The sequence below is a fragment of the Kocuria sediminis genome (assembly GCF_009735315.1).
GTDB lineage: Bacteria > Actinomycetota > Actinomycetes > Actinomycetales > Micrococcaceae > Kocuria > Kocuria turfanensis.
In genome coordinates this window covers 202,765-305,508 of the sequence record NZ_WOGU01000003.1, presented here as the reverse complement: position 1 = coordinate 305,508, position 102,744 = coordinate 202,765, and the positions used below count along the sequence as shown (strand labels likewise).

General features: G+C 73.6%; 84 protein-coding genes, 2 tRNA genes, 2 pseudogenes and 1 riboswitch (1 of these 89 only partly in view). Of the genes and pseudogenes, 47 read left to right on the top strand and 41 right to left on the bottom strand.

The annotated features are described in order from the left end of the window. Positions 1–79 precede the first annotated feature (79 nt). From GMA12_RS05680 to GMA12_RS05665, 4 genes are all read right to left on the bottom strand, one after another. Positions 80–520: a DUF1232 domain-containing protein gene (locus tag GMA12_RS05680; protein WP_370830373.1), complete on the bottom strand. Its 441-nt coding sequence runs from the start codon at positions 518–520 to the stop codon at positions 80–82. A 241-nt stretch (positions 521–761) separates the two neighbouring features. Further along, positions 762–2,435 (bottom strand): FAD-binding oxidoreductase, encoded by a 1,674-nt coding sequence (locus tag GMA12_RS05675; RefSeq protein WP_156267973.1) that lies wholly within the window; start codon positions 2,433–2,435, stop codon positions 762–764. A gap of 42 nt (positions 2,436–2,477) precedes the next feature. Beyond that, on the bottom strand, positions 2,478–3,266 hold the full coding sequence (locus GMA12_RS05670; RefSeq protein ID WP_162459516.1) for a lysophospholipid acyltransferase family protein: 789 nt from the start codon (positions 3,264–3,266) through the stop codon (positions 2,478–2,480). Further along, positions 3,263–4,051, bottom strand: coding sequence for an SDR family NAD(P)-dependent oxidoreductase (locus GMA12_RS05665; protein ID WP_156267971.1), 789 nt, complete (start codon positions 4,049–4,051; stop codon positions 3,263–3,265). The genes GMA12_RS05670 and GMA12_RS05665 overlap by 4 nt, the downstream gene beginning before the upstream one ends. A 147-nt stretch (positions 4,052–4,198) precedes the next feature. Here GMA12_RS05665 and GMA12_RS05660 point away from each other — a divergent pair, with 147 nt between their 5' ends. Together GMA12_RS05660 and GMA12_RS05655 are read left to right on the top strand one after the other, a co-directional pair. Further along, entirely contained in the window at positions 4,199–6,454 is a 2,256-nt protein-coding gene (locus GMA12_RS05660; protein WP_156267969.1) for an HAD-IB family hydrolase, read from the top strand. A 37-nt stretch (positions 6,455–6,491) separates the two neighbouring features. Beyond that, positions 6,492–7,067: a TetR/AcrR family transcriptional regulator gene (locus GMA12_RS05655; RefSeq protein WP_156267967.1), complete on the top strand. Its 576-nt coding sequence runs from the start codon at positions 6,492–6,494 to the stop codon at positions 7,065–7,067. 19 nt (positions 7,068–7,086) lie between these two features. On the opposite strand, the gene GMA12_RS05650 is transcribed toward GMA12_RS05655, so the two are convergent. Then, positions 7,087–8,364 (bottom strand): DUF4032 domain-containing protein, encoded by a 1,278-nt coding sequence (locus tag GMA12_RS05650; protein ID WP_156267965.1) that lies wholly within the window; start codon positions 8,362–8,364, stop codon positions 7,087–7,089. An 89-nt stretch (positions 8,365–8,453) separates the two neighbouring features. On the opposite strand from GMA12_RS05650, the gene GMA12_RS05645 reads away from it, so the two are divergent. Continuing rightward, positions 8,454–9,275, top strand: coding sequence for a MurR/RpiR family transcriptional regulator (locus GMA12_RS05645; RefSeq protein WP_162459515.1), 822 nt, complete (start codon positions 8,454–8,456; stop codon positions 9,273–9,275). A gap of 82 nt (positions 9,276–9,357) precedes the next feature. On the opposite strand, the gene GMA12_RS05640 is transcribed toward GMA12_RS05645, so the two are convergent. Genes GMA12_RS05640 through GMA12_RS05625 form a run of 4 tightly spaced genes read right to left on the bottom strand, consistent with a single transcriptional unit; the run spans position 9,358 to position 12,970 of the window. After that, positions 9,358–10,164: an ABC transporter permease gene (locus tag GMA12_RS05640; RefSeq protein ID WP_156267961.1), complete on the bottom strand. Its 807-nt coding sequence runs from the start codon at positions 10,162–10,164 to the stop codon at positions 9,358–9,360. A gap of 1 nt (position 10,165) precedes the next feature. Continuing rightward, positions 10,166–11,080 carry an ABC transporter permease gene (locus GMA12_RS05635; protein WP_156267959.1) on the bottom strand — a complete coding sequence of 305 codons (915 nt, stop codon included), beginning with the start codon at positions 11,078–11,080 and terminating at the stop codon, positions 10,166–10,168. 1 nt (position 11,081) lies between these two features. Further along, positions 11,082–11,900: an ABC transporter ATP-binding protein gene (locus GMA12_RS05630; RefSeq protein WP_156267957.1), complete on the bottom strand. Its 819-nt coding sequence runs from the start codon at positions 11,898–11,900 to the stop codon at positions 11,082–11,084. Further along, entirely contained in the window at positions 11,897–12,970 is a 1,074-nt protein-coding gene (locus tag GMA12_RS05625) for an ABC transporter substrate-binding protein (protein ID WP_162459514.1), read from the bottom strand. The genes GMA12_RS05630 and GMA12_RS05625 overlap by 4 nt, the downstream gene beginning before the upstream one ends. A 336-nt stretch (positions 12,971–13,306) precedes the next feature. Between GMA12_RS05625 and GMA12_RS05620 the strand changes: the two genes are divergently transcribed. Further along, positions 13,307–13,507: a hypothetical protein gene (locus tag GMA12_RS05620; RefSeq protein WP_156267955.1), complete on the top strand. Its 201-nt coding sequence runs from the start codon at positions 13,307–13,309 to the stop codon at positions 13,505–13,507. A gap of 71 nt (positions 13,508–13,578) precedes the next feature. On the opposite strand, the gene GMA12_RS05615 is transcribed toward GMA12_RS05620, so the two are convergent. The 3 genes from GMA12_RS05615 to GMA12_RS05605 all read right to left on the bottom strand — a co-directional run bounded on the left by GMA12_RS05615 (position 13,579) and on the right by GMA12_RS05605 (position 17,234). Then, entirely contained in the window at positions 13,579–14,718 is a 1,140-nt protein-coding gene (locus tag GMA12_RS05615) for an ABC transporter ATP-binding protein (RefSeq protein ID WP_156267953.1), read from the bottom strand. A 159-nt stretch (positions 14,719–14,877) separates the two neighbouring features. Further along, the gene (otsB, locus tag GMA12_RS05610; protein WP_162459513.1) at positions 14,878–15,687 is read right to left on the bottom strand and encodes a trehalose-phosphatase; all 810 of its coding nucleotides are present in this window, start codon (positions 15,685–15,687) and stop codon (positions 14,878–14,880) included. Further along, positions 15,684–17,234, bottom strand: coding sequence for an alpha,alpha-trehalose-phosphate synthase (UDP-forming) (locus tag GMA12_RS05605; protein WP_370830364.1), 1,551 nt, complete (start codon positions 17,232–17,234; stop codon positions 15,684–15,686). The genes otsB and GMA12_RS05605 overlap by 4 nt, the downstream gene beginning before the upstream one ends. Positions 17,235–17,400: 166 nt before the next feature. Between GMA12_RS05605 and GMA12_RS05600 the strand changes: the two genes are divergently transcribed. From GMA12_RS05600 to opgC, 4 genes are all read left to right on the top strand, one after another. After that, positions 17,401–18,261, top strand: a complete 861-nt coding sequence (locus GMA12_RS05600) for a DsbA family protein (protein ID WP_156267951.1) — start codon at positions 17,401–17,403, stop codon at positions 18,259–18,261. 156 nt (positions 18,262–18,417) lie between these two features. Then, a tRNA-Thr gene (locus GMA12_RS05595) sits at positions 18,418–18,494 on the top strand. 123 nt (positions 18,495–18,617) lie between these two features. Further along, complete coding sequence (locus tag GMA12_RS05590) at positions 18,618–19,319, top strand: M15 family metallopeptidase (RefSeq protein WP_156267949.1); 702 nt, start codon at positions 18,618–18,620, stop codon at positions 19,317–19,319. 107 nt (positions 19,320–19,426) lie between these two features. Further along, positions 19,427–21,874, top strand: coding sequence for an OpgC domain-containing protein (opgC, locus tag GMA12_RS05585; RefSeq protein ID WP_370830357.1), 2,448 nt, complete (start codon positions 19,427–19,429; stop codon positions 21,872–21,874). Positions 21,875–22,015: 141 nt separating this feature from the next. On the opposite strand, the gene GMA12_RS05580 is transcribed toward opgC, so the two are convergent. Continuing rightward, positions 22,016–23,230 (bottom strand): PP2C family protein-serine/threonine phosphatase, encoded by a 1,215-nt coding sequence (locus GMA12_RS05580; RefSeq protein WP_156267947.1) that lies wholly within the window; start codon positions 23,228–23,230, stop codon positions 22,016–22,018. 169 nt (positions 23,231–23,399) lie between these two features. Here GMA12_RS05580 and GMA12_RS05575 point away from each other — a divergent pair, with 169 nt between their 5' ends. After that, on the top strand, positions 23,400–24,095 hold the full coding sequence (locus GMA12_RS05575) for a hypothetical protein (protein ID WP_156267945.1): 696 nt from the start codon (positions 23,400–23,402) through the stop codon (positions 24,093–24,095). 19 nt (positions 24,096–24,114) lie between these two features. Then, positions 24,115–26,298 (top strand): L,D-transpeptidase family protein, encoded by a 2,184-nt coding sequence (locus tag GMA12_RS05570; RefSeq protein WP_156267943.1) that lies wholly within the window; start codon positions 24,115–24,117, stop codon positions 26,296–26,298. Between the two features lie 91 nt (positions 26,299–26,389). On the opposite strand, the gene GMA12_RS05565 is transcribed toward GMA12_RS05570, so the two are convergent. Both GMA12_RS05565 and GMA12_RS05560 read right to left on the bottom strand, forming a co-directional pair. Then, on the bottom strand, positions 26,390–26,992 hold the full coding sequence (locus tag GMA12_RS05565) for a TIGR03085 family metal-binding protein (RefSeq protein WP_162459512.1): 603 nt from the start codon (positions 26,990–26,992) through the stop codon (positions 26,390–26,392). A gap of 96 nt (positions 26,993–27,088) precedes the next feature. Beyond that, positions 27,089–27,544 carry a DUF3817 domain-containing protein gene (locus GMA12_RS05560; RefSeq protein ID WP_156267941.1) on the bottom strand — a complete coding sequence of 152 codons (456 nt, stop codon included), beginning with the start codon at positions 27,542–27,544 and terminating at the stop codon, positions 27,089–27,091. A 381-nt stretch (positions 27,545–27,925) separates the two neighbouring features. On the opposite strand from GMA12_RS05560, the gene GMA12_RS05555 reads away from it, so the two are divergent. From GMA12_RS05555 to GMA12_RS05525, 7 genes are all read left to right on the top strand, one after another. Next, a complete protein-coding gene (locus GMA12_RS05555) occupies positions 27,926–28,717 on the top strand; it encodes a DeoR/GlpR family DNA-binding transcription regulator (protein ID WP_047802077.1) in 792 nt (263 codons plus the stop codon). After that, positions 28,714–29,688 carry a 1-phosphofructokinase family hexose kinase gene (locus tag GMA12_RS05550; RefSeq protein WP_162459511.1) on the top strand — a complete coding sequence of 325 codons (975 nt, stop codon included), beginning with the start codon at positions 28,714–28,716 and terminating at the stop codon, positions 29,686–29,688. Before GMA12_RS05555 ends, GMA12_RS05550 begins: the two co-directional genes overlap by 4 nt. Positions 29,689–29,760: 72 nt before the next feature. After that, positions 29,761–31,884, top strand: a complete 2,124-nt coding sequence (locus tag GMA12_RS05545) for a PTS fructose transporter subunit IIABC (protein ID WP_162459510.1) — start codon at positions 29,761–29,763, stop codon at positions 31,882–31,884. 73 nt (positions 31,885–31,957) lie between these two features. Continuing rightward, a complete protein-coding gene (ptsP, locus tag GMA12_RS05540) occupies positions 31,958–33,658 on the top strand; it encodes a phosphoenolpyruvate--protein phosphotransferase (RefSeq protein WP_156267939.1) in 1,701 nt (566 codons plus the stop codon). A 79-nt stretch (positions 33,659–33,737) separates the two neighbouring features. After that, positions 33,738–34,016, top strand: coding sequence for an HPr family phosphocarrier protein (locus GMA12_RS05535; protein WP_062736419.1), 279 nt, complete (start codon positions 33,738–33,740; stop codon positions 34,014–34,016). Between the two features lie 238 nt (positions 34,017–34,254). Then, a complete protein-coding gene (locus tag GMA12_RS05530; protein WP_156267937.1) occupies positions 34,255–35,337 on the top strand; it encodes a lipid II:glycine glycyltransferase FemX in 1,083 nt (360 codons plus the stop codon). A gap of 56 nt (positions 35,338–35,393) precedes the next feature. Beyond that, entirely contained in the window at positions 35,394–37,343 is a 1,950-nt protein-coding gene (locus GMA12_RS05525) for a threonine/serine exporter family protein (protein ID WP_370830348.1), read from the top strand. A gap of 29 nt (positions 37,344–37,372) precedes the next feature. On the opposite strand, the gene GMA12_RS05520 is transcribed toward GMA12_RS05525, so the two are convergent. The 3 genes from GMA12_RS05520 to GMA12_RS05510 all read right to left on the bottom strand — a co-directional run bounded on the left by GMA12_RS05520 (position 37,373) and on the right by GMA12_RS05510 (position 40,206). Next, positions 37,373–38,269, bottom strand: a complete 897-nt coding sequence (locus GMA12_RS05520; protein ID WP_156267933.1) for a siderophore-interacting protein — start codon at positions 38,267–38,269, stop codon at positions 37,373–37,375. A 27-nt stretch (positions 38,270–38,296) separates the two neighbouring features. Next, the gene (locus tag GMA12_RS05515; protein ID WP_162459509.1) at positions 38,297–38,974 is read right to left on the bottom strand and encodes a uracil-DNA glycosylase; all 678 of its coding nucleotides are present in this window, start codon (positions 38,972–38,974) and stop codon (positions 38,297–38,299) included. A gap of 143 nt (positions 38,975–39,117) precedes the next feature. Further along, positions 39,118–40,206, bottom strand: coding sequence for a YihY/virulence factor BrkB family protein (locus GMA12_RS05510; protein WP_156267931.1), 1,089 nt, complete (start codon positions 40,204–40,206; stop codon positions 39,118–39,120). Positions 40,207–40,315: 109 nt separating this feature from the next. Here GMA12_RS05510 and GMA12_RS05505 point away from each other — a divergent pair, with 109 nt between their 5' ends. The 7 genes from GMA12_RS05505 (at position 40,316) to GMA12_RS05475 (ending at position 46,066) form a co-directional block, all read left to right on the top strand. Further along, positions 40,316–41,017, top strand: coding sequence for an SDR family oxidoreductase (locus tag GMA12_RS05505; RefSeq protein WP_156267929.1), 702 nt, complete (start codon positions 40,316–40,318; stop codon positions 41,015–41,017). Next, the gene (locus GMA12_RS05500; protein WP_156267927.1) at positions 41,014–41,355 is read left to right on the top strand and encodes a DUF3263 domain-containing protein; all 342 of its coding nucleotides are present in this window, start codon (positions 41,014–41,016) and stop codon (positions 41,353–41,355) included. The genes GMA12_RS05505 and GMA12_RS05500 overlap by 4 nt, the downstream gene beginning before the upstream one ends. After that, complete coding sequence (locus GMA12_RS05495; RefSeq protein WP_156267925.1) at positions 41,352–41,570, top strand: hypothetical protein; 219 nt, start codon at positions 41,352–41,354, stop codon at positions 41,568–41,570. The genes GMA12_RS05500 and GMA12_RS05495 overlap by 4 nt, the downstream gene beginning before the upstream one ends. 68 nt (positions 41,571–41,638) lie before the next feature. Continuing rightward, positions 41,639–42,238 (top strand): GNAT family N-acetyltransferase, encoded by a 600-nt coding sequence (locus GMA12_RS05490; RefSeq protein ID WP_162459508.1) that lies wholly within the window; start codon positions 41,639–41,641, stop codon positions 42,236–42,238. A 253-nt stretch (positions 42,239–42,491) separates the two neighbouring features. Beyond that, a complete protein-coding gene (groL, locus tag GMA12_RS05485) occupies positions 42,492–44,123 on the top strand; it encodes a chaperonin GroEL (RefSeq protein ID WP_156267921.1) in 1,632 nt (543 codons plus the stop codon). A gap of 163 nt (positions 44,124–44,286) precedes the next feature. Continuing rightward, the gene (locus GMA12_RS05480; protein ID WP_156267919.1) at positions 44,287–44,994 is read left to right on the top strand and encodes an MgtC/SapB family protein; all 708 of its coding nucleotides are present in this window, start codon (positions 44,287–44,289) and stop codon (positions 44,992–44,994) included. Positions 44,995–45,037: 43 nt separating this feature from the next. Beyond that, positions 45,038–46,066: an RNase H family protein gene (locus GMA12_RS05475; RefSeq protein WP_156267917.1), complete on the top strand. Its 1,029-nt coding sequence runs from the start codon at positions 45,038–45,040 to the stop codon at positions 46,064–46,066. Positions 46,067–46,075: 9 nt separating this feature from the next. Here GMA12_RS05475 and GMA12_RS05470 read toward each other — a convergent pair whose 3' ends face one another. From GMA12_RS05470 to GMA12_RS05450, 5 genes are read right to left on the bottom strand one after another with little or no spacing between them, the layout of a single operon-like run. Then, a complete protein-coding gene (locus GMA12_RS05470; RefSeq protein WP_156267915.1) occupies positions 46,076–47,542 on the bottom strand; it encodes a sensor histidine kinase in 1,467 nt (488 codons plus the stop codon). An 11-nt stretch (positions 47,543–47,553) separates the two neighbouring features. Beyond that, entirely contained in the window at positions 47,554–48,276 is a 723-nt protein-coding gene (locus GMA12_RS05465) for a response regulator transcription factor (RefSeq protein WP_156267913.1), read from the bottom strand. 42 nt (positions 48,277–48,318) lie between these two features. Next, positions 48,319–49,989, bottom strand: a complete 1,671-nt coding sequence (locus GMA12_RS05460) for a DNA repair helicase XPB (RefSeq protein WP_156267911.1) — start codon at positions 49,987–49,989, stop codon at positions 48,319–48,321. Further along, positions 49,989–52,085 carry a helicase-associated domain-containing protein gene (locus tag GMA12_RS19510; protein ID WP_156267909.1) on the bottom strand — a complete coding sequence of 699 codons (2,097 nt, stop codon included), beginning with the start codon at positions 52,083–52,085 and terminating at the stop codon, positions 49,989–49,991. The genes GMA12_RS05460 and GMA12_RS19510 overlap by 1 nt, the downstream gene beginning before the upstream one ends. A gap of 3 nt (positions 52,086–52,088) precedes the next feature. Beyond that, positions 52,089–52,346 carry a hypothetical protein gene (locus tag GMA12_RS05450; RefSeq protein WP_156267907.1) on the bottom strand — a complete coding sequence of 86 codons (258 nt, stop codon included), beginning with the start codon at positions 52,344–52,346 and terminating at the stop codon, positions 52,089–52,091. Positions 52,347–52,500: 154 nt separating this feature from the next. Between GMA12_RS05450 and GMA12_RS05445 the strand changes: the two genes are divergently transcribed. The 3 genes from GMA12_RS05445 to GMA12_RS05435 all read left to right on the top strand — a co-directional run bounded on the left by GMA12_RS05445 (position 52,501) and on the right by GMA12_RS05435 (position 54,792). Continuing rightward, positions 52,501–52,884, top strand: coding sequence for a cold-shock protein (locus GMA12_RS05445; protein ID WP_062736436.1), 384 nt, complete (start codon positions 52,501–52,503; stop codon positions 52,882–52,884). A gap of 64 nt (positions 52,885–52,948) precedes the next feature. Beyond that, the gene (locus tag GMA12_RS05440; protein ID WP_162459507.1) at positions 52,949–53,503 is read left to right on the top strand and encodes a DUF3027 domain-containing protein; all 555 of its coding nucleotides are present in this window, start codon (positions 52,949–52,951) and stop codon (positions 53,501–53,503) included. A gap of 53 nt (positions 53,504–53,556) precedes the next feature. Further along, positions 53,557–54,792 carry an MFS transporter gene (locus GMA12_RS05435; RefSeq protein WP_162459506.1) on the top strand — a complete coding sequence of 412 codons (1,236 nt, stop codon included), beginning with the start codon at positions 53,557–53,559 and terminating at the stop codon, positions 54,790–54,792. On the opposite strand, the gene serC is transcribed toward GMA12_RS05435, so the two are convergent. Further along, positions 54,789–55,931 (bottom strand): phosphoserine transaminase, encoded by a 1,143-nt coding sequence (gene serC, locus GMA12_RS05430; protein ID WP_370830333.1) that lies wholly within the window; start codon positions 55,929–55,931, stop codon positions 54,789–54,791. The genes GMA12_RS05435 and serC overlap by 4 nt on opposite strands. A gap of 222 nt (positions 55,932–56,153) precedes the next feature. Here serC and GMA12_RS05425 point away from each other — a divergent pair, with 222 nt between their 5' ends. From GMA12_RS05425 to GMA12_RS05410, 4 genes are all read left to right on the top strand, one after another. Beyond that, positions 56,154–56,843: a metal-dependent transcriptional regulator gene (locus GMA12_RS05425; RefSeq protein WP_156267902.1), complete on the top strand. Its 690-nt coding sequence runs from the start codon at positions 56,154–56,156 to the stop codon at positions 56,841–56,843. A 350-nt stretch (positions 56,844–57,193) separates the two neighbouring features. Next, positions 57,194–57,383: riboswitch (cyclic di-AMP (ydaO/yuaA leader) on the top strand. Between the two features lie 5 nt (positions 57,384–57,388). Then, positions 57,389–58,054 (top strand): C40 family peptidase, encoded by a 666-nt coding sequence (locus tag GMA12_RS05420; protein ID WP_156267900.1) that lies wholly within the window; start codon positions 57,389–57,391, stop codon positions 58,052–58,054. 299 nt (positions 58,055–58,353) lie between these two features. After that, positions 58,354–59,301 (top strand): C40 family peptidase, encoded by a 948-nt coding sequence (locus GMA12_RS05415; protein WP_156267898.1) that lies wholly within the window; start codon positions 58,354–58,356, stop codon positions 59,299–59,301. A 212-nt stretch (positions 59,302–59,513) separates the two neighbouring features. Next, positions 59,514–59,780 (top strand): hypothetical protein, encoded by a 267-nt coding sequence (locus GMA12_RS05410; protein ID WP_156267896.1) that lies wholly within the window; start codon positions 59,514–59,516, stop codon positions 59,778–59,780. Here the strand turns inward: GMA12_RS05410 and GMA12_RS18430 are convergent. Together GMA12_RS18430 and GMA12_RS18425 are read right to left on the bottom strand one after the other, a co-directional pair. Further along, a pseudogene (locus tag GMA12_RS18430) lies at positions 59,698–60,129 on the bottom strand (NUDIX hydrolase); the annotation flags it as partial. The gene GMA12_RS05410 and the pseudogene GMA12_RS18430 sit on opposite strands and share 83 nt — an antisense overlap. Positions 60,130–60,204: 75 nt before the next feature. Then, positions 60,205–61,080 (bottom strand): annotated as a pseudogene (locus GMA12_RS18425) (DUF4031 domain-containing protein); the annotation flags it as partial. Between the two features lie 64 nt (positions 61,081–61,144). Between GMA12_RS18425 and GMA12_RS05400 the strand changes: the two are divergent. After that, positions 61,145–61,220 (top strand) — tRNA-Arg (locus GMA12_RS05400). Positions 61,221–61,275: 55 nt separating this feature from the next. On the opposite strand, the gene GMA12_RS05395 is transcribed toward GMA12_RS05400, so the two are convergent. Further along, entirely contained in the window at positions 61,276–61,947 is a 672-nt protein-coding gene (locus tag GMA12_RS05395; RefSeq protein ID WP_240898612.1) for a hypothetical protein, read from the bottom strand. Positions 61,948–62,119: 172 nt separating this feature from the next. On the opposite strand from GMA12_RS05395, the gene GMA12_RS05390 reads away from it, so the two are divergent. Then, positions 62,120–62,848, top strand: a complete 729-nt coding sequence (locus tag GMA12_RS05390; RefSeq protein WP_156267894.1) for an NHL repeat-containing protein — start codon at positions 62,120–62,122, stop codon at positions 62,846–62,848. A gap of 55 nt (positions 62,849–62,903) precedes the next feature. Continuing rightward, positions 62,904–65,375 (top strand): DNA helicase PcrA, encoded by a 2,472-nt coding sequence (gene pcrA / locus GMA12_RS05385; protein ID WP_156267892.1) that lies wholly within the window; start codon positions 62,904–62,906, stop codon positions 65,373–65,375. A 186-nt stretch (positions 65,376–65,561) separates the two neighbouring features. Here the strand turns inward: pcrA and GMA12_RS05380 are convergent, their stop codons facing one another. Together GMA12_RS05380 and GMA12_RS05375 are read right to left on the bottom strand one after the other, a co-directional pair. Then, positions 65,562–67,010: a sugar porter family MFS transporter gene (locus GMA12_RS05380; protein ID WP_156267890.1), complete on the bottom strand. Its 1,449-nt coding sequence runs from the start codon at positions 67,008–67,010 to the stop codon at positions 65,562–65,564. A 315-nt stretch (positions 67,011–67,325) separates the two neighbouring features. Further along, entirely contained in the window at positions 67,326–68,072 is a 747-nt protein-coding gene (locus tag GMA12_RS05375) for a hypothetical protein (protein WP_156267888.1), read from the bottom strand. Between the two features lie 263 nt (positions 68,073–68,335). Here GMA12_RS05375 and sucC point away from each other — a divergent pair, with 263 nt between their 5' ends. Continuing rightward, positions 68,336–69,505: an ADP-forming succinate--CoA ligase subunit beta gene (gene sucC / locus GMA12_RS05370; RefSeq protein ID WP_162459503.1), complete on the top strand. Its 1,170-nt coding sequence runs from the start codon at positions 68,336–68,338 to the stop codon at positions 69,503–69,505. A gap of 39 nt (positions 69,506–69,544) precedes the next feature. Further along, positions 69,545–70,462 (top strand): succinate--CoA ligase subunit alpha, encoded by a 918-nt coding sequence (sucD, locus tag GMA12_RS05365; protein ID WP_156267886.1) that lies wholly within the window; start codon positions 69,545–69,547, stop codon positions 70,460–70,462. Between the two features lie 94 nt (positions 70,463–70,556). Here sucD and GMA12_RS19235 read toward each other — a convergent pair whose 3' ends face one another. Then, the gene (locus GMA12_RS19235) at positions 70,557–70,949 is read right to left on the bottom strand and encodes a tautomerase family protein (protein ID WP_162459502.1); all 393 of its coding nucleotides are present in this window, start codon (positions 70,947–70,949) and stop codon (positions 70,557–70,559) included. Between the two features lie 417 nt (positions 70,950–71,366). On the opposite strand from GMA12_RS19235, the gene GMA12_RS05355 reads away from it, so the two are divergent. The 7 genes from GMA12_RS05355 to GMA12_RS05325 all read left to right on the top strand — a co-directional run bounded on the left by GMA12_RS05355 (position 71,367) and on the right by GMA12_RS05325 (position 79,797). Further along, entirely contained in the window at positions 71,367–72,326 is a 960-nt protein-coding gene (locus GMA12_RS05355) for a sugar phosphate isomerase/epimerase family protein (RefSeq protein WP_156267884.1), read from the top strand. A gap of 34 nt (positions 72,327–72,360) precedes the next feature. Next, positions 72,361–73,251 carry a sugar phosphate isomerase/epimerase family protein gene (locus tag GMA12_RS05350; protein WP_156267882.1) on the top strand — a complete coding sequence of 297 codons (891 nt, stop codon included), beginning with the start codon at positions 72,361–72,363 and terminating at the stop codon, positions 73,249–73,251. After that, positions 73,248–74,234, top strand: coding sequence for a 5-dehydro-2-deoxygluconokinase (gene iolC, locus GMA12_RS05345; RefSeq protein ID WP_162459501.1), 987 nt, complete (start codon positions 73,248–73,250; stop codon positions 74,232–74,234). The genes GMA12_RS05350 and iolC overlap by 4 nt, the downstream gene beginning before the upstream one ends. Beyond that, a complete protein-coding gene (locus tag GMA12_RS05340; protein ID WP_156267880.1) occupies positions 74,231–75,169 on the top strand; it encodes a Cgl0159 family (beta/alpha)8-fold protein in 939 nt (312 codons plus the stop codon). Before iolC ends, GMA12_RS05340 begins: the two co-directional genes overlap by 4 nt. After that, a complete protein-coding gene (gene iolD / locus GMA12_RS05335) occupies positions 75,166–77,121 on the top strand; it encodes a 3D-(3,5/4)-trihydroxycyclohexane-1,2-dione acylhydrolase (decyclizing) (RefSeq protein ID WP_156267878.1) in 1,956 nt (651 codons plus the stop codon). Before GMA12_RS05340 ends, iolD begins: the two co-directional genes overlap by 4 nt. An 11-nt stretch (positions 77,122–77,132) precedes the next feature. Further along, entirely contained in the window at positions 77,133–78,659 is a 1,527-nt protein-coding gene (locus GMA12_RS05330) for a CoA-acylating methylmalonate-semialdehyde dehydrogenase (protein WP_156267876.1), read from the top strand. A 97-nt stretch (positions 78,660–78,756) separates the two neighbouring features. Next, positions 78,757–79,797, top strand: a complete 1,041-nt coding sequence (locus GMA12_RS05325; protein WP_156267874.1) for a Gfo/Idh/MocA family protein — start codon at positions 78,757–78,759, stop codon at positions 79,795–79,797. A 105-nt stretch (positions 79,798–79,902) separates the two neighbouring features. Here the strand turns inward: GMA12_RS05325 and GMA12_RS05320 are convergent, their stop codons facing one another. Then, entirely contained in the window at positions 79,903–80,916 is a 1,014-nt protein-coding gene (locus GMA12_RS05320) for a LacI family DNA-binding transcriptional regulator (protein WP_156267872.1), read from the bottom strand. A gap of 157 nt (positions 80,917–81,073) precedes the next feature. On the opposite strand from GMA12_RS05320, the gene GMA12_RS05315 reads away from it, so the two are divergent. Further along, positions 81,074–82,252 carry a Gfo/Idh/MocA family protein gene (locus GMA12_RS05315; RefSeq protein ID WP_370830316.1) on the top strand — a complete coding sequence of 393 codons (1,179 nt, stop codon included), beginning with the start codon at positions 81,074–81,076 and terminating at the stop codon, positions 82,250–82,252. Continuing rightward, complete coding sequence (locus GMA12_RS05310; protein ID WP_162459500.1) at positions 82,249–83,256, top strand: sugar phosphate isomerase/epimerase family protein; 1,008 nt, start codon at positions 82,249–82,251, stop codon at positions 83,254–83,256. Before GMA12_RS05315 ends, GMA12_RS05310 begins: the two co-directional genes overlap by 4 nt. Before the next feature lie 173 nt (positions 83,257–83,429). Here the strand turns inward: GMA12_RS05310 and GMA12_RS05305 are convergent, their stop codons facing one another. The 3 genes from GMA12_RS05305 to GMA12_RS05295 all read right to left on the bottom strand — a co-directional run bounded on the left by GMA12_RS05305 (position 83,430) and on the right by GMA12_RS05295 (position 86,792). After that, on the bottom strand, positions 83,430–84,860 hold the full coding sequence (locus tag GMA12_RS05305) for an MFS transporter (RefSeq protein WP_370830312.1): 1,431 nt from the start codon (positions 84,858–84,860) through the stop codon (positions 83,430–83,432). 47 nt (positions 84,861–84,907) lie between these two features. Continuing rightward, positions 84,908–85,825: a 5-deoxy-glucuronate isomerase gene (gene iolB, locus GMA12_RS05300; RefSeq protein ID WP_156267868.1), complete on the bottom strand. Its 918-nt coding sequence runs from the start codon at positions 85,823–85,825 to the stop codon at positions 84,908–84,910. A gap of 226 nt (positions 85,826–86,051) precedes the next feature. Further along, complete coding sequence (locus GMA12_RS05295; RefSeq protein ID WP_156267866.1) at positions 86,052–86,792, bottom strand: GntR family transcriptional regulator; 741 nt, start codon at positions 86,790–86,792, stop codon at positions 86,052–86,054. 224 nt (positions 86,793–87,016) lie between these two features. On the opposite strand from GMA12_RS05295, the gene GMA12_RS05290 reads away from it, so the two are divergent. After that, positions 87,017–88,060, top strand: a complete 1,044-nt coding sequence (locus tag GMA12_RS05290; RefSeq protein WP_156267864.1) for a Gfo/Idh/MocA family oxidoreductase — start codon at positions 87,017–87,019, stop codon at positions 88,058–88,060. Between the two features lie 70 nt (positions 88,061–88,130). Here GMA12_RS05290 and purU read toward each other — a convergent pair whose 3' ends face one another. From purU to GMA12_RS05270, 4 genes are all read right to left on the bottom strand, one after another. Further along, on the bottom strand, positions 88,131–89,003 hold the full coding sequence (purU, locus tag GMA12_RS05285) for a formyltetrahydrofolate deformylase (RefSeq protein WP_156267862.1): 873 nt from the start codon (positions 89,001–89,003) through the stop codon (positions 88,131–88,133). 626 nt (positions 89,004–89,629) lie between these two features. Continuing rightward, positions 89,630–90,775, bottom strand: coding sequence for a VIT1/CCC1 transporter family protein (locus tag GMA12_RS05280; RefSeq protein ID WP_156267860.1), 1,146 nt, complete (start codon positions 90,773–90,775; stop codon positions 89,630–89,632). Between the two features lie 242 nt (positions 90,776–91,017). Then, the gene (locus GMA12_RS05275; protein ID WP_156267858.1) at positions 91,018–92,430 is read right to left on the bottom strand and encodes a TY-Chap domain-containing protein; all 1,413 of its coding nucleotides are present in this window, start codon (positions 92,428–92,430) and stop codon (positions 91,018–91,020) included. Positions 92,431–92,606: 176 nt separating this feature from the next. Then, positions 92,607–95,963 (bottom strand): DEAD/DEAH box helicase, encoded by a 3,357-nt coding sequence (locus GMA12_RS05270; protein WP_156267856.1) that lies wholly within the window; start codon positions 95,961–95,963, stop codon positions 92,607–92,609. Positions 95,964–96,090: 127 nt separating this feature from the next. Here GMA12_RS05270 and GMA12_RS05265 point away from each other — a divergent pair, with 127 nt between their 5' ends. After that, positions 96,091–99,216, top strand: coding sequence for a hypothetical protein (locus GMA12_RS05265; protein ID WP_162459499.1), 3,126 nt, complete (start codon positions 96,091–96,093; stop codon positions 99,214–99,216). A 92-nt stretch (positions 99,217–99,308) separates the two neighbouring features. On the opposite strand, the gene GMA12_RS05260 is transcribed toward GMA12_RS05265, so the two are convergent. From GMA12_RS05260 to betT, 3 genes are all read right to left on the bottom strand, one after another. Next, the gene (locus tag GMA12_RS05260) at positions 99,309–100,922 is read right to left on the bottom strand and encodes a GMC family oxidoreductase (RefSeq protein ID WP_156267854.1); all 1,614 of its coding nucleotides are present in this window, start codon (positions 100,920–100,922) and stop codon (positions 99,309–99,311) included. Positions 100,923–101,033: 111 nt separating this feature from the next. Beyond that, complete coding sequence (locus tag GMA12_RS05255) at positions 101,034–102,527, bottom strand: aldehyde dehydrogenase family protein (protein ID WP_162459498.1); 1,494 nt, start codon at positions 102,525–102,527, stop codon at positions 101,034–101,036. After that, on the bottom strand, positions 102,524–102,744 hold the 3' end of the coding sequence (gene betT / locus GMA12_RS05250) for a choline BCCT transporter BetT (RefSeq protein ID WP_156267852.1). It continues 1,924 nt past the right edge of the window; only the last 221 of its 2,145 coding nucleotides appear in the window; its start codon lies off the right edge, out of view; it ends in the stop codon at positions 102,524–102,526. Before betT ends, GMA12_RS05255 begins: the two co-directional genes overlap by 4 nt.

The window sequence follows — 102,744 nt, the reverse complement described above, 5'->3', positions numbered from 1 at the left end:
AGGGTCGAGCCCCCGCACCACCAGGTGCGGGGGCTCCCCACACCCCCAGGCCCCCACCCACCCGGTGCGGGGCCTTTCCTCATCCCGGATCCTTATCCGGATCCCGGTGGGCCCCCACGAGACGGCACACCACGGCCAGACCGTCCGGGGTGCCCGGCCAGTGTCGCTCCAGGGCCTGTGGGCCGGCGGAGCGCGCCACCGCACGCAGCACGAGGAGGACGACCACGGCGTCGTCGGCGTAGCCCAGCACCGGGACGAAGTCCGGGACCAGATCGACGGGCAGCGCCAGGTAGGCCAGCAGGAGCAGCAGCCGCACACGCACACCGCGGGGGAGCGAGCGGTCACCGGCCAGGCGCTTGACGAGCCGGAGCACATCCGGCAGCAGCCGCAGCGCGTCGCGCAGCACCGTCCGGTCCGGTGCGGCCCGCCACAGCACGACGAGCAGCACCAGCCACGCCAGCAGCAGCGCCCCCAGGGCGCTCACCAGCACGGGCCAGGCCGAGCTCCACCACGACGGCACGACACATCCTCCCATCCCACCGCTCCGGGCAGCCTGGACGCGGGAGCTCTCCTGCTCCCCGTCGCCCGAAGGCCTCGACGCGCCCGACACTACCCGCACGCGCCGACGGCGCGGCCTGTGGCAGAGCGTCTCCAGCAGAGCGTCTCCGGCCGGGCACCGTGGACGGTGCCACGCCTCCCGGTCGTGCAGCAGGCCCCCACCCGCACGGGTGGGGGCCTGCTGCACGACCGGGGCCGGGAGATCAGCTGACGATCTTGCCCGGGTTCAGGTTGCCGCCCGGGTCGGTGGCGCTGAAGAGGCGGCGCATGAGGTCCACTCCCTCGGGGGAGACGTCCTGCTCCATCCAGGGGCTGTGCTCCAGGCCCACGCCGTGATGATGGGACAGGGTTCCGCCGGCGTCGATGAAGGCCTGCTGGACGGCGCTCTTGATCGCGGCGTACTCGCCGTGCGGGTCCTCGCCGATCTCGTACCCGAAGGTGAAGTAGAGGCAGGCCCCGGCGTGGTAGGAGTGCGACATGTGGGACATGATCCACCCGGTCTTGCCCTGTGCGGCGAAGGCCCGGTGCGCGGCGTCGTAGGCGGCCTGGTGCACGGTGGTCAGCTTGGACCACGGAGCGGCCGTCTCCGAGACGTCGCCGATGGTGTTCTGCTCGAGCAGGAAGTCCCTCAGGTACGGGGTGTCGAACTTCTTCTGGTCGTAGAGGGCGCCGGGGCCCGAGCCCAGGACCAGTGCGCCCTGCTTCTTCACGATCCCGGCCACGGCCTTCTTCCGGCGCTCGACCTCGGCCTTCTCCCCCTCGAAGCACACGTAGGCGATGCACATGGCGTCGGTGTCCCAGCCGCGGCGGCGCATGACCTCCCACAGCAGGTCCTGGCCCTTGGCCGTGACCTTCTTCTTGAGCGTGGTCGGGGCCTTCTGCGTGGAGAGGGAGAACGCGGTCTCGTGCGCGTCGGAGACGCGGGCGAAAGTGGTCCGGATGTCCGACCGGGCGATGTCGTGCATCGCGGTGAGCGCCTGCTGCCAGGTGGGGAACATGTAGGCGATGACCTCGCGGTGCTCCGCGATGCGGTGGACGTGCACGTCCAGCCGGGTGATCACGCCGAGGCGGCCCTCGGAGCCGATGATCATCTCCCGCAGGCTCGGCCCCGTGGAGGTGGACGGCAGGGGGCGCAGCACCACGGTGCCGCCGGGCCGGACCACGCGCAGCCCCCGCACGATGTCGGCGATGTCCCCGTACTTGTCCGACTGCATCCCGGAGGACCGGGTGGCGGCCCAGCCGCCGAGGGTGGAGTGCGTGAAGGAGTCGGGGAAGTGGCCCAGGGTCCAGCCGCGGGCGTTGAGCTGCTCCTCCATGTCCGGGCCCAGGACGCCGGCCTCGATGGTGGCCAGGCCCGAGGTCTCGTCGATGGAGAGCACCTGGTTCATCCGCCCGAGATCCAGCGAAACGATCGTTCGTTCTTCGGCGGGGTCCGGCTGGAGGCTGCGTGAGATGCTCGTGCCGCCGCCGAAGGGGATGACCACCAGGTCCTGCTCGACGGCCAGCCGCAGCACCGCGGCGACCTCCTCCTCGGTGGCGGGGTAGACGACGGCGTCGGGCACGCGGGCGAAGTCGCCGGCCCGGGTGAGCAGGAGCTCGGTCACCGACTTGCCGGCCCAGTGCACGATCCGCAGCTCGTCGTCGAGGCTCACGTGCTCGGCGCCGGTGATCGAGCGCAGGGCGGTCAGCACGTCGTCGTCCGCGCGGGAGGCCGGGACGCTCACCGTCGCGAAGTCGATGGTGTCCCGCTGCCGCGGGCGCAGGTCGACGTCCAGGGCCTTCTTCACGAAGGGGGCGAAGGCCGGCTTGTTCGCGTACTCGAAGTGCACGCCCTCCTCGCCCCAGCCCCACCACTTCATGTGCTTCACGTGTGCCATCTGCGCAGTACTCTCCTGGTTCTTCGGGGTGGGGGGTGGTGCTCAGGCGTCGATGCGCGGACGGTGCTCGGCGTAGAGCGCGCGCACCGACGACTCGATGCGCTCGTTGAAGGCGGCGGTGGGCTCCTTGTCCCGGGCGACGAGGGGTTCGCCGACGGCCACCACGACGCGGGGCCGGCCGGGGCGCGGCCACTTGCTGCCGTGCGGCATGGCCTCGTGCGCGCCGATCAGGGCGACCGGGAGCACCGGCACGCCCACGGCCTTGGCCAGTCCCGCGGCGCCGATCTTGAAGGGCGCCATCCGGCCGGTGCGGGAGCGGGTCCCCTCGGGGAAGACGAGCAGCGGGACGCCGGCCTTCAGCAGCTGCTTCGACAGCCCGCGGTTGGCCCCCGTGCCGGTGCGGTCCACCGGGAACGCGTTGAAGATCAGCTCGGTGAACAGCCGCTTGTGCGGGGCGGTGAAGAAGTAGTCCGCGGCCACCCCGGTCGCCAGGTTCCGGCGGACGCGCCGGGGCACGGAGCCGAGCACCAGGGGGGCGTCGAGGTGGCTGGAGTGGTTGGCCACCACGATGCAGGGGCCGTCGAGGGCCTCGGCCGCCGGGTGGGTCACCACGGTGCGGCGCACCGTGCGGTAGGCCAGTCCGTGCAGGAACACCCGCTGGGCGATCCGGCGGGCCAGCCGGCGCCGGGGGTCGCGGAAGCGCGCGGGGTCCAGCTGCGCGGAGGAGGCGGGCGGGGCGGACGGTGCCGGCTCGGAGGAGGCGGAGGTCTCGCCCCCGCCGTCGATGGAGCGCCGGACCGGGACCTGGTCGTGGTGCTTGCGGCGGTTCACGACCCGGCCGCCCGTTCCTTCTGGCGGGCGGAAGCGACCATCCCGGAGATCCGGCGGACCGCGGACCGCGGCAGGTGCCGCAGGACGAACCCGAGGGCCCGGTAGCGCTTGGTCGGCATCGAGATCACCTTGCCGCGGGCGACGTCGTCGAGGGCCTCCTCGACCACGCGCTCGGGGGTGAGCCACATGAAGGAGGGGATCGAGGAGCCGGTGATGCCGGCGCGCTCGTGGAACTCCGTGCGCACCCAGCCGGGCAGCAGGGCGGTGACGTGCACGCCCGTGCCGTGCAGCTCCACGGCCAGCGCCTCGGTGAACGCGGTGGTGTAGGCCTTGATCGCCGAGTACGAGCCCATCGTGATCAGGCCCGCGGTGGAGGACACGTTGATGATCCAGCCGGACCCGCGCGCCGTCATGGCACGGGCCGCGGCGGAGGACAGCACCAGCACGGCCCGGCACATGACCTCGAACGCGCGGTCGTGGGCGCCGGTGTCCGGGGCGGTGAAGGGGGTCTTCACGGAGAAGCCGGCGTTGTTCACCAGCACGTCCACCGGGCGCAGCGGGTCCTCGACGCGGGCGGCCACCCGGTCGACGTCGGCGCGGTCCGCGAGGTCCGCCGGCAGCACCTCGACGGGCACACCGTGCTCCGCGCGCAGGCGGGCCGCCGTCTGCTCGAGGCGGTCCGCGTCGCGGGCGACCAGAACCAGGGCATTTCCACGGCGGGCCAGGGCATCGGCGAACGCGGCGCCGATGCCGGACGTCCCCCCCGTCACGAGAGCGGTAAGCATGAGATCTAGGCTACACTACGGTAGCCGTAGCGTAACCGGGAGCGGTCCGCGCGCGGGTCGCCGTCGTCGCCCGCCGCGCCGGTCCGCCCCAGCCCCCCGCCCGCACCGCACCGTCGGCGGACCAGCACACCATCCGGAGGAACCCCGTTGACCGAGACCCCCACCACGCGCGTTCTGCTGACGGGAGCCACCGGCTTCCTGGGGCAGGCCGTGCTCGAACGGCTGCTCTCCGCCCACGACGGCGTGCACGTCACCGCCGTCGTGCGGCCCAAGGGCAGCATCAGCGGTGCGCAGCGCCTGCGGCAGCTGCTGCGCAAGCCGGCCTTCCGCACGTGGCGGGAGACGATGGGGGAGCGGGCCGAGCAGGTCTTCGCGGAGCGCACCGCGGTGCTCGAGGGGGACCTGTCCGCGCTCGCGGAGATCACCGAGCCGTTCGACGTGGTGATCCACTCGGCCTCCACCGTGTCCTTCGACCCGCCGATCCACGAGGCGTTCAGCACGAACGTCGGCGGTGCCATCGGGCTCTACGACGCGCTGCTGAGCTCCGGGCAGGACCCGCACGTCATCCACGTCTCCACCTGCTACGTGGGCGGGATCGCGAAGGGTCTGCGCCCCGAGGCCCCCGTGGACCACGACGTGGACTGGGCGGCCGAGTTCGACGCCGCCCTGCGGGCCCGCGAGGAGGCCGACATGGCCTCGCGCACGCCCGAGCGGCTCCAGGCCCTCATCGACGACGCCACCGCCGGCCACGGCAAGGAGGGCCCCAAGTCCGTGGCCCGTGCCGCGGAGGCGGCCCGGGAGGAGTGGGTGCGCACCCGCCTCGTCGAGTACGGGCGCACCCGGGCCCAGTCGCTGGGATGGACCGACATCTACACCTTCACCAAGGCGCTGGGGGAGCGCGTCGCCGAGCAGAAGTGGGCCGGCGCCGGGCACCGGCTCTCCGTGGTGCGGCCCTCCATCATCGAGTCGGCCCTGCGCCACCCGTACCCGGGCTGGATCGACGGCTACAAGGTGGCCGACCCGCTGATCATGGCCTACGCCAAGGGCGCGCTGCCGGAGTTCCCCGGCCTGCCGGACTCGGTGCTGGACGTCATCCCCGTCGACTTCGTGGTCAACGCGATCGTGGCGCTGGCCGTGGGCGGGCACCGTGACGCGTCCGGGACGCCCACCCCGGCGGGGGCCGAGGCACCCGAACCCGGCTTCTACCAGGTGTGCTCGGGCGCCTCGAACCCGCTGCCGTTCCACCAGATGTACGAGAACGTGCTGGCGTTCTTCACCGCGCACCCGATCCAGGACGACGAGGGCAACCCGATCCGGGTGCCCGAGTGGAAGTTCCCCGCGAACAACGCCGTGGAGCGCTCCCTGGCGGTCAAGGAGAAGCTCTCCGCGGTGGGCGGGAAGCTGACCGCGGCACTGCCGGCGACCTCCCGCACCCGGGAGTGGGCGAACTCCATGCACAAGATGCAGTCCGGTCTCGGCTCCCTGCGCACCTACGTGGACCTCTACCAGTCCTACACGCGCACCGAGATGATCTTCGACGACGCCCGCACCCGTCAGCTCAACGACTCCCTGCCGGCCGGCACGCCGGAGGACCGCACCTTCGACGTCCGGTCCATCGACTGGACCGAGTACTGGCAGCACGTGCACCTGCCCGCGCTGACCGAGATGACCAAGGCCTACGGCCGGCTCCGGGCCGCGTCCCGGCGGCGCAACGCGCCCCGGCGGACGCTGAGCGAGGCCACCGACGTGCTCGCCGTCTTCGATCTCGAGGGCACCGTGCTCAACTCCACGGTCATCCACCAGTACCTGCAGCTGCGCCGCCGCACCCTGGGCCTCGCGAAGTGGCCCGCGGAGGCGGTCGACCTCGTCTCGAGCGCCCCCACCTACCTGAAGGCGGAGAAGCGGGACCGCGGCGAGTTCATCCGCGCCTTCATGCGCCGCTACGAGGGGGTCCCCGCCCGGACGGTGCGCGACCAGGTGGCCGGGCCGCTGGGCCGGGACATGCGGCGGCTGCTGCGCCCGGGGGCTCTGGCACGGATCGAGGAGCACCGCGCCGCAGGGCACCGCACGGTCCTGGTCACCGGCTCCATCGACCTGCTCGTGGAGCCCCTCGCCCACCTGTTCGACGAGGTCGTGGCCGGGCGGATGGACGAGCGCGACGGCGTGATGACCGGGTACCTGGCCACCCCGCCCCTGGTCGACGAGGCCAGGGCCCAGTGGCTGAAGAAGTACGCGGAGCAGGGCGGGTACGACCTCACCCGGTCCTACGGCTACGGGGACTCCCACGCGGACGCCAGCTGGCTGGTGCTGATGGGCCACCCCTACACCGTCAACCCCGACCTGCCCCTCTACCGGCTGGCGAAGAAGAACCACTGGCCCATCGAGGACTGGAAGACCGTCTGAGCGCTCCGGCGAGGGGCGGGGAGCAGGAGGGGCGACGATGGCCGACGACGACCGGGCCGATCCGCGCACCGTCAGCACGGACAAGAAGATCACCGCCGCGGCGCTCGCCCTCCTGCGGGAGGGCGGGCCGCAGCGGGTGAGCATCGAGGCGGTCTCGGCCGCCTCCGGCGTGGCCAAGACCTCGATCTACCGCCGCTACGCCAACAGCCTGGAGATGCTCGAGGGCGCCCTCGAGGTCGCCGTGTCCACGTACTCCCCGCAGCGGCCGAGCGCGCCCGCGAGCTGGGACGAGGGGCTCGCCGAGGCGCTGCACTTCCTGCTCCACGACATGGGCATCGGCGTGGCCGTGTCGCTCCTGAGCGAGCCGCACTCGGAGACCTCCCGGGTGCTGCGCACGCACCTGGTCCGCCCGCGCGTGGAGCGGCTCAAGGAGCTGTTCGCCGCCGAGACCGCGGCGGGACGGCTCAGCCCGGAGCTGGACGTCGACGTCGTCCTGGACTTCGTGCTCGGCTCCGCGTACGCCCACGTCGCCCGCTACGGCAACCTGGGAGAGGACTGGCCCCAGCGGGTGCACCGGACCCTGACGGGGGTCCTGGAGGCGCACCGTCCGTGACGCCCCCGGGCCGCCGGGCTCAGAAGATCTCGCGCTCGTCCGGTCGCTGGGCCAGCTGCGAGGCCACGTAGTCCTCGACGGCCGCGAGGGTCGGCACGTCCTTGCCGGCGCGCTCGGACATGAACCAGCGGTGCTCCAGGACCTCGTGCACGATCTCCGCGGGCTCGAGCTTGCGCCGCATCGGCGGGGTGACCGCCTCCATGATGGGGGAGAAGACCTCCCGCATCCACAGCTGCGCCACCAGGTCGTCGGGCAGGCCCGGGTAGAGGGCCTGGCCGAGCTGGTCGATGTCCGTCAGCAGCCGCCGCGCCTGGTTCTCGTGCGTCCGCAGCCCGGTGAGCCGCTGCAGCCGCCGGGTGTGGTGCCCGGGCTCCACGACCTGGGGGCGCAGCCGGATCCGCCCGTCGACGGTGTCCATGGAGGCCTCCTCCACGTCGAAGCCGAGCTCGTTGAGCCGGCGCACCCGCTCGACCACGCGCCAGCGCTCGTCCATGCTGAAGGACTCCTCGTCCATCAGCGCGCTCCACAGGGAGGTGTAGCTGGCCACGAGCCGGTCGGAGACCTCGAACGGGTCGACGGGGTCCTCGAGCTCGTGGCCCTCCTCGGCCGCCCCGGCGAGCAGGTCCATGATCTCCCCGGCCACGTTGGTGCGGGCCAGCTCGATGTCGTACTCGCGCTGCCCGCGGCTCAGCGCCGGGTGGATCTCGCCGGTCTCCGCGTCCACGAGATAGGCGGCGAAGGCTCCGGCGTCCCGGCGGAACAGGGTGTTCGACAGCGAGACGTCGCCCCAGTAGAACCCGGACAGGTGCATCTGCACGATCAACGAGGCGAGCGCGTCGACGAGCAGGATGACCGTCTGGGCGCTCGGCCCCGCCGAGAAAATCGCGCGGTAGGGCAGGGAGAAGCTCAGGTGGTCGGTGATGAGAGCGGCCGGCAGCGGTTCGCCCTCCGGGGTGTACCGGTCGGTGACCACGGAGTCGGGCACCACCGACGGGGCGCCCATGCGCTGGAGCCGGCGCAGCGTGGCGTACTCGTGCCGGGCGTAGTGCGGCACGGTCTCCTTGATCGCCACGACCTTCTCGCCGGCCCGGGCGAAGCGCACCACGTGCCGGGAGAGGCCGCGGGGGTAGGCCACCAGCACGTCGTCCGGCCACTGCTCCAGGGGCAGGTGCCAGGGCAGCTCGAGCAGCACGGGGTCGAGGAAGGCCGTCTGGATGGAGACCCGGCCGCTTCCCCCGCCGGGCCCGGGCCCGTCCTGCGGCGCCGGAGGGGCGGGTGTGCTGAGAGGACCCTTCATAAGGCGCAATGCTAGCAACCGGGTCCCGGCCGCCGATCGGACGGCCGGACACCTCCGGCCTCCCGCCCCGGGTCGCTAGGGTGGGAGGCGTGTCGATCGAACAGCGCATCCACGCGCACTACGCCGGGCTCTCGCCCCAGGAGCGGCGGGCCGCCGACCTGATCCTGGACCACCTCGACGACCTCGCGCTGTACAGCTCGGCGGAGCTGGCGCAGATGAGCGGGGTCTCCCGCGCCACCCTGTCCCGGCTGTACCGGCACCTCGGCTTCGAGTCCTTCACGGAGCTGCGCGAGACGGCCCGCACGCTGCGCCAGCAGGGCGTGCCCCTGGGCGCCGACGGCGACCCGGAGCTCGGCCAGCACCTCGACCAGGAGCTGCGCAACCTGCGCAAGGCGCTGGACCCGTCCGGGGAGGACCGCACCGCCCGGGCCGTGCAGGCGCTGGCCGGGGCGCGGCGGGTGCTGGTGATCGGCATGCGCAACAGCTATCCGGTCGCCCTGCACCTCAAGCAGCAGCTGCAGCAGGCGCGCGACGAGGTGCGGCTCGCACCGCTGCCCGGCCAGACGCTCGGCGAGGAGCTCGTGGGGCTCGGCCCGGAGGACGTGGTCGTGCTGCTGGGCTTCCGGCGCCGGCCCCGCGGCTTCGAGCGGCTCGTGGCGGTGTGCGCCGCGACCGGGGCGCGCACGGTCCTCGTCGCGGACGGCACGGCGCGGCGGCACGCCGCGGCGGTGGACCTGTGGATCGAGTGCCCCCTCGACGGCGTGGGCCCCTTCGACTCCTACGCGGCCGCCATGAGCCTGGTCGCCGTGCTGGCGGACGGGGTGCTGGCGGCCACCGGGGCGGAGGGCCGGCAGCGGGTCGGCCGCGCGGCCGAGCTCTACGCGGAGCTCGACGAGCTCGACCTGCGCTGACCCGCGGGCGGTGGCGCGGGGCGCCGCGGGCCCCGGGCCGGGCAGCGGAGGCTCCGGTGACGGCAGGGGGTCACCGTGCTCCTCACCGTGGTTCTCCCCACCGGGCGTTCACGGCACCCTCGAGCAGCGAGACGAGCCCGTAGAGCAGGATGGACGCCACGGTCACGACCACCACGGCGGCCCACACCTCGTCGTACTTCGCCCGGGCCACGTTCGACACGATGGCGTACCCGATCCCGTCGCCCGTGGCCAGCCACTCCGCCAGCAGGGCACCCGTCAGCGCCCCGGGCACGGAGACCCGCAGTGCGGTGAACAGGCTCGGCAGCGCCGAGGGGAGCGCCACGGTGCGGAACGCGTCGGACGACGAGCCGCCGTAGACCTTCACGACCTCGACGATCATCGGGTTCGCCGAGCGCAGGCCCTGGACGACGGTCACCAGCGCCGGGAACAGCACCACGACAGCCCCCATGGCGGCCACGGAGGCCTCCCCGCGGCCGAGGACCAGGATGATGATCGGGGCCATCGCCACCAGCGGGACCGAGCGCAGGAGCATGGCCATCGGCATCATGGCGTGCTCGACCCCGCGGAAGAGGGTGAAGACGGTCGCGACGACGAGCGCCGCCACGAGCCCGGTGACGAAGCCGACCGCGGCGTCCGCCAGGGTGGTCGCGAGCTGGCCCAGGACCAGCTCCCGGTGGGCCGCGGCCTCGGGCTCGGTCACGAGGAACGTCCACACGTCCAGCGGCGTCTTGCCGATGAAGGACGTCACGCCGAAGACCCGCAGGAGCAGGAGCCAGACGGCGGCGACGGCCAGCAGCGAGACGACGAGGTTCGCCAGCCCGCGGCCCAGGTCCTTGCCGGCGCGGGCGGCTGCGGTGGCCACGGTCATGTCAGTGCCCCACTTCCCGGCCCCCGGAGGACCACGGTGTCACGAAGCGCGCGACGGTGCCCACCACCGCGTACGCCAGGAAGGCCAGGCCGCCGGAGACGAGGGCCACGGCCCAGACCCGGGCGATCTCCAGGGACTGCTGGGCGTTGACCATGGCCGGTCCCATGCCCCGGTCCACGCCTCCGACGTACTCACCGAGGATCGCGCCGAGCAGCGCCGCGGGCGCGGCGATCCTCAGGGCGGAGAACACCCCGGGCAGGGCCGACACCAGCTGGACCCGGACCAGCTGGTCCCACCGGGAGCCCCCGGCCACGGTGACGACGTCCAGCGCGGAGCGCTCGGCGGTGCGGAAGCCGGCGAGCACGCTGACATAGGTGGTGAAGAACACGGAGATCGCCGCCAGGGCCACGGCGGTGCCCGAGGGCTCGCCCGAGCGCGGCGGGCCCACGACGATGAAGATGATCGGGCCGACCGCCACGATCGGCAGGCAGTAGCTGACCACGGCGATCTGCGTGGTCAGGCGTTCCGTGAACGGCAGCAGCAGCGCCGCCGCGGCCAGCAGCACCGCGAGGGCGTTGCCGCCCAGATATCCCTGGGCGGCCTCCACGACCGTCACCGAGGCGTTGGTCCAGTAGAAGCCGGCGCCGTCGGAGGCGATCTGCCGCACGATCGCCAGGGGCGTCGGGACGGCGCCGCTGCCGGCGCCGTCCCCCGCCCCCACGCCCCGCAGGACGGTGGCCGCGCCGAGCCACCACACCGCGACGGTCGAGACCACGCCGAGGGCGGCGACGGCCCACGGCGGGAGCGTCCGCCGCCCGGCGGCCGCAGCGACCCGGCGGCCGGCAGGGCGCGCGGCCGTGGCCCGGGGCGGTTCGGGGGCGCCCGGGGATGAGGGCGCCGGCAGGTGCGCGGTCATCTCACTCCTCGCCGCCGGGCGCGCCGAAGAGCAGCTCGGACGCGCGGTCGTGCAGGGCGTGGAACTCCGGGGTGCGCATCATGGCCGGGGTGCGCGGGCGGGGCAGGTCGACGTCGATGACCTGCTTGATCCGACCCGGCCGGGGGGACATGACGGCGACGACGTCCGAGAGGAAGATCGCCTCGGAGATTCCGTGCGTGACCATGAGCGTCGTGGCGGGCTTCTCCGTCCAGATCCGCAGCAGCTCGAGGTTGAGCCGCTGCCGGGTCATGTCGTCGAGAGCGCCGAACGGTTCGTCGAGCAGCAGCACGGAGGGCTGGACGACCAGGGCCCGGGCGATCGAGACGCGCTGCCGCATCCCGCCCGAGAGCTGGGCGGGCTTGGACCGCTCGAAGCCCTTCAGCCCGACCAGCTCGATGAGCTCCTGGATGTACTCCCGGCGCACCGGCTGGCCGGAGACCTCCAGGGGCAGGCGGATGTTGGCCTCGACCGACCGCCAGGGCAGCAGGGCGGCGTCCTGGAAGGCGATGCCCAGCTGGTGCGAGCGGCGCAGCTCGGCCGGGCTCTGCCCGTCGACGAGCACCTCTCCGGCGCTGGGCTCCTCGAGGCCGGCGAGGATGCGCAGGATCGTGGACTTCCCGCACCCCGAGGGGCCCAGCAGGGACAGGAACGAGCCCTGCTCGGTCCGCAGGTGGGTGTCGTCGAGCGCCGTGACGGTGCTCCGGCCCGACCGGAAGACCTTGGTGAGGCCGTTGAGGTCGATGCCGCCGGCCGCGGCGGCGAGGGGGCCGGAGCCGCGGACGGGCGCCGTGCTGCTCATTCGAGCAGCTCCGGGTTCTCCTCGTACACCTCGTCGAGCAGCGAGAGGTCGAAGACGTCCTCGGCCGTCAGGCCGGGGTAGCCGGCCACGCCGAGGACCTCGACGTTCTGGGCGACGAGCTCGTCGGAGATGGTGAACAGGCCGTTCGCCTCGGTGTCGCCGGAGACCACCAGCTCCTCGTTCTGGATCTGCGCCTGGCGCGTCTCCTTCGCCGTGTCCAGGCCCAGGTCCGCGCCGTACTCGTCCACGGCGAGGCGGGCCGACTCCTCCGGGTCGGCCACGGCGTCCTTCCAGCCGCGGATGGTGGCCTCCAGGAACGCCTTGAGCGCCTCGCGGTCGTTGTCGATGGCGTCCTGGGTGGTCACGAACGACTCCGCGACGAAGGGCAGCCCGTGGTCCGCGAAGGGCAGCCCGACGACGTCCTCGCCCGCGAGCTCCAGGGTGATCGCCTCGTTGGTCGAGTACCCGAAGAACCCGTCCACCTCGCCGTTGACGAGGGGCTGCGGGTCGTACTGTACGGGAACCTTCTCGACCTCCCCGGGGTCGATGCCGTTGACCTCCAGCAGCGCGTCGAAGAGGGTCTCGTTCACGCCGGACTGCACGCCGATGCTCCTGCCCACCAGGTCCTCGGGCGTCTCGATCGGGTCGTCGCCCAGGGAGATGATCGTGAACGGGTTCTTCTGGTACGTGGTGCCGATGATCTTGAGCGGGGCGCCCTCCTCCGCGATGGGCGGGGCCACCCCCAGCGGCGAGGACGTGCCCACGAGGGCGCTGCCGGCGAGCACCATGCTCTCGGTCGACGCTCCGGAGGGACCGCCGGAGATCAGGTTGACGGAGTCGAAGCCCGCCTCGGTGTAGTACCCCTGCGTGTCCGCGAAGTACTCACCGGCGAACTCGGCGTTCTTGATCCAGGACAGGTTCACGTCCAGGGTGCCGAACTCGCCCGCACCGGACTCGGCCGGGGGCTCTGCCGCGGCGCCGCACGCGGTGAGCGCGAGGGAGCTCGCGAGAGCCACGGCCGCGGCCGGCAGACGGCGGGAGCGAGGGGTGGTGACCGGATCAGGGTGCACGGCGGACCTTCTTCCTGGAGGACGCGCGAGCACGCGCGCGTCGCGGAACGGGCGGGAGCACGGTTCCACGGCGCGGCGGCGGAGAGCCGCCCCGTGTGGAATCCGGTGGTCGTGCGACCGAGGCTATGCAACGTGTGTTGCATCGAGGTGCGTCGGAGTTACGCATCTGTAAACCTTCGGTCGGCGCGTCCCGCGTCTCCGTGCCGCGTCGTGTTCCGCACGCGGAGGGGTCCGCCCGGTGCGCACGGGCGTCCGGTCGGATAGAATCCATCAGTCGGCTGTCAATTCTGGGCCGGGCACGCGCGGCGTCCCGGTCCGTACCGAAAGGAGCACGCCATGCACGACCCACAGGCTCTCGCCCAGGCGGAGACGCACCTCATCCACGTCCTCGAGCACTCGGACCCGCCCCGTGACGCCAGCCGGTTCAACGTCACGGCCGCGGCGCAGGAGTACCACGAGCGCACGGGCAGCTGGGACCTGCGCGACGCCGACCCCGGGGCCGTGGAGGAGATCCTCGCCCGGCACCCGGCCGGCTGACCCGCACGCGCCGCGGCGCCCTTCTCCGGTGGGGAAGGGCGCCGCGGCGTGTGGTGCGACCGGTGCGGTGGTCAGTCGGGCAGGCGGGTGCCGGTGGTGGTGTCGAAGAGGTGGACGTGGGCGAGGGTGGGGGTGACCCAGATGGTGTTCCCGGCCCGCGGCGGGGTGCGGCCCTCCACCCGCACGACGATCTCGTGGGCGCCGGGGGCGTCTTCGTCGACCTGGCCGGTGGGGTCGACCTGCACGATGGTGTTGGCGGCGGTGACCGGGGCGAGGTGGCCGTAGACGAAGGCGTCGGCGCCGAGCTCCTCGACCACGTCGGCCACGATCGGCAGCCCCTGTCCCTCACCGGCCGGGGTGAGGTCCTCGGGACGGATCCCCACGGTGACCTGGGACCCGGTGATCCCGGCCCGCTGGGCGGGCGTGAGCGGGATCCGCAGGGTGCCCAGCTCCACCCCGGCCTCGGTGACCGGGGAGCGGAAGAGGTTCATCGCCGGGGAGCCGATGAACCCGGCGACGAACTCGGTGGCGGGCTTGTCGTAGAGGGCGCGCGGGGTGTCGACCTGCATGAGCACCCCGTCCTTGAGCACCGCCACCCGGTCGCCCATGGTCATCGCCTCGACCTGGTCGTGGGTGACGTAGACGGTGGTGACGCCGAGGCGGCGGGTGAGGGAGGCGATCTGGGTGCGGGTCTGCACGCGCAGCTTCGCGTCGAGGTTCGACAGCGGCTCGTCCATCAGGAACACCTGCGGGGACCGCACGATCGCCCGGCCCATGGCCACCCGCTGGCGCTGCCCGCCGGACAGGGCCTTGGGCTTGCGGTCGAGGTAGTCGGTGAGGTCCAGGATCTTGGCGGCCTCGGCCACCCGGCGGGTGCGCTCGGCGGCGTCGACCTTGGCGATCTTCAGGGCGAAGCCCATGTTCTCGGCCACGGTCATGTGCGGGTAGAGGGCGTAGTTCTGGAAGACCATCGCGATGTCGCGGTCCCGCGAGGGCACGTCGGTGACGTCGCGGTCCCCGATGAAGATCTGCCCGGCGGTGACCTCCTCCAGCCCGGCCAGCATCCGCAGGGTGGTGGACTTCCCGCACCCGGAGGGCCCGACCAGCACGAGGAACTCCCCGTCGGCCACCTCCAGGTCCAGCTCGGTGACCGAGGGCCGCTCGGCCCCGGGGTACTGGCAGGTGACATTGGCGTAGCGCACAGCAGACATGGGTCAAGCCTCTTTCCCGGCAGGCACGTGCCGGACGATCCGAAGGAGAAGAGCAACCCCCACAGGTGACGGGGGCCACAGTGATCCTAATCACTGTGGCCCGTCCGGCGCCACCGGCGTCCCATCGGCGCGCCGCCGCTGCCCCGGCGGATCCCGCGCTCAGGACAGGGCGGTCCTCCGCAGCTCGACCAGCCGGGCGAGCACTCCGGCCAGCTCGGCCGGGGAGGCGACCCGGTGCGCCGCCGTGCTCTCCCCGCTGCCCACCTTGATGCCGAGATCGTCCGGACCGAGCTCCCGCATGGCGTTCTCGTCGGTGACGTCGTCGCCGGCGAAGAGGGTGACCTCGGCCCCGGTCGCCTGCATGAACGCCGTGATGCCCTCACCCTTCGTGGCCGAGTGCACCGAGGACTCGACCACGTGCTGGCCCGGGGTGATCTTCAGCCCGTCCAGCCGCTCGAAGGCCTCGATCATCTCCTGCTCGGCGCGGGCGCACGACGCCTGGTCCACCATCGTGCGGGTGTGGAACGCCGCCCCGGTGGGCTTGCGCTCGAGCCGGGACCCCGGGTACCGGGCCACCTGCGCCTCCACGAGTGCGGTCGCCCGGCCGAGCAGGTCCTGCTGGGCCGGGGAGAGCCGCAGCTCCGAGTCCGCCGCCGCGTCCCCGAGCGCGTCGAGGTGCAGCTCGGCCCCGTGCGAGCCGGAGAGCAGCATCCGGCCGTCCGGGTCCACGACGGCGCGCAGGAAGTGCATGGGCCGTCCCGAGATGACGGCCACGTAGGTCCGGTCCAGCGCCAGCAGCTGCTCGAGGGCGGTCTGCGCCTCCGGCAGCGCCCGGCTGTCGCCGGGGTCGTCCGTGAACGGGGCCAGGGTGCCGTCGAAGTCCAGGGCGACCAGCAGCGTCCCGGCCGCCGCCGCCCGGTCGAGAGCCTGCTCGAGCGCCGGCCGGGCGTCGTCGTGCGTGTCCGTCACAGCTCCTCCTCGGTGGTGTCGCGGGTGGTGTCGCGGGTGGTGTCGCGGGTGGTGTCGCCGGTGGTGCGGTCCGGACGGGTGCCGGCGAGGTCCCGCAGGAACGCCTCCGACCAGTCGTTGACGTCGTTGCCCAGCACCTGGCGCCGCATCGCGCGCATCCGCTTCTTCGCCTCGGCCGCCGGCATGTCCTTGGCCCGCAGCATCGCGTCCTTCAGCCCGTCGATGTCGTGCGGGTTCACCAGCAGCGCCTGCTTGAGCTGCTCGGCGGCGCCGGTGAACTCGGAGAGGACCAGGGTCCCGGACCCGTCCGTCTTCGCCGCGACGTACTCCTTGGCCACCAGGTTCATCCCGTCCCGGAGGGAGGTCACCAGCATCACGTCGGTCGCGAGGTAGAGCGCCACCATCTCCTCGAACGGATAGCCGTGGTGCAGGTACCGGATCGCGGTGTGCGAGATCGTGTCGTGCTGGCCGTTGAGATGACCCACCAGGCCCTCCACGTCCTCGCGCAGCTGCACGTAGGACTCCACGCGTTCCCGCGAGGGGTTGGCGACCTGCACCAGCACCGACGGGCCGACCGTCAGCTTCCCGTCCTGCAGCAGCTCCCCGTAGGCCTTGATGCGGTGCAGGATGCCCTTGGTGTAGTCCAGCCGGTCGACCCCGAGGAAGACGGTCTCCGGGTCGCCGAGCTCGTGCCGGATCTCCCGCGCGCGCTCCTTGACCTCCGGGCGCGAGGCCAGCTCCTGGATCGCCTCGGCGTCGATGGAGATCGGATAGGACTGGGCGCGCACCGTCCAGGCGGCGTCGTCGGCGCCGAACCGGGCGCGGCCCTGCCGGAACGGCACGTCCAGGAACCGGCGCACGCAGCGCTGGAAGTTCTGGGCGTCCCCGGGGCGCTGGAAGCCGATCAGATCGGCACCCGAGAGCCCTTCCAGGACCGCTCGCCGCCAGGGGAGCTGCGCGAAGATCTCGAGCGGGGGGAAGGGGATGTGGTTGAAGAACCCGATGGTCAGGTCCGGGCGGAGATCCCGCAGCAGCTTGGGCACCAGCTGCAGCTGATAGTCCTGCACCCACACGGTCGCGTTCTGCGCGGCGACCTCGGCGGTCCGCTCCGCGAAGCGGCGGTTGATCCGGCGATAGGTGTTCCACCAGGCGCGGTGGAACTCCGGGGGCGCGATGACGTCGTGGTACAGCGGCCACAGGGTCGCGTTCGAGAACCCCTCGTAGTAGGCCTCGACCTCCCCGCCGGAGAGCGGGACGGGCGCCAGGTGGAACACGTCGTGGTCGAAGCGCTCCAGCGTCTCGTCGGCCGCGCCGTGCCAGCCCACCCAGGCGCCGGTGTTGCGGGCCATCACCGGGGACAGCGCCGCCACGAGGCCGCCGGGGGAGCGGCGCCAGGAGGACTCGCCGTCCTCGACGACGCGCTCGACCGGCAGCCGGTTCGAGACCACGACGAAGTCGTAGCCCGTGTCCTGCGGCACGTCCGTCCGTGGCTCGGGCACCTCCTCCAGATCGGCCGAGGAGGCGGTGGGAGTCTGCTCTGCACTCACGAGGGGTCCTTCCGGTGGGGCGTCGTCGTCCTGGACCCCAGTCTATTCATCAGTGTGCTCACCTTTCCGTCCGGGGATCTCCTGAGTCGGCGGGCCGTGAGGGGGTCCGATAATCTGGGCGACGACACGTCCGCATCCGCCCCCGAGGATTCTTCGAAGAGGACCCATGGCATCCAGCAGCACGACCCCCGACCCCCGGAACCGCGACGCCGCCCGCGAGCGCGCCCGGCAGCTCGCCGACCAGCACGCCCGCCAGGACAAGCGGTCCCGCCGGCTGCTGCAGTTCGGCATCCTCGCCCTGGTCCTCGTGATCCTTGCGGTGATCGGGGTGGTCGTGGCGCAGAACCGGTCCGAGCAGATCCCCGAGGCCGGCCCGGTGCCCGCCTCCGCCAACCAGTGGGGCGGCACCGTCCTGACCGCGGACGGCATCCGCACCGGAGAGTCGGAGGTGGACCAGCGCGATCTGGGCGAGGTCCCCGAGGCGCCGGAGACCCCGGACGACTCCGCGGTGCCGCCGGGGGTCGAGCCCGCAGGCGAGGGCGAGCCCGTGCCGGTCGTGATCTTCCAGGACTTCGAGTGCGTGCACTGCGCCGACTTCGAGACCGAGAACGGCGAGGCCCTCGAGGAGGCCGTGACGTCCGGGGACATCACCCTGGAGTACCGCAACCTCAACTTCCTGGACCGCGCCACGCCCACGCAGTACTCCTCCCGCGCCGCGGCCGCCGCCTACGAGGTGGGCAACCAGGTCTCCACGGAGCAGTACCTCGCCTTCGTCAAGGAGGTGTTCTCGCACCAGGGCACCGGCGGCCTGGACGACGAGCAGCTCGTGGAGATCGCCTCCACGCACGGCGCGGACATCGCGACCGCGCTGGAGGAGAACACGTGGCGCCCCATGGTCAACGTGGTCTCGCAGGAGTCCCTGGCCAACGGCATCTCCGGCACCCCGACGGTCTTCATCGACGGTGAGCGGCTCGGCAACGAGGCCTTCCAGGACGCCCTCGACGAGGCCCTGGCGGACCAGAAGTAGGTCCTCCGCCCTCGGAGCGCACGGGCGGCGCCGTACCCCGCGGGGTGCGGCGCTGCCGATGCGCCCGGGGCCGCAGGGATTTCGGGGTCCTCGGACACGTCCGATATCCTGGGACCCCGGTCGCCGGGGCCGCTCGCGGCACCCCGGGGACAGCCCGCCTCCTTAGCTCAGCTGGCCAGAGCACCTGTCTTGTAAACAGGGGGTCACCGGTTCGAATCCGGTAGGGGGCTCCACAGCACACGGTCGTGGCGCGAGCGACCGCTCATGACGTGCCAGGACGCCGGGCGCGGCACGCCGAGCCCCGGGCTCGCTAGGCTCTGCCCCGGACGCAGCGGAAATTCCGGACACGTGGGGGCATGAGAGCGATGCGGGGACTGGGCAGGATCACGGGGGCGGCGGCGGCGATCGCCCTGACGGCCGGACTCGTCGCGCCGGCGGGCGCCGCGCCGGTGGACTACGACATCGACTCGGCGCACAGCCTGCAGGTCGTGGTGAACAAGCACCGGAAGCTGGCCCCGGAGACGTACGTGCCCGACCGGCTGACGCGCGTGCAGTCCGAGCGGCTCCAGGCGGCGGCGGCCGAGGCGTTCCAGGGGATGACGCGCGCCGCCAGGGCGGACGGTGTGCACATCGTGCCGGTGAGCGGATACCGGTCGTACGCCGAGCAGGCGAGCCTCTACGACAGCTACGTCCGGCAGTACGGCCAGGAGACGGCCGACACGATCGCCGCCCGCCCGGGCCACAGCGAGCACCAGACCGGTCTGGCGATGGACGTCGGCAACGCCGACGGCGCGTGCGCCCTGCAGGACTGCTTCGAGGGGACCCCGGTGGGGGACTGGGTGCGGAAGAACGCCCATCGCCACGGCTTCATCGTCCGGTACCCCGAGGACCGGCAGGAGTGGACCGGCTACGCCTACGAGCCCTGGCACCTGCGCTACGTCGGGCCGCAGCTCGTGGCCGAGCTGCGGGCGGACGCCGCGGCGGAGGGCTCCGCCGAGCTGGACACCCTCGAGGAGTACTTCGGACTGGGTCCTGCCCCGGACTACCCCGCCGGCTGAGGCCCTCCGACGCGCCCGGCGAGTCGCCGCCGGGTTCACCCTCCCGGGCGGCGGCCGCGGGGACAATGTGTGCGACCCCCCTCCGCACCCCCCACCGGAGCGCCCCAGTGATCTCCATCGGCCGCCGCCGCCTGCACCTGCCCGCCGTTGTCGCCGCGCTGCTGACGGTCCTCGCTCTCACCCTGCTGCCGGCGGGTCCGGCGCGCGCGGCGGAGGCGCCGCAGCCCGGCGCCCCGTACCTGGGCGCGATGCTGGACTGGGGCACCGACTCCGCCGCCGGGTACGCCGACCGGCTCGGTGAGCCGGCCGCGGTCTACGGGCGGCCGGTGCCGCTGCCGATGGACGACCGGGAGCAGGGCTACCTGCGGCACTTCCTGTCCCAGGTCGCCGAGCAGGGCGGGCACGCCCTGCTCACTGTCCGCCCCGACATCGCGCTGGACCGCGTGGACGAGGCGCGGGCCGCCGTTCTCGCCGGGCAGCTGGCCGATGTGGCGCAGGACTTCGACGGCACGGTGTTCGTCCGGTTCGCGCCGCAGATGAACGCGTCCTGGGTGCCGTGGGGCCAGCAGCCCCAGGCCTACACCCGGGCGTTCCGGGCCGTGGCCGCCGCGCTGGACGACCAGCTCGAGGACCCCGTGATGGTGTGGTCGCCCACGGTCGGGACCGACTACCCGTTCCGCGGCCCGACGTCCTCCGCCCCGGAGGGAGCGGACCTCGCGGCCCTGGACACCGACGGGAACGGGACCTGGGACCGGGGCGACGACGCCTACAGCCCCTACTACCCGGGCGACGACGTCGTGGACTGGGTGGGGCTGTCCACCTACCACGACGAGACCGGCAGCGGTGAGGCCCGCAACACCGTCCCGGAGCCGGACGAGTTCAGCACGCTGCTGGGCGGGGCCGGCGCCCCGGAGGGCTTCTACGCCGCCTACGCCGCCGCACGCGAGAAACCGCTCATGGTGGAGACGGGGTCCTTCTGGAGCCCGGAGGCGGGCGGCCCCTCCGCCCGCGAGGTCAAGGCCCCGTGGTGGGACCAGGTGCTCGCGGCGGCCTCCTCCGAGGCCTACGACCGGATCGGCGCGGTCGTGTGGAACGAGACCGTCGAGGAGCGGGCCGGCGGGGCGGTCGCGGTCGACTGGCGCTCCACCGCCGACCCCGACCTGACCGCCGCCTTCCGGGAGCGCGTCCAGGCCTCCTCCCTCGTGACGGGTCCGGTGACCGAGCAGGCGGCGCTGCCGGGCGCGGCGTCCTCCGCCCCGGGCATCGTCCTGCGGGGTCCCGTGGCATGGGGCGCGGCGGCCGCCGTGCTCGGCGTGGGACTGCTCCTGTGCCTGCTGCCGCGTGCGCGGTCGGCGCGGGCGTGGCGCTACGCGGAGCCCTCGCCGCGCGACAGCCGGATCGACATGCTGCGCGGAGTCGCGATCGTCTTCGTCGTCGTCAACCACGTGGGCCTCACCTCGCTGTTCCAGTCGCTCACGCAGGAGGCCGTGGGCGTCGTCTCGGGAGCGGAGCTGTTCGTGCTGCTCTCCGGGGCCGTGCTGGGCATGGTCTACGGGCCCCGGGTGCGGGGCGAGCTGGGCGAGGTCGTCGACCGCACCACCGCGCGGGCGTGGAAGCTCTACGTGACCGCGCTGGTCGTGGTGCTCCTCGTCTACGCGCTCAGCCGGATTCCCGTCCTGGAGGCGGGGTCCGTCACCACGTTCAGGGACCAGGGCACGGGGGCCGCCGGTGCGGGGGCCGCCGGCAGCACGTACGACCTCTACGCGGGCATGGACGGGCTCTTCGCCTTCCCGGTCCAGGCGCACCTGATCCCCGCCGTGCTCCTGCTGCAGGTGGGGCCGTGGCAGTTCAACATCATGGGGCTGTACGTGGTCCTGATCCTGGTGAGCCCGCTGGTGCTGGCCGCACTCGCCCGCGGCCGGGCCTGGCTGGTCCTGCTGATCAGCGCCGGGCTCTACACCGTGGGTACGGTCTTCCGGATCCGGCTGCTGCCCTCCCAGTTCGAGGACTCGTTCCCCCTGCTCGTGTGGCAGGTGCTGTTCGTGCTCGGCATGGTGGCCGGGTACTACCGGCGGCAGATCGTCACCTGGTTCGCCGACCGGCGCCGGCGTCCGCTGCTCGTCGCCTGCCTGCTGCTGGCCGTGGCCCTCGCGCTGTTCTCCTGGTCCGGTCCCTACGCCAGCAACGGCTACGACGTCCGGCTGGCCCTGCTGCCGGAGGCCGCCTTCCGCACCGTCTACGACGGCTACTTCGGCCGGACCTACCTGGGGATCGGCCGGCTGGTCAACGTGCTGCTGGTGGTCGTGGCGGGATACGCCCTGCTCAGCGCCTACTGGGCCGTGCTCCGGCGTGCGCTGGGCTGGTTCCTCATCCCGCTGGGCCGGGCCAGCCTCTACGTCTTCGTCATGCACGTGTTCCTGATCCTGGCCGTGGCCAACATCCCGGTGCTGCGGCAGGGCGACCTGTGGGTCAACACCCTGGCCTACGTCGCCGTCCTGGGCCTGCTGTGGGTCATGGTCCGGACCCGGTTCCTCTTCGGGATCGTCCCGCGCTGAGGACCGCCCGCGCCGAGTCCCGTCCGTGCGAGGCCGGCGGGCCGGCACGAGCGACGACGGCACGGGCGACGACGGCACGAGCGACGACGGCGCCGCGGGCGCCGGGGCTGCCGCCACCGGCCGGCCCGGGCGGAGGGCGGCTCAGGCGGTGGGGTCCGCCCGGCGCAGCCGCCGCAGCGCCACCGCCGTGACGTCGTCCGGGTGCCCGTGCCGGCGGGCGAAGCCGATGGCCCGGTCCACGAGCTCCTGGGCGGCCATCCCGGCGGGATCGGCCCGCAGGGCCCGTTCCAGCGTCTCCTCGAGGGAGGGGAAGAAGTCCAGGAACCCGTCGCTGACGACCACGAGCGTCTCGCCCGGCTGCAGCACGGTGCTGCGGGTGTCCCACGAGTCGTCCGGGAAGACGCCCAGCGGCGGGCCCGAACGCTCCAGCCGCCGGTGCCCGTCGGCGGTGAAGACGAACGCGAGCCCGTGCCCGGCGTCGACGTAGTCGAGCCGTCCCGTGGCCGGGTCGAGGCGGGCGGAGAACGCGGTGACGAACGCCCCGGTGTCGCTCAGCAGGTCCGCCGAGGCGGCCGCGACCCGCGCGAAGGCCGTCCCCTGGTCGTTGAACTGCGCGGCGCCCACGAGCATCGCCCGCACCGAGGCCGCGATCAGGGCCGCCGGGATCCCCTTGCCCATGACGTCGGCCACGTGCAGCTGCAGCCGGCCGCCGTCCACGGGGTGCCACGCGAAGAAGTCGCCGCCGATCTCCCGGGCGGGCACGCAGCGCCCGGCCAGCTCGTAGCCGGCCACGTGCGGGGCCGTCCGCGGCATGAGGATCTGCTGCACCTCGGCGGCGCGGTCCAGCTCGCGCTGCAGCTCCAGCTCCCGCTCGACCCAGCCGGCCATCTCCCGCAGCAGCGACTGCTGGTCGGCGCTCAGCCGGCGCGGCCGGGTGTCGAACAGGCACAGCGAGCCCACCTGCTCCCCGCCCGGGGCCCGGAGCGGCTGGCCGGCGTAGAAGCGCACGTGCGGGTCCCGGCGCACGAACACGTTCTCGCGGAAGCGGTCGTCGGCGGTCGCGTCGGGCACGATCAGGGTGTCCGGCTGCTGCACGGTGTGCCGGCACATCGAGTCCTCGGCGGGAGTGCTCCGCAGCCCGGCCAGGCCCGTCTCGGCCTTGGTCCACTGCCGGTCGGCGTCGACGAAGTTGACGGCGACCATGGGCACGTCGAAGACGCGCTGGGCCAGGCGCACGATCCGGTCGTAGCGCTCCTCGCGAGGGGTGTCCAGGATGTCGAGAGCGTGCAGGGCCTGCACACGGGCCGCCTCGGTCGCCTCGGCGGTCGCTGCGGTGTCAGGGACGTCGGAAGCCATGCCCTCCACCCTATGCAACGCCGGGCCCCGGCCGGACACGGCGGACTCCGGCGGCGTCCCGCGCCACACCGCGTCATGCTGATCACGATTGCAAATCGCCGTGTAGCGTGAGCTCCAACGACCGGCCCGGTCGGGTCCCTCCCCCCAGGACCGTGCAGAGGAGTCACCCATGACAGCCCTGTTCCCCCCGTCGCGCGGCCGGCGCGTCGGGACCGTCGGCGCGGCCCTGCTGGCGCTGGCCCTGACCGGGTGCTCGGCGGGCCCGGACGGCGGCGGCCCGGCCTCTTCCACGGCGTCCTCCTCCGCGGAGGCGTCCGCTGCGGCGGGAGCCGGGACGGCGGCGCCCGGGACGGCGGCGCCCGGGGCCGCGAGCGAGCCGTCGTCGTCGGGGACCCCGGAGCCCGGCACCGCCGGGACGGGGAGCCCCGCGCCCTCGGGCAACGACGTGGCCCCCTACGACGACACCGCCACCCGGGACGCCGCCGCCGCGTTCGGCTCCACCCGGCAGCTCACCGACTCCCTGGCGGGAACGGTCGAGGGGCCGCGACCGGCGACCACGGGGCAGCGCCCGGTCCGTGCCGCTCCCGGCGCCCCGGTGCAGGTGTTCACCGTGACCCTCACCAACACGGGCGCCGACCCGGTCGACGCGCTGCCCTGGTCCTTCCCGGTGGCCGTCGCCGGGGACGAGCCCGCGCCGCCCGCCTACGACGAGTCGCTCGGCGTGCGGATGGAGACCTTCCCGACCATCGCCCCCGGCGGGTCCGCCTCGCTGGACGTCGCCTTCAGCGCCGCGCACGACGCCGACCTCGCCGTGCGGGTCTTCGACAACACCACCCCCGACCACTACGTCGAGTTCACCGACTGACCCCCAGCGAGGGACCCCCATGAAGATCTCAGCTCTGCGCATCCCCGCCGCCCTCGCGGCCTGCTTCGCCGTCGTCCTCGCCGGCGCCCCGGGCGCGTCCGCGGCTCCGCCGTCCCCCGCGCCCGACGCGGCGACGGCTCCTGCGGCGGCGACGGCTCCCGCGGCGACGGACGGGACCGCGACGGCCGCCGCCACGGCGCCGCTCGAACCGGTCGACGACGCGGTGGCCACGGCCGGCCCCGGGCGCACGGTCGCCGTGGACGTCCTGGCCAACGACGGCCTCCTGGACCCGGCGCACGTGCGGCTGCTGCTGGTGGACCCCTCCGCCGCCCGGGGCGAGGACGCGCTCGCGGACGAGCTGCGCACGGACGCCGGGTCGCTGCGGGTCATCACCCCGGGCACGGCGCCCGCGGAGCTGCCCGAGGGCTGGCTGCCGCCCGAGCACCCCGTGCTCGCCCTGGCCCCGGCGGAGGACGCACCGGTCGGTGCCGTGGAGGTCGGCTACGCCGTGCGGGACGCCACGGGCGCCGAGGCGCGCGCGGTGCTCACCGTGACGCGGGAGGGCTCGGCAGAGCCCTCTGCAGAGCCCTCCGCAGCGGCGGAGCCCACCGGGGAGGCGGAGCCCACCGGCGAGTCGACCACCCAGCCGGCGATCGAACCCGCGGAGGACCCCTCGGCCGGGCCGACGGCCGAGCCGTCCGCGGGGAGCCGTGCGGCCGCCGCTGAGGCCGACGGAGCCACGGACGTCCCGGTCGAGGTCCGGCAGGCCCTGGAGGCCGCCGCCGCCCGGGTGGCGGCCCGTTCCGGGGCCCCGACCGCCGGCATGCGCCCGTGGAAGGGCGGCTGGGAGTGGCCGCACCAGAACGGCGTCGTCCTGTGGCACGAGGCGCACGGGGCGCACTACGTGCAGCTGCGGGGCGCCATCGGGCAGAAGTGGCTGCGCTCCGGGGACGCGGACGTGCTGGGCTGGCCGCTCGCGGACGAGGCCTGCACCCCGGCCGGGTGCCGGCAGTCGTTCTCGGGCCGCCGCACGATCTACTGGACGTCCTCCACCGGGGCGCACACGGTGAACACCCGGGGGGCGATCGGGGACAAGTGGGTCCGCGGCGGGCGCGAGAGCGGGCCCTACGGGTACCCGACGACCGACGAGGTGTGCGGCATGGCCGGGGGCGGGTGCCGGCAGTCGTTCACGGGCCACCGCACGATCTACTGGACGTCCTCCACCGGGGCGCACACGGTGAACACCCGGGGGGCGATCGGGGACAAGTGGGTCCGCGGCGGACGCACGACCGGGCTCTACGGGTACCCGACGACCGACGAGGTGTGCGGCATGGCCGGGGGCGGGTGCCGGCAGTCCTTCACCAGGGCCCACACGATCTACTGGAGCCCCGGGACGGGCGCACGGGCGGTCAAGACCGGCGGCGCCATCGGGCAGCGCTGGATCGCGACCGGACGGGAGCGGGGGAGCCTGGGCTACCCCGTGACGGACGAGGTCGGGACGGGGACCGTGCACCAGAAGTTCCAGCGCGGCCTCGTCACCTGGAGCCGCTCCGCGGGGACCCGGGTCCACCTCTTCCGCGGCGAGTGCCAGAGCCTCAACAACGGCCGCTCGGTGCAGCCGACCCGCAACGCGGGGCGGGTGTCCCTGACCATCGCCGAGGGCTACGGCCGGTCCGAGGCCACGTTCGTCAACTGCGTGCGGATCGGCGGCAGCTACGTCGAGGACTGGCGCACGTCCGCCTACGTGGGCGCCAGCGGCTTCAAGCGCCCGGGGGTCCCCTCCGGGCACACGCAGTACCTGTACTCGCCGCAGGGCTCGTACTCGGTCACGGAGTCCTTCGGCGTCTACAACCCCGGCACCGCGCTGCCCTACCGCCCGCTCAACCCGAACTCCCGGTGGGGCGGGCGCCTGGGCACCCTGTACAACAAGTACTTCGAGTCCACCGGCTACACCTGGCCGGACGAGAACATGTGGTACTTCGCGCAGTCCGGGGACTACCGGCTGGGCGTGGTCATCAACTACAACCGCCCGCCCGACTCGCCGATCGTCCAGGGCAACGGCTTCGCGATCTTCCTGCACGCCAACAAGAAGCCCACCGCCGGGTGCATCGCCCTGCACGAGCACGAGGTCGCCCGGTACATGCGCACCGCGCGGCCCGGTGACCGGATCATCATGGGCGTCCGGGCGGACCTGTTCCGCTGACCGGGTGACGCCGAGGGCCGGGCCACCGGCGGAGGAGGGGGGGACCGCGCACCGCGCGGTCCCCCCTCCGGCCGTCCGGGCGGGAGCCGGTCTACTCGACCGTCTCCTCCACGCGGGCCTGCCCGCGCCGGCCGAAGGCCCACAGCAGCAGCTCGCTGGGCACGGCGCGCAGCACCCGCACGGTGCCCGTCCGGCCCCGGCCCCCGCGCACGGCGCCGTAGGAGGGCGCGATGAGCACCACGGTGTCCTCCTCGTCCTTGAGCATGACCTTGGCCATGAGGCTCAGGCCCTGCCACAGCGCCTGCTCCTCGTCGTGCAGCAGCGGACGGTCGTGCCACTCGGGCTGGGCGCGGCGGGCGTCCTCGTGGTGGACGAAGAGCTCCACGGTGTTCATCCGCCGGTCCACCGGGCCCAGCCGCGCCGGCGAGTACAGCGGGGGGTGCTCGACCTTGCGCACGAGCTCTTCCCACGGCTGCCGGGCCACGGCCTCCTCGGCGCGCCGGGCGCGGTCGCGCAGCACCGGCACCCGGGACAGGGCCCGGCCGGCCAGGACGTCGGGCCGCCCGTCGCGCAGCACGAGGTGCACGGCGAGGTCACGGGTGGTCCAGCCCTCGCACAGGGTGGGGGCGTCGGGGCCCAGCCGGCGCAGGAGCGCGGCGAGGTGCCGGCGCTCGACATTGGCGAAATTGGTCACGTGGTTCCTCCTCGTGGCCCGCCGACGGTCGGCGGTGCCGTCCCGGGGACCACGCTATACCGGGGCCCGGGGACCCGGAACCGCCCGCGCCGCGACTCAGCCGCGGGGGACCGGCGGGCCCAGGTGGAGCAGCACCGAGGTCAGGGCCGCCACCGCGACCAGGCCCACCAGGGTGGCCAGCAGCGGGCTGCGCAGGGACCACGCCTGCACCCGCTCCGGCACGGTGGCGGGGCGCTCACCGCCCGGGGCCAGGCGCCAGCCGCCGGCGAGCCGCCCGGAGCGCTGCGCGCGGCGCTCGAAGGGGATCGTGGCCCAGGGGACGGCCGCACTGGCCAGGCCCAGCACCCCGAAGCCCACCGGCCACCGCTGGTCCACCCACACGAAGCACGTCACCACGCAGTAGCCGAGGAACACCACCCCGTGCAGCATCCCGAAGACCGGGACGAAGGCCTCGGAGACCCCCGTGTACTTCAGGACCATGCCGAGGATCAGCAGGGTCCAGGTCACCGCCTCCGCGAGGGCGAAGCGGCCGTAGAGCTCACGGGGCGTCATGGGGGTGCTCTCCTGCAGGTCGGGTGCGGCGGGGATCCCGTCGGGACCCCCGGGACGGAGCACGGGCCGGCGCGGGCGTCCCCGGGGCCTCCTCGTGGCTGCCCCGCTGGACCGGGCGCCCTGCTCGAGGGCCCGCCCGTCCTCCGTCCCCAGGATGATATCGGCGTCCTGCCGGCCCCGCCGCATCGGCGGTCCTTCTCCTGGCGAGGGGCCCGACTGCCCTCCCCGCCCCGGCCCCCAGGAGGCCCCGGCCGCACGCCGCACTCCAGTGTGGCGTTCCGTGAAGTGGATCACGACAACCCCTGGTAAAACCACACGAACTCACATAAACTCAAGGGAACACAGGGTCCCTACGTCGTCGCAGTTCGTGAGGTGGATGTCATGTTCGCAGAGGAACGCCAGGCGGAGATCGCCGCGCTGGTGGGCACCACCCGCCGGGTCAACGGCGCCGAGCTGGCGCGCCGTTTCGATGTCACCATGGAGACGGTCCGCCGCGACCTCGCCGCGCTGGAGGCCGCCGGCCGGCTCCGGCGGGTGCACGGGGGCGCGGTCTCCGTGGACCAGTCCACCTCCGACGAGAAGGCCATCCACTCGCGCCAGCACCTCAACACCCCCGAGAAGCGGCGCATCGCGGAGGCGGCGTTCACCCTGCTGCGCAACAGCGGGGCCGGCGCGGTCGTCCTCGACGCCGGCAGCACGGTCGAGGCGCTGGCTGACCTCATCGTCCGGACCGACTCCAGCCTGGCCGACGGGCAGGAGCAGCTGATCATCACCCACGCCCTGCACATCGCGGCCAAGCTGGCCGACGCCAACGGCATCGGCCTCGAGCTCGTGGGCGGGCGGGTCCGCAAGCTCACCTGGGCGGCCGCCGGTGGACGGGCGGCCGAGCACTACACCCGGCTGCGCCCCGACCTCGCGTTCGTGGGCTGCAACGGGATCCACGCCACGTTCGGGCTGAGCACTCCCGATCCCATCGAGGCGGTCGTCAAGACCGCGATCATCCAGACCTCCCGGCGGGTCGTGGTCCTCTGCGACTCCGCCAAGCACGATCAGGAGACCCTCATGCGCTTCGCGTCCCTCGAGGACATCGACACCCTCATCACCGACCGGGCCCCCGGCCCCGAGCTGGCCGCCGCCCTCGAGGAGGCCGACGTCGAGGTGATCGTCGCGTGATCCTCACCGTCACCCTCAACCCGTCCCTCGACCGCACCGTGGAGCTGCCCTCCCCGCTGCGCCGCGGCGCGGTCCAGCGCGCCGACGGCGCCCGGCAGGACGCCGGGGGCAAGGGCGTGAACATCTCCCGGGCCCTGCGCGTGAGCGGTGTCCCGACCCTGGCCGTCCTGCCCGGGGATCCCGGCGACCCGCTGCTGGCGGAGCTCGCCGCCGCGCAGGTCCCCTACGAGACCGTTCCCGCCGGCGCGCCGATCCGCTCCAACATCACGATCACCGAGCCCGACGGCACCACCACCAAGATCAACGCCCCCGGCACGCCGCTGCTCCCCGAGCACCTGGACGCCGTGGTGGAGCTGCTGGTGCAGCACGGGGCGGACGCCTCCTGGGTGGTCCTGGCCGGCTCGCTGCCGCCGGGCGCCCCCGAGGACGTCTACGCGCGCATCGTCCGCCGGGTCCGCTCGGCGCTGGGGGAGCGGGCGCCCCGGTTCGCCGTGGACACCTCCGGGGCCGCCCTCCGGGGCGCCACCGCCGCCGACGACGCCCTGCCCGACCTCATCAAGCCCAACGGCGAGGAGCTCGCCGAGCTGGTGGGGGCGCACGACGGCGAGGAGCTCGAGGCCGATCCCGAGCTCGCCGCCGCGACCGCCGCCGCCCTCGTGGCCCGCGGCCTGGGCGCGGTGCTGACCACCCTGGGCGCCGGAGGGGCGGTGCTCACCGCCGCGGAGGGCTCCTGGCACGCCGTGCACGAACCCGTGGCGGTGCGCTCCACCGTGGGCGCCGGCGACAGCTCGCTCTCGGGCTACCTCATCGCCCAGGAGCGCGGCGACGCGCCGCCGGAGTGCCTGCGGCAGGCCGTGGCCTCCGGCTCCGCGGCCGCCGCCCTGCCGGGGACCCGCGTCCCGTCCCTTCCCGAGACCACTCCCGAGGCGGTCACCGTGCGCGAGCTCTCCGTGCGCGCCGCCGCAGACTGACCCGCTCCACCTCATCCGCACCACCTCATCCGCACCACCCGGGCACCGACCCGGCCGCTCAAGGAGGACACAGTGTCCGAGCTCATCACCCCCGACCTGGTCTCGCTCGACCGCGACCTGGGCGGGGACAAGGAAACCGTCATCGGCCAGCTGGCCGCCCTGGTGCAGCGCACCGGGCGCGCCGAGCAGCTGGACGGGCTGCTGGCCGACGCCATCGCCCGGGAGAACAAGACCGCCACCGGCATCCCCGGCGGCATCGCCATCCCGCACTGCCGCTCCGCGGCCGTCACCGAGCCGACCCTGGTCATGGCCCGCCTGGCCGAGGGCGTCCCCTGGGGCGCCAAGGACGGCCCCGCCGACATCGTCTTCTTCATCGCGGCGCCCGAGGGCGCCGACCAGACCCACCTCAAGCTGCTCGCCAAGCTCGCCCGGTCGCTCATGAAGAAGGACTTCGTGGCCTCCCTGCGCTCGGCCCGCTCCGAGCAGGAGATCGTGCGGATCGTCGACGACGCGCTGGGCCTGAGCCCGGCCCCCGAGGCCGGCGCGGCCGCCGGCGCCACCGCCGGCTCCACGGCGGCCGCGGCGGTGCCGGCCTCCGTCGAGTCCCGGCCCGGCACGCAGGACGCGCAGCCGGCCACGGCGGAGCCCGCCGAGAGCGCTCCGGCCGCCGGAGGACCGGCGCGCCGGAGGATCGTGGCCGTCACGGCCTGCCCCACCGGCATCGCCCACACCTACATGGCCGCGGACGGGCTGACCTACGCGGCCGAGGAGATGGGGGTCGACCTGCAGGTCGAGACCCAGGGCTCCGCGGGCTTCACCAAGCTCGACCCGGCCACGATCGCCGCGGCCGACGCGGTGATCTTCGCCACCGACGTCGACGTCCGGGACCGCTCCCGCTTCGCCGGCAAGCCCTACGTCGCCTCCCCGGTCAAGCGGGGCATCGACGAGCCCAAGGTCATGATCGAGGAGGCGCTCGCCAACGCCGAGAACCCGAACGCCAAGCGCGTGCAGGGCGCCGCCGGCGGCGCCGACGAGGCCGAGGCCTCCGGCGGCCGCGAGGGCTGGGGGACCCGCATCCGCAAGGCCGTGATGACCGGCGTGAGCTACATGATCCCGTTCGTGGCCGCGGGCGGTCTGCTCATGGCCTTCGGCTTCATGGTCGCCGGCGCGGACATCGCCAACATCGCCGACGACGTCCTGACGGGCTCGACCATCTGGAACCTGGGCGAGTTCACCCTCGCCCAGTACATCGGGGCCGTGCTGTTCAAGATGGGCAACCTGGCGATGAGCCTGCTCGTGCCCGCCCTGGCCGGCTACATCGCCTACGGGCTCGCCGACCGGCCCGGCATCGCCCCCGGCTTCGCCGCGGGCCTGGTCGCCAACTTCATGGGCGCCGGCTTCCTCGGCGGCATCGTGGGCGGCCTCCTGGCCGGTCTCGCCGCCTACTGGCTGGCGCAGCCGCGGCTGCCGCGCTGGCTCGGCTCGCTGATGCCGGTGGTCATCATCCCGCTGCTGGCCACCATCTTCTCCGCCGGCCTGCTGCTGCTGGTCCTGGGCGGTCCGATCGCCACGTTCATGGCCTGGCTCACCGAGGTGCTCAACGGCATGACCGGCGCCAGCGCGCTGGCGCTCGGCGCGATCCTGGGCCTGATGATGGGCGCGGACCTGGGCGGTCCGATCAACAAGGTGGCCTACACCTTCGCCGCGGCCGGCCTGGGTGCCGCGACGGCCGTGAACACCGCTCCGCAGGAGATCATGGCCGCCGTCATCGCCGCCGGCATGGTGCCCCCGCTGGCCATGGCGCTGGCCTCCACGGTGGCCAAGCGCTACTTCACCGTGGCCGAGCAGGAGAACGGCAAGGCCGCCTGGCTGCTGGGAGCGTCCTTCATCTCCGAGGGCGCCATCCCCTTCGCCGCGGCCGACCCGCTGCGCGTGCTGCCGGCCTCCATGGTGGGCGGGGCCGTGGCCGGCGCGATCAGCATGGCCACCGGCGTGACCTCCGCCGCCCCGCACGGCGGCGTCTGGATCCTGCCCGTGATCGGCAACCCGCTGATGTTCCTGCTCTCGGTGGTTGTCGGTACGGTGGTCACAGCAGGCATCGTCGTCGCCCTCAAGCACGTGGGCGGTGCGCACGGGCGCGTGGCGGACGCCACCCGCTCGCGCGAGGACGCCGCCGCCGTGCCGACCACCGCCTGAGCGATGCGCACGGGGCCCCGGCCGGGGCCCCGTGCGCTGACCGACCAGCTTTTTCTCGAGGAAGAGGAACACCATGCAGACACTGACAGGCGTGGGAGTGTGCGCGGGCCGGGTCATCGGCGAGCTCGTGAGCATGCCGAAGCCCGTCGCGGAACCGGCCGCGGGCCTGAGCCTCCGGGACGAGGAGCCCGAGGCGGCGGTGGCGCGCCTGCAGGAGGCCGCGGCCGCGGTCAAGGCCGAGCTCAAGCGGCGGGCCGAGGCCGCCACCGAGAAGGACGCGGCGGACGTGCTGAAGTCCACCGCGCTCATGGCCGGGGACAAGGCGCTGCTGAAGAACGCGGCGAAGCTCATCACCGGACGCGGGCTCGCCCCCGAGCGGGCGCTGTGGGAGGCCGCGAGCGACTACGCCGACCAGATGCGCGCCCTCGGCGGGTACATGGCCGAGCGCGCCGCGGACATCGAGGACGTCCGGGCGCGGCTCGTGTGCCAGCTGCAGGGCCTGCCCATGCCGGGCATCCCGCAGCGGGAGGAGCCGTTCGTGCTCACCGCGGAGGACCTCGCCCCGGCGGACACCGCGACCCTGGACCCCTCCCAGGTGCTCGCCCTGGTCACCTCCGGCGGCGGCCCGCAGTCCCACACGGCCATCCTCGCCCGCAACCTCGGGCTGCCCGCGATCGTGGCCGCCCGGGACATCGAAGGCGTCCCGGACGGCACCGAGGTCTACGTGGACGGGGCCACCGGGGAGATCCGGACGGAGCCCGGCGCGGACGAGCTGGAGCTCGTCGAGGCCTGGGTGCGCAGCGCAGCCGCGCGCAGCGGCTTCGACGGCCGCGGCGTGCTCGCCGACGGCACCGAGATCCCGCTGCTGGCCAACGTGGGCACCCCCGAGGACGCCCGGGCGGCGGCCGCGGCCGGGGCCCAGGGCGTGGGGCTGCTGCGCACCGAGTTCTGCTTCCTGGGCCGCGACCAGGAGCCCTCGGTCGAGGAGCAGGTCGAGCAGTACACCGCGATCCTGGCGTCCTTCCCGGGCAAGAAGGTCGTCGTGCGCACCCTCGACGCCGGGGCGGACAAGCCGCTGCCGTTCCTCACCGACACCTCCGAGCCGAACCCGGCGCTGGGGGTGCGCGGCTACCGCACGGACCGTGCGGTGCCGGGCGTGCTCGCCCGGCAGCTCGAGGCGATCGCGCGGGCGGAGGAGGCCACGGACGCCGAGGTGTGGGTCATGGCCCCGATGATCGCCACGACCACCGAGGCCCAGGAGTTCGCCCGGATGGCGGCCGCCGCCGGTCTGCGGGTGCCCGGGGTCATGGTCGAGACGCCGTCCGCGGCGGTGACCGCCGACCAGATCCTGCGCCACGTGAAGTTCGTCTCCCTGGGCACCAACGACCTGACCCAGTACACGATGGCCGCCGACCGGATGATGGGCTCCCTCGCGGAGCTCAACAACCCCTGGCAGCCCGCGGTGCTGCGGATGGTCCGGAGCACCGTGGAGGGCGCCCGCGAGGCCGAGGCCGAGGGCGCCGGGCCGCGCAACGTGGGCGTGTGCGGGGAGGCCGCGGCCGACCCCGCGCTCGCCGTGGTGCTCGTGGGCCTCGGGGTGCACACCCTGTCCATGAGCGCCCGCGGGCTGGCCCCGGTCGCCGCCGTCCTGCGCAGCGTGGACATGGGCACCGCCCAGGCCCTCGCCGCGCTCGCCGTCCAGCAGCCCAGCGCCGAGGAGGCCGCCGCCGCCGTGCGCACGGAGCTCAGCGTGCTCGCCGAGCTGGGCCTCTGACCGGCGGCCGCACCGGCCGCCACCACACCACCCACCGGGGCCCCGAACCCAGGACCCCGCACACCGAAGGAGAACCACCATGGCAGAACGCACCGCAACCATCGCATCCTCCGTGGGCCTGCACGCCCGCCCCGCGGCGATCTTCGCCGAGGCGGCCGGTGAGTACGACCTCGAGATCACCATCGCCGCCGAGGGCGAGCCCGCGGACGAGGCCATGGACGCCTCCAGCGTGCTGTCGCTGATGTCCCTCGGCGCCGGCCAGGGGGACAAGGTGGTCCTCCGCGCCGAGGGAGAGGGCGCCGAGGACGCGCTCGAGAACCTCGTGCGCATCCTCGAGACGGACCACGACGCCGAGTAGCCGGCCTCGCCGCACCGACAGCCACGGCGCCCGCCCACCCTCCGGTGGGCGGGCGCCGTGCTGTCCGGGCGGCACCTGGCCCGTGCTGTCCGGGCGCGATCCGCGCCGTGCCCGGCGCGGGGAGCGCGGCTCAGAACCGGCTCAGGCCTGCGCGGTTAGACTGGCTCGGGCCGGTTCCCGCCGGCCCCGCGGCCGCTCCCGGCCCGGCCCCCCGACCCCTCCGACGATTGAGAGAGCCTTGCGAGAGTTCACCGCACGCTTCGCCACCGACCAGGAGATCGCCGACTGGGACGCCCACGTCACGGCGAACCCCCACGGCGGCAACCTCCTGCAGTCCGCGTCCTTCGCGGAGGTCAAGGCGGACCACGGCTGGCGCCCCCTGCACCTGGTGCACGAGCCCGTCGGCGGCGGAAAGGCCTCCTACAACCTGGTCCTCGAGAAGACGGTGCCGGCCCTGGGCCGCCTGTGGTACATGATCAAGGGCCCCGACGTCGCCTCCGTGGACGACATCCCCGGGATCGCCGCCGCCAACGCCCGGCTGGTGGCCGCGCAGCGGCTGAACGTCTTCGCGATCAAGATCGAGCCGGACGTGCTGGACTCCGACTACGCGAAGGGCGTGCTCGCCCGCGCGGGGCTGAAGAAGTCCTTCGACATCCAGCCCAACGACTCGACCGCGATCCTCGCCACCGACCGGGACGAGGAGGCCGTCCTGAAGTCCCTGCACTCGCGCGGACGCAACGCGGTCCGACGGGCGCTGCGCGAGGGCTGCACGGTCGAGCGCGTGGAGCTCACCGAGCAGAACATGCGGCGGATGTACGCGCTCATGGACACCGTGGGCCAGGGCGAGGCCAACGTGAACCTGCGCTCCTACGAGTACTACGCGAAGTTCTGGACCGCCTTCGAGCAGGCCGGCCAGGGCCGGCTCTACTTCACCTACGAGGACGGCGAGCCCTCCGTGGGCGCCTACGTGATCGCCTACGGGACGAAGGGCACGTACAAGGACGGCGGCTCCAAGCCCCGGCGGCGGCAGTACGGCGACTCCCACCTGCTGCAGTGGACGGCGATCACGGACCTGATGCGCGAGCACGGGATCGTCGAGTACGACTTCTGCGGCACCCCGCCCAGCGACCGGCTCAAGGACAAGGAGCACCCCTACTACGGGCTGGGGCTGTTCAAGACGAGCTTCACCAAGTCCGTGGTCGACTTCGTGGGCGTCCACGACCAGGTGCTGAGCCCGGCCAAGTACGCCGTGTGGACCAACGTGGCCGAGAAGGTCCAGCGCCAGCTGTGGGTCCGGCGCACGGGACAGCCCTTCTACTGACCCGTCCCCGCCCACCCGGCCCCGCCCCCCGCCCCAGGAAGGAGGAGCGCCGCTTGGTGACCGACCAGCGCACCCCTCTGCGTCCGTTCGCCGCCTACCCCTCCTCCGACGGCGGCGAGGAGCCCGACGCATACGTCGTCGAACCGTTCGGCCCCGGCGGGGACACGACCCTCACCGGGGCCGCGCGCCCGGTCGCCCTGCTCGGTGCCGGGGTCCCGCTCGTGCGGCCCACGGAGGCGCAGGCCCTGCTGGCCCGGCGCCGGGCAGGCCACGCCGCCGCCGACGTGGTGCCCGACGCCCCGCAGGCGCTGCCCGTGCTCAGCACCCGCCTGATCCGCCAGTACGGGGACACCCCCGAGCCGGAGAAGCGCCGGGAGTTGCTCTCCGCCGCGCAGACGGCGCCGCAGACCACGTCGGCCCGGCGCCGGCGGCGCACCGACACCGGCCCCGTCTCCCGCCCGGAGACCACGACGATCGGCCCCGTCCCGGCCCCGGGCAAGAGCGCCGACCGGATGCAGCGCGGCGCGTACCCCTCCACCCGCGCCCAGGGCACCCGGCCCGGCGGGCGCTCCCGGCTGCGCTCGATGCTGCAGGGGGAGGCGGCCCCGACCGCCCCCATGCGCGTGGTGGAACGGCTCAGCGCCTCACCGTTCGCCAACCTGCGCCGGTTCGGGGAGTCCACCAGCCGGGAGGCCCGGCGCACCCTGAACTTCGCGCTGCGGCTCGCGGAGACCATGTTCCACTACGGCGCCGACGCCCTCGACGTCGAGAACGCCATCATCGCGGTGTGCGCGACCTACGGGGTCGAGAACGTCGAGGTGGACATCACCAACCAGGCCGTGACCATCAACTACATCGCCGACGACAGCACCGGCGGCGACGACACCCGCACCCGCGAGGACGTCTTCAACGACCCCGACACCAACAGCCACACGGTGATGCGGGTCGTGCGGTCCTGGACCGACAACTACGCCGGGCTCGCCGAGACCCACCAGCTGGTCACCGACATCACGGGCGGGGAGATGCCCCGCGGGGAGGCGGAGCGGCGGCTCGAGGCGATCAACGTCAAGCCCAAGCCCTATCCCCGGTGGATGGTGCGCACGGCCACGGCGGCCGCGGCGATGGCCATCACCGTGGGCATCGGCGGCGGCGTCCTGGGCGCGCTCGTCGCCGGCCTGTCCTCGGTCCTCAACCAGTTCGTCGCCCACCGGCTGGGCGCCTGGCGGATCCCGGAGTTCTTCACGATGGCCGCCCAGTCCGGGATCCTCACCACCATGGCGCTGCTGCTGTCCTGGTCGGGCCTGGAGCTGTCCCCGGCGCGCGTCATCGCGGGCGGGATCATCCTGCTCCTGCCCACCACCCGGATGGTCTCCACCATGCAGGACGCGATCAACGGGTTCCCCGTCACGGCCGCCGGCCGCCTGCTGTCCACCTCCATGGCGTTCCTGGGACTCGTGGCCGGCATCGCGGGAGGCATCTCCGTCGCCGGCTACGCGGGGATGCCCCGGGTCGACGTCTCGCAGAGCGCCTTCGACCCCGTGGGGCCGCTGACCAACGCGGGGTTCATGCTGATCGGCACCGGCCTCATCGCGGTCACGATGCAGGCCAAGCCCCGGCACGTGCTGTCCACCACGGTGGCGGCCCTCGGCGGGCTCGCGGTCTACCACGCGGGCATGGCCGCCGACCTGGGCGCCCGCCTGGACACGGCGCTCGCGGCGGTCACCAGCGGGTGCGTGGCGACCGTCCTCGCGGCCCGGCACCGGATTCCCCAGCTCATCCTGGCGATCCCCGCGATGACCTTCCTGCTGCCCGGGCTGTCCATCTTCCGCGGGCTGTACACCCTCACCGTGGAGACGGACAGCTACGGGCCCGGGATCGTGGGGCTCGTCAACGCGATGGCCTCCATCGTGGCCCTGGCCTCGGGCGTGGTGCTCGGCAAGTACCTCATGCGGCCCTTCGTGGGCCACCTCAACGGCACGAGCACGCGCCGCAACCGGCGCCGCTGAGGCTCCGGGCGGCGGTGCCCGGGAGCGCGTCAGAGGATCTTGCCGACGGGCAGCTTCTTCTCCGCCTGGAACACGTCCTCGGTGCGGCCCCGCGCCCAGTAGCCGGACAGCGAGACCTGGTCGCGCTGCAGGCCCCGGCGCCCGAAGAGCTCGTCGCGCAGGGCCTTCATGGCCTCCCGCTCCCCGTGGGCGAAGACCTGCACGCCCTCCGGCGCCGCGGGCCAGCCGGCCTCCTGCACCGCCCGCACGAGCGCGGGGACGCCGCCGGCCGCGTCCTGACGGAACACCCAGCGCACCGCCATGCCGGCCGGCGCCGTGACGGGCAGCACCTCGCGGGGCGAGTCCACCTCCAGGACCACCTCGCCGCGCGCGGACGCCGGCAGGGCCTCCAGGACCGCGAGCGCGGCGGGGATCGCGGCGTCGTCGGCGGCGATCAGGGTCCACGCGGCCTCCGCCGACGGCGTCCACCGGCCGCCCGGGCCCAGGGCGATGATCCGGTCCCCGGGCTCGGCGCGGGCGGCCCACGGTCCCGCCCAGCCCTCGTCGCCGTGCAGCACGAAGTCCATCCACAGCTCGGCCCGCTCCGGGATCCACCGCCGGATCGTCAGGTGGCGGGTCACGGGCTGGTGCTCGGGCGGCAGGGACTCCTTGAGGGCCCAGTAGTCCGGGTTCCGCCCCGGGGTGGAAGCCCCGGCCACCGGGTGCCCCGCGACCGCGTGCTCGGTGATCGCGTGCTCGGCGGCCGGGCCGAGGAACACGAGCTTGACGTACTTCTCCGGCGGGGCGATGTCCTGGAATCGCTCCGGCTCGTCGACGCCCAGGACGACTCGGACCATCGACGGGGACAGCTGCTCGCGCCGGCGCACCGTGAGGTTCAGCTGGGGCTTGCGGGGGCGTGCGGGAGCGGCCCCGGGCGTCGTCGTCATGTGCTCCACCCTAAACGGGCCCGGGGCTCAGAGCCGCCAGTCGACGGGGTCCGTGCCCTGCTCCTCCAGGAGGTGGTTGGTGCGGGAGAACGGCCGGGAGCCGAAGAAGCCGCGGGAGGCGGACAGCGGGGAGGGGTGGGCGGACTCGACCGTGGGGTACCCGTCCAGCCACTTGGCGGTGCTGCGGGCGTCGTTGCCCCACAGGATCGCCACGAGCGGGTGCTCACGGGCGGCGAGGACCTGGATGGCCCGCTCCGTCACCGCTTCCCAGCCCCGGCCGCGGTGGGAGGCCGGGACGCCCTCGCGCACGGTGAGGACCCTGTTCAGGAGCATCACGCCCTGCCGGGACCACGCGGAGAGGTCCCCGTGCTCGGGCGGGTCGATGCCGAGGTCGTCCCGCAGCTCCTTGTAGATGTTCTGCAGGGAGCGGGGGACGGGGCGCACGTGCGGCTGCACCGAGAAGGACAGGCCCATGGCGTGGCCCGGGGTGGGATAGGGGTCCTGTCCGACGACCAGCACCCGCACCTGCTCCAGCGGGTCCTGGAAGGCCCGGAAGACCGCCGAGCCCTCCGGGAGGGTGCGGTGCCCGTCGGCGTGCTCCTCGCGCAGGAACCGGCCCATCTGCCGGATCTGCGGCTCCACCGGGGCCAGGGCCTCGGCCCAGTCGGGGGCCATGATGGTGTCCAGGGGCTGGGGCTCGCTCACGGTGCTCCTCGGTGTCGGCGTCGGTGTCGATGCGGGTGTGGGTGCCGGTGTGGGTGTGCGGGTCGTCGCGCGTCGGGGTGGTGGCCGGCGGAGTTGTGGCCGGCGGGGCCGGGAGGGGAGGCGTGTCCCCACCGGGCACCACTCTAGGCCGGACGTCCGGGGCCGCCGGCCCCGGGACGGCCCGGATCGGTGTGCCGGCGGCGGAGGTCGCGGCCCTCCTCCACCAGCGCCTGCTCCTTCTGCCGCAGCTTCCGTGCGGCCCGGACGTCACGCGGGGGCAGCAGCAGGTCCTCCTCCGCGGCGATCCCCGCCTGGAGCCGGCGGGCCCGTTCCGTCTCGGCGTTGAACTCCGCCCCGGCGAGCAGCACGGTGTTCATGATCCAGATCCACAGCAGGAGCACGATCACACCGCCGATGGCGCCGTAGGTCGTGTTGTAGTTGCCGAAGCGGGAGACGTAGGAGCTGAAGCCGGCCGTCGCGGCGGCCATCACCACGATCGCCGTCACCGAGCCGATGCCGAGCCACCGGAACCGGGGCTGCCGGACGTTCGGGGTGGTGGAGTAGAGCAGGGCCACGACGAAGGACAGCAGTGCCAGCACGACCGGCCCCCGCGCCGCCTGCCACAGCCGCAGGGTGCTCCCGGGCAGGTCCACCAGCTCGCCGAGCCGCTCGGCGACCGGCCCGGAGAGCAGCACGACCAGCATCATGCCCACCGCCAGGGCCACCAGGACCAGCGTGACCCCGACCATCAGGGGGTAGAGCTTCCAGAACGGCCGGCCCTCCTCGACCTCGTAGATCCGGTTCATCGACCGGCCGAAGGCCCGGACGTAGGCCGAGGCCGTCCACAGCGCCCCGACCAGTCCGGTGACGAGCGCCGGCCCCGCGGCGGAGGACTCGGCGAGTTCGCGGATCGGTCCCTCCAGCACGGCGACGGCCTCGGCCGGCACACCGGACTCGTGCAGCAGCCGGAGGATGGTCCCGACCGTCTCCTCGGCCTGGCCGACCACCCCCAGCAGGGAGACCACGGCGAGCAGCGCCGGGAAGACCGAGAGCACGGCGAAGAAGGTCAGCACCGCCGCCGAGTCCGTGCACTCGTCGCGGCGGAACTCGTGCACGGTCCGGCGCAGGACGTAGCTCCAGGAGAGCCCGGTGATCTGCGTGGGCGAGGACGGCTTCCCGGCGCCGTCCGGGTCCTCGCCGGGGCCCCCGGAGGTCTCGGGGTCGGCTGCCATGGGGTCCTCCGCGTGGTCGGCTGCGGGCCAGGATACCGGGGCCGCCGCCGTGCCGGTGGGTTCGGCCCGGGGCGGGCCGGACCGGCGGGGGACTGGTTAGAGTGGGCGCATGAGCGCAACCGATCCCCGACCCGTCGCCGTCGTCACCGGGGCCACCGGAGGCATCGGCCGCGCGTGCGTGGCGGACCTGGCCCGGGACCACGACGTCGTGGCCCTGGGCCGCGAGCCCGCCCGTCTCGCCGAGCTGGCGGAGCTGCCCCACGTCACCGTCCGCGCCGCGGACCTCACCGACTTCGCCCGGCTGCCGGATGCGCTGGAGGGCCTCGACCGGGTCGACGTCCTCGTGCACTCGGCGGCCCGCGCCGGTCGCACCACCGTGGCGGCGGCCTCGGTGGACGACTGGCGGGGTCAGCTCGAGCTCAACGTCGTGGCCCCCGCGGAGCTGACCCGGCTCCTGCTGCCCGCCCTGCGTGCGACCCGCGGCACGGTGGTGTTCCTCAACTCGGGCTCCGGGTTCACCGCACGCGCCGGGGACGCGGTCTACGCGGCGTCGAAGTTCGCCCTGCGCGCGCTCGCCGACTCCCTGCGCCAGGAGCTCGAGGCCGACGGCATCGTGGTCAGCTCGGTGCACCCCGGGCCCGTGGACACCCAGATGCAGCGGGACATCCAGGCCGGTCTGGGCAACGAGTACGTGCCCGAGCGCTACATCCGCCCCGAGTCCGTGGCCGCGGCGGTGCGCGCCGTCGTGGACGCCGGCGAGGACGCGCAGCTCACCACCGTCTCCCTGCGGCCGAGGGTCGAGTCCCGATGAGCGGGCAGGACGCCGCTCCCGGGGAGGACGCCGCGGCGGAGGAGCAGGCGGGGCCGGACACCGCGGCGGGGGAGCCGACCGGGGCGGACGCGACGCCCGCCGGGCCGCCGGCCGGGGCCGGCTCCGGGCTCGACGAGACCGACCGGGAGATCCTGGCGATCGAGAACCTGCAGTGGAAGTACCAGGGGGCCAAGGAGATGGAGATCCGGCGCCGCCTGGGTCTGTCCCCGACCCACTACTACCAGCGGCTCAACGTCCTGATCGACAGCCGCGCCGCCCTCGAGCACGACCCGATGCTCGTGGGCCGGCTGCGCCGGCAGCGCGGGGACCTCGGATGAGCCAGTACCCGCGCGACGAGTTCGACGACGTCCCCGAGGACGGCCCGCGCCAGGGCGCCCACCGCGGTCTGCGGCCGACCGCCCGGGTGGGCGCGGGGGAGCTGGCCGCCATCGTCGTGGCCGGTCTGCTCAGCCTCGGCGTGGGGGCGTACGCGTTCCTCGAGGGCGCCGGGGACACGGCACCCGCCCCGGCCGTCTCGTCCCCGCAGCCCTGACCGGCGCCGCCCTCGACCCGGGCACCCGGCCCCGCTCCCCGACTCCCCACGCCCCGGAAGGAAACACCGTGCAGATCGCAGGCAGCCGAGTCCACCTCCGTGACTGGACCGAGGAGGACCTCGCCGCGTACGAGCGGTGGATCATGCCGCCCGAGGGCGGCGGCGAGCACGAGTGGCAGCGCACGGACGGGCCGTTCTACCCGAACTTCACCGCCGAGGGCGCCCAGCGCTGGCTCTCCGTCCTGCGCGCGCACGTGGCCGCGCAGGACTGGCCGGACCCGCGGGAGACCATGGTCATCGCGGACGCCGCCACCGGCCGGTTCATCGGGCAGGTGTCCTGGTACTGGTCGGAGAAGCCCACCGAGGACCCCGGGACCGGCACGCACCTGCTGCCGCTGCGCTCGCTGGGCATCACCGTCTACTCCCCGGAGCACTGGAGCGGCGGCTACGGCACCGAGGCGATGCGGCTGTGGATCGACCACCTCTTCGCCCGCTCCGACTCCCACCGGCTGGATCTCGAGACCTGGAGCGGCAACGCGGGCATGTGCCGGGTGGCCGTGAAGCTCGGCTTCACCGAGGAGGCCCGGCTCCGCCGGGCCCGCAAGGTCGGCGGCGAGTACTACGACCGGCTGATCTACGGCCTGCTGCGCGAGGAGTGGCAGGGCTGAGCGACACCGGCTCAGGGGGGGTTTGCACTCTCCCCGGACGAGTGCCAAGATTGCGATTAGCACTCAGTCGTGCGGACTGCTAAGGGGTCGGTCCCCGGCCCGGCCCGGGCAGCCACCGGCACAGGAGTGACACCTCAACCACCACGGTGAGGTGCCGTGCGGCGTCGGGAAGAGCCCGCCGCCGTGCGCGCCGTCCGTCGCGGGCACCGTGGAGGTCGACCGTTTGTCTACCGTCCAGGAGGGACGAAGTCACATGGCAAAGATGATTGCTTTCGACGAAGAGGCACGCCGCGGTCTCGAGCGGGGTCTGAACACCCTGGCCGACGCCGTCAAGGTCACCCTCGGCCCGCGCGGGCGCAACGTGGTCCTCGAGAAGGCCTGGGGCGCCCCCACGATCACCAACGACGGCGTGTCCATCGCCAAGGAGATCGAGCTCGAGGAGCCCTACGAGAAGATCGGCGCCGAGCTCGTCAAGGAGGTCGCCAAGAAGACCGACGACATCGCCGGCGACGGCACCACCACCGCCACCGTGCTCGCCCAGGCGCTCGTCAAGGAGGGCCTGCGCAACGTGGCCGCCGGCGCGGACCCGCTGAGCCTCAAGCGCGGCATCGAGAAGGCCGTCGCCGCGGTGACCGAGGAGCTGCTGGCCTCCGCCAAGGAGGTCGAGACCGAGGAGCAGATCGCCGCCACCGCGTCCATCTCCGCCGGCGACCCCGAGATCGGCCGCCTCATCGCCCAGGCGATGGAGAAGGTCGGCAAGGAGGGCGTGATCACGGTCGAGGAGTCCAACACCTTCGGCCTGGACCTCGAGCTCACCGAGGGCATGCGCTTCGACAAGGGCTACCTCTCCGGCTACTTCGTCACCGACGCCGACCGCCAGGAGGCCGTCCTCGAGGATCCCTACATCCTCGTGGTCAACTCCAAGATCTCCGCGGTCAAGGACCTGGTCCCCGTGCTCGAGAAGGTCATGCAGGCCGGCAAGCCGCTGCTGATCATCGCCGAGGACGTCGAGGGCGAGGCCCTGGCGCTGCTGGTGCTCAACAAGATGCGCGGCTCCATCAAGTCCGTGGCCGTCAAGGCCCCCGGCTTCGGCGACCGCCGCAAGGCCCAGCTGGCCGACATCGCCATCCTCACCGGCGGCCAGGTCATCACCGAGGAGGTCGGGCTCTCCCTGGAGACCGCCACCGTGGACCTGCTGGGCCAGGCCCGCAAGGTCGTCGTGACCAAGGACGAGACCACCATCGTCGACGGCGCCGGCACCGCCGAGGAGATCGAGGGCCGCGTGGCCCAGATCCGCGCCGAGATCAACAACTCGGACTCGGACTACGACCGTGAGAAGCTGCAGGAGCGGCTGGCCAAGCTGGCCGGCGGCGTGGCCGTGCTCAAGGCCGGTGCCGCCACCGAGGTCGAGCTCAAGGAGCGCAAGCACCGCATCGAGGACGCCGTGCGCAACGCGAAGGCGGCCGTGGAGGAGGGCATCGTCGCCGGCGGCGGCGTGGCCCTGATCCAGGCCGGCCAGAAGGCGTTCGACAAGCTGCAGCTCACCGGCGACGAGGCCACCGGCGCGAACATCGTCAAGGTCGCCATCGACGCCCCGCTCAAGCAGATCGCCATCAACTCCGGTCTCGAGGCCGGCGTGGTCGTCGACAAGGTCCGCGGCCTGGACCTGGGCTACGGCCTCAACGCCGCCACCGGCGAGTACGAGGACCTGATGGCCGCGGGCATCAACGACCCGGTCAAGGTCACCCGCTCGGCGCTGCAGAACGCGGCGTCCATCGCCGGGCTGTTCCTCACCACCGAGGCCGTCGTGGCCGACAAGCCGGAGCCCGCGGGCGCCGGCGCCGGTGCCGACGACGGCATGGGCGGCATGGGCGGCATGATGTGATCGACGGCTGACCCGTCGAGCGTGCGACCCACGCATCCGGCACGGGCCGGGCACCCCTTCCGGGGCGCCCGGCCCGTCGCCGTTCCCCGGCCCGCCGCGGCCTCCCGTTCCACGGACCGCGGACTTGGTGTTCAATCGAGTCACCACGCGGGGAGGAGCGGCCATGGACTTCGTCGACTGGGACCAGGTCCCGGTCCAGCTGGCCCTGGTGGTGGCGGCGTTCGGGCTCACCGGCCTCGTGGGCCTGGAGCGGCGGCTGCGGCGCAAGAGCGCAGGGCTGCGCACGCACGCCCTCGTCGGCACGGGCTCGGCCGTGTTCACCCTGGTCTCCGCCTACGGCTTCGGGGCGCTGCCGGGCATCGACGCCGGCCCGGACCCCTCCCGCGTGGCGGCCCAGATCGTCACCGGCATCGGCTTCCTGGGGGCGGGGGTGATCTTCACCAACCGGGACGTGGTGCACGGGCTGACCACCGCCGCGAGCATCTGGCTCTCGGCGGCCATCGGCATGGCCTGCGGGGCCGGGCTGGTGCCTCTGGCGGTCGCCGCGACCGGGCTGCACCTGCTCTCCGCCGTGGCGCTGACGCCGCTGTCCCGCCGGCTGCCGCGCATGGTGGCGCCGCAGGGGCTGCGCCTGCGCTACGCGGACGGCCACGGGGTGCTGCGGGAGGTGCTGGCCGTGGTCGAGGAGCTCCAGCTCAGCGCCTCCGTGGTCTCCAGCCGCCGGATCGGCGGCCCGGGGCAGCCGGAGGTGGAGCTGCTGCTGCGCCTGGAGGGCAAGACCGACCTGCGCACGGCCGCGGTGCAGCTCTCCGGGGTCGACGGGGTGCGGGACGTCGCCCAGCAGCGTCTCGAGGACGACCCCACCGACTGAGCGCGGTCCGGGGCGCGGCCGGGGCCGTGAAAAGATGGACGCCATGACGATCACTGCTGCCGCCGACGGCTCCGCCCTGGGCAACCCCGGCCCCGCCGGGTGGGCCTGGTACATCGACGACGACACCTGGCGGGCCGGCGGCTGGCCGCACGGCACCAACAACATGGGAGAGCTCAAGGCCGTGCTCGACCTGCTCGAGTCCACGGCCCACCGCCCCGAGGAGCCCCTGCGGGTGCTGTGCGACAGCCAGTACGTCATCAACTCGATCACCAAGTGGATGCCGGGCTGGAAGAAGAAGGGCTGGAAGAAGAAGGACGGCAAGCCGGTGCTGAACGTGGAGCTCATGCGCTCCCTGGACGCCGCCATGGCCGGGCGCGACGTGCGCTTCGAGTGGGTCAAGGGCCACGCCGGCCACGAGCTCAACGAGGCCGCCGACGCCCGCGCCCGCGCGGTCGCCACCGCCTTCCAGACCGGCCGGCCGGCGCCGGAGGGGCCCGGCTTCCCGGGCGCCGGAAGCGCCCCGGCCCCAGCCGTCGGGAGCGTGCGGGACCGCGCCGCCTCCCCGGGCCGCACCGCCTCCCCGGACCGCACCGGGGCCCCGGACCGTGCGTCCGCGGCGGGCCGCGCCCCGGCACCCGAGGCGCTGGAGGACCGCCACGACCCCGACCTGCTGAGCGAGCTGCTCGCCCACGAGGAGGAGCTGGCCCGCGGCCGGTCGGCGGCGGAGACCGTCCAGGCCCTCGAGCGGGACCTGCTGCGCCCGGAGGTCCGCGCCGACGCCGGCCGGCTCGGCCAGCTGCTCCACGAGTCCTTCGCCGAGATCGGCGCCTCGGGGACGTGGTGCTCCCGGGCGGAGGTCCTCGACCGGCTCTCCCGCGAGCCGGGGCTCGGCCCGGCGGACGTGCACGTCCTGTCGGCCACGGAGCTCGGTCCCGCGGCCGTGCACCTGGTCTACCGCCTGGTCGCGGGGGACCGCGCGAGCCTGCGCAGCTCGCTGTGGGTGCGGGAGGACTCCCGCGCCGAGCTCGGGCCCTGGCAGCTGCGCTTCCACCAGGGCACCGAGGAGTCCTGAGCGGCCCGCTCAGACCTCCGGGGCGTCGTCGGCCCGCTCGATGCCCGGCACGCGCACGGTCATCGTGGCCCCGCCGCCGGGCGTCTCGGTCAGGCGGACCGTGCCGTCGTGCTGCTGGACGATCGCGGCCACGATGGACAGCCCCAGGCCCGTGCCGCCGGTCTCGCGGGTGCGGGAGGAGTCGGCCCGGTAGAAGCGCTCGAACACGCGCTCCGCGTCCGGTCCGTGGATGCCGGGGCCGTGGTCGCGCACCTGCAGGACGGCGTTGAAGGTCTCGTCCACCGAGCGCTCCACCCCCACCGCGATCTCGATCGGGCTGCCGTCGGGGGTGTAGCGCAGGGCGTTGGTCACCAGGTTGGCCACGACCTGGCGCAGCCGCGACTCGTCGCCGTGCACCCAGGCCGAGACGGGCGCCGCGCCCTGTAGGCCGACGACCTCGACCCGCCGGTCCGGGTCGGAGGCGTGGGCGTCGCCGGCGGCGTCGAAGGCGAGGTGGAGCAGGTCCACGTCGACGTTCTCGGCGGGGCGCCGCTCGTCCAGGCGGGCCAGCATCAGCAGGTCCTCCACGAGCTGCGTCATCCGCTTGGCCTCGGACTCGATCCGGGCCATCGCGCTGCCCACGTCCTCGGGCTTCTGCAGGGCGCCGTGCCGGTAGAGCTCCGAGTACCCCCGGATGGTGACCAGCGGGGTGCGCAGCTCGTGGGAGGCGTCGGCCACGAACCGGCGCAGCTTGCCCTCGGAGCGGGTGCGGGCCTCGAAGGCGTCCTCGATGTGGCCGAGCATCGTGTTCAGGGACGCGGAGAGCTGGCCGATCTCGGTCTGCCGGTTGTAGCCCTCCATGCGCTGGGAGAGATCGCCCTCGGCGATCCGGGCGGCCGTCTGCTCCACCTGGTGCAGCGGGGCGAAGGCGCGCGTGACCAGGACCCAGCCGACGGCCATCGCCGCGAAGAGGGTCGCCACCCCGAAGCTCAGCGTCAGCAGCGTCACCGCGCTGAGCATGGCGTTGGTGTCGTCGAGCGGCTCCGCGACGGCCACCACCAGGTCCAGCTGCTGCGGTTTGGCCGTGACCACCCGCCAGGTCCGGTCCGGGGCGCCCACGGAGCCCACGGTCGCCGCCTCGAGGTGGTGCTCCTGGACGTAGTCGAGGTCGATCCTCGACAGGTCCGGGCGCGACCCGTGCACGCCGTCCGGGGTGTTCACGGCCTCGGCCACCACGGTGCCGTCGGCGTCGAGCAGATAGCCCGCGTGCGGGACCTGCACGCCCTCCTCGCCCTGCAGGTCCGCGATCAGCACCGAGGAGACCGTCCGGACGGAGTCGCGCAGCTCGCCGTCGATGCCGTTGAGCATCGAGGTGCGCAGCACCGAGATCGCCACGAAGCTGGTCACCAGGATGGACAGCGCCAGCAGCACGCCCGTGAGGACCATCAGCTGCGAGCGCAGCGACGCCGAGCGCCACCGGGAGGACAGGGTCTGCATCCCGGGCCGGGTCAGTGGTGCTTGTGCGCGGACCGCAGCAGGTAGCCGACCCCGCGCTTGGTGTGGATCAGCGGCGGCAGCTCGGGGTCGTTGTCGATCTTGCGCCGCAGGTAGGAGATGTAGGACTCCACGATGGAGGCGTCCCCGTTGAAGTCGTACTCCCAGACGTGGTCGAGGATCTGCGCCTTGGACAGCACCCGGTTCGGGTTGAGCATGAGGTAGCGCAGCAGCTTGAACTCGGTGGGGGACAGGTCGATCTCCCGGTCGCCGCGGAAGACCTCGTGGGCGTCGTCGTCGAGGACGAGGTCGTCCACGCGCAGCCGCGAGTCGTCCTCCTCGGCGGGCTGGGTGCGGCGCAGGACGGCCCGGATGCGGGCGACCACCTCGTCGAGGCTGAAGGGCTTGGTCACGTAGTCGTCGCCGCCCACGGTCAGCCCGGTGACCTTGTCCTCCGTCTCGTCCTTGGCGGTGAGGAAGAGGATGGGGAAGTGCCGCCCGGCCGCACGCAGCTTGCGGGTCACGGAGAACCCGTCCATGTCCGGGAGCATGACGTCGAGCACCGCGAGGTCCGGGTCCTCGGACTCCGCCTTGGCGAGGGCGTCACGGCCGTTGGCGGCGGTGACGACCTCGAAGCCGGCGAAGCGCAGGGAGGTGGCCAGCAGCTCGAGGATGTTGGGCTCGTCGTCGACGACGAGCAGTTTCGCTTCGGGGTTCTCGTTCTTCACAGGTCCCATTTTCTCGGAACACCCTGAGAGCCGTCTGAACGCAGTTCGCTGTTACCCGGGGAGTTCGCCGGAGGCGGCGAGGTCGGCGGCGTCGAGGATCCGGTAGGCGTAGCCCTGCTCGGCGAGGAACCGGCGGCGCCGGGCGGCGTAGTCGGCGTCCACGGTGTCCCGGGCCACCACCGTGTAGAAGGTGGCTGGGCGGCCGTCCCGCTTGGGCCGCAGCAGCCGCCCCAGGCGCTGGGCCTCCTCCTGACGCGAGCCGAAGGCGCCCGAGACCTGCACCGCCACGGAGGCCTCCGGCAGGTCCACCGAGAAGTTCGCGACCTTGGACACCACCAGCACCGGCAGCTCCCCGGCCCGGAAGGCGGCGAAGAGCCGCTCCCGCCGGGCCGTGCTCGTGCTGCCCTTGAGCACCGGGGCGTCGAGCAGCGCGCCCAGCTCGTCGAGCTGGTCGAGGAACTGCCCGATCACCAGCACCGGCTCCCCGCGGTGGCGGGCCACCAGGCGGGCCGCGACGTCGAGCTTGTGCGGGGAGGAGGAGGCGAGGCGGTGCCGGTCGGCGTCCTCCGCGGAGGCGTAGGCCATCCGGTCCCCGACGGGCAGCTCCACCCGCACCTCCACGCAGTCCGCGGGGGCGATGTGCCCCTGGGCCTCGATCTCCCGCCACGGGGCGTCGTAGCGCTTCGGGCCGATCAGCGAGAACACCTCCCCCTCCCGGTGATCCTCGCGCACCAGGGTGGCGGTGAGGCCCAGCCGGCGCCGGGCCTGCAGCTCGGCGGTCATCCGGAAGACGGGGGCGGGCAGCAGGTGCACCTCGTCGTAGACGATCAGACCCCAGTCGTGGCCGTCGAGCAGCTCCAGGTGGGGGTGGATCCCGCCGCGGCGGGCCGTGAGCACCTGGTAGGTGGCGATGGTGACGGGACGGACCTCCTTCAGCGCCCCGGAGTACTCGCCGATCTCGTCCGCCGTCAGGGTGGTGCGGCGCAGCAGCTCGGCCTTCCACTGCCGGGCGGAGACCGTGTTCGTGACCAGCACGAGCGTGGTCGTCGAGCTCGCCGCCATCGCCGCGGCGCCCACCAACGTCTTGCCGGCGCCGCACGGGAGGACGACGACGCCGCTGCCGCCGGCCCAGAAGTTCTCCACGGCCCGGCGCTGGTAGGGCCGCAGCGCCCAGGCCTCGCCGGAGACGGGGTCCGTCTCCGTCAGGGAGATGGGGTGCGGCGTGCCGTCCACGTACCCGGCCCGGTCCTCGGCCGGCCAGCCCACGGTCAGCAGCAGCTGCTTGAGCTCCCCCCGGGCGCTCGCGTGCACCACGGTGGTCTCCCCGTCGATCCGCGGGCCCAGCAGCGGGGCGATCTTCCGGTGCCGGGCGATCTCCTCCAGGACGGGGGCGTCGTGGCAGCGCAGCACGAGCCCGTGCACGGGGTCCTTCTCCAGTACGAGCCGGCCGTAGCGGGACATCGTCTCGTCGATGTCCACGAGCAGGGCGTGCGGCACGGGGAAGCGGGAGCGGGTCAGCAGGACGTCCAGCACCTGTTCGGCGTCCAGGCCGGCGGCCCGGGCGTTCCACAGCCCCAGGGGGGTGATCCGGTAGGTGTGCACGTGCTCGGGGGCGCGCTCGAGCTCCGCGAAGGCGGCGAGCTCGCGGCGGGCCTCGTCGGCGTCCTCGTGGTCGAGCTCGAGCAGCACGGTGCGGTCGCTCTGGACGATGAGGGGTCCCATCAGCGCTCTCCTCCGGGATCGGTGCGGTCGGTGCGGTCGGGCGGTGGCGGGACGTCGTCCGCGCCGGTGAGGCGGGCCAGCAGGTCCTCGACCTCCTCGGCCGAGGGCGCCGGGTGGCGCGGGGCGGGGACCTGGGGCAGCGGGGGCGGGCCGGTGTCGCCGGCGGACGGCGGCGGTCCCGGCCGGGCGGCCTCCACCGCCGGTTCCGTGCCCGTGGCCCGCACGGCGGCGACGAGCTGCGCGAGGGTGCCCTCGTGCGCCGGTCCGGCCCGGCGCCGGCCGGGACCCGGCTCGTCCCCGGTGACCACGAGCACCCCGGGGGCAGGCCGGCGCAGCGGGCGCCCCGCCAGGCGCGGGGAGCGGGCGAGGGCCTCGAGGAGGTCCTCCTCACCCGTGAGCACCCAGTCGGCGCGGGTGATCCGGACCCGGCCGTGGTCCCGGCCGGCCTCCTCGACCAGGTAGGCCAGCGCCTGCGGCACCGGGCCGCGGCCGTGCTCGGCCAGCCACGCCAGGATGCTCGCCGGGTCCCACCCGGCGTCCAGGGCCCGGTGCAGGGAGCGCTCGGTGAAGCGGTGCCGGGCCGCCGGGCCGTGGCCCTCCTCGTCCGCGAGCTCGCCCAGGGCGCGGGCCACGGACGGGGCGAGGTAGCCGGTGGCCGTGGCGGTGAGGTCGCCCTGCAGCAGCACCGTCCGCGAGGGGGCGGGCAGCCAGCCGGCCACCGCCCGGGCGGCCTCCTCGGTGCGGCCCGCGGCGACCTCGCGGCCGGCCGGGGTGAGGGCGTCGGCGCCCACGAGGCCGAGCTCGGCCGCCTCCGTGAGCATGCCGGGCCCCCACCGGTCCAGGGAGCGGGCCAGGCGCGGGCGCTGCCACCGGGCGAGCGCCAGGACGTCCTCGGGGCCGTGCCCTCCCGGGGCGGCCTCGGCGAGGGCGGCGTGGGCCCGCAGCAGCGCCCGGCGCACCGGCGGGGCCTCCGGGGCGTGCGCCGCGCGGGTGAGGACCCCCACGACCGTGCCGTCGGCCAGGGGCAGGCCGACCGCGGAGGGCACGACGTCGGCGGCCAGCCACGAGCTCACCACGTGCCGCCACTGCTCGGGGCGCCCGGCGTCCTCGAAGGGCGCCGGGGCCGGCCGCCACGCGGAGGTGTCCGGGTCGAGGACCACGAGCCCGGCGAGCTCGGCCAGGCCCAGGAGGCGCACGAGCTCCGGGTGCTCCAGGGCCAGGGTGGTGCGCAGGCGGCGCAGCTCGCGCACGCCGATCCCCCCGGCGCGCAGGGTGGTCAGGGGACGGTCGCGCAGCTCGGCGCGCAGTGCGGCCAGCCGGCGCAGCAGTTGCTCGACGGCCGCCGCGGCGGCGTTGTCCCGCAGCCGGTCGGGCACCCGCGTGGCCGGGGGCAGGGGCGCCTCCTGCGGGGACCGGGACCAGGGGTCGCCCCCGCGCAGGGCGAGGCCGAACTCCCGGGGCAGCTCGACGTGCCGGGGGTCCACCGGGAGCAGGACCCCGCGGGCCAGGAGCCAGTCCACGGGCCGGGCGGCGGCGTCGGCCTCCGGGTCCGGGCGGCGCAGCGCGTCCGGCAGCAGGCCCACCGGGCGGGACCGGAACCGCTCGAGCACCTCCCGCACCGGCGCGGGCCAGTGCACGATCTCCGCGGGGGCCGCGGGGGCCGCGGGGGCCGCGGGGGCCGCCGGCTCGGCGCCGCGCAGGCGTGCGGCCCGGGCCGCCAGCACCCGGTGCGGCCGGCCCAGCCCGGCGGGGTAGCGGCCCAGGGTCTCCGCCACCCCGGGCACGAGCCGCAGCGCGTCCCCGTCCCGGTGGACCAGGGCCAGCCGGTGCAGCCGGTCCCACGGCGGGGCGGCCAGCAGCGGGTCGGCGGGCCCGTCCGGGGCTCCGAGCACCACGGCCCGCTCGAGGGCGTCCAGCTCCGGCCGGGAGAGCTCGTCGACGGCCCGGCTCAGACCGGCCCGGGAGAGCAGGGCCTCGGCGAGCTCGGCGGTCGTCGTCGTGCCGGGGCGCACGGCGTCGGGCCGCGCGTCGAGCAGCGCGGCCAGCTCACCGGGGGAGCGGGCCGCGAGGTCCCGGAGCAGTCCGTCCGGGACCACGGGTCAGGCCCGGCGCCGGCGCAGCACGGAGCGCACCAGGGCGGCGCAGAAGAGCAGGAAGGCCACGGGCAGCACGAACCACGGGATGACCGTCAACCCGTCCCACGGGTCCGCGCCGACGGCCTTCAGCACCAGCAGCAGCGCCAGGCACACCGCGCAGACCAGGCCCAGCACGACCGCGGCGGCGCCGAGGACGTCGACCCCGGGGCGGCGGGCGGGGCGGTCCTCGGGCGTGGCGGTGCGGTCGTCGTGGGAAGGCATGGGTCCAGAATAGCGAGCCCAGGACCCCGCCGTGACCGCGTCCGCGGGCGTCCCGGTGCCTGCGGCAGGGCTAGAATGGGAGGTTCCACAGGGTGGCCCGGCAGCACGGACGGCGGGGCCGCCCTTCCACGAGGACGACGACGAGGGAGACAGCGTGCCCACCGGCAAGGTGAAGTGGTTCGATTCCAAGAAGGGCTTTGGCTTCCTGGCGACCGACGACGGCCAGGAGGTGTTCCTGCCCTCCTCGGCGCTGCCCTCCGGTGCCACCACGGTGAAGCCGGGGACGCGCATGGAGTTCGGGGTGGCCCAGGGGCGGCGCGGCGCGCAGGCGCTGTCCGCGCGCATCCTGGACCGGGCTCCGTCGATCGCCAAGAACGTCCGCAAGCCGGCCGAGGAGATGGCGGTCATCACCGAGGACCTCATCAAGCTCCTGGACGAGATGTCCAACGGCCTGCACCGCGGCCGCTACCCGGACTCCGCGCACGGCCGGAAGATCGCCGCCATCCTGCGCACCGTGGCCGACAACCTGGACGTCTGAGCCGACCGGTCCGGGCCCCCGGCCCGGGCACCCCACCCAGCACTCACCACGAGGGAGACCAGCAGTGACCGAGGAGACCGTCCAGGACGCGCCCGCCGAGGCGGCCCCCGAGCCTCCTGCCCGCCCGGCGCGACCGGCCCGCCGCCGGGCCCCGAAGCAGGACGCCCTGCTGATCGCCGACGTCGTCACCGCCCGTGCCGGCGTGGAGCAGATCGCGGACCCGTCGCAGATCGGTCCCGGGCACCGCGTGCGGGTCGAGGAGGACCGGCTGGTCGTCCACCTCTTCGAGTGCACCCTGCCCGGCTACCGCGGCTGGAACTGGTTCGCGAGCCTCGCCCGGGCGCCGCGCAGCAAGGCGGTGACCGTCTGCGAGGTCGGCCTGCTGCCCGGGGAGGACGCCCTGCTGGCCCCCGAGTGGGTGCCCTGGTCCGAGCGCGTGAGCCCCGAGGAGAAGGCCCAGGAGGAGCAGGAGCGCGCCGAGGAGGACGCCGCGGCGGCGCCCGCCGGCCAGGCCCCGGAGGCCGCCGACGAGGAGCCGGTCGCGGCCGGCGGCGGGTCCGCTGCCGGGTCCGGCGCGCAGGCCGGGTCCGGGCCGTCGCCGGACGGCGAACGGCCCTGAGCGCCCCGCGGAGCGGCGTCGCGGCCGCGGGCGCGCCCGATCCCGCCCGGGGCGTGTTCCGGTCCTTCCGCTTCCGCAACTACCGCGTCTGGTTCCTGGGCGCCCTGGTGTCCAACATCGGCACGTGGATGCAGCGCACCGCCCAGTCGTGGCTGGTCTTCGACGAGCTCTCGGACCACGACGCCACCGCGATGGGCGTGGTGACCGCCCTGCAGTTCCTGCCCCAGCTCTTCCTGGCGCCCTGGGCGGGGGTGCTCGCCGACCGGCTGGACCGGCGCCGCCTGCTGCTGTGGACGCAGACGGCCATGGCCGCGCTCGCGGCGGGACTGGGCGCGGTCGTGCTGTCCGGGGTGGCGAGCCTGGGGCTCGTCTACGCCTTCGCCCTGGCCCTCGGCGTCGCCTCCACCCTGGACGCCCCCGTGCGCCAGACCTTCGTCTCGGAGATGGTCGACGACGACTACCTCTCCAACGCCGTGGCCCTGAACTCCACCTCGTTCAACGCGGCCCGGATGATCGGTCCCGCCGCCGCCGGCGTGCTCGTGGCGACGATCGGGTCCGGGTGGGTGTTCCTGCTCAACACGCTGACCTTCGGCGCCATGCTCGCCGCGATCCTCGCCATCCGTTCCGAGGAGCTGCGCGGGATGCCGCGCTCCGGGCGGGGGCGCGGGCAGATCCGGGAGGGGCTGGCCTACGTCGGCGGCCGTCCCGACATCGTGGCGGTGCTGGTGACGATCTTCCTCATCGGCACCTTCGGGCTGAACTTCGCCGTGTTCCTGGCCGCCATGGCCGGTCCTGAGTTCGGCCGCGGACCGGAGACCTTCGGGGTGCTCAACTCGATCCTCGCCGTGGGCACGGTGGCGGGCGCCCTGCTCTCGGCCCGCCGGCGCAGCGCCCGGCTGCGCTACGTCTACGGCGGCAGCGCCGTCTTCGCGCTCAGCTGCCTCGGGGCGGCCACGGCGCCCACCCTGACGGTGTTCGCGCTGTGGCTGGTCCCGTGCGGGCTGTCCTCCCTGACGATCATGACCACCGCCAACGCCTACGTGCAGTCGACCACCTCCCCGGTGATGCGCGGCCGGGTGATGAGCCTCTACATGGCCATCTTCATGGGCGGCACCCCGATCGGGGCGCCCGTGGTCGGGTGGATCACGGACGCCCTCGGGGCGCGGTGGGGCATGGGCGTGGCCGTGGCCGCCGGGCTCGGCGGGGCCCTGGTCGGCGCCCTGTTCTGGCTGCGGCTGCGCGCCCAGGGCCCCGCCACCGGGGCGGCGTCCTCGGGGGGAGCCCCCTAGCGTCCGCCGCCCGCCGCGCGCAGCCCGTCGACGACGTGGTCCACGCAGGCCAGCAGCCGCGCCACGTCGTCGGGCTCGATCGACACGAACGTGGCGATCCGCAGCTGGTTGCGCCCCAGCTTGCGGTAGGGCTCCACGTCCACCACGCCGTGGGCGCGCAGCACGGCGGCCACGGCGGCGGCGTCCACGGTCGAGTCGAAGTCCACCGTGGTGATCACCGTGGAGCGGTCCTGCGGGCGGGGCACGAAGGGGGCGGCGAAGGGGGAGGCCTCGGCCCAGGCGTAGACCAGGTCGGAGGACTCCTTCGTGCGGGCCGCCGCCCAGGCCATGCCGCCCCGGTCGTTGAGCCAGCGCAGCTGCTCGTCGAGCATCACGAGCGTGGCCAGCGCGGGGGTGTTGTAGGTCTGGTCCTTGCGCGAGTTCTCCAGGGCCGCGGTCAGCTTCAGGAAGTCGGGGACCCAGCGGCCCGAGGCGCCGATCCGCTCGATCCGCTCGATCGCGGCGGGGGAGAAGGCCCCCAGCCACAGCCCGCCGTCGGAGCCGAGGTTCTTCTGCGGGGAGAAGTAGTAGACGTCCGCCGCGGAGAGGTCCGCGGCCATTCCGCCCGCGGCCGAGGTGGCGTCGACCAGCACCAGCGCCTCGTCCGCGATGCCGGCGGGCCGCACCACGGGGGCGGCCACCCCGGTGGAGGTCTCGTTCTGGGGCCACGCGTAGACGTCCACGCCGTCCTCGGCCCGCGGCTCCGGCCGGGTGCCGGGCAGGGACTCCAGCACCGAGGAGGCCTCCAGGAACGGCGCGGCGCCGGTGGCCTGGGCGAACTTGGCGCCGAACTCGCCGAACACCAGGTGCTGGGCCTTCCGCTCGACCAGCCCGAAGACGGCGGCGTCCCAGAAGGCGGTGGCCCCGCCGAGCCCGAGCAGGACCTCGTGCCCCTCGGGGAGACCGAGGAACTGCGCCAGGCCCTCGCGCACCGAGCCCACGAGCTGCCGGACCGGTGCCTGCCGGTGGGAGGTCCCGAGCATCCCCGCCCCGGCCCGGGCGACGGCGTCGACCTGCTCCGGGCGGACCTTGGAGGGCCCGGCGCCGAACCGGCCGTCGGCGGGCAGCAGGTGCTGGGGGATGGTGACGTGTGCGGACAACGGGTGCTCCCTCATGACGGACGTGCGGCGGGCGGCGGGCGCGGCGGCCGCGCAGGGGCGTGCGCGGCGGGGCCCCGGCCCATTCTGCCCCACCCGGGACCGCCCCCCGCCGCCGGGGCGCGGTCCCCTCCGCGCCGGGGGCACGCGGACTAAGCTCGTGCGGGAAGACCGGACCGGGCGGGATCCCCGGGGACGGACGGCCGGACGAAGGATGACTGAGGCATGAGCGATCTGATCGACACGACGGAGATGTACCTGCGGACCGTGCTCGAGCTCGAGGAGGAGGGCATCACGCCCATGCGGGCGCGCATCGTCGAGCGCCTCGACCACTCCGGGCCGACCGTCTCGCAGACGGTGTCCCGGATGGAGCGCGACGGACTGCTGACGGTGGGATCCGACCGCTCCCTGGTGCTCACCGAGCTGGGCCGCGAACGAGCGGTGCAGGTGATGCGCAAGCACCGTCTGGCGGAGCGGCTGCTGGCCGACGTCATCGGACTGGACCTGGCTCAGGTCCACGACGAGGCGTGCCGCTGGGAGCACGTGATGAGCGAGCAGGTCGAGCGGCGCCTGGTGGACTTGCTGCACAGCCCCCGCTACTCCCCGTACGGCACGCCGATCCCGGGTCTGGCCGCACTGGGCGTCGGGGACAGCCCGACGGCGGCGGGGCACCCCTCCCTGCTCGAGGCCGCCCGCGCGGATCCGGAGGGGACGCACACCGTGGCGCTGCTGCCGGAGGTCGTGCAGGCCGACGCCGCGCTGCTGGGCGTGCTGAGCGACGTGGGCGTGCTCACCGGGGCCGTGGTCCGGGCCCGCGTGGAGGGCCAGCGGGTGCGGATCGAGGTGGCCGAGACCGGCCGGTCCGCGGAGATCGACCTGCGCACGGCCGGGGCCATCCGGGTCCTCGCCGCCTGAGCGCGCACCCGGCCGTCCCCCTGCGCGGGACCCGTCGCAGGGCACGTCGCGGGGTCCGGCCCGAGACCCGACCACCCTTGTGGGGACGTTCACAAGGCACTTTCGGCCAGTCCGGCCGGATGACGCCCCGTCCGCGGTGAACGCCCTGGTGAGCGGCCGTGTCCGGGGTGCCCTGACCCTCGCTCCACCGTGCGCCGGCGCATCGCACTGATAGCGGAGGGCGACACAATCCGCGGGTTTCCATTCCCTGTGCGATGCAATTCCGTGATCGTTCGTGATCAAAACGTGACACTTCCGTAACCGGTCATGTATTGTTCAACGCGTGCCGATCACTGGTCGGATCGGCGCCCTCGTGCACATCGCCGAATTCTGCCGGTGCCCGGGGCCCATGCACAGAAACTGCTTGGCAGAAGCGGGGGAACCATTTCCGGTCCCGATGATCCGGGGCCTTGGGGTTAAGTCGCCGGAGCGCACGCGCTCCGCGGCCGGGTGTCTCCCACCCGAATCCGACAGCTCACCTCGTAGGCAAAGGGAGGAACACACCCATGGCTATTTTCAAGCAGAACACTGCCCGCCACCGCGCCGAGACCACCTCTCACGCCGTGCGCAACACCACGATCGCCGCCGCAGCCGGCGCCGCGATCGTCGGCTCCATCGCCCCGGCCCAGGCCTACGCCGAGATCCCCGCGTCCTCCGGCGCCGCCTACTCGGCCCCGGCCCCGGCCGCCGCCTCGCTGGCTTCCTACACCTACGAGGCCCCCGTCGCCGCGCAGCCCGCGGCCCCGGCCTACCAGGCCCCCGCCCCCGCCGCGCAGCCGGCCGCCTCCACCGCCAGCGTGACCCCGCAGTCCAACGCCACGAGCGAGATCCCCGCGGCCGCCGGCGGCATCGTGGGCACCGCCCAGCAGGGCATCGGCTCCGGCTACGTCTACGGCGGCACCGCCTTCGGCGCCTGGGACTGCTCCGGCTTCACCCAGTGGGTCTTCGCCCAGAACGGCATCGACCTGCCCCGCACCACCTGGGCCCAGTTCGCCGCCGGCACCCCGGTGTCCACCCCGCAGCCCGGCGACCTCGTCTCCCAGAACGGCGGCGGTCACGTGGGCATCTACATCGGCGGCGGCAAGATGATCTCCGCGCTGAACCCGTCGCAGGGCACGCAGATCCACTCCGTCAACGCGATGCAGCTCGACGGCTACTACCGGATCGGCTGATCCGGCTCGTCCCCCGCGGCAGCCTCAGGGTCGCCGCGGGGGACACCCGGTCCTCCCCGGACCACCGCGACCCGCACTCCCGGGTCCGCCCCGCACCCCCGTCTCCTCGGGTGCTGTGCGCCCCGTCCCCCCGGACATCCCTCCTCCATTCCCCCGCCGTGCGCGGCCTTCCGCATCCGGAACGCCGCGCTGCCGGAGATCGCATCACCCCGCGCGCCCCCGCGCGGGGTGATCCGTGCTGTCACCGCAGTCTCCCGGCAGGTTCGCCCGGCCCTCCAGAAAGCCTGCTGAATCCCCCCATGACTCGTGACCTGAACTCCTCGACCGGCATCGGCTCCCTCCTCTCGGGCAAGGCCCGCACCGTGGCCGCCGTCGCCGCCTTCTCCGGCCTGGCGCTGGCCACCACCGTCTCCGCCCAGGAGGCACCGGCCCAGGAGGCCGCCGCCGACGCCCCGCTGTCCGCCGTGGCCGCTGCGACCCCCTCCGCCGCCCCCACCGTCTCCCTCGAGCCGGCCGCCCACATGACGAAGGCCCAGAAGGCGTCCGAGCAGAAGGCGGAGCAGAAGGCCGCGAAGAAGGCGGAGCAGAAGACGGCGGAGCCGGAGACCCGTGCGACCGTCCAGCAGCAGGCGGGGACGCCGACCGCGCAGCCGGTCGTCACCCCGGCCCCGCAGCCGGCCGCCCCCGCGATCCAGGCGGCTCCTGTCGTGGCGCAGGCGGCGCCGGCGCCGAAGCCGGTGGCCGCCCCGAAGCCTGCCCCGGCCCCGCAGTCGGCCGCGCCGGCCGCCCCCGCCGTGCAGGCCGCCCCCGCCGTGCAGGCCGCCCCGAAGCCGGCCCCGAAGCCGGCTCCGGCACCGAAGCCTGCCGTGCAGGCGGCCCCGGCGGCCGAGCGCACGGTCACCCCGCAGAGCTCCGCCTCCGGCAAGGGCGCCACCATCTCCTCGGCCGCCCTGGGCCAGATCGGCGTCGGCCAGGACTGCACCGCCCTGGTCACCAACGCCCTGCGCGCCGCCGGCATCAACCACCACGGCTGGCCGGCCTCCTACCTGAGCCTCGGCACGCAGGTCTCCGCCGGCCAGGCCAAGCCCGGCGACCTCGTCTACTACGCCGACGGCGGCATGGGCGCGGCCCACATCGGCGTCTACATCGGCGGCGGCAAGGCCGTGCACGGCGGCTGGAACGGTGGCACCACGGTCATCGACAGCGTCAACGTGGGCTCCGGCCCGGTCTACGTCCGCGTGCGCTGACCGCACGCGAGAGCATCGCTTCGGGTGCGCGGTTCCCGGTCGGCCAGACAGGATCCGCGCACCCGCTGTTCGTCCGGGCGGCCACCGGCCGCCCGCCCACCGTTCCCGCGGCACGCCGCCGGCCGCCCGCCTCCCGGGGGCGCCGCCGGACGCCCGCCCGGAGGCCCCGGCCGGGCCCGGCCGCAGTCTCCCCGCGCCGATAGACTGGACCCATGGCCACCGACTTCAGCCGCAACGCCCGCACGAGCCTGGACCGTGAGTACGCCTACATGGCCTACGGCATGATCGGCGGAGCCGTGCCCGGGATCGTGGTCGGCTTCGTGGTGGCCGCGTTCGTCGGCCACGCCGCCATGTGGCTGTCCGTCTTCGGCGGCATCGGCATCGTGCTGGGCCTGCTCACCGGGATCCTGCTCCACCGGCGGCACCGCGCCGCGGCGGAGCTGGACGATGCGCAGGGGAGCCCAGCAGCGCGGGAATGACGTGCTCCCGGAGCAGCGGCGCCAGATCGGCCGGCAGCGCGGCGAACGAGACGTCGTCCAGCGGCTGCCAGCGCAGCTCCTCGATCTCCGCCCGGGGCTCCGGGCGCCCGGTGAGGGGCGCGGTGAACACCGTGCAGCGCACCCACGTGGCGGCCTCGTTCGCGGCGGGGGCCTCGAACTCTCCCAGCAGGCGGAGCTGCTCGGGGCGCAGCGCCAGCCCGACCTCCTCGGCCGTCTCCCGCACGGCCGCCTCGGCGGGGGTCTCGCCCGGGTCGAGCTTGCCGCCCACCAGCATGAACCGGTCCGTGCCGCGCTTGCGCACCGTCAGCAGTGCGCCGTCGTCGTCGCGCAGGCACACCGCCGTGATCGTGAGGACCTCCACGTCGGCGGGGGAGCCCCGGCCCGCGGCGGTGCGCAGCTGCTCGATCTCGCCCTCCAGGTTCCGGGCGGCGCGGGCGCCCCAGCGCCGCTGCGCGGCCGGCGTGCGGTAGAGCGGCTGCCGGCGCCAGAGCTCCTCGAGCACCCGCAGCCGCCCGGCGGCGAAGTCGGCGTCGGGAACGTGCGCGTACTCCCGGCGCACGTCGGCGGTGTAGGCCGCGTACGCGTCCGGCGCCGCCCCCAGCACGGCGAGGTCCGCGTCCAGCAGGAGCGCCCCGGGGAGGTCCCCAGGGGCGGCCGTGTGGTCGAGGGTGAGCAGGACCAGACGCCGGACCTCGGCGACCACGTCCGGGGCGAGACCGGCCGCGGTCAGGCGGTCCCGGGCCAGGTCGGCGGAGTCCCGCTCGTCCTGCCCGGGCCGGCCGGCGTAGACGGCGTCGTGGAACCAGGCGCCCAGCAGGAGCGCGTCGTGCTGCCGCCGGTCCAGCCCGGCCCCGGCGACCAGCTCCTCGAGGGCCTCGAGGACCGCCAGCAGGTGCGCGCGGCCGTGGTAGTGCCGGTGGGGCTCCCCCCACCGCTCGACGAGCTCCGCACCGACCTGCGGCAGGCCGGGGAACCGGCCGTCCCACCGCCGGCGCAGCACCCGGGCGATCCGTTCCGGGCGCGCCCGGGCGGGCACGCGCAGACCGCTGCGCAGGAGCACCCGGGTGAGCTCGCGTCCCTCGACCGGCCGCGCGCCGGCGGCCACCGCCTCGTCGTAGAGGCTTCCCCGCACGTCGTAGTGGTCCCGGTCGAACGCGCGCCGGGGCACGCCCAGCCGGTGCGCGAAGGCGTGCAGCTCCTCGTAGGAGGAGTCGGAGACCAGGTGCGAGAAGTGCGTCCCGTGGGCGGGCCACAGCGGCGGATCGATGTAGACGGGCATGCGACCGATCCTAGACGCGCACGGTTCGCGGGGTTCCCGGGCAGCACCTAGACTGTTCGGCGTCGCCCCCGTAGCTCAGGGGATAGAGCACGGCTCTCCTAAAGCCGGTGTCGTTGGTTCGAATCCAATCGGGGGCACCACCGGAACGCCCCGGACCGCCCGGTCCGGGGCGTTCGGCCGCCCGGGCCCGGCGGCTCAGCGCAGCGGGTCCGCGGGGCGCTCCGGGTCGCCGGCCGGAGGCCGCGGCGTCCGGCGCCGCAGCGCCTCCACGGCCACCGCCACGGTGACCGCCAGCAGCAGCGCCAGCAGCACCCAGCGCGCGACCACCAGGGCGGACGCCGTGGCCACGGCCGAGGCGTCGCCGGGATCCGCGAGCGCGGCGTCGATCGCCGCGTTGCCCGCCAGGGAGACGGCCGCGAAACCGAGGACGACCGCCGAGCGCCGCCACCGGCGAGCGCGCGAGGCCGTGTGGAGGGTGACGAGGAGCAGCCACGCCAGGCCCACGAAGAGCGGGGCCAGCAGCCCGGAGGAGCGGTGCACGGCCTCGTACTGGGCCCGTCCCTCGTCGCCGAGGGCGGCGGCGAGCCGTTCGGCGTGGGCCTGGTCGAACCCGCCGGGCATCCACTCGGGCAGGAGCAGGCCGTCCGCGGCGGCGGCGCCGAACTGCGGGAGCACCCACGCGTGCACGTACAGCCACAGCAGCGCGGAGACGCCCATGGCGGCTCCCACCAGGGGCCCGGTGCTCGAGCGCCCGGGGTCCGGCCGCAGCTCGCCGGGCCGCACCTCGTGCAGCCGCGTCCCCCGCGGCGGTGCCGCGGCCGCCGCGCTGCCGTGCTTGCGTGCCTTCTGCGCCCGCGTCAGTCCCATGCCCCCATTATCCGGCCGGCGGTCCGGCCGGCGGTCCGGCTGTGCGTCCGCCGCCGGACGCCCGACCCAGGAGTAGGCTGGGGCCACCCGCACCGGTCCTCGCGACCCGCGGGGGAACGGTCCGGCCGACGACGACCGGGCGCGCGACGAGGACGACACGGAGGTGCCGGTCATGGAACTGTCCATCGGACTCCCGGACGGCCTGCTCATGCGGCTGACCGAGGGCAATGCGCTGAGGCTGTTCGAGAAGGACCACGAGACGGTGCGCCGCACGGTGGACTGCTCCGTCCTCGGCGGCGCCCCCATCACGGACATGGTGTGGTCGCACAAGCTCTCGGCCGTGATCGTCGCGGTGCCGTCGCTGCACCGGCTGTTCCGCTGGGACCCGTACACCGACGTGCTGTACGGGTTCGCGGGCACGGGAGAGCCCGGGCGGCGGGACGGCAAGGCGGGGCAGGCCACGTTCGCGGCCACCGTCTCGATCACCGAGGACGGCAACGGCACCCTCTGGTTCGTGGACCGCGACTCCTCCTCCCTGCGCTGCATCGAGATCGACACGGACAAGCCCGACGGCGACCCGCGGGTCTGCACCGTGGTGGGCCGGGCGGGGCCGGGCTTCGCCGACGGGCCGGCGGACGTCGCGCAGCTGGACCACCCCGAGGACCTGCAGATCCTCTACGACGGGTCCATCGTGATCGCCGACACCGGCAACGACGCCATCCGCCACCTGGACCTGGCGGACCGGGAACTGGACACCGTCTACGGCGGCGATGAGGCCGGGGCGGCGGAGTTCGACGACGAGATCCGGCTGAAGCGGCCGGTCCGGGTGACCGTGGCCGACTCGGAGCTGTGGGTCGACGACGACAACGGGCGGCACCGGCTGGAGCTGCACTTCGTCTGAGCCCGGCCCCCACCCCGGCCCGGCTGTCACCGGCCCTCGGTAGACTGGGACCACGATGGACTACCTCTTCGACAACCCGCTCCTGCCCTCCTCCTCCGTGGCGCGCCCCGCCGCGAGCGCGGCCCCGCGCCGCGGCGCCGTCTCCGCGGACGCCCTCGTGGAGGGCCTCAACGAACCGCAGCGGGCCGCCGTGGAGCACGCCGGTTCGCCGCTGCTGATCGTCGCCGGCGCGGGCTCCGGCAAGACCCGCGTGCTGACCCACCGGATCGCCCACCTGCTGGCCACCGGCCGGGCCCACCAGGGCGAGATCCTGGCGATCACGTTCACGAACAAGGCCGCCGCCGAGATGCGCGAGCGCGTGGTCGAGCTGGTGGGGGAGTCGGCGAAGTCGATGTCGATCTCCACGTTCCACTCGTTCTGCGTGCGGGTGCTGCGGCGCGAGGCCGCCAGCGTGGGCCTGAAGTCGACCTTCTCGATCTACGACTCCGCCGACTCGCTGCGGCTTATCACCCTCGTGGCCAAGCAGCACGACCTCGACCCGAAGCGCTTCGCCCCCAAGAGCATCCAGCACCGGATCTCCGCGCTGAAGAACGAGCTCGTCGACGACGAGACGTACCTCTCCCGCGTCTCGGAGACCGACCCCTTCGAGAGCGCGGTGGCCCAGGTCTACCGCGGCTACACCGAGCGGCTGCGCGCGGCCAACGCGATGGACTTCGACGACCTCATCGGCCAGACCGTGCACATGCTCCGGGCGTTCCCCCAGGTCGCCGAGTACTACCGGCGCCGGTACCGGCACGTGCTCATCGACGAGTACCAGGACACCAACCACGCGCAGTACGCCCTGGTCCGGGAGCTCGTCGGCACGGGCGCCGGCGCCGAGCCCGGTCCCGGGGCGAACCCCGTGCCACCCGCGGAGCTGACCGTCGTGGGCGACTCCGACCAGTCGATCTACGCGTTCCGCGGGGCCGACATCCGCAACATCGTCGACTTCGAGAAGGACTACCCGCAGGCGCGCACCATCCTGCTGGAGCAGAACTACCGGTCCACCCAGAACATCCTCACCGCCGCGAACGCGGTGATCGCCAAGAACAAGGCCCGCCGCGACAAGCGGCTGTGGACCGCCTCCGGCGACGGCGCGAAGATCACCGGCTACGCCGCGGAGAACGAGCACGAGGAGGCCCGGTTCATCGCCGAGGAGATCGACCGCCTCCAGGACGAGGACGGCTACCGTCCCGGGGACGTCGCCGTCTTCTACCGCACCAACGCCCAGTCCCGCTCCCTCGAGGAGATCCTCATGCGCGTGGGCCTGCCGTACAAGGTGGTGGGCGGCACCCGCTTCTACGAGCGCAAGGAGATCAAGGACGCCCTGTCCTACCTGCGCTCGATCGTGAACCCGGACGACGACATCAACGTCCGCCGCATCGTCAACGAGCCCAGGCGCGGCATCGGCGACCGCGCCGAGGGGGCGGCGGCCGCGCTCGCCGAGCGCGAGCGGATCTCCTTCATGGACGCGCTGCGCCGCGCCGACGAGGCCCCCGGGATGGCCACCCGCTCGCTGAACGCGGTCAGGGCGTTCGTGCAGCTGATGGACGACCTCGCCTCGGTCGCGGAGGCCTCCGGTGCCGCCACGGTGCTCGAGGCGGTGCTCGAGCAGTCCGGCTACCTCGCCGCGCTGCGCGGGTCCTCCGACCCGCAGGACGAGTCCCGCGTGGAGAACCTCGCCGAGCTCGTGGCCGTGGTCCGGGAGTTCGAGCGGGACAACCCCGACGCCGGGCTGCCCGAGTTCCTCGAGCACGTCTCGCTCGTGGCCGACGCGGACCAGATCCCCAACCGGCCCGCGGGGTCCTCCGAGGACGGCCCGAGCGCCGAGCAGATCGCGGCGGAGGTCGCCGAGGCCCGCGCCCAGGGCGTGGTCACCCTCATGACCCTGCACACGGCCAAGGGCCTCGAGTTCCCCGTGGTCTTCCTCACCGGCATGGAGCACGGGCTGTTCCCGCACCAGCGCTCCCTCACGGACGAGAAGGAGATGGAGGAGGAGCGGCGCCTCGCCTACGTGGGCCTGACCCGCGCCCGGGAGCGCCTCTACCTCACCCGCTCCGAGTTCCGCTCGATGTGGGGGCAGTCCCAGTACAACCCGGCCAGCCCGTTCCTCGACGAGATCCCGGCGGAGCTGCTCGAGTGGAAGCGGGAGGGGTCCTCGGCCCCGGCCTCCTGGGGCTCCTCCCTGCACGCCGGAGGCTCCGGCCAGCGGGACGCGATGCGCGGCTCGTACTGGGGCGCGGCGGCCTCCTCGAACGCCGCCTACGAGCGGATGGCGCCGTCCCGGGCCACCGCGGCGGGGCGGGTGCAGCCCAACAAGGAGATCCCGAGCCTGTCCGTCGGGGACACCGTGGACCACAAGGCCTTCGGCAAGGGGACCGTGGTGTCCGTGGAGGGGGCCGGGGACAAGACCGTGGCCAAGGTGCGCTTCGGCGGGGACGAGAAGCGGCTGCTGCTGCGCTACGCCCCCCTGACCAAGGTCGGCTGAACCAGCTCCGGGCCCGCGGGTGCCCGCCGCGGCTCCTGCGTGACGTGGGCGCCGCCGCGCAGCGGGCCGGGCCTGCGGAGGCCCCGGAGGAACGGAAGAGCCCCCGGCTGCGGTGGGGTCCTCCGAGGGACCCCACCGCAGCCGGGGGCTCTTCCGCGCCACGAGGTCCTCGTGGCCGGCGGCCGCCTAGGAGTTCGGCGCCTTGACCGTGTAAATCGCGCCGGTGGTCACGTCCTCCTCCAGCGCCTCCAGCGTGCGTCCGCGGGTCTCGGGGACCTGGGTGTAGACGAAGAGCAGCGCCAGCGCCCCGACCCCGGCGAAGAGGAAGAACGTGCCCGTGATCCCCACCGCGGCGACCAGGGAGGGGAAGTAGAGGGAGAGCACGCCGTTGGCCACCCACAGCATGAACACGGACACGCCGATCCCCACCCCGCGCATGTGCAGCGGGAACACCTCGGAGAGGTAGACCCACACGGCGACGTTGAGGAAGGTCTGCATGGAGCCGACGAAGGCCACCACCAGGGCCAGGATCACGAAGGGCCGCAGCGGGTTGCCCTCCTCCAGCAGCATCGAGGAGGCGCCGATCAGCAGGTGGCAGGTGGTGGTGAGGGTCAGACCGATCATGAAGGTCTTGCGCCGGTCGAGCCGGTCCATGAGGTACAGGGCGATGAAGCCGCCGACCACGGCGATCACGCCAGGGGCGATGTTGGCGATCAGGGCCGCGTTGGCGCTGAACCCGGACTCGATCAGCACGATCTGGCCGTAGTACATGATCGAGTTGATGCCGGTGAGCTGCTGGGCGATGCCCAGCCCGATGCCCACGAGCAGGATCCGGATCAGGTTCTTGTTGGACAGGATGGCGCCCAGGCCGATCTGGTGCTCGGCGCGCTCCTCCTCCGCCACGTGCTCCACCTCGCCGAGCTCGGCGATCGCCCGCTCCTCGGAGCGCACCGTCTTGAGCACCTCCAGGGCCTCCCGGTGGCGGCCCTTCTCCACCAGCCACCGCGGGGACTCCGGCATCCGCAGCATGCCGATGAACAGCGCCACGGCCGGCAGCGCGGAGATCGCGAACATGACGCGCCACACGCTCGGGGACTCGCTGAAGACGTTGCCGATGATCGCGTTGATCACGAACGCCGCGAGCTGGCCGATCACGATGGCCACCTCGTTGCGGCCCGCGATCGAGCCGCGGATCTCGTAGGGAGCCAGTTCCGCGAGGAAGACGGGCACCACGGCGGAGGCCCCGCCGACGGCGAGCCCGAGGCACACGCGCCCGGCGACCAGCACCTCGTAGCCGGGCGTGAACACCACGATCATCGTCCCGACGAAGAACAGGACGGAGAGCAGGAGGATGGTCCGCCGGCGCCCCCAGGCGTCGGAGATGCGGCCTCCGGAGAGCGCGCCGACAGCGGCGGCGAAGACGAGCGAGCTGGTGACCACGCCCTCCGTGAACGGCGTCAGGCCGAGCTCCTCCGACATGGGACGCAGCGCACCGTTGATCACGCCGGTGTCGTAGCCGAAGAGCAGACCGCCGAAGCAGGCCACGATGGAGATGAGGCCGAGACGCTTGCGATGCGGTCCGGAGGTCAGCGGAGGCAGCGCAGCCGCTGTCTCCCGTGGTGACGATGTGGCCATCGAAGGTTCCTTTGTTCGTGCGCAACCGGTGCGCTCTGCACAGTGATGATGCCGCAGGGTCGGTGCGTCCCTCGGGGAGTGACGCACGTCTCACTGGTTCGGATGTCATTATGTTAGGACATATGCGGGGGGCGGGAAACCCTCTGCGAGAAATTCCTGTGATCGCCGCAACATTTCACGACGCCGGGGTGGCCCCGGCCGGCTCCCGGGACACCGGGCTCGAGGGTGGCACGGCGTGCAGGGGCGGCGGGCGCGCCGGGGGACGGTCTCCCGCCGCACCGCCCGGGGCGGGGTGAGCGGCCCGGCCGGTGCCGTCTAGACGAACAGGAGCACCACGACCGCCGCGGGACCCGTCCAGCGCAGCGACCGGCCGGTGAGGTTGTGCACCATCCCCAGCAGCGTGCAGCAGACCAGCGCCGTGGCCGCGGAGGCCCATCCGCCCAGGACCAGGCCGGGCAGGGCGAGCAGGACGCCTAGGACGAGCCCGCCCATCGGGGCCGCCTGCGTCCAGCGGCCCGGCCGGCGCAGCTCCACCGCCCGCTGCACGCACGTCAGGACGAGGGCCAGCAGCAGGGATCGGCCCACGTGGTAGGCCGCGAAGCCCACCATGCCCAGCCAGGCGCCCCCGCCGTAGTCGGCGTAGAGGTCGAGGTAGAGCTGGACCGGCTGGAGCCGCCACTGCCCCACGAGGAAGACCGGCAGGATCACCCCGAGCAGGACGGCCAGCACGAAGAGCACGAGCGCGGTGGTGGTGCGCCGGTGGTCGAGGGCGGGAGAGGGCGCGGGGGGCTGCTGCGGGGCGGCGGGGTCCGCGGCCCGGTGGCGCAGCCAGGCCACGAGCCCGCGCTGGATCCCGAGCCAGACCGCGCCCAGGCACAGCCAGGCGAAGACCTGCCAGCCCAGGGGGTACACGTCGGGGATCTCCCCGGTGAGCGTGAGCACCGTCCCGTCGACCACGGCCTCCAGGCCCAGGGCCACGAAGGCGAAGGTCGCGATGGAGACGAGGAAGCCGGGGTCGGCGGGGGCGAACGCCCGGTTCTCGGGGGTGTCGACGGAGCTCATGGGGCCAGTCAATCAAGAAACGCCGGGGAACTCGTGCGCGGGCCCGGTTGTGGCCGCCGATTCAGCATGGACTACAGTCTCGTACAGGGAGTGCCCCGGCACGTCCCGCGCCCGGGAACGGCTCCGCGGAACGGTCCGGACGCGTCCCTCTGGCCTCGGCCCGGGGATGCGCGGCGCTCCGTTCACCATCAGGTCGGAGGACGACCCGCCTACTGCCCGGGCCGTCGCCGATCCACGACTTCGACGAAGAAGGGCATTCACCCGTGGACCTGTTCGAATACCAGGCACGAGACCTGTTCGAGAAGCACGGCGTCCCCGTGCTCCAGGGCATCGTCGCGACCACCCCGGAAGAAGCAAGGGCCGCCGCCGAGAAGATCGGCGGGGTCACCGTCGTGAAGGCGCAGGTCAAGGTGGGAGGGCGCGGCAAGGCCGGTGGCGTGAAGGTCGCCAAGACCGCTGACGAGGCCTACGAGTACGCCCAGCAGATCCTCGGCATGGACATCAAGGGCCACACGGTCCACCGGGTGATGATCGCCCAGGGCGCCGACATCGCCGAGGAGTACTACTTCTCGATCCTGCTGGACCGCGCCAACCGCTCCTACCTGGCCATGTGCTCCGTCGAGGGCGGCGTGGAGATCGAGCAGCTCGCCGTGGAGCGGCCCGAGGCCCTCGCCCGCGTCGAGGTCGTCCCCACCGAGGGGATCACCGAGGCCAAGGCCCGCGAGATCGTGGCCCAGGCGAAGTTCGACGAGGAGACCGCCGCCAAGGTCGTGCCGGTCCTGGTCACGCTGTGGGACGTCTTCAAGAAGGAGGACGCCACCCTCGTGGAGGTCAACCCGCTGGTCAAGACCGGCGACGGGCAGATCATCGCTCTCGACGGCAAGGTCACCCTCGACGAGAACGCCGAGTTCCGTCAGGCCGACCACGCCGCGCTCGCCGACAAGTCCAGCGCCGACCCCCTCGAGGAGAAGGCCAAGGAGCACGACCTCAACTACGTCAAGCTCGACGGCGAGGTCGGCATCATCGGCAACGGCGCGGGCCTGGTCATGTCCACCCTGGACGTCGTCGCCTACGCCGGGGAGAAGCACGGCAACGTCAAGCCGGCCAACTTCCTCGACATCGGCGGCGGCGCCTCGGCCGAGGTCATGGCCGCGGGTCTCGACGTCATCCTCAACGACCCGCAGGTCAAGTCCGTGTTCGTCAACGTCTTCGGCGGGATCACCGCCTGCGACGCCGTGGCCAACGGCATCGTGAAGGCCCTGGAGATCCTCGGCGACGAGGAGGACAAGCCGCTCGTGGTCCGCCTGGACGGCAACAACGTCGAGGAGGGCCGCCGCATCCTCGCCGCGGCCAACCACCCGCTGGTCACCCTCGCCGAGACGATGGACGAGGGCGCGGACAAGGCGGCCGAGCTCGCCCACGCCGCCAACTGATCCGCCGACCGGACGAACACAGCTAAGGAACGAACAGCAATGTCTATCTTTTTGAACAAGGACTCCAAGGTCATCGTTCAGGGCATCACCGGCGGCGAGGGCACCAAGCACACCGGCCGGATGCTCGCCGCGGGGACCCAGGTCATGGGCGGGGTCAACGCCCGCAAGGCCGGCACCACCGTGGCCCACCAGGACAAGGACGGCAACGACGTCGAGCTGCCGGTCTTCGGGACCGTCGCCGAGGCCGTCGAGAAGACCGGCGCCGACGTGTCGATCGTCTTCGTGCCGCCGGCCTTCACCAAGGACGCCGTGATCGAGGCCATCGACGCCGAGGTCCCGCTCGTCGTGGTCATCACCGAAGGCATCCCGGTGCAGGACTCCGCGGAGTTCTGGGCCTACGCGCAGTCGAAGACCGACGCGAACGGCAAGCAGACCACCCGGATCATCGGCCCCAACTGCCCCGGCATCATCACCCCGGGCGAGTCGCTGGTGGGGATCACCCCCGCGAACATCACCGGCAAGGGCAAGATCGGCCTGGTCTCCAAGTCCGGCACCCTGACCTACCAGATGATGTACGAGCTGCGGGACATCGGGTTCACCACCGCCATCGGCATCGGCGGCGACCCGATCATCGGGACCACCCACATCGACGCCCTCGAGGCGTTCGAGGCGGACCCCGAGACCGAGGCCATCGTGATGATCGGCGAGATCGGCGGCGACGCCGAGGAGCGTGCCGCGGACTTCATCAAGGCCAACGTCACGAAGCCGGTCGTCGGCTACGTCGCCGGCTTCACGGCCCCCGAGGGCAAGACCATGGGCCACGCCGGGGCGATCGTCTCGGGCTCCTCGGGCACCGCCCAGGCCAAGAAGGAGGCTCTCGAGGCGGCGGGCGTGAAGGTCGGCAAGACGCCGTCCGAGACCGCCCAGCTGATGCGGGAGATCTTCGAGGGCAAGTGACCCGGCGGGCCCCGGCCCGTCGACCGGCACACGGGAAGGCCCCGTCCACGATGGTCGTGGACGGGGCCTTCCCGTGTGCGCGGGCTCGCGCGGCTCAGAGCTCCCCGGTGAGGAACTGGGCGACGCCCCGGCCGAAGGACCAGTCCTCGCGGGTGTTCTCGGTGACGGAGACGATCAGGTCCTGCGGGTCCAGGCCGGTCCGCTGCTCGAGGCGGTCGGCCAGGGCCCGGTACATGGCCTGCTTCTGGGCCTCGCTGCGGCCCTGCTGGACCACCTGGACCACGACGAGGTCGTCGGTGCGGGTGAGGCCCAGGCCCGTGTCCTCGGCGATGATCTGTCCGGGCCGGTGCTCGGTGATGATCTGGTAGCGGTCCCGGGGCGGGGCGGCGAAGGTGTCGAGCATGACGTCCTGGACGACGTCGGCGAGAGCGCGCAGCTGCTCGGGGGTACGGCGGTTCTCGGTGACGTCGATGCGCACGAGGGGCACGGCAGGGCCTTTCGGTCGGGTGCTGCGGAAGGGTCGCGGGCGGGTGCTCCGGGGCCGGCCGGGTCCGGACGGGGCGGTGGCCGGGTCGTGGCGCCGCTCCCGGCGGAGCGGGCCCGGTCCCGCACGGTGCCGGAGCTCCTCCACCATCGCGCCGCCCGGCCGGTATGTCAAGACATATTTACATATGGGGTTTCCGGTCGACGCGGGCGGCGGCGGGCCGGGTGCCGGCACGCCACCGCGGGGTCGGCGGTGCGGGTGCGCCGCCGTGCGCGGAGGCCGCGGGACGCATAAGACGGTATGTCTTTACAAACTGACCTGGATCGGTATTCTGGTTGTGATCCCGACCACTGGTCGCCCCGTCGCCCGGACGACGGACCGTGGCGGTGACCCGGAACCAGAACCAGGAAGCAGGTCATCATGGCGCAGCAGAACGCGACCACCGCGACCGCCGGCGCGGCGGCGCAGCAGAAGAACCCCGTGCTCATCGGCACGGCCCCGGACTCGTGGGGCGTGTGGTTCCCCGACGACCCGCAACAGACCCCGTGGGAGCGCTTCCTCGACGAGGTGGCCGAGGCGGGGTACTCCTGGATCGAGCTGGGGCCCTACGGCTACCTGCCCACCGATCCCGCCCGGCTCGCCGACGAGCTCGCGCAGCGGAACCTGAAGGTCTCGGCGGGCACCGTCTTCACCGCCTTCCACCGCGGCGCCGACCAGTGGCAGGAGGCGTGGGAGCCCGCCCGGATGGTCGCCGAGCTGACGGCCGCCATGGGTGGCGAGCACATCGTGGTCATCCCCGCCATGTGGCGCGACGACGTGACGGGCGAGGCGCTCGAGAACGAGCACCTGAGCACCGAGCAGTGGAACGCCCTGTGCGAGGGCCACGACCGGCTGGGCAAGGTGCTGCGCGAGGACTTCGGTCTCCAGCAGCAGTTCCACTCCCACGCGGACTCCCACGTGTGCGGCCAGCCCGACATCGAGACGTTCCTGCAGCGCACCGATCCCGAGCTCGTGACCCTGTGCCTGGACACCGGCCACGCCGAGTACGGCGGGGCGTCCTCGGTGGACCTGATCCGCAAGTACCCCGAGCGGATCGGCTACCTGCACCTGAAGCAGATCGACCCCGTGGTCCTCGAGCGCGTGCGCCGGGAGAACCTCACCTGGGCCGCCGCCAACCTCGCCGGCGTCATGGTGGAGCCTCCCGCCGGCCTGCCGGACCTCGCCGCGGTGATCGCGGAGGTCGAGAACCTCGAGCGGCCGATCTTCGGCATCGTCGAGCAGGACATGTACCCGGTCTCCTCCTTCGACGTCCCGCTGCCCATCGCCACCCGCACCCGCTCCTACCTGCTGGGCTGCGGCTCCCGGACGAGCGTCCGCTGACCCGCACCGGCACCACAGACCTGGAGAACCGTCCATGAAGATCGCTCTCGACCCCACGCCCTTCCACCACTCCCACTCGCTGCTCGAGTTCCCCGCGCTCGCGGCCGAGCTCGGCTACGAGTACCTGCAGCTGACCCCGCACGCGGACTTCCTGCCCTTCTTCAACCACCCCAAGGCCGACGACCGGCTCGTGGCGGACCTGCGCCGGGCCTGCCGCGACGCCGGCGTGCAGATCGCCTCGGTGCTGCCGGTGCTGCGCTGGTCCTCCCCGGACCCGGACGCCCGGGAGGCCGCGGTGCGCTACTGGAAGCGCGCCATCCGGATGACCGTGGACCTCGGCGTGACCCAGATGAACACCGAGTTCCAGGGCCGGCCCGAGCTCGCCGAGGAGTCCGAGCGCGCGTTCTACCGCTCCATGGAGGAGCTGCTGCCCCTGATCGAGCGGGAGGGCGTGCACATCGCGATCGATCCGCACCCCGACGACTTCGTCGAGCAGGGGCTCGCCGCGTGGCGGGTCATCCGCGGGGTGAACTCCCCGCACCTCGGCTTCGTCTACGTGGCGCCGCACACCTTCCACATGGAGGACGCCCCGCTGGAGATCATGGCCGCCGTGGGGGACCGGCTGCGCGTGGTGCACGTCGCCGACACCATGGACCACCACCGCTCCCACGGGCTGCGCTACATCACCAACCCGCCGGGCAGCGCGGCCCGGGTGCACCAGCACCTGAAGATCGGGGACGGCGACGTCGACTGGGACGAGTTCTTCGGCGGGCTCGCGGCCAACGGCTTCCTCGACCGCGAGGACACGGTGATGGTCTCCTCGGTCTTCGCCGAGAACGAGAACGCCGTGGAGGTCTCCCGGTACCAGCTGGAACAGATGCGCGAGCGCGCCGCCGCGGCGCAGAAAGTGGAGGTGAAGGCGTGAGCTACGACGTCGTGACCCTGGGGCGCATCAGCGTCGACATCTACCCCGACGACGTCGGGGTCGGCCTCGAGGACGTGACCACGTTCCGCAAGTACCTCGGCGGCTCCCCGTCGAACGTGGCCGTGGCCGCGGCCCGCCACGGCGAGTCCGCCGCGGTGATCACCCGCACCGGCGACGACCCGTTCGGCACCTACCTGCACCGGGAGCTGACCCGCTACGGCGTGGACGACCGGTTCGTCACGGCCGTGCCGGGGCTGCAGACCCCCGCCACGTTCTGCGCGATCCGCCCGCCGGAGGACTTCCCGCTGTACTTCTACGGCCGGTTCCCCACGGCCCCGGACCTGCAGATCCGCCCCGAGGAGATCGACGCCGAGGCCGTGCGCGAGGCGCGCATCCTGTGGTCCACGGTCACCGGGCTGTGCCAGGAGCCCAGCCGCTCCGCCCACGTCGCCGCGCACCAGGCCCGCCCCCGGGAGCAGCTGCGCGCGGACCAGCACACGATCCTCGACCTCGACTACCGCCCGATGTTCTGGGCCTCCGAGGAGGAGGCCCGGGCCCAGGTGCACGAGCTGCTGCAGCACGTGACCATCGCCATCGGCAACGACAAGGAGTGCGCGGTGGCCGTCGGGGAGGGCACCCCCGACGAGCAGGCCGACCGGCTGCTCGCGGCCGGCGTGCGCATCGCCGTGGTCAAGCTCGGCCCGGAGGGCGTGATGGCCAAGACCCGCGACGAGCGCGTGGTCTCCGCCCCGGTCCCCGTCGAGACGGTCAACGGCCTCGGCGCCGGGGACTCCTTCGGCGGCGCCTTCTGCCACGGCATCAACCAGGGCTGGCCGCTCGAGCAGGTGCTCGACTACGCCAACGCCTCCGGCGCCATCGTCGCGTCGAGGATCTCCTGCTCGGACGCCATGCCCACCCCCGACGAGGTATTCCAGCTGCTGCGCGAGCGCGGCCGCGCCGTTCCCGAAGGAGCCACCCGATGACGACCACGTCCCCCGCCGAGCTCGACACGGCCGATCCGCGCCGCTACGAGCACCTGTCCCGGATCCGGCTCGAGGACCCCCGGGCCGTCCAGCGCGCCGCCGACTCCCGGCGCCGCCACCCCGGTCCCGTGCACGGGCGGCAGAACTTCGTGGTCGCCGCCGACCACGCCGCCCGCGGCGCCCTCAAGGTGCGCGGCGAGCACGACGCCATGGCCGACCGGCGCAGCCTGCTCGACCGGCTGCAGATCGCCCTGGCCAACCCCCAGGTGGACGGCGTCCTCGCCTCCCCGGACGTGCTCGACGACCTGCTGCTGCTCGGGGCCCTCGACGGCAAGCTCGTCTTCGGCTCCATGAACCGCGGAGGCCTGCCGGGCCTGGTCAACGAGATCGACGACCGCTTCACCGGGCACACCGCGCAGGCGCTGGACAGGATCGGCGCCGACGGCGGGAAGATGCTCACCCGCATCTGCTTCGAGGACCCGCACACCACCTCGGTGCTGGAGAACACAGCCCGCGCCGTGGACTCCCTCGCGGCGCTGGGCCTGATCGCCATGGTCGAGCCGTTCATCTCCCGGATCACCGACACCGGGATCGTCAACGACCTCTCCGCCGACGCCGTGATCCAGTCCGTGGCCATCGCCCAGGGGCTCGGCGGCACGTCGTCGCACACCTGGATGAAGCTGCCCGTGGTGGAGGAGATGGAGCGGGTCATGGCCGCCACCACGCTGCCCACCGTCCTGCTGGGCGGGGACCCGAGCGCCCGGCCGGACGAGGTCTTCGCGACCTGGGAGGCCGCGCTGGCCCTGCCCGGCGTCCAGGGCCTCACCGTCGGGCGCACCCTGCTGTACCCGGAGGACGGGGACGTCGCCGGCGCCGTCGCCACCGCCGCGTCCCTGCTGAAGGGCCACCCCGTCGAGGAAGGAGCCGCCCGATGAGCACCCGCACCCTCTCCGTGTCCCAGGCGCTCGTCGCGTTCCTGGCCAACCAGTGGACCGTGGACCGGATCGGCGCCGAGGAGTACCGGCAGCGCACGATCCCGGGCATGTTCGGCATCTTCGGGCACGGCAACGTGGCCGGCGTGGGCCAGGCGCTCAAGCAGTTCCAGGCCGAGGACCCCACGGTCATGCCCTACTACCAGGGCCGCAACGAGCAGGCCCAGGTGCACCAGGCCGTCGGCTACGCCCGGCACACCCGCCGCCGGGCCACCTTCGCGGTGAGCACCTCGATCGGGCCCGGGGCCACGAACATGGTCACGGGCGCCGCGCTGGCCACCACCAACCGGCTGCCGGCGCTGCTGTTCCCCTCCGACCAGTTCGCCACCCGCACCCCGGACCCCGTGCTGCAGCAGCTCGAGCGCCCCGACGCGGGCGACATCACGGTCAACGACGTGTTCCGCCCGGTCTCCCGCTTCTTCGACCGCGTGGTGCGTCCCGAGCAGCTCTTCTCGGCGCTGCTGTCCGGCATGCGCGTGCTCACGGACCCCGCCGAGACCGGCGCGGTGACGATCGCGCTGCCGCAGGACGTGCAGGCGGAGGCCCTCGAGGTGCCCGAGGAGTTCCTCGCCCCCCGGGAGTGGCGGATCCGCCGCCCCGCCCCGGAGGAGGAGGACGTCCGCGCGGCCGTCGCGGCGATCCGCGCGGCCGAGCGGCCGGTCGTCATCGCCGGCGGCGGCGTGCACTACGCCTTCGCCACCGAGGCGCTGCGGGAGTTCGCCGAGGCCACCGGCATCCCCGTCGCCTACACCCAGGCCGGCGTGGGCGTGCTCGACTGGGACCACCCGCTGTGCCTGGGCGCCGTGGGCTCGACCGGCTCCACCGCCTCCAACGCGGTGGTCGCCGAGGCCGACCTCGTGATCGGCGTCGGCACCCGCTACGAGGACTTCACCACGGCCTCGCGCACCGCCTTCCAGCACCCGGACGTGCGCTTCGTCAACGTCAACGTCGCGGCGTTCGACGCCTACAAGCAGGGCAGCTCCGTCCCGATCGTCGCCGACGCCCGCAAGACCCTCCTCGAGCTGACGAAGGCGCTCGGCGGGTACCGGGTCGGCGGGGACCTGGCGGCGACCGTCGAGGCCGAGAAGCAGCGCTGGGACGCCACCGTGGACGCCGCCTTCGGCGAGCGGCACCTGCCGCTGCCCAGCCAGAACGAGATCATCGGGGCCGTCAACGAGGCCATGGACGACCGCGACGTCGTGGTGTGCGCCGCGGGCTCGCTGCCCGGGGACCTGCACAAGATGTGGCGGGTCAAGGACCCGTACGGCTACCACGTGGAGTACGCGTTCTCGTGCATGGGCTACGAGATCGCCGGCGGGCTCGGCGTCAAGCGGGCCGCGGTCGCCGAGGCCGAGCAGTCCGGGTCCCCGCAGGACGCCCGCGACGTCGTCGTCATGGTCGGCGACGGCTCGTACCTGATGATGCACACCGAGCTCGTCACGGCCGTGGCCGAGGGCCTCAAGCTCGTGGTCGTGCTGATCCAGAACCACGGCTACGCCTCGATCGGCGCGCTGTCCGAGCAGCTGGGCTCCCAGCGCTTCGGCACGAAGTACCGCTACCTCGACGGGGAGCGGCACAGCTTCGACGAGGGCGCCACGCTGCCGATCGACCTCGCCACCAACGCCGAGTCCCTCGGCGTGCGGGTGCTGCGGGTCGAGTCCGGCGACGGCGTGATCGAGCGGCTGAAGGCGGCCGTCGAGCAGGCCAAGGCGGCGCCCGAGGGCTCCGGCCCGGTGCTCGTGCACGTCGAGTCCGACCCGCTGATCGACGCGCCCAGCTCCGAGTCCTGGTGGGACGTGCCCGTCACGGGCACCGCCACCCTCGACTCCACGAACGAGGCCTACGAGGTCTACCAGCAGCACAAGGCCCGGCAGCGTCCGCTGCTCGGGAACTGAAGGAGGAACCCATGACGCAGCAGACCCAGCAGCAGACCCAGCACGTCGAGCACTTCATCGCCGGGGCGCGCACGCCCGGCTCCGGGGACCGCACCCAGGAGATCTACAACCCCGCCACCGGCGAGGTCTCGGGCATCCTGCACCTGGCCACGGCCGAGGACCTGCAGGCCACGGTGGCCGCGGCCCGCGCCGCGGCCGACTCGTGGGGCGACGTGTCCCTGGCCAAGCGCACCGCGGTGCTGTTCAAGTTCCGCGAGCTGGTGGCCGCCCACACCGACGAGCTGGCCGCCCTGATCACCGCCGAGCACGGCAAGGTCCTCTCCGACGCCAAGGGCGAGGTGGGCCGCGGCCTGGAGGTCGTCGAGTTCGCCTGCGGGATCGCCGAGCAGCTCAAGGGGGAGTTCTCCGACCAGTTCTCCACCGGCATCGACGTCTACTCCTTCCGCCAGCCCCTGGGCGTGGTCGCCGGCATCACCCCGTTCAACTTCCCCGTCATGGTGCCGCTGTGGATGGCCCCCGTGGCCATCGCCACCGGCAACGCGTTCATCCTCAAGCCCTCCGAGCGGGACCCGTCCCCGTCCCTGCTGATCGCCGAGCTGTGGCAGCGGGCCGGGCTGCCGGACGGCGTCTTCCAGGTCCTGCACGGCGGCAAGGAGGCCGTGGACGGGCTGCTGACCCACCCGGACGTCGACGGCATCTCCTTCGTGGGCTCCACCCCGATCGCCCAGTACGTGCACGAGACCGCCACCAAGCACGGCAAGCGGGTCCAGGCCCTCGGCGGGGCGAAGAACCACGCCATCGTCCTGCCCGACGCCGACATGGACTCCGCGGCCGACAACCTCACGGCGGCCGCCTTCGGCTCCGCCGGGGAGCGCTGCATGGCCGTCTCGGTGGCCGTGGCCGTCGGGGAGGCCGCGGACCTGCTCGTGGACAAGCTCGCGGAGCGGGCGAAGGACATCACCGTGGGCAACGGCATGGACGCCTCCTCCGACATGGGTCCGGTCATCACCCCCGCCTCCCGGGACCGGGTGGTGCGGATCGTGACGGCGGCCGAGGAGGCCGGCGCGGCGGTGGTCGTGGACGGGCGCGACCTGATCGTGAAGGACCACGAGAACGGCTTCTTCGTGGGCCCGACCGTGCTCGACAAGGTCCGCCAGGACATGGAGGCCTACGAGGAGGAGATCTTCGGCCCCGTGCTGGTCGTCCTGCGCGTGGACACCCTCGACGAGGGCATCGAGATCATCAACGCCAACCCCTACGGCAACGGCACCGCGATCTTCACCTCCTCCGGGGCCTACGCCCGCCAGTTCAAGCGGCGGGTGACCGTGGGCATGATCGGGGTCAACGTGCCGATCCCGGTGCCCGTGGCCTGGCACTCCTTCGGCGGCTGGAAGGCCTCCCTGTTCGGCGACCACCACATCTACGGCCCCGACGGCGTGCGCTTCTACACCCGGGGCAAGGCCGTCACCGAGCGTTGGCCCGAGCCGCACCACGCCTCCGGGGCGTCCTTCGCGTTCCCGTCCTCCGGGGACCACTGACCCGCACCCCGTCCCCGCGCTCCCGCCGGTCCCGCACCGGCGGGAGCGCGGTCCCGAACCACCCGTGCCCCACCGGGGCAGATGAAGGAGACCGACCATGAACACCCCGCTGCGCGTCGCCGTCGTCGGCGCAGGACGCATGGGCGCCGACCACATCGAGCGCCTCCACCGACGGATCAACGGCGCCGAGGTCGCCGCCGTCGTCGACATCGACAAGCCCCGCGCCGAGGCCGCCGTGGCCCACATCCCCGGCGCCGTGGCCTACACGGACCTGCAGGAGGTCCTGGACCGGGACGCCGTCGACGCCGTCCTCATCGCGACCCCCGGCTTCCTGCACGAGCAGGTGCTGCTGCCCGTCATCGAGCACGGCCTGCCCACCCTGTGCGAGAAGCCGCTCACCCCGGACGCCGAGTCCTCCTGGCACGTGGTCCAGGCGGAGGTCGCCGCGGGCCGGCAGCTGGTCCAGGTCGGCTTCATGCGCCGCTTCGACGCCGGCTACCAGAGCCTGCGCCGGATGATCGAGGAGAAGACCTACGGCGAGCTGCTCACCCTGCACCACCAGCACCGCAACCCCACCACCCCGGCCGGGTTCACCAACGAGATGATCATCAACGACTCGGTGGTCCACGAGTTCGACGCCGTGCGGTTCTTCACCGGCGAGGAGATCACCTCCGTGCAGGTCCGGATCGGCCGCTCCACCCGCAACGCGCCCGCGGGCCAGCGCGACCCGCAGCTCGTGCTCCTGGAGACCGAGTCCGGGATCCTGGCCCAGGTGGAGGTCTACGTCAACGCCCAGTTCGGCTACCAGGTCGCCACGCAGGCGTCCTTCGAGACGGGCATCGTCGGCATCGGCGGCGACCAGGAGCCCTACGTCCGCACCGCCGGCACCTGGGGCGGGCTCGTCACCCCCGGCTTCGAGGAGCGCTTCGTCGAGGCCTACGACCGCGAGATCCAGTCCTGGGTCGACGCGGCCGCCCGCGGGGGAATCGGCGGGCCCTCGGCCTGGGACGGCTACGCCACGGCGGCGTGCTGCGAGGCCGGCGTCCGGGCGCAGGCCAGCGGGGAGATCGTCCCCGTGCAGCTCCAGCCCAAGCCGGAGCTCTACGGCGCCGGCGTGCCGGCCGGCGCCACCCGCTGACGACCGGCGCCACGGTGCCGGGAGCCGCCCGGCGGTCCCCGGCACCGCAGGACCCGCCCCCGCGCGTGCGGGGGCGGGTCCTGCCGTCCGCTCCTGCGGGCCCGCTCAGGCCCCGGGGCGGGGCGGGGCCGTGGAGGCCCGGACGACCAGCTCCGGGCGCAGGAGGGAGCACCCCGGAGGACCCCCGGCCCCGGCGATCCGCGCCATGAGCCGCTCGGCGGCCATCGCCCCGATCCGGGCGTTGCGGCTGTCGACCGTGGTCAGCTCCAGGAGGTGGGTGGAGGCGATGGGGGAGTCGTCGTAGCCGATCACGGAGAGGTCCTGCGGCACGCGCAGCCCGCGCTCGCGGGCCGCCGCCAGCGCGCCCATGGCCATGGTGTCGTTCGCGGCGAACACCGCGGTGGTCTCCGGCGCCTCGTCCAGCAGCCGCGCCGCGGCCACGTAGCCGTCCTCCTCGGTGGTCGCCCCGGTCCCGGGAACGGTCCGCGGGGCCGGACCGGCCGCGGACATCGCCTCCGCGAAGCCCTCCGCCCGCAGGCGTGCCGCCCCGCCACCGCCGGTGAGGTGGCCGATCCTTCGGTGGCCGAGTCCGAGCAGGTGCTCCGTCGCCCTGCGGGCCCCCAGCCGGTCGTCGTTCGCGACGACGTCGGCGCCGGGGACCACGCCCTGCCGGTGGCCCGCGACGACGACGGGCAGCCCCTCCGGCACGCGCATGGCCGCGCTCGGCTCGGTGGCGATGACCAGCCCGTCGACGCGCATCGACAGGAAGCCGTCCAGCGGGCTCGCCTCCACGTGGGCGTTGAGCGTGTGGTCGGCCACGGCGATCCGGAACCCGTGCTCCGCCAGGCCCTCCTGCAGCCCGCGCAGCAGCTCCACGAACCACAGGTTGCGGTAGTCGTCGATCAGCACGCCGATCGTGCGCGTGGTGGCCCCGGCCAGGGCGGAGGCCGCCTGGCTGGGCCGGTAGTCCAGCCGCGCCATGGCCTCGAGCACCGCCGTGCGCCGGGCCTCCGACACGCTGGGGGACCCGCGCAGGACCAGGGAGACCAGCGACTTCGAGACGCCGGCCGCCTGGGCGACGTCGTAGATGGTCGGGGCGCGGTGCGGGCGGGAGCTCATGGCCCCATTATCCGCCGGGAATTGTCCTGACATATCTCTTGACCGTGCTCACCGGCCGCCCCTACGCTCGTTGGAGCGCTCCAAAATCGGGTCCGGTTCCGGCCGTCCCCTTCTCCGCAGCGCCACCCGTATCCGTTCGACCCGTCAGGAGAGACCAGTGCCCGACAGCATCGGCGTCGCCGTCATCGGTGCCGGCATGGCCGGCCAGGCCCACGCGGCCGCCTACCGCGTGGCCCCCACGCTCTACGACCCCGTCCTGCCCCCGCTGCGCTACGTGGCCATCGGCGACGTCAACGAGCAGCTCGGCGGCCACGTGGCCCGCCGCTACGGCTACGAGAGCGCGGTCGGCTCCTGGGAGGCGGTCGCCGAGGACCCTGCCGTCGACGTGGTCAGCGTCGTGGTCGCCAACCGGTTCCACCGCCAGGTCGTCGAAGGGCTGCTGGCGGCCGGCAAGCACGTGCTGTGCGAGAAGCCGCTCAGCGACACCCTCGACGACGCCCGCGCCATGGCTGCTGCCGCCGAGCGGGCGGACACGGTCGCCCGGATCGGCTTCACCTTCCGCCGCACCCCCGGCATCGCCGCGGTCCGCGACCTGATCCAGGACGGCACCCTGGGCAAGGTCCTGCACTTCAGCGGCCGCTACTGGACCGACTACGGGTGCAGCCCCAAGGCCCCCATGAGCTGGCGCTACAAGGGCGGGCCCGGCACCGGCGCCCTGGCCGACATCGGCAGCCACCTCTCCTACGTCGCGGAGTTCCTCTGCGGCGACATCCGCTCCGTGGCCGGCGGCCGGCTGACCACCACGATCCCCGAGCGGCCGCTGCCGCTGGGTAGCGTGACCGGCCACCACCTGGTGGAGGTCGGCGACGAGTACGAGCCGGTGGAGAACGACGACTACGCCGCCTTCTCCGCCGAGTTCGCCCAGGGCGCCGGCAGCCTGGAGGTCTCCCGGGTGGCGGCCGGGCACCCCAACACCCTGACGTTCGAGGTGTTCTGCGAGAAGGGCGCGGCCCGGTTCAACCAGCTCCGCCCGGCCGAGATCGAGCTGTTCCTGCACGAGGGCCCCGAGGCCACCAACGGCTACCGCACCGTCAACCTCGGCCCCGGCCACGCCTATCTGGGCGCCGGCCTGGCCATGGACGCCCCGGGGGTCGGCTTCGGCCAGAACGACGCCTTCGGCTACCAGGCCCGCGCCTTCCTGGAGGAGGTCGCCGGTCTCGACGAGTCCGTCGCGCTGCCGCGCAACGCCTCCTTCGCCGACGGCGTGCACAACATGGAGATCCTGGAGGCCGCCGTGGAGTCGGCCGCCCACCACGGGAAGAAGGTCGTCCTGTGAAGCTCGGCGTCTACAACGCGATCCTGCACGACCGCCCTCTGCCCGAGGCCCTGAAGGTCGTCGCGGACCTCGGCCTGACGGGCCTCGAGATCAACACCGGTGGGTTCCTCCCGGCCGTGCACGTCCCCGACATGGACCGGATCCTGGAGAGCGACGCCGCCCGCGACGACTACCTGGGCCTCTTCGAGGGCACCGGGGTCTCGATCGCCGGGCTCAACTGCAACGGCAATCCGCTGCACCCCAAGCCGGAGATCGGGCAGAGGCACGCCGAGGACGTCCGCCGCTCCATCCGGCTGGCCGAGCGGCTGGGCCAGGACCGGGTGGTCACCATGTCCGGGCTGCCCGGCGGCGAGCCCGGGGCCACGGTGCCGAACTGGGTCGTCAACGCCTGGAACTCGGCGGCCCTGGACGTGCTGGACCACCAGTGGGGCATCGTCGCCGACTTCTGGCGGGAGACCGACCGGATGGCCGCCGACCACGGCGTCAAGGTGGCCCTGGAGCTGCACCCGCAGAACGTCGTGTTCAACACCGCCGACGTTCGCCGGCTGATCGAGCTGACCGGGGCCACCCACGTGGGGGTGGAGCTCGACGCCTCGCACCTGTTCTGGCAGCAGATGGACCCCGTCGCCGTGGTGCGCGAGCTCGGCCCTCTGGTCTTCCACGCGGCCGCCAAGGACGTGCGGATCAACAGGGAGAACGCCGCGCTCTACGGGGTGCTGGACAACAGCTTCCGCCGGCTCTCCCCCGAGGAGGACCGCACGAACCTCGGCGGCGACGAGTGGGCCAACGAGTGGCCGACGAACTCCGCGTGGGACTTCGTGGCCCTGGGGCGCGGCCACGACACCGCGTACTGGGCGCAGTTCCTCACCGCCCTGCACGAGGTCGACCCGGACATGGCCGTCAACATCGAGCACGAGGACGTCTCCCTCGGCCGGATCGAGGGCCTGGAGGTCGCCGCCGGCGTCCTGCAGGAGGCCGCCCGGATGGCGGGCGTGCTGGGCTGATCCGGTCCTCGCCACCGCGGAGCACCCCGTGGCCGGGCATCCCGTGGCAGAGCCCCCTCCGTGGTGGAGGGGGCTCTGCTGCGTCCGGGGACCACCGCGTGCGGCCCGGCGGAGGGGCATCCCGCGTGCCGGTGCCGCCGGTGCCGCGGCGGGCAGAGGGCCACGGCCCGCCGTCAGCCCGAGCGCCGGGACGCCGCCGTCCGGGACCGCCGCCCGGCGACGTGCGCGGCGGTCCCCGGCGGCAGCCGCAGCGCACCGAGCAGGGGCACCAGGAGCAGGACCGCCATGACGGCGAGGGCCACCCGGTACGGGAACAGGTCGCCGGCCGCGGGCAGGGCCGGCGCCGCACTCGTGGCCAGCTGCAGGACCAGCGCCCCTACGGCGATCCCCAGACCGGTGGCCAGCTGCGCGCCGGTGGCGGACAGGGTGTTGGCCGAGGAGAGCTGCTCCGCCTCCACGTCGGCGAACTGCAGGGAGTTGTAGGCGGTGAAGCCGATCGAGCGCAGCGCCCCGCTGAGCAGCAGCAGGGCGGTCACGAGCCCCAGGGGCGTCGCGGGGGTGAGGAGCAGGAACGCCGCGAGGCAGGTGGCACCACCGGCCACGGAGCCGAGGAGGACGGCGCGGAACCCGAACCGGCGCAGCAGCGGTGTGGTGGCCGGCTTGATGCCCACGTTGCCGAGGAACACCGCGGTGACCAGCAGCCCCGACTCCACGGGCGAGCGGCCGAAGCCGTCCTGGAACAGCAGCGGCAGGAGGAACGGGACCGAGCTGACGACCGCGCGGTAGACGAGACCGCCGGAGTTCGCCGCCCGGTAGCCGGCGATCCGGTAGACCCGCAGGTCCAGCAGGGGGTACGCGCTGCGCAGCAGCCACCGGACGGCTGCGACCCCGCTGAGCGCGGCCGCGCACAGCAGCCCCGCCCCGGCGGGGGCCCACCCCGGGGCCGCGACGAGCTGCAGACCGGCCACCAGCCCGAACACGGTGACCGTGGCCCACAGCAGGCCGGGCGCGTCCAGGGGCCGCCGCTCGGTCTCCCCGTCCCGGACGAGCCACAGCGCCGCGGCCAGGGCCGCCGCCCCCACCGGGACGTTGACCAGGAAGATCCAGTGCCAGCTCGCCCAGGAGGTCAGCAGCCCGCCCAGGAGCGGGGCCAGCACGGGCGCGAGCAGCGCCGGCCACGTGATCCAGGCGATCGCCCGCAGCAGGTCCCGCCGGTCCGTGGCCCGCAGCACCACGAGCTGCCCGATCGGGACCATCAGGGCCCCGCCCAGACCCTGCAGGGCCCGTCCGGCCACGAGGGCCGGCAGGCTCGCGCTGGCCGCGCACAGGACGGAGGCCAGGGTGAAGACGGCGATGGCGGTGCAGAACACCCGCCGGGCCCCGAAGCGGCCGGCCAGCCACCCGCCCACGGGGATGAAGGTGGCCACCGTGACGAGGTAGACGGTCATCGCGAGACCCACCTCGGCGCTGCCCACGCCGAGGTCGGCCGCGATGCGCGGAGCCGCCGTCACGAGGATCGTGCCGTCGAGGTGTTCCATGAACAGCACCGTCGCCACGAGCACCGCGAGCCGGCGGCTCCACGGCCGGGCGGGCTCCTCCTCCACCGGGCCCCTCCGGGGCCGCCCGCCCGGAGGCGGCGGCGCGGACGTGCTCAGCGGCCGAAGGGCAGGCGCGGGTCGATCGCCGCCTCGTCCCAGGTCCGGCGGATCCAGCCGTGGTGCGGGTCGTCGCTGATCAGCCACTCGCGCACCCGGCCCGGGCCGGCCATGACGTTGAGGTAGTACATGTCGTAGCCGGGGGTCGCCATGGCCGGGCCGTGCCAGCCGTAGGGCACCAGGACGACGTCGCCCGAGCGCACCTCCGCGGCCACGTCGATGGGCCGGTCGTCGGAGGCGTAGACCCGCTGGTAGCCCATGGGGTCCGGGCCGCCGTCCTCCGGGGCGGGCATGCCGGCGGCGAGCTGCGTCTCGAAGTAGTAGATCTCCTCGAGGGCCGTCTCCCCGTCCTTCTCCTCGTCGTGCTTGTGCGGGGGATAGGAGGACCAGTTGCCCGCTGGGGTGAGCACCTCGCACACGATGAACCGGTCGGCCTCCAGCGCCGCGGGCGTGCCGAAGTTGTGCACCTGCCGGGAGCAGCTGCCCGCCCCGCGCAGCTCCACCGGGATCTCCTCGCGGGTCACCAGCCGGGTCGGGTACTCCTCGCGCGCGGGGGCGGAGGCCACGGCCACCCGGCCGCCGGTCGCGGTGGACACGGTCAGGTCCCGGCGGATCCCGGTGTAGAGGACGTCGGTGGGGCCCGCGAAGACGGACGGGCGCCCGGCGAGGTCGTAGGTCCCACCACCGGTCTCGGCGGTGAAGCTGCCGGCCAGGGGCACCACGATGCGCTCCTCCTCGGCGGCGTCCAGGGAGATCCGGTCGCCCGGGCCGAGGTCGGCCACGCGCAGGCCCGTGTGGGCCCAGCCGGGGACCTCGGTGGCGGAGTCGTGGCCGCCGAGGGAGACGAACCACCCGTCCTGGGCGGCGGAGTCCTTGGGGTGGACCCATTCGGGGCGGGAGCTGTCGGTGCGCATGCGGTCGGTGTCCTCCGGTGTCGTCGGTCGGTGCTGGTCGGTGCTGGTCGGTGCTGGTCGGTGCTGGTCGGTGCTGGTCGGGTGATGGTCGGACGGTGCCGATCGGGCGGTGCCGGTCGTCCCGTGCTCGGGGCAGTGCGGGCGTGGCCGAGCTGGTGGCCGAGCTCGTGGCGGAGCCGCGGGTCGGGGCGGCGGGATCCGGGGCGTGCGGAGCCCGGGCGGGGGCCTAGCGCTGGACGAGGGTCAGCTCGAAGGTGTACTTGTCCGCCCGGTACACGTGCCGGCCGGTCTCCACGGGGCGGCCCAGATCGTCCATGGCGGTGCGGTGCATGCTGACCAGCGCGGCACCGGGGTCGACGCGCAGCTGCTCCGCCTGGAACGCGTCGGCCGAGACGGCGCCCACCCGCTGGTGGGCCAGCTGGAAGTTGACGCCCTGACCGCGCATGAGGGAGTAGAGCCCCTCCTCGGCCAGCCGGTCCCGGCTGAGCTCGCACAGCGCGCGCGGGATCCAGTTCTCCATGAGCGCGAGCGGTTCCCCGTCCGTGCAGCGCAGCCGCACGAGGTGGTAGACCTCGTCCCCGGGCTGCATCCCCAGCAGCAGGGCCACCTCCTCGTCGGCGGGCACCACGGCGAAGTCCAGCACGTCGGTGCTGGGCGCGCTGCCGCTGCGCCGGAGATCCTCGTGCAGGCTCGTCAGCTCGAGGGAACGGCGCACCTGGGTGCCCACCACCTGCGTGCCCACCCCGCGCTTGCGCACCAGCAGCCCGGCGCGCACCAGCTGGTCCATCGCCTTGCGCATGGTGGGGCGGGAGAGGTTGAGGCTGTTCGCCAGGTCGATCTCGTTGTCGAGCTTCGTCCCGGGCGGGAGCTCTCCGCTGCGGATCGCGTCCTCGAGCCCCTGCGCCACCTGGTGGTAGAGCGGGACGGGGGAGGACTTGTCGACCGTGAGACGGAGTGGGCCGGACATGGTGTGCCTCCAGGGGTGGGCCGGGCGGGGACGGATGGCGCTGCTGTCCATTGTGTCCGGGGAGATGTGAATATGTCCATACATTGTATTGACACCTGTGACTGGTGTCACCCAGGCTGGGGGCGGGACCGGGGGGACGCCCTGCCCGGCCCGGCCGGCCGCCCCTCCTCCCCATCCAGCGCCCGGCACCGGACCCGGGCCTCAGCCCTGCGCGAAGGAGCACCATGGAGCAGATCACCCTCGGACTCGTCGGCGTCGGCCGCATCGGCGTCATGCACGCCGAGAACCTCGCCGCCCTCAACCAGGAGCTGAACCCGCGGGGGATCGACGTCCGGCTGGTGCTGACGGACGTCGCCGCCGCGCACGCCCGGTCGGTGGCCGAGCGGCTGGGGGCCCGGTTCCTGCCCTCCGTGGCGGAGCTGCTGGCGTCCGGGGTGGACGGACTGGTCGTGGCCACCGGGACGGCGACCCATCCGGGGCTGATCCGGGCCGGCGTGGACGCGGGCGTGCCGGTGTTCTGCGAGAAGCCCGTGGCCCTGGACGTGGCGGACTCGCTGCCGGTGCTCGAGCACGTCCGGGCGGCGGGCGGGACCGTGCAGATCGGCCACCAGCGCCGCTTCGACGCGGGCTACCTGCGCGCCCGGGAGGCCCTCGCGGCCGGCGAGCTGGGCTGGATCCACTCCCTGCGCGCCGTGACCTGCGACATGACCCCGCCCCCGGTGGAGTTCCTCGCCGCGTCGGGCGGGCTGTTCCGCGACTGCTCCGTGCACGACTTCGACATCCTGCGCTGGCTGACCGGCCGCGAGATCGTGGAGGTCTACGCGAAGGGCTCCAACAACGGTGATCCCGCCATCGGGGCCGCCGGGGACGTGGACACGGCGCTCGCCGTGGTGACCTTCGACGACGGCACCGTGGGCACGGTCTCGGCCGGCCGGTACAACGGAGCGGGCCACGACGTGCGCCTGGAGATCCAGGGGTCCCGGGCCTCGCTGGCCGTGGGCCTGGACGACCGGACCGCGGTGCGCTCGGCCGAACCGGGCGTGAGCTTCCCCGCGGGCGCCCCGCACCGGACCTTCGCGGAGCGCTTCGCCCCGGCCTACCGGGCGGAGATGGTCGCCTTCGTGGAGCTCGTCCTGGGCCGCCGGCCCAACCCGTGCCCCCCGGAGGACGCCGTGGCCGCCGCGCGGGTGGCCGACGCCGCGCAGGAGTCGCTGCGCACCGGCGTCCCGGTGCGGGTGGCCGCTGACCCGGTGCGCAGCGCCGGATAGGACCGGTGGCCGGCCCGGCCGGCGCCGCGGCCGGGCCGGGACGCCACCGGCCGCGGCGCCGGCCGCACGGTCAGACCAGGACGATGGTGCGGTTGCCGGAGAGCACCACGCGTCCCTCGGCGTGCCACTTCACGGCCCGCGAGAGGGCCTGCATCTCGGCGTCGCGGCCAACCGCCACCAGGTCCGCGGGCGTGTGGGCGTGGTCCACGGGGATGACGCGCTGGGCGATGATCGGGCCCTCGTCCAGGTCCGACGTCACGTAGTGGGCCGTGGCGCCCACCATCTTCACGCCCCGCGCGTAGGCCTGGTGATAGGGCTTGGCGCCCTTGAACGAGGGCAGGAACGAGTGGTGGATGTTGATGCACCGGCCCGAGAGCTCGCGGGTCAGCTCGTCCGAGAGGACCTGCATGTAGCGGGCCAGCACCACGAGCTCGACGTCGTAGCGCTCGACCAGCCCCAGCAGCTTCGCCTCCGCCTGCGGTTTGTTCTCCGCGGTGACGGGCACGTGGTGGAACGGCACGTCGTGCCACTCGACGAGGCTCTTGTGGTCGAGGTGGTTGGAGACCACGGCCACGATCTCGATGGGCAGCTCGCCGATCCGGGTGCGGTGGAGCAGGTCGGTGAGGCAGTGCGAGAACCGGGAGACCATCACGAGCACCCGGGTCCTGCGCTGCGCCGAGACCAGGCGGAACCGCATGTCGTGCTGCTCGGCCACCGGCGCGAACGCCTCCGTCAGGGACTCCACGGTGGCCGTCCCGGCCTCGCTGACGGTGTGGCAGCGGATGAAGAACTCGTCGGTGAAGCGGTCGGAGAAGTGCTTGACGTCGAAGATGTCGCAGCCCTGTTCCGTCAGGTTCGACGTGATGGCGCTGACGAGCCCGTGGGCCTCGGGGCAGTGGACGGTCAGGACGTGTTCGACGGTCCCCGGGACCTGGTCGGGCATGGCGGAGCTCCTCGGCGCTGGGCAGGTGGTGGGCCGCGCGGCACGGCATCGGCCGGTGCGGCCCTACGATCCTAGCCCGCGCGGCCGGAGGCGCCGGACGGCGGGAGCGGCGCCACGGGCTCGGTGCCGAGCGGGCGCGGTGTAGACCGATGGCCGCGGGAACGGGCGGTAGGAGTCCGCCCGGCGCGGGGAGAGATGCGCCTCGCTTCGGAGGACCCGCGGCCATCGGCAGGCGTTGCACGCCTCAACAGAGGAGAGCCGTGGGCTGAGCGGCTTTCAGAGCGCGGGCGCCGGAGACGGTGCACCCCCCAGTGCGTCCGAATCGGTCGTGCCTGCGCAATTTCCCCCATTGCTGTGGTTCTCACCACGATCGCAACTTTATCTGACCCGGCGCCGTGTCGGCACCCGGTGTCCCCAGGAAATCTCCAGGGAGCCGCCCGGCGGCCCCGCCGCCGGGCGGCGGCGGGGCCGCGTCCCGTGCTCCCGGCCGGGCGCTGCCGCGGCAATTCGCGTCTGACCAGCACGTCCGTGCGCCGGGCCCGGAGCGAACAGCGTGGCACCCGCACCGCGCTGTCCGCTCAAGTGGGGACAGGCAGGAGGGGCCTTCGGGGCGGGAGCGTGGCGTCTCAGGCCACGGTCGTGTTGAAGAGCAGGCCCAGGACGTAGGTGGCCAGGGCGGCCCCGTAGCCGATGGCCAGCTGGCGGAGACCCCGCTTCCAGGGGGAGGCCCCGGAGAGCAGGCCGACCAGTCCGCCGGTCACCAGCAGGGCGAGGCCGACCAGCACGAGCGCCAGGGCCATCGCGGGGAACCCCGTCAGTCCCACGAGGTAGGGCAGGATCGGGATGACGGCCCCCGAGGCGAAGAAGCAGAAGCTGGACGCCGCGGCCCCCAGGTCGGTGCCCAGCGCCACGTGCTCCTGCTGCGCGGGCTCGTCCTCGGCCGGGTCCTGGAAGGAGCGGGACGGGTCGCAGTCGCACTCGAAGAAGCCCAGGCGCTCCGCCGCCCGGTGCTCGGCGGCCTCCTCGCTCATGCCCCGGGCACGGTAGATGAGCACGAGCTCGTTGGCGTCCAGATCCAGGTTCGGGGCGACGTGCAGGGTGACCTGGGTCGGCTGGGAGGCGTCGAGCAGCTCCCGCTGGGAGCGCACGGAGACGAACTCCCCGGCCCCCATGGACAGGGCTCCCGCGAGCAGGCCGGCGATCCCGGCGAAGAGCACCATCGCGGGGGACGTGCCGGTGGCGCCCACGCCCATGACCAGCGCGAGGTTGGACACGAGGCCGTCGTTGGCGCCGAACACCGCCGCCCGGAAGTTGCCGGAGAGCTTGTGCCGGCCCTCGGTGGCCAGGGCCCGGACGATCTCCTCGTGCACCGCCTCGTCGGCGGCCATGGCGTCGGACGCGTCCTGCTCCCCGTCGTAGGGCGAGCGGCTCTCGGCGCGCTGGAGCAGGGCCAGGACGAAGACGGAGCCGAAGTGGGAGGCGAGGAAGATCAGCAGCCGCGAGTACAGGGACGGGCGGGCGTCGGTGGCGGCGTGCGGGCCGAGCAGCTGCACCCAGTGCTCGGCGTGGCGCTGCTCGGCCTCCGCGACCCGGTGCAGGATCTCCGCCTCCCGGCCGGTGCTGCGGGCGGCCAGCAGGCGGTAGATGCGGGCCTCGGCCCGCTCCTCCGCGAGGTACTTGCGCCAGCGCCGGATCTGGCCGCGCTCCGGCGGTCCCGGCCGGGGAGGGCGTTGCCCGGGAGCGGGGGAGGGGGCTGTCTGTTCGGGGCTCATGGGGGCCTTCCTCGGGCCCGTCGCGGCGCACGGCGCGCGGGGGCCCGACCGGGGACGGGGGTGGTCCGGAAGGTCTCGTTCGCCCGCCGGTGCGGGTGGGCTGCCGGGACTCCTCGTCGAGACCGGGATGGCGACAGACCGACGGGTGCGCGGCACCCGGGAACTACTCCCCTTCGCTTCCCGACGAGTGTAGACCGGCGGCCCCGGCCCCTCGTTTCGGTGCACCGAAGGGGCGCGGGAGGTCAGGAGTCGATGCTGTCCGCGGCGTCCGGGGCCGGCCACCGGTGGCCCTCGGGGGCGATCACGGAGCTCTCCTCCCGCGTCTCGGCGGGGAAGGAGCCCACCCCCCAGTGGAACCGGTAGGGATCGGAGCAGCCCCAGCCGAAGCGCAGTCCCTCGACCAGCTTCTGCGCCGCCTCCGGGAAGCCCAGCGGGCCGGTCGTCCAAGGCTGGTTCCAGGCCGAGGGCTCGTTCCACTCGTCCTCGTGGAAGAACGTGGCGTCCACGGGCCAGGCCGCGTGCGTCAGCTGGCCGCCGGAAACCACGGAGCACTCCACGCCGTGGGGTCCCACCCCGGCCCACGCGACCGGAGCCTCCGAGCGGTCGTCGTAGCGCTCGTACTCGATCACGAGGAAGTCGTTCCAGGGCAGCCGGGCGAGCACGGTGGCGATGAGCCGCCGCAGGTCCTCCCACACGTCCTCGTCGACGACCTCGGCCGCCGTGCCGGGGCCGACCACGCCGATCCCCGCGCGGCCCAGCATCTCCTGGGCCTCGGGGGTGGCCAGGTCGGACCAGGTCCGCGTGTCCGAGAAGCCCTCACCGACCGGCTCCCCGGCCGGCTGGCGGGTCGAGGCGAAGCGCATGGCCTCCTCCCAGGAGCCGAAGAACCGCCGGACGCCGTCGAAGTAGGGCCGGCGCGTGCTGGAGGCCTCCTGCTCGACCACCCAGCGGCCGTACCGGGCCGTGGTGGGGTGGTGGCCGGCGCTGCGGCAGTGGGTGAGGAAGGCCGTCACCGCCGCGGCGTACTCGTCCTCCGTGAAGACGTGCTCGTGGGCGGGCTCGGTGCCGGCCCGCAGGCCGATCCGCTCGAGGGCCGCGTCCCAGTGCCCACCGCCCAGGCGCTGGGCGACCACGCGCTCGGGAACGGGCCAGTAGTGGGCGATGCCGCACAGGAAGTTCGCGTCCGTGCACAGGCTCAGCCGGGCGAGCTCGTAGGCGTGCGCGCTGAGCGGCCGGCAGGCTGCCTTCTCGGCGCAGTGCTGCTGGGCCGCGCCGATGAGCGCCAGGGTCCGCTGCGTCAGGGTGCCGTCGGGGTCCGCGCCGGCCAGCAGCGCGGTGACGTCGCGCACCACGTCGGTGCTGAGGTGCAGGGCGGCGTAGTCGCGGGCGGGGCCGAGGCCCAGGTGCTGCGCCATGACGAGCCAGACGCCGGCGCCCACGGCGCCGTCGTTGACCTCGGGGGCCGTGGACTCCTGCGGGAAGCGCTGGCCCAGCTCGGCGATCGCCGCGTCCAGCAGGACGGTGGACTCCTCCGGGAACAGGAGCTGGAAGCGCATCCGCACCTGTCCGCGCGTCATGCCGCGGTCGGCCATGGCACGGATCAGGGAGCCATAGCGCTGCACGAAGGCTGCGAGGCCCGCCACGGCGTGGGGCATGGAGGGTCCTCCGGTCGGTCGGTCGTCGGGTGCCCGGTCGGGGAGACCGGGTAGGGGCGTCCCACGGGAAGCGGGGGGCGCACTGTCGATCCTAGTCGGTGGCGGGTGGTTCCCGGCTGTCCCGGGGGATTGTGACCGGCGCATGACGGCAGCGCTCCCGCCGGCAAAGCCCCAGGTCAGGGGGCGATCAGCCCCCGGATGTCCTCGGCCGTGAGCGCGCTGGAGAACATCCGGTCGTCGTCCAGCACAGCGGTGAACAGCCGGGCCTTGCGCTCCTTGAGCGCCATGACCTTCTCCTCGATGGTGTCCCGGGCGACGAGCCGGTAGACCATGACCTTCTTCTGCTGGCCGATGCGGTGGGTGCGGTCCACGGCCTGCTCCTCCGTGGCGGGGTTCCACCACGGGTCGAGCAGGAAGCAGTAGTCGGCCTGGGTGAGGTTCAGCCCGAAGCCGCCCGCCTTGAGGCTCACCAGGAACACGGGCGCCTCCCCGGAGGTGAAGCGCTCGAGCACCCGCGCCCGGTCGGTCGTCGAGCCGTCCAGGTAGGCGTAGGGGATCCTCAGCTCGTCCAGGCGGGCCGCGGCCTTCTTGAGGAAGCTCGTGAACTGGCTGAACACCAGCGGGCGGTGGCCCTCGGCCACGATCTCCGGCAGGTGCTCGAAGAGCAGGTCCAGCTTGCTCGAGGAGACCTCCGCCTCGGGGTCCACGAGGGAGGCGTCGAGGCTCAGCAGGCGCAGCGTGGTCAGGGACTGGAAGATCGTGAACCGGTTCCGGTCCAGGTCCCGCAGCAGTCCCAGGACCTTCTGCCGCTCGCGCTGCAGACGGGTGTCGTAGAGCCGGCGGTGGGCGGGGGAGAGCTCCACCTCGATGGTCTGCTCGAGCTTCGGCGGCAGCTCCAGGTCCACGGATTCCTTGGTGCGCCGGAGCATGAGCGGCTTCACGCGCCGGCGCAGGCGGGCCAGCGCCGCGGCGTCCTCCCCGCGCTCGATGGGGCGCTGGTAGGTCTCGGTGAACTTCCGCCGCGACGGGAACAGGCCCGGCGCCGTCAGGGACAGCAGCGCCCACAGCTCCACGAGGCTGTTCTCCAGGGGGGTGCCCGTGATCGCGAGCGTGAACGGGGTCTCGAGGTCCCGGACCGCCCGGTGCGCCTTGGTCCGGGGGTTCTTGACGAACTGCGCCTCGTCGAGCAGCACCCCCGCCCAGGGGATGCCCCGGTAGGCGCTCTCGTCCAGGCGCAGCAGCGTGTACGAGGTGACGACCACGTGGGCGCCGGCGGCGGTGTCCGCGAGCGCGGTGCCGGCCTTGGCCTGGGTGTCGGTCACGCCCACGGCCGTGAGGGACGGGGCGAAGCGGCGGATCTCAGCCACCCAGTTGGGGACCACGGAGGTGGGCGCCACCACGAGGAAGGGCGGGAGGTCCGGGTCGCGCTCGACGGCGCGGCAGATCAGGGCGATCGCCTGGACCGTCTTGCCCAGACCCATGTCGTCGGCGAGGATGCCGCCGAGCCCGTGGTCCCACAGCACGCTCAGCCAGGAGAAGCCGTCGCGCTGGTACGGGCGCAGCTCGGCGTGCAGGGACGCCGGCACGGCGGGCGCCTCGAGCGTCTCGAGCTCCAGGAGGGAGCGCACCGACGCCCGCCAGGCCTCGGCCTGGTCCGTCTCGGCCGCGAGGTCCTCGAACTCCTCCCACAGCCCCGCCTGGTGGCGGTGGATCCGCAGCGGGCCCTCCGGGGTCTCCTGCAGGGAACGGGCCTCGGCGATGAGCTCGCGCAGCCGGTCGAACTCGGGCCGGTCCAGGGAGAACCACGACCCGTCCGGGGCCAGCATCACGTCCTGGCCGAGGTCCAGGGCGCGGAAGACGTCGGCGAAGGAGATGTAGAACTCGCCCACCTTGACCGTGACCCCGAGGTCGAACCAGTCGCGGCGCTCCGTGGGGGCGGTGCTGACGGTGATGGTGGGCGGGTCGGTGATCTGCTGATAGGCCGGGCGCCCGCCGGTGTGCTCAACCCGCAGGTCCGGGATCTTCTCCAGGGCGGGCAGCCACTGCCGCACGAGCACCAGGGCGTCCGCCGCCACGTAGCTGGAGCGGCGGAGGTCCACGCCCGGGGCGCGGTGCCGGACCGCGGCGGTGACGGCGGTCTCCCAGGAGGACTCGCGGTGCACCGGCTCGTCGGCGAGCGGGTCCACCGGGCGGAAGGGCAGCCGGACCCGGTCCCGGCCCTTCTGGTACTCCCACTCCCACCGGGCGCGGATGGTCAGCTCCTGGTGCTCCAGGGTGAGCACCAGCTCGGGGTCGGCGACCTGCGGCAGCTCGATGGACCCGTCCCCGTTGTCCACGTCCATGCTCCGGTGCAGGCGGGGGAAGTAGCGGTCGAAGAACTCCTCCACCTCGTCCGGGGGGATCGTCAGACCGCCCGCGGTGTCCAGGAACCGCCGCTGCTCCCGGGTGAGCCGGGTGGCCAGGGGCACCAGGCGCAGCGGGAAGACGTTGAGGTCCTCGGTGTCCGCGACGTCCCGGGGGTCCCCGTCCGGGGCGAACAGCCCGTGCCCGGGGTCGCCGATGATCCGGGCGGTGTCCAGCGCGATCCGGCGTCCGCCGCTGTCCACGGTGGGCCGCAGCTGCAGGTCCTTCCCGGGGCCGCGGACGACGTCCACGTGGAAGCGTCCCGGCTCCTCGACCGTCACCGGCAGCCCGTGCTCCCGGCCGACCAGGGCGATCCCGGCGTCCTCGGCGCGGGCGAGGATGCCCCACAGCAGCGGTGAGGCGTAGGAGTCCAGGCGGATCCAGTGCCGGTCGTGCACCGCGTAGGGGGTGCGGGTGGCGCTCAGCGCCCGGAGCTCGTCGAACCAGTCCGCCTGGCCGGGACTCAGCGGCCCGGCGCCGGGATCCCCGCCGACGGTCTCCCAGTCCAGCCCGCCCTTGATCCACTGGCCCCGGCGGCCCCTGCGGACCGGCCGCACGTAGAGGTGCCACGGGGAGCCCGCGCGGCCCGTGCCGTGCACGTAGCGGTAGGGCTCGCGGCGCAGGTCGAACTCCAGCGCCACCCCGGACGGGTCCTCCGGGGCCGGGGCGGCCGGTCCCGCGCCGCCGAGGATCTCGGCCAGGGCGTCCTTCCAGTCCGCCTGCTCTTCCCGGCCGGTGGCCGTGCCGCCCGCAGCCGTGTCCCCGGTCGCGGCCCGGCCCCCGGGGGAGAGGGGTGCCGCGCTGCCGCCGGGCCGGTGGGCGCGCACGGCGGTCTCGAAGTTGTGGCGCAGCACCGTGGCGACGGCGTGCTTGCAGAAGCCCCCGGCGGGGCAGCTGCACCACGCCGGCCCCGGGGCGCCGCCGGTGCCGACGCGCACGGTGACGCTGTACACGGAGCCCGAGCCCTCCACCTCGGCGGAGAGGCTGCCCGCCCCCTGGGTCCCCGGGGACCACCGCACCGTCCGGACACGCCCGGCACGGAAGTACTCCTGGCCGCGCTGGAAGACGGCCGGCCCGGAGGCGGCCACGAGCCGCCGGGCGTCCACGAGGGGACCGGGGAGGGATTGCATCCCCCCACCGTATCCGCCCGCGCGGACGAACCACGAGCGTGCGGAGGCCCCCCGCGGGCTATCTATAATCGAGGCGACCCCTCGAACGACGACAGCGGCCCCACGTGCGGCCGCGGACGGAGGACTCGTGCCCGACACTGCTGGGCTCCACCTCGGAGACCATGCCATTGCCGACAGTGCCGAGGAGCTCGCCTACCTCCGGTGGAACGACGCCGTCTGCGCGGCCTTCTTCGGCCCGGAGCGGGCGGGGGAGCTGATCTACCTCGACCTCGACGACAAGGTCCTCGCCGCGATCGGCGAGGAGCGCGGGCTCGACGGGCCCTCGGCGCTGCGGGCGCTCGCGGACTCCGTCACCCCCCTGCTGGTGACCGGGGACGGCCGGCGCTCCGTGTTCGACGTGTTCAACCGCCTCAACGGCCAGTGGTACCGCGCCACCCGCCGCAGCCTGGACTCCATCGCGGAGATCCCGCCGCCGCCCGTCGTCGCGCTGCTGGCGCTGTTCGCGCTCGCCGGGCGGCACATGTCCACCCTGGCGGCGCGCACGGGCAACAAGTCCGTCTCGACCTTCTTCCTGCCGCTGACCGTGCTGCTGCAGGCCGGCCCGGACAACGCCAAGGCCCTGGAGTCCTCGTTCAAGAAGGACACCGAGGCGTACTGGGACGCGCTGCGCTACTGGCTGGAGCTGCGCGACGGCGAGATCGGGCTGCCCACGGCGTACGCGGTGAACCAGCGGCCCGTGGGGCTCGCGCTGTCCCAGACGATGTTCGGGGAGGCCGAGCGCCGCCAGCTGCACCGGATGTTCGAGGACCTGGGGATGACCACCGCCCAGGGTCTGTCCGCGGCAGAGCTCGGGGTCTATCTCGACTTCTGGCTGGACATGGCCGAGACCAAGGCCTCGAAGGCCATGAAGCAGGTCTGGGCGAACCCGCTGACCCGGGAGCCGGGATTGGAGATCGCCCTCGCCGAGCTCGCCGTGTGGGAGCAGTCCCGCGAGCAGGCCCGCGCCGAGGTCCGCGCGCACGTCCGCGGCCCCGGCCGCAGCGCCGTCAAGTCGTGCTCGCTGTCCCTGGCGGACAGCACCGACTACGTGGGCAACCCCGTGTTCGAGCTCGGCTTCGTGGTGCCCAAGCGGTTCCTCTCCGGCCGGGAGGTGGAGCTGGAGACCACCGCGGGTCCCCGCACCGTGTTCCTGTCCTTCATCGGGGACGCCTTCCTGGGCGTGTCGGCCTACACTGCCCGGACGGACCCGGGGACGCTGCTGGGCGGGGCGCTGCGGCTCAGCGCCGGGGACGTGCGCTTCGAGCGCAATCCGCGGCCGGTCGTCATCTTCGCCAAGGACGGGTTCTCGGACACCTTCATCTCGGTGGACCACATCCCCGCGGCCTGGCCCTGCCGGATCATGGTCCGGGACGAGCCGGAGTGGATCGCCCAGATCAAGCGCGTGCTCGACGACTCCGCGTCCCCGGACTACCGCTTCGTGGAGGCCGGCACGCACGGCCTCGCGGAGGGCTGGGTGATGTTCGACGACGTGCAGGTGCTGCGGGCGGGCAACCCGGAGCTCACCGCCAACGACAACTTCTCCGGCCTCGTGCCGCGGCTGGTGCCGGCGGTGACCCTCTCGGGGGGCCTGCGCATCCCCGGTGACGTGGTGCGGTGGTCCACGCAGCGGCCTCCGCAGGTGACGATCACCTCGGACTCGGACGTGCCGCTGACCGTGGAGTGCGAGTGGCGCAACCCGCACTCGTTCAAGCTGGAGAAGGCGAAGCTCGCCGAGTCCCGGGTGCCGCCGTTCCAGATCTCCCTCCAGGGCACGCCCCTGGCCCGGGCCGACGGGACGCTCAAGCCCAACGACTACACGCTGGTGCTCAAGGCCGGGCGCACGGTCAGGCAGCGCCGGGAGTTCAAGCTGCGGGACTCGTCCTTCTACCTGACCCAGCGCTCCCTCGGCTACGAGGGGGAGATGGTGCACGTGGCGGACGAGCCGCTGTGGCCGGTCACCGCCTCCACGGTGGGGCAGCTGCCCGAGCACTACGTGCAGGGCGCCTTCGACAACCTCCCCGCGCGCCCGGCGCCCGAGGAGCACGAGGTGCCGGGTGCCCCCGGCTGGCACTCCTCCGAGGGGCAGCTGCTGCTCGAGCGCACCAACGTGCTGCCCGAGCCGGAGGGACGCTCCTGCCTGGCCACCGGCCGGCACCGGATCGTGCTGCCCGCCATGGAGCCGAAGGCGAAGGCGCCCTGGATCTTCGGGCAGTGCGCCCAGTGCGGGCTGCAGAAGCGCTACCCCGGGCGGCTCACGAAGCCGTCGGCGATCACCTCCACCGGGTCCGTGGACGCGCTGCGCTTCATCGGTCCCGACGAGGGGGAGTACCCCACGTCCTGGGCGCCGTTCCGCGACGCCCTCACCTTCCTGGGCGGGGGCAAGCGCTCCAGCCTGTCGATCCTCGCCCGGCAGCTGGAGGACTCGGAGCGGTTCGAGGAGTGGTTCGTGGGCCACCTGCAGGCCCTGGGCTTCCTGGAGGTGGTCCGCGACGAGCACTGGACCGTGCGCCGCTGGCAGGTCTGCGGGCCGTCCCTGACCCAGCTCGTGGACGGCTCCGTGCTGCTCACCGGTGGGTGGACGCCGGAGAAGGAGGCCGTGGTGGCCGAGGCGGCCGCCGCGCAGGAGGCCTCCGTGGTGGTGCTCTCCCCGGAGGACCACGGGACGACCCTGCTGCAGGACGTGGACCTCGAGAAGCTGCAGGCGGCGCTGCCCGCGGGTTTCTGCGACGTGGTGCTCGACGCCGGGCCCGCGATGCTGGAGACCCTGCCCCCGCTGTCGGAGGTCGAGGAGCAGCTGCGGCGCGCGGAGATGCAGTACAACGGGGTCGCCGAGCGGTTCGTGCCCGAGGACGCCACCTGGGAGCCCACCGAGGACCGGAACCGGCCCGGGCTGTACCGGATCAACCACCACCACCGGACGCGCTACGCCTTCCGCACCCCGGCCGACGTCGAGTCCGGCCACGCGCGGTTCGTGGCCTCGGGCATCGGCAAGCACCTCGCGGCGCGGCAGGCCGGGGTGCCGATCGTCTCCTACGACCCCGAGCTGGAGCTGCTGTCCGTGCCCATCGGCGCGGAGCTGGCCGGGCTCTACGCCCGCGCCGCGGTGCTGTGCTCGGGACTGCTGCCCGCGAAGGTGGACGAGGACTTCTCGCTCAACTACGGGGACGTCTCCCCGGAGTTCGCCCAGGCGCTGGTCGACAAGCTGATGAGCTGAGCCGCTCCCGGCCGGGAACGGCGACGGGCCCCGGGTCGTCCGACCCGGGGCCCGTCCTCGTCCGCACCCTCGGGGCGCGGTCCGCTCCGCGGCTACGCGCTCGGGGCGCCCGCCCGGTCGCCGGCGTCCGCGGCGATCAGCTCGGCGGCCCGCTCACCGATCATGTAGACGGTGATGTTGGGGTTGACGGTCACCAGCTCCGGCATCACCGAGGCGTCGGCCACCCGCAGCCCGCGCACGCCCTTGACCCGCAGCTGCGGGTCCAGCGGGGACATCGCGTCGTCCACCGGGCCCATCCGGCAGGAGCCGGCCGGGTGGTAGACGGTGTTGTGGGTGCGGCGCACGTAGTCGGCGATCTCCTCGTCCGTCTGCACGTCCTCGCCCGGGAACAGCTCCCGCCCGGCCCACTCGGCCAGCGGGGACTGCGCCACGATCTCGCGGGCCCTGCGGATCCCGGCGGTCATGATCCGCATGTCGTAGCCCTCGGGGTCGGTGAAGTACCGGGGGTCGACCTTCGGCTTGTCCCGGAAGTCCCGCGAGCGCAGCCGCACGGTGCCGCGGGAGCGGGCGTGGGTGACGTTGGGGGTGAGGCAGAAGGCGTTGTCGGCGGTGGGGTAGCCCTGCCGGTAGGTGTGCATGTCGAAGTTGACGGAGCCGTAGTGCATCATCAGGTCCGGCCGGTCGCCCTCGGGGTCGACCCGGGTGAAGATCCCGGCCTCCCACCACTGGGTGGACTCGGTGACCATCGGCTTCCTCGCCTCCCACTGGATCACGCCCTCGGGGTGGTCCTGCAGGTGGGAGCCCACACCGGGGGAGTCCACGAGCACGTCCACGCCGACCTCGCGCAGGTGCTCGGCGGGGCCGATCCCGGAGAGCATCAGCAGCTTGGGGGTGTCGATGGCCCCGGCGGAGACGACCACCTCGCGGCGGGCGCGCACGGTGCGCGCGGTGCCGAAGGCGTTGTCGACGACCTCCACGCCCACGGCCCGGCCGTCCTCCACGACCACGCGCCTGGCCTGGGTGGAGTGCAGGACCGTGAGGTTTCCCCGGTCCGCGACGGGGTGGAGGTAGGACACCGAGGCCGAGGCGCGGGTGCCGTCCGGCCGGCGGTTGATCTGGAAGAAGTTCGCGCCCTCGACCACGGTCTTGCCGGTGTTGAACGGTGTGCGGGGGATGCCGGCCTGCTCGCAGGCCTCCAGCAGCGCGACGCCGCAGGGGTCGGCGTCGGGGATCTGCATCAGGTGCACGGGGCCGTCGTGGCCGTGGTGGGCGCCCCCGTCGTCGTTGGTCTCGAGCTTCTGGTAGAGCCGGAAGGCGGTCTCGGCGTTCCAGCCCTCGGCGCCGTGGACCTCCTCCCACTCGTCGAGGTCCTCGGCCGGGGCCCAGAACGCGATGCACGAGTTGTGGGAGGAGCAGCCGCCGAGCACCTTGGCCCGGGCCATGCGCATGAAGGAGTTGCCGTTCTCCTGCTCCTCGAGGGGGTAGTCCCAGTCGTAGCCGGACTCCAGCAGCTCCATCCAGCGGCTGAGGGTGAGCACCTCGTCGAGGTCCTGGTCGTGCGGGCCGGCCTCGACGAGCCCGACCGTCACGGCCGGGTCCTCGGACAGCCGCGCGGCGACGACGGCTCCGGCGGAGCCGCCGCCGACCACCAGGTAGTCGAACTCCTGCGGGGTCTCGGGGGCGGGGGTGGGGCTGGGCGTGCTCATGTCTCTCCTCGACGTCTCGGGGTCTCAGGGGTCTCGGGTCCGTGCGGGACCGCGGGCGCCGCGGCGTCGCCGTCCCGGGGTGGAGGGGGGGCGATGCCGGGCGGGCGCGGGTCAGCGCGCGGCGAACCAGCCGGTCACGGCGGGGGCGGTGTTCTGGTAGACGTGCTTGAGCTCCTGGTACTCGCCCAGGCCGGTGGGGCCGAGCTCACGGCCGATGCCGGACTGCTTCATCCCGCCCCACTCGGCCTGCGGCAGGTAGGGGTGGAAGTCGTTGATCCAGATCGTGCCGTGGCGCAGGCGGGCGGCCACCCGCTGGGCGCGCCCGGCGTCGGAGGTCCACACGGCCCCGGCGAGGCCGTAGATGGTGTCGTTGCCGATCTCCACCGCCTCGTCCTCGGTCGTGAAGGTCTCGACCGTGACGGTCGGGCCGAAGGCCTCGTCGTGCACGCAGTCCATCTCGCGGGTGCAGCGGTCGATCACCGTGGGCCGGTAGAAGAAGCCCTGCTCGAGGTCCAGCGAGCCGTCGGCGGACGTCCCCGTGGCGAACTCGCCGCCGGTGCGGATCCGCGCGCCCTGCTCCCGGGCGGACTCGACGTAGGCGTGCACCTTCTCCCGCTGGGCGGCCGAGATCAGCGCTCCGGTCTCGGCCTGCTCGTCGAAGGGCCCGCCGAGGCGGATGCCCTCGGCGCGGCGGACGAGCTCGTCGACGAAGCGCTCGGCGATCGACTCCTCGACCACCAGCCGCGCCCCGGCGGAGCAGACCTGTCCGGAGTGCACGAACGCGCCGTTGAGCGCGTTGTCCACGGCGGCGTCGAAGTCGGCGTCGGCGAAGACCACGTTGGGGTTCTTCCCGCCCAGCTCCAGGGCGATCTTCTTCACCGTGGGCGCGGCCGCGGCGGCGATCGCCCGGCCGGTCAGCACCCCGCCGGTGAAGGAGACCAGGTCCACGTCCGTGTGGACGGCCAGCGGCGCGCCGGCCGCGGCGCCGGCGCCGAGCACGAGGTTGGCCACGCCGTCGGGCAGGCCGACCTCCTGGAGGACCTGCATCATCAGGATCGCCGTGTGCGGGGTGAGCTCGGCGGGCTTGAGCACGAAGGTGCACCCGGCGGCGAGCGCCGGGGCGATCTTCCAGGCGGCCTGCAGCAGCGGGTAGTTCCAGGGCGTGATCAGCCCGCACACGCCCACGGGCTCGGTGACGACCGTGGACACCACGGTCGGGTCCCCGGCGTCGACGACGCGGCCGGCGTGCTCGGCGGCGTTCTTGCCGAACCACGTGAAGCAGGCGGCGATGTCGTCCATGTCGATCTCGGACTCCACCAGCCGCTTGCCGGTGTCGAGGGACTCGGCGCGGGCGAACTCGTCCTTGCGCTCGCGCAGGCGGGCGGCGACCCGCAGCAGCAGGTCCCCGCGCTCCGGGCCGGGCACCGAGGACCAGCGGCCGTCGTCGAAGGCGCGGCGGGCCGCGGCGACGGCGCGCTCGGTGTCCTCGGCCGTGGCCTCGGCCACGATCCCGACCTCGGTGCCGTCGGCGGGGCAGACGATGGCGCGGGTGCCGCCGGCGGCGGCGGCCGTCCAGCGTCCGTCGATGAACAGGGTCTCGGTCACGGGTGTGCCTCCTTCGTCACCGCGGGGGTCTGCCCCGTCGGCACGTCGTGGATGTCGGTGGACCAGTCGGGGTGCCCCTCGGCGCCGGCCTGGATCTTGGACGGCCCGGTGTGGATGCTCAGGAAGGCCAGGTGGGCCTCCCAGTTGTCGAGGACGTCGTTGATGAGCTGCTCGCGGTTCCAGTCCATGACGTCGGTGCCCTGCGAGCCGGTCTCGT

Bases quoted from the DNA above. Each gene is read 5' to 3' on its own strand.
- GMA12_RS05480 (WP_156267919.1), top strand. From the start codon at position 44,287: ATGGACTTCGTCGACTGGGACCAGGTCCCGGTCCAGCTGGCCCTGGTG.
- purU (WP_156267862.1), bottom strand. From the start codon at position 89,003: ATGCCCGACCAGGTCCCGGGGACCGTCGAACACGTCCTGACCGTCCAC.
- GMA12_RS05450 (WP_156267907.1), bottom strand. From the start codon at position 52,346: ATGCCTTCCCACGACGACCGCACCGCCACGCCCGAGGACCGCCCCGCC.
- GMA12_RS05535 (WP_062736419.1), top strand. From the start codon at position 33,738: ATGGCAGAACGCACCGCAACCATCGCATCCTCCGTGGGCCTGCACGCC.
- GMA12_RS05665 (WP_156267971.1), bottom strand. From the start codon at position 4,051: ATGCTTACCGCTCTCGTGACGGGGGGGACGTCCGGCATCGGCGCCGCG.
- GMA12_RS05635 (WP_156267959.1), bottom strand. From the start codon at position 11,080: ATGACCGCGCACCTGCCGGCGCCCTCATCCCCGGGCGCCCCCGAACCG.
- GMA12_RS05295 (WP_156267866.1), bottom strand. From the start codon at position 86,792: ATGTCCGGCCCACTCCGTCTCACGGTCGACAAGTCCTCCCCCGTCCCG.
- GMA12_RS05395 (WP_240898612.1), bottom strand. From the start codon at position 61,947: ATGGGACTGACGCGGGCGCAGAAGGCACGCAAGCACGGCAGCGCGGCG.
- GMA12_RS05505 (WP_156267929.1), top strand. From the start codon at position 40,316: ATGAGCGCAACCGATCCCCGACCCGTCGCCGTCGTCACCGGGGCCACC.
- sucD (WP_156267886.1), top strand. From the start codon at position 69,545: ATGTCTATCTTTTTGAACAAGGACTCCAAGGTCATCGTTCAGGGCATC.
- GMA12_RS05320 (WP_156267872.1), bottom strand. From the start codon at position 80,916: ATGAGCTCCCGCCCGCACCGCGCCCCGACCATCTACGACGTCGCCCAG.
- GMA12_RS05675 (WP_156267973.1), bottom strand. From the start codon at position 2,435: ATGGCACACGTGAAGCACATGAAGTGGTGGGGCTGGGGCGAGGAGGGC.
- GMA12_RS05520 (WP_156267933.1), bottom strand. From the start codon at position 38,269: ATGACGACGACGCCCGGGGCCGCTCCCGCACGCCCCCGCAAGCCCCAG.
- GMA12_RS05340 (WP_156267880.1), top strand. From the start codon at position 74,231: ATGACGACCACGTCCCCCGCCGAGCTCGACACGGCCGATCCGCGCCGC.
- GMA12_RS05640 (WP_156267961.1), bottom strand. From the start codon at position 10,164: ATGACCGTGGCCACCGCAGCCGCCCGCGCCGGCAAGGACCTGGGCCGC.
- GMA12_RS05650 (WP_156267965.1), bottom strand. From the start codon at position 8,364: ATGAAGGGTCCTCTCAGCACACCCGCCCCTCCGGCGCCGCAGGACGGG.
- groL (WP_156267921.1), top strand. From the start codon at position 42,492: ATGGCAAAGATGATTGCTTTCGACGAAGAGGCACGCCGCGGTCTCGAG.
- GMA12_RS05390 (WP_156267894.1), top strand. From the start codon at position 62,120: ATGGAACTGTCCATCGGACTCCCGGACGGCCTGCTCATGCGGCTGACC.
- GMA12_RS05420 (WP_156267900.1), top strand. From the start codon at position 57,389: ATGGCTATTTTCAAGCAGAACACTGCCCGCCACCGCGCCGAGACCACC.
- GMA12_RS05355 (WP_156267884.1), top strand. From the start codon at position 71,367: ATGGCGCAGCAGAACGCGACCACCGCGACCGCCGGCGCGGCGGCGCAG.
- GMA12_RS05380 (WP_156267890.1), bottom strand. From the start codon at position 67,010: ATGGCCACATCGTCACCACGGGAGACAGCGGCTGCGCTGCCTCCGCTG.
- iolD (WP_156267878.1), top strand. From the start codon at position 75,166: ATGAGCACCCGCACCCTCTCCGTGTCCCAGGCGCTCGTCGCGTTCCTG.
- GMA12_RS05415 (WP_156267898.1), top strand. From the start codon at position 58,354: ATGACTCGTGACCTGAACTCCTCGACCGGCATCGGCTCCCTCCTCTCG.
- GMA12_RS05600 (WP_156267951.1), top strand. From the start codon at position 17,401: ATGGCATCCAGCAGCACGACCCCCGACCCCCGGAACCGCGACGCCGCC.
- GMA12_RS05500 (WP_156267927.1), top strand. From the start codon at position 41,014: ATGAGCGGGCAGGACGCCGCTCCCGGGGAGGACGCCGCGGCGGAGGAG.
- GMA12_RS05555 (WP_047802077.1), top strand. From the start codon at position 27,926: ATGTTCGCAGAGGAACGCCAGGCGGAGATCGCCGCGCTGGTGGGCACC.
- GMA12_RS05510 (WP_156267931.1), bottom strand. From the start codon at position 40,206: ATGGCAGCCGACCCCGAGACCTCCGGGGGCCCCGGCGAGGACCCGGAC.
- iolB (WP_156267868.1), bottom strand. From the start codon at position 85,825: ATGCGCACCGACAGCTCCCGCCCCGAATGGGTCCACCCCAAGGACTCC.
- GMA12_RS05325 (WP_156267874.1), top strand. From the start codon at position 78,757: ATGAACACCCCGCTGCGCGTCGCCGTCGTCGGCGCAGGACGCATGGGC.
- GMA12_RS05575 (WP_156267945.1), top strand. From the start codon at position 23,400: ATGACAGCCCTGTTCCCCCCGTCGCGCGGCCGGCGCGTCGGGACCGTC.
- GMA12_RS05580 (WP_156267947.1), bottom strand. From the start codon at position 23,230: ATGGCTTCCGACGTCCCTGACACCGCAGCGACCGCCGAGGCGACCGAG.
- GMA12_RS05475 (WP_156267917.1), top strand. From the start codon at position 45,038: ATGACGATCACTGCTGCCGCCGACGGCTCCGCCCTGGGCAACCCCGGC.
- GMA12_RS05630 (WP_156267957.1), bottom strand. From the start codon at position 11,900: ATGAGCAGCACGGCGCCCGTCCGCGGCTCCGGCCCCCTCGCCGCCGCG.
- ptsP (WP_156267939.1), top strand. From the start codon at position 31,958: ATGCAGACACTGACAGGCGTGGGAGTGTGCGCGGGCCGGGTCATCGGC.
- GMA12_RS05495 (WP_156267925.1), top strand. From the start codon at position 41,352: ATGAGCCAGTACCCGCGCGACGAGTTCGACGACGTCCCCGAGGACGGC.
- GMA12_RS05590 (WP_156267949.1), top strand. From the start codon at position 18,618: ATGAGAGCGATGCGGGGACTGGGCAGGATCACGGGGGCGGCGGCGGCG.
- GMA12_RS05410 (WP_156267896.1), top strand. From the start codon at position 59,514: ATGGCCACCGACTTCAGCCGCAACGCCCGCACGAGCCTGGACCGTGAG.
- GMA12_RS05425 (WP_156267902.1), top strand. From the start codon at position 56,154: ATGAGCGATCTGATCGACACGACGGAGATGTACCTGCGGACCGTGCTC.
- GMA12_RS05350 (WP_156267882.1), top strand. From the start codon at position 72,361: ATGAAGATCGCTCTCGACCCCACGCCCTTCCACCACTCCCACTCGCTG.
- GMA12_RS05655 (WP_156267967.1), top strand. From the start codon at position 6,492: ATGGCCGACGACGACCGGGCCGATCCGCGCACCGTCAGCACGGACAAG.
- GMA12_RS05290 (WP_156267864.1), top strand. From the start codon at position 87,017: ATGGAGCAGATCACCCTCGGACTCGTCGGCGTCGGCCGCATCGGCGTC.
- pcrA (WP_156267892.1), top strand. From the start codon at position 62,904: ATGGACTACCTCTTCGACAACCCGCTCCTGCCCTCCTCCTCCGTGGCG.
- GMA12_RS05570 (WP_156267943.1), top strand. From the start codon at position 24,115: ATGAAGATCTCAGCTCTGCGCATCCCCGCCGCCCTCGCGGCCTGCTTC.
- GMA12_RS05330 (WP_156267876.1), top strand. From the start codon at position 77,133: ATGACGCAGCAGACCCAGCAGCAGACCCAGCACGTCGAGCACTTCATC.
- GMA12_RS05280 (WP_156267860.1), bottom strand. From the start codon at position 90,775: ATGAGCCCCGAACAGACAGCCCCCTCCCCCGCTCCCGGGCAACGCCCT.
- GMA12_RS05470 (WP_156267915.1), bottom strand. From the start codon at position 47,542: ATGCAGACCCTGTCCTCCCGGTGGCGCTCGGCGTCGCTGCGCTCGCAG.
- GMA12_RS05270 (WP_156267856.1), bottom strand. From the start codon at position 95,963: ATGCAATCCCTCCCCGGTCCCCTCGTGGACGCCCGGCGGCTCGTGGCC.
- GMA12_RS05560 (WP_156267941.1), bottom strand. From the start codon at position 27,544: ATGACGCCCCGTGAGCTCTACGGCCGCTTCGCCCTCGCGGAGGCGGTG.
- GMA12_RS05465 (WP_156267913.1), bottom strand. From the start codon at position 48,276: ATGGGACCTGTGAAGAACGAGAACCCCGAAGCGAAACTGCTCGTCGTC.
- GMA12_RS05460 (WP_156267911.1), bottom strand. From the start codon at position 49,989: ATGGGACCCCTCATCGTCCAGAGCGACCGCACCGTGCTGCTCGAGCTC.
- GMA12_RS05260 (WP_156267854.1), bottom strand. From the start codon at position 100,922: ATGAGCACGCCCAGCCCCACCCCCGCCCCCGAGACCCCGCAGGAGTTC.
- GMA12_RS05620 (WP_156267955.1), top strand. From the start codon at position 13,307: ATGCACGACCCACAGGCTCTCGCCCAGGCGGAGACGCACCTCATCCAC.
- GMA12_RS05615 (WP_156267953.1), bottom strand. From the start codon at position 14,718: ATGTCTGCTGTGCGCTACGCCAATGTCACCTGCCAGTACCCCGGGGCC.
- GMA12_RS05275 (WP_156267858.1), bottom strand. From the start codon at position 92,430: ATGCCCCACGCCGTGGCGGGCCTCGCAGCCTTCGTGCAGCGCTATGGC.
- GMA12_RS05375 (WP_156267888.1), bottom strand. From the start codon at position 68,072: ATGAGCTCCGTCGACACCCCCGAGAACCGGGCGTTCGCCCCCGCCGAC.